The 113,643-nt window shown below is 64.8% G+C and carries 99 protein-coding genes, 1 tRNA gene, 3 pseudogenes and 1 riboswitch (1 of these 104 only partly in view); of the genes and pseudogenes, 54 read left to right on the plus strand and 49 right to left on the minus strand.

Going from position 1 to position 113,643, the window contains the following annotated elements; translation table 11 throughout:
- The 4 genes from ACW7G2_RS06040 to xerD all read right to left on the minus strand — a co-directional run.
- Positions 1-978 (minus strand): ESPR-type extended signal peptide-containing protein (locus ACW7G2_RS06040; RefSeq protein ID WP_456973764.1); only part of this gene is annotated, 978 nt, incomplete at its 3' end.
- A 531-nt stretch (positions 979-1,509) separates the two neighbouring features.
- A complete protein-coding gene (gene purL / locus ACW7G2_RS06045) occupies positions 1,510-5,424 on the minus strand; it encodes a phosphoribosylformylglycinamidine synthase (protein ID WP_456973766.1) in 3,915 nt (1,304 codons plus the stop codon).
- Positions 5,425-5,716: 292 nt separating this feature from the next.
- On the minus strand, positions 5,717-6,520 hold the full coding sequence (locus ACW7G2_RS06050; protein ID WP_456973768.1) for a thioredoxin fold domain-containing protein: 804 nt from the start codon (positions 6,518-6,520) through the stop codon (positions 5,717-5,719).
- An 83-nt stretch (positions 6,521-6,603) separates the two neighbouring features.
- A complete protein-coding gene (gene xerD / locus ACW7G2_RS06055; protein WP_456973770.1) occupies positions 6,604-7,575 on the minus strand; it encodes a site-specific tyrosine recombinase XerD in 972 nt (323 codons plus the stop codon).
- Between the two features lie 71 nt (positions 7,576-7,646).
- Between xerD and ACW7G2_RS06060 the strand changes: the two are divergent.
- The 4 genes and pseudogenes from ACW7G2_RS06060 to ACW7G2_RS06075 form a co-directional block, all read left to right on the plus strand.
- A pseudogene (locus tag ACW7G2_RS06060) lies at positions 7,647-7,753 on the plus strand (RDD family protein); the annotation flags it as partial.
- A gap of 89 nt (positions 7,754-7,842) precedes the next feature.
- A complete protein-coding gene (locus ACW7G2_RS06065; protein ID WP_456973772.1) occupies positions 7,843-8,154 on the plus strand; it encodes a type II toxin-antitoxin system RelE/ParE family toxin in 312 nt (103 codons plus the stop codon).
- 2 nt (positions 8,155-8,156) lie between these two features.
- Positions 8,157-8,444 carry a NadS family protein gene (gene nadS, locus ACW7G2_RS06070; RefSeq protein WP_456973774.1) on the plus strand — a complete coding sequence of 96 codons (288 nt, stop codon included), beginning with the start codon at positions 8,157-8,159 and terminating at the stop codon, positions 8,442-8,444.
- A gap of 70 nt (positions 8,445-8,514) precedes the next feature.
- Positions 8,515-8,985: an RDD family protein gene (locus ACW7G2_RS06075; protein WP_456973776.1), complete on the plus strand. Its 471-nt coding sequence runs from the start codon at positions 8,515-8,517 to the stop codon at positions 8,983-8,985.
- A 69-nt stretch (positions 8,986-9,054) separates the two neighbouring features.
- Here ACW7G2_RS06075 and ACW7G2_RS06080 read toward each other — a convergent pair whose 3' ends face one another.
- Entirely contained in the window at positions 9,055-10,077 is a 1,023-nt protein-coding gene (locus ACW7G2_RS06080) for an Rpn family recombination-promoting nuclease/putative transposase (RefSeq protein WP_456973778.1), read from the minus strand.
- 355 nt (positions 10,078-10,432) lie between these two features.
- Positions 10,433-10,747 carry a helix-turn-helix domain-containing protein gene (locus ACW7G2_RS06085; RefSeq protein ID WP_456974135.1) on the minus strand — a complete coding sequence of 105 codons (315 nt, stop codon included), beginning with the start codon at positions 10,745-10,747 and terminating at the stop codon, positions 10,433-10,435.
- A gap of 68 nt (positions 10,748-10,815) precedes the next feature.
- Here ACW7G2_RS06085 and ACW7G2_RS06090 point away from each other — a divergent pair.
- The 4 genes and pseudogenes from ACW7G2_RS06090 to ACW7G2_RS06105 form a co-directional block, all read left to right on the plus strand.
- Positions 10,816-10,984, plus strand: a pseudogene (locus ACW7G2_RS06090) (RDD family protein); the annotation flags it as partial.
- Between the two features lie 319 nt (positions 10,985-11,303).
- Entirely contained in the window at positions 11,304-11,765 is a 462-nt protein-coding gene (locus tag ACW7G2_RS06095) for a pilin (RefSeq protein WP_456973780.1), read from the plus strand.
- A 222-nt stretch (positions 11,766-11,987) separates the two neighbouring features.
- Entirely contained in the window at positions 11,988-13,709 is a 1,722-nt protein-coding gene (gene pilB / locus ACW7G2_RS06100) for a type IV-A pilus assembly ATPase PilB (protein ID WP_456973782.1), read from the plus strand.
- Between the two features lie 163 nt (positions 13,710-13,872).
- Positions 13,873-15,141 carry a type II secretion system F family protein gene (locus tag ACW7G2_RS06105; protein WP_456973784.1) on the plus strand — a complete coding sequence of 423 codons (1,269 nt, stop codon included), beginning with the start codon at positions 13,873-13,875 and terminating at the stop codon, positions 15,139-15,141.
- A 242-nt stretch (positions 15,142-15,383) separates the two neighbouring features.
- On the opposite strand, the gene ACW7G2_RS06110 is transcribed toward ACW7G2_RS06105, so the two are convergent.
- Positions 15,384-16,646 carry a type II toxin-antitoxin system HipA family toxin gene (locus ACW7G2_RS06110; RefSeq protein ID WP_456973786.1) on the minus strand — a complete coding sequence of 421 codons (1,263 nt, stop codon included), beginning with the start codon at positions 16,644-16,646 and terminating at the stop codon, positions 15,384-15,386.
- A 4-nt stretch (positions 16,647-16,650) separates the two neighbouring features.
- Positions 16,651-16,932, minus strand: coding sequence for a helix-turn-helix domain-containing protein (locus tag ACW7G2_RS06115; protein WP_456973788.1), 282 nt, complete (start codon positions 16,930-16,932; stop codon positions 16,651-16,653).
- A 164-nt stretch (positions 16,933-17,096) separates the two neighbouring features.
- Between ACW7G2_RS06115 and ACW7G2_RS06120 the strand changes: the two genes are divergently transcribed.
- From ACW7G2_RS06120 to ACW7G2_RS06140, 5 genes are all read left to right on the plus strand, one after another.
- Positions 17,097-18,269, plus strand: a complete 1,173-nt coding sequence (locus ACW7G2_RS06120; protein WP_456973790.1) for an ATP-binding protein — start codon at positions 17,097-17,099, stop codon at positions 18,267-18,269.
- A 136-nt stretch (positions 18,270-18,405) separates the two neighbouring features.
- Positions 18,406-19,269 carry a prepilin peptidase gene (locus ACW7G2_RS06125; protein WP_456973792.1) on the plus strand — a complete coding sequence of 288 codons (864 nt, stop codon included), beginning with the start codon at positions 18,406-18,408 and terminating at the stop codon, positions 19,267-19,269.
- Between the two features lie 40 nt (positions 19,270-19,309).
- On the plus strand, positions 19,310-19,918 hold the full coding sequence (gene coaE / locus ACW7G2_RS06130) for a dephospho-CoA kinase (protein ID WP_456973794.1): 609 nt from the start codon (positions 19,310-19,312) through the stop codon (positions 19,916-19,918).
- 190 nt (positions 19,919-20,108) lie between these two features.
- On the plus strand, positions 20,109-20,387 hold the full coding sequence (locus ACW7G2_RS06135; protein WP_456973796.1) for a type II toxin-antitoxin system RelE/ParE family toxin: 279 nt from the start codon (positions 20,109-20,111) through the stop codon (positions 20,385-20,387).
- A 12-nt stretch (positions 20,388-20,399) separates the two neighbouring features.
- Positions 20,400-20,699: a HigA family addiction module antitoxin gene (locus ACW7G2_RS06140; protein ID WP_456973798.1), complete on the plus strand. Its 300-nt coding sequence runs from the start codon at positions 20,400-20,402 to the stop codon at positions 20,697-20,699.
- Positions 20,700-20,934: 235 nt separating this feature from the next.
- On the opposite strand, the gene mutT is transcribed toward ACW7G2_RS06140, so the two are convergent.
- The 3 genes from mutT to ACW7G2_RS06155 all read right to left on the minus strand — a co-directional run bounded on the left by mutT (position 20,935) and on the right by ACW7G2_RS06155 (position 26,053).
- Positions 20,935-21,972: an 8-oxo-dGTP diphosphatase MutT gene (mutT, locus tag ACW7G2_RS06145; protein ID WP_456973800.1), complete on the minus strand. Its 1,038-nt coding sequence runs from the start codon at positions 21,970-21,972 to the stop codon at positions 20,935-20,937.
- A gap of 238 nt (positions 21,973-22,210) precedes the next feature.
- Positions 22,211-24,952 carry a preprotein translocase subunit SecA gene (gene secA / locus ACW7G2_RS06150; protein ID WP_456973802.1) on the minus strand — a complete coding sequence of 914 codons (2,742 nt, stop codon included), beginning with the start codon at positions 24,950-24,952 and terminating at the stop codon, positions 22,211-22,213.
- A 180-nt stretch (positions 24,953-25,132) separates the two neighbouring features.
- The gene (locus ACW7G2_RS06155) at positions 25,133-26,053 is read right to left on the minus strand and encodes a peptidoglycan DD-metalloendopeptidase family protein (RefSeq protein ID WP_456973804.1); all 921 of its coding nucleotides are present in this window, start codon (positions 26,051-26,053) and stop codon (positions 25,133-25,135) included.
- Between the two features lie 110 nt (positions 26,054-26,163).
- Between ACW7G2_RS06155 and ACW7G2_RS06160 the strand changes: the two genes are divergently transcribed.
- Complete coding sequence (locus tag ACW7G2_RS06160) at positions 26,164-26,502, plus strand: DciA family protein (protein ID WP_456974137.1); 339 nt, start codon at positions 26,164-26,166, stop codon at positions 26,500-26,502.
- Positions 26,503-27,147: 645 nt separating this feature from the next.
- Here ACW7G2_RS06160 and ACW7G2_RS06165 read toward each other — a convergent pair.
- The gene (locus ACW7G2_RS06165; RefSeq protein ID WP_456973806.1) at positions 27,148-29,649 is read right to left on the minus strand and encodes a S9 family peptidase; all 2,502 of its coding nucleotides are present in this window, start codon (positions 29,647-29,649) and stop codon (positions 27,148-27,150) included.
- Between the two features lie 447 nt (positions 29,650-30,096).
- A riboswitch (S-adenosyl-L-homocysteine riboswitch) is annotated at positions 30,097-30,175 on the plus strand.
- A gap of 44 nt (positions 30,176-30,219) precedes the next feature.
- Here ACW7G2_RS06165 and ahcY point away from each other — a divergent pair.
- Complete coding sequence (gene ahcY / locus ACW7G2_RS06170) at positions 30,220-31,683, plus strand: adenosylhomocysteinase (protein ID WP_456973808.1); 1,464 nt, start codon at positions 30,220-30,222, stop codon at positions 31,681-31,683.
- A 149-nt stretch (positions 31,684-31,832) separates the two neighbouring features.
- The gene (locus ACW7G2_RS06175) at positions 31,833-32,795 is read left to right on the plus strand and encodes a siderophore ABC transporter substrate-binding protein (RefSeq protein ID WP_456973810.1); all 963 of its coding nucleotides are present in this window, start codon (positions 31,833-31,835) and stop codon (positions 32,793-32,795) included.
- Positions 32,796-32,901: 106 nt separating this feature from the next.
- Here the strand turns inward: ACW7G2_RS06175 and ACW7G2_RS06180 are convergent, their stop codons facing one another.
- Entirely contained in the window at positions 32,902-33,834 is a 933-nt protein-coding gene (locus ACW7G2_RS06180; RefSeq protein WP_456973812.1) for a M14 family metallopeptidase, read from the minus strand.
- A gap of 71 nt (positions 33,835-33,905) precedes the next feature.
- Positions 33,906-34,463, minus strand: coding sequence for a DUF3228 family protein (locus ACW7G2_RS06185; protein WP_456973814.1), 558 nt, complete (start codon positions 34,461-34,463; stop codon positions 33,906-33,908).
- 233 nt (positions 34,464-34,696) lie between these two features.
- Between ACW7G2_RS06185 and metF the strand changes: the two genes are divergently transcribed.
- From metF to ACW7G2_RS06245, 12 genes are all read left to right on the plus strand, one after another.
- Positions 34,697-35,527 carry a methylenetetrahydrofolate reductase [NAD(P)H] gene (metF, locus tag ACW7G2_RS06190; protein WP_456973816.1) on the plus strand — a complete coding sequence of 277 codons (831 nt, stop codon included), beginning with the start codon at positions 34,697-34,699 and terminating at the stop codon, positions 35,525-35,527.
- Between the two features lie 219 nt (positions 35,528-35,746).
- Positions 35,747-36,340, plus strand: a complete 594-nt coding sequence (locus ACW7G2_RS06195) for a hypothetical protein (RefSeq protein ID WP_456973818.1) — start codon at positions 35,747-35,749, stop codon at positions 36,338-36,340.
- Between the two features lie 180 nt (positions 36,341-36,520).
- On the plus strand, positions 36,521-37,438 hold the full coding sequence (locus ACW7G2_RS06200) for a branched-chain amino acid transaminase (RefSeq protein WP_456973820.1): 918 nt from the start codon (positions 36,521-36,523) through the stop codon (positions 37,436-37,438).
- Between the two features lie 245 nt (positions 37,439-37,683).
- Entirely contained in the window at positions 37,684-39,318 is a 1,635-nt protein-coding gene (locus ACW7G2_RS06205) for a 4Fe-4S dicluster domain-containing protein (RefSeq protein WP_456973822.1), read from the plus strand.
- A gap of 38 nt (positions 39,319-39,356) precedes the next feature.
- Positions 39,357-40,418 (plus strand): dTDP-glucose 4,6-dehydratase, encoded by a 1,062-nt coding sequence (rfbB, locus tag ACW7G2_RS06210; RefSeq protein WP_456973824.1) that lies wholly within the window; start codon positions 39,357-39,359, stop codon positions 40,416-40,418.
- Between the two features lie 2 nt (positions 40,419-40,420).
- Positions 40,421-41,305 carry a glucose-1-phosphate thymidylyltransferase RfbA gene (gene rfbA, locus ACW7G2_RS06215; RefSeq protein ID WP_456973826.1) on the plus strand — a complete coding sequence of 295 codons (885 nt, stop codon included), beginning with the start codon at positions 40,421-40,423 and terminating at the stop codon, positions 41,303-41,305.
- Positions 41,302-41,868 (plus strand): dTDP-4-dehydrorhamnose 3,5-epimerase, encoded by a 567-nt coding sequence (rfbC, locus tag ACW7G2_RS06220; protein WP_456973828.1) that lies wholly within the window; start codon positions 41,302-41,304, stop codon positions 41,866-41,868. Before rfbA ends, rfbC begins: the two co-directional genes overlap by 4 nt.
- A complete protein-coding gene (rfbD, locus tag ACW7G2_RS06225) occupies positions 41,868-42,818 on the plus strand; it encodes a dTDP-4-dehydrorhamnose reductase (protein WP_456973830.1) in 951 nt (316 codons plus the stop codon). Before rfbC ends, rfbD begins: the two co-directional genes overlap by 1 nt.
- Before the next feature lie 280 nt (positions 42,819-43,098).
- Positions 43,099-43,662, plus strand: coding sequence for an RNA polymerase sigma factor (locus tag ACW7G2_RS06230; RefSeq protein ID WP_456973832.1), 564 nt, complete (start codon positions 43,099-43,101; stop codon positions 43,660-43,662).
- Between the two features lie 50 nt (positions 43,663-43,712).
- Positions 43,713-44,690 (plus strand): FecR family protein, encoded by a 978-nt coding sequence (locus ACW7G2_RS06235; RefSeq protein ID WP_456973834.1) that lies wholly within the window; start codon positions 43,713-43,715, stop codon positions 44,688-44,690.
- 93 nt (positions 44,691-44,783) lie between these two features.
- Complete coding sequence (locus ACW7G2_RS06240; protein WP_456973836.1) at positions 44,784-47,870, plus strand: TonB-dependent receptor; 3,087 nt, start codon at positions 44,784-44,786, stop codon at positions 47,868-47,870.
- A gap of 50 nt (positions 47,871-47,920) precedes the next feature.
- Positions 47,921-49,867 (plus strand): calcineurin-like phosphoesterase C-terminal domain-containing protein, encoded by a 1,947-nt coding sequence (locus ACW7G2_RS06245; RefSeq protein ID WP_456973838.1) that lies wholly within the window; start codon positions 47,921-47,923, stop codon positions 49,865-49,867.
- A 60-nt stretch (positions 49,868-49,927) separates the two neighbouring features.
- On the opposite strand, the gene ACW7G2_RS06250 is transcribed toward ACW7G2_RS06245, so the two are convergent.
- The 5 genes from ACW7G2_RS06250 to ACW7G2_RS06270 form a co-directional block, all read right to left on the minus strand.
- A complete protein-coding gene (locus ACW7G2_RS06250) occupies positions 49,928-50,101 on the minus strand; it encodes a toxin-antitoxin system HicB family antitoxin (RefSeq protein ID WP_456973840.1) in 174 nt (57 codons plus the stop codon).
- Positions 50,102-50,353: 252 nt separating this feature from the next.
- Entirely contained in the window at positions 50,354-51,691 is a 1,338-nt protein-coding gene (locus tag ACW7G2_RS06255) for a UDP-glucose dehydrogenase family protein (protein WP_456973842.1), read from the minus strand.
- A 223-nt stretch (positions 51,692-51,914) separates the two neighbouring features.
- On the minus strand, positions 51,915-52,547 hold the full coding sequence (locus tag ACW7G2_RS06260; RefSeq protein WP_456973844.1) for a CoA transferase subunit B: 633 nt from the start codon (positions 52,545-52,547) through the stop codon (positions 51,915-51,917).
- A gap of 10 nt (positions 52,548-52,557) precedes the next feature.
- Positions 52,558-53,310: a CoA transferase subunit A gene (locus tag ACW7G2_RS06265; protein ID WP_456973846.1), complete on the minus strand. Its 753-nt coding sequence runs from the start codon at positions 53,308-53,310 to the stop codon at positions 52,558-52,560.
- A 202-nt stretch (positions 53,311-53,512) separates the two neighbouring features.
- On the minus strand, positions 53,513-54,898 hold the full coding sequence (locus ACW7G2_RS06270; RefSeq protein WP_456973848.1) for a glycosyltransferase: 1,386 nt from the start codon (positions 54,896-54,898) through the stop codon (positions 53,513-53,515).
- Between the two features lie 195 nt (positions 54,899-55,093).
- On the opposite strand from ACW7G2_RS06270, the gene ACW7G2_RS06275 reads away from it, so the two are divergent.
- The 11 genes from ACW7G2_RS06275 (at position 55,094) to ACW7G2_RS06325 (ending at position 66,872) form a co-directional block, all read left to right on the plus strand.
- On the plus strand, positions 55,094-56,104 hold the full coding sequence (locus ACW7G2_RS06275) for an SIS domain-containing protein (protein ID WP_456974139.1): 1,011 nt from the start codon (positions 55,094-55,096) through the stop codon (positions 56,102-56,104).
- A 138-nt stretch (positions 56,105-56,242) separates the two neighbouring features.
- Complete coding sequence (locus ACW7G2_RS06280; RefSeq protein ID WP_456973850.1) at positions 56,243-56,989, plus strand: electron transfer flavoprotein subunit beta/FixA family protein; 747 nt, start codon at positions 56,243-56,245, stop codon at positions 56,987-56,989.
- Entirely contained in the window at positions 56,989-57,927 is a 939-nt protein-coding gene (locus tag ACW7G2_RS06285; RefSeq protein ID WP_456973852.1) for an electron transfer flavoprotein subunit alpha/FixB family protein, read from the plus strand. Before ACW7G2_RS06280 ends, ACW7G2_RS06285 begins: the two co-directional genes overlap by 1 nt.
- 28 nt (positions 57,928-57,955) lie before the next feature.
- On the plus strand, positions 57,956-58,990 hold the full coding sequence (locus ACW7G2_RS06290) for a glycosyltransferase family 2 protein (RefSeq protein ID WP_456973854.1): 1,035 nt from the start codon (positions 57,956-57,958) through the stop codon (positions 58,988-58,990).
- Complete coding sequence (locus ACW7G2_RS06295; protein ID WP_456973856.1) at positions 58,987-59,760, plus strand: GNAT family N-acetyltransferase; 774 nt, start codon at positions 58,987-58,989, stop codon at positions 59,758-59,760. Before ACW7G2_RS06290 ends, ACW7G2_RS06295 begins: the two co-directional genes overlap by 4 nt.
- Positions 59,757-60,131 (plus strand): EamA family transporter, encoded by a 375-nt coding sequence (locus tag ACW7G2_RS06300; RefSeq protein WP_456973858.1) that lies wholly within the window; start codon positions 59,757-59,759, stop codon positions 60,129-60,131. The genes ACW7G2_RS06295 and ACW7G2_RS06300 overlap by 4 nt, the downstream gene beginning before the upstream one ends.
- A gap of 37 nt (positions 60,132-60,168) precedes the next feature.
- Positions 60,169-61,326 (plus strand): non-hydrolyzing UDP-N-acetylglucosamine 2-epimerase, encoded by a 1,158-nt coding sequence (wecB, locus tag ACW7G2_RS06305; protein WP_456973860.1) that lies wholly within the window; start codon positions 60,169-60,171, stop codon positions 61,324-61,326.
- Positions 61,327-61,375: 49 nt separating this feature from the next.
- Positions 61,376-62,524, plus strand: a complete 1,149-nt coding sequence (gene rffA, locus ACW7G2_RS06310) for a dTDP-4-amino-4,6-dideoxygalactose transaminase (protein ID WP_456973862.1) — start codon at positions 61,376-61,378, stop codon at positions 62,522-62,524.
- A gap of 83 nt (positions 62,525-62,607) precedes the next feature.
- The gene (gene wecB / locus ACW7G2_RS06315) at positions 62,608-63,744 is read left to right on the plus strand and encodes a non-hydrolyzing UDP-N-acetylglucosamine 2-epimerase (protein ID WP_456973864.1); all 1,137 of its coding nucleotides are present in this window, start codon (positions 62,608-62,610) and stop codon (positions 63,742-63,744) included.
- Between the two features lie 5 nt (positions 63,745-63,749).
- Complete coding sequence (locus ACW7G2_RS06320) at positions 63,750-64,661, plus strand: glycosyltransferase family 2 protein (RefSeq protein WP_456973866.1); 912 nt, start codon at positions 63,750-63,752, stop codon at positions 64,659-64,661.
- A 3-nt stretch (positions 64,662-64,664) separates the two neighbouring features.
- Complete coding sequence (locus ACW7G2_RS06325) at positions 64,665-66,872, plus strand: hypothetical protein (RefSeq protein ID WP_456973868.1); 2,208 nt, start codon at positions 64,665-64,667, stop codon at positions 66,870-66,872.
- 44 nt (positions 66,873-66,916) lie between these two features.
- Here ACW7G2_RS06325 and ACW7G2_RS06330 read toward each other — a convergent pair whose 3' ends face one another.
- The 15 genes from ACW7G2_RS06330 to ACW7G2_RS06400 all read right to left on the minus strand — a co-directional run bounded on the left by ACW7G2_RS06330 (position 66,917) and on the right by ACW7G2_RS06400 (position 86,425).
- Positions 66,917-67,945, minus strand: a complete 1,029-nt coding sequence (locus ACW7G2_RS06330; protein WP_456973870.1) for a DUF6395 domain-containing protein — start codon at positions 67,943-67,945, stop codon at positions 66,917-66,919.
- Between the two features lie 31 nt (positions 67,946-67,976).
- On the minus strand, positions 67,977-70,007 hold the full coding sequence (locus ACW7G2_RS06335) for an acyltransferase family protein (protein ID WP_456973872.1): 2,031 nt from the start codon (positions 70,005-70,007) through the stop codon (positions 67,977-67,979).
- 66 nt (positions 70,008-70,073) lie between these two features.
- Entirely contained in the window at positions 70,074-70,559 is a 486-nt protein-coding gene (locus ACW7G2_RS06340) for a hypothetical protein (protein ID WP_456973874.1), read from the minus strand.
- Between the two features lie 101 nt (positions 70,560-70,660).
- A complete protein-coding gene (locus ACW7G2_RS06345) occupies positions 70,661-71,926 on the minus strand; it encodes a nucleotide sugar dehydrogenase (RefSeq protein WP_456974141.1) in 1,266 nt (421 codons plus the stop codon).
- 70 nt (positions 71,927-71,996) lie between these two features.
- Complete coding sequence (locus tag ACW7G2_RS06350; RefSeq protein WP_456973876.1) at positions 71,997-74,825, minus strand: glycosyltransferase; 2,829 nt, start codon at positions 74,823-74,825, stop codon at positions 71,997-71,999.
- Positions 74,826-74,915: 90 nt separating this feature from the next.
- Positions 74,916-76,454: a class I SAM-dependent methyltransferase gene (locus tag ACW7G2_RS06355; RefSeq protein ID WP_456973879.1), complete on the minus strand. Its 1,539-nt coding sequence runs from the start codon at positions 76,452-76,454 to the stop codon at positions 74,916-74,918.
- A gap of 62 nt (positions 76,455-76,516) precedes the next feature.
- Positions 76,517-80,101, minus strand: coding sequence for a glycosyltransferase family protein (locus ACW7G2_RS06360; protein WP_456973881.1), 3,585 nt, complete (start codon positions 80,099-80,101; stop codon positions 76,517-76,519).
- 48 nt (positions 80,102-80,149) lie between these two features.
- Positions 80,150-80,917, minus strand: a complete 768-nt coding sequence (locus tag ACW7G2_RS06365) for an ABC transporter ATP-binding protein (RefSeq protein ID WP_456973883.1) — start codon at positions 80,915-80,917, stop codon at positions 80,150-80,152.
- Between the two features lies 1 nt (position 80,918).
- Positions 80,919-81,710, minus strand: a complete 792-nt coding sequence (locus ACW7G2_RS06370; RefSeq protein ID WP_456973885.1) for an ABC transporter permease — start codon at positions 81,708-81,710, stop codon at positions 80,919-80,921.
- Positions 81,707-82,885: a cystathionine gamma-synthase gene (locus tag ACW7G2_RS06375; protein WP_456973887.1), complete on the minus strand. Its 1,179-nt coding sequence runs from the start codon at positions 82,883-82,885 to the stop codon at positions 81,707-81,709. The genes ACW7G2_RS06370 and ACW7G2_RS06375 overlap by 4 nt, the downstream gene beginning before the upstream one ends.
- Positions 82,886-83,118: 233 nt before the next feature.
- Positions 83,119-84,504: a pyridoxal-phosphate dependent enzyme gene (locus ACW7G2_RS06380; protein ID WP_456973889.1), complete on the minus strand. Its 1,386-nt coding sequence runs from the start codon at positions 84,502-84,504 to the stop codon at positions 83,119-83,121.
- Between the two features lie 157 nt (positions 84,505-84,661).
- Positions 84,662-84,874, minus strand: a complete 213-nt coding sequence (locus tag ACW7G2_RS06385) for a YdcH family protein (protein WP_456973891.1) — start codon at positions 84,872-84,874, stop codon at positions 84,662-84,664.
- Positions 84,875-85,148: 274 nt separating this feature from the next.
- On the minus strand, positions 85,149-85,397 hold the full coding sequence (locus ACW7G2_RS06390; protein WP_456973893.1) for a hypothetical protein: 249 nt from the start codon (positions 85,395-85,397) through the stop codon (positions 85,149-85,151).
- A 54-nt stretch (positions 85,398-85,451) separates the two neighbouring features.
- Positions 85,452-86,048 carry a hypothetical protein gene (locus tag ACW7G2_RS06395; protein WP_456973895.1) on the minus strand — a complete coding sequence of 199 codons (597 nt, stop codon included), beginning with the start codon at positions 86,046-86,048 and terminating at the stop codon, positions 85,452-85,454.
- Positions 86,045-86,425 (minus strand): DUF4398 domain-containing protein, encoded by a 381-nt coding sequence (locus ACW7G2_RS06400; RefSeq protein ID WP_456973897.1) that lies wholly within the window; start codon positions 86,423-86,425, stop codon positions 86,045-86,047. The genes ACW7G2_RS06395 and ACW7G2_RS06400 overlap by 4 nt, the downstream gene beginning before the upstream one ends.
- Positions 86,426-86,517: 92 nt before the next feature.
- Here ACW7G2_RS06400 and ACW7G2_RS06405 point away from each other — a divergent pair, with 92 nt between their 5' ends.
- The gene (locus tag ACW7G2_RS06405) at positions 86,518-87,639 is read left to right on the plus strand and encodes a PilT/PilU family type 4a pilus ATPase (protein WP_456973899.1); all 1,122 of its coding nucleotides are present in this window, start codon (positions 86,518-86,520) and stop codon (positions 87,637-87,639) included.
- Between the two features lie 137 nt (positions 87,640-87,776).
- Here ACW7G2_RS06405 and maiA read toward each other — a convergent pair whose 3' ends face one another.
- From maiA to rplM, 6 genes are all read right to left on the minus strand, one after another.
- Entirely contained in the window at positions 87,777-88,433 is a 657-nt protein-coding gene (gene maiA, locus ACW7G2_RS06410) for a maleylacetoacetate isomerase (protein ID WP_456973901.1), read from the minus strand.
- Between the two features lie 99 nt (positions 88,434-88,532).
- Positions 88,533-89,525: a fumarylacetoacetate hydrolase family protein gene (locus ACW7G2_RS06415; protein WP_456973902.1), complete on the minus strand. Its 993-nt coding sequence runs from the start codon at positions 89,523-89,525 to the stop codon at positions 88,533-88,535.
- Between the two features lie 88 nt (positions 89,526-89,613).
- The gene (locus ACW7G2_RS06420) at positions 89,614-90,354 is read right to left on the minus strand and encodes a 2OG-Fe dioxygenase family protein (protein WP_456973904.1); all 741 of its coding nucleotides are present in this window, start codon (positions 90,352-90,354) and stop codon (positions 89,614-89,616) included.
- A gap of 60 nt (positions 90,355-90,414) precedes the next feature.
- A tRNA-Gln gene (locus ACW7G2_RS06425) sits at positions 90,415-90,489 on the minus strand.
- Between the two features lie 69 nt (positions 90,490-90,558).
- Positions 90,559-90,951, minus strand: coding sequence for a 30S ribosomal protein S9 (gene rpsI / locus ACW7G2_RS06430; protein WP_456973906.1), 393 nt, complete (start codon positions 90,949-90,951; stop codon positions 90,559-90,561).
- Positions 90,952-90,953: 2 nt separating this feature from the next.
- Positions 90,954-91,382, minus strand: a complete 429-nt coding sequence (rplM, locus tag ACW7G2_RS06435) for a 50S ribosomal protein L13 (RefSeq protein WP_456973908.1) — start codon at positions 91,380-91,382, stop codon at positions 90,954-90,956.
- Between the two features lie 206 nt (positions 91,383-91,588).
- Between rplM and coq7 the strand changes: the two genes are divergently transcribed.
- Positions 91,589-92,233, plus strand: coding sequence for a 2-polyprenyl-3-methyl-6-methoxy-1,4-benzoquinone monooxygenase (gene coq7, locus ACW7G2_RS06440; RefSeq protein ID WP_456973910.1), 645 nt, complete (start codon positions 91,589-91,591; stop codon positions 92,231-92,233).
- Between the two features lie 377 nt (positions 92,234-92,610).
- Here coq7 and speD read toward each other — a convergent pair whose 3' ends face one another.
- The gene (gene speD, locus ACW7G2_RS06445) at positions 92,611-93,402 is read right to left on the minus strand and encodes an adenosylmethionine decarboxylase (RefSeq protein ID WP_456973912.1); all 792 of its coding nucleotides are present in this window, start codon (positions 93,400-93,402) and stop codon (positions 92,611-92,613) included.
- A gap of 195 nt (positions 93,403-93,597) precedes the next feature.
- Here speD and crp point away from each other — a divergent pair, with 195 nt between their 5' ends.
- Together crp and ACW7G2_RS06455 are read left to right on the plus strand one after the other, a co-directional pair.
- A complete protein-coding gene (crp, locus tag ACW7G2_RS06450) occupies positions 93,598-94,230 on the plus strand; it encodes a cAMP-activated global transcriptional regulator CRP (protein ID WP_456973914.1) in 633 nt (210 codons plus the stop codon).
- Positions 94,231-94,400: 170 nt separating this feature from the next.
- Positions 94,401-95,159, plus strand: coding sequence for a sulfite exporter TauE/SafE family protein (locus ACW7G2_RS06455; RefSeq protein WP_456973916.1), 759 nt, complete (start codon positions 94,401-94,403; stop codon positions 95,157-95,159).
- Positions 95,160-95,162: 3 nt separating this feature from the next.
- Here ACW7G2_RS06455 and ACW7G2_RS06460 read toward each other — a convergent pair whose 3' ends face one another.
- From ACW7G2_RS06460 to ACW7G2_RS06475, 4 genes and pseudogenes are all read right to left on the minus strand, one after another.
- On the minus strand, positions 95,163-95,843 hold the full coding sequence (locus tag ACW7G2_RS06460) for a haloacid dehalogenase-like hydrolase (RefSeq protein WP_456974143.1): 681 nt from the start codon (positions 95,841-95,843) through the stop codon (positions 95,163-95,165).
- A gap of 153 nt (positions 95,844-95,996) precedes the next feature.
- Positions 95,997-96,782: pseudogene (gene trpC / locus ACW7G2_RS06465) on the minus strand (indole-3-glycerol phosphate synthase TrpC); the annotation flags it as partial.
- Positions 96,783-96,919: 137 nt separating this feature from the next.
- Positions 96,920-97,960, minus strand: coding sequence for an anthranilate phosphoribosyltransferase (gene trpD / locus ACW7G2_RS06470; RefSeq protein ID WP_456973918.1), 1,041 nt, complete (start codon positions 97,958-97,960; stop codon positions 96,920-96,922).
- Positions 97,961-98,244: 284 nt separating this feature from the next.
- A complete protein-coding gene (locus ACW7G2_RS06475) occupies positions 98,245-98,823 on the minus strand; it encodes an anthranilate synthase component II (protein WP_456973920.1) in 579 nt (192 codons plus the stop codon).
- A gap of 236 nt (positions 98,824-99,059) precedes the next feature.
- On the opposite strand from ACW7G2_RS06475, the gene ACW7G2_RS06480 reads away from it, so the two are divergent.
- Both ACW7G2_RS06480 and ACW7G2_RS06485 read left to right on the plus strand, forming a co-directional pair.
- Positions 99,060-100,403 carry an NTP/NDP exchange transporter gene (locus ACW7G2_RS06480; RefSeq protein WP_456973922.1) on the plus strand — a complete coding sequence of 448 codons (1,344 nt, stop codon included), beginning with the start codon at positions 99,060-99,062 and terminating at the stop codon, positions 100,401-100,403.
- A gap of 79 nt (positions 100,404-100,482) precedes the next feature.
- A complete protein-coding gene (locus tag ACW7G2_RS06485; protein ID WP_456973924.1) occupies positions 100,483-101,088 on the plus strand; it encodes a hypothetical protein in 606 nt (201 codons plus the stop codon).
- Between the two features lie 169 nt (positions 101,089-101,257).
- Here the strand turns inward: ACW7G2_RS06485 and trpE are convergent, their stop codons facing one another.
- The 3 genes from trpE to ACW7G2_RS06500 all read right to left on the minus strand — a co-directional run bounded on the left by trpE (position 101,258) and on the right by ACW7G2_RS06500 (position 104,306).
- Complete coding sequence (gene trpE / locus ACW7G2_RS06490; RefSeq protein ID WP_456974145.1) at positions 101,258-102,733, minus strand: anthranilate synthase component I; 1,476 nt, start codon at positions 102,731-102,733, stop codon at positions 101,258-101,260.
- Between the two features lie 513 nt (positions 102,734-103,246).
- Complete coding sequence (rpe, locus tag ACW7G2_RS06495) at positions 103,247-103,930, minus strand: ribulose-phosphate 3-epimerase (RefSeq protein ID WP_456973926.1); 684 nt, start codon at positions 103,928-103,930, stop codon at positions 103,247-103,249.
- Positions 103,931-103,976: 46 nt separating this feature from the next.
- Positions 103,977-104,306, minus strand: a complete 330-nt coding sequence (locus ACW7G2_RS06500; RefSeq protein WP_456973928.1) for a J domain-containing protein — start codon at positions 104,304-104,306, stop codon at positions 103,977-103,979.
- Positions 104,307-104,407: 101 nt separating this feature from the next.
- On the opposite strand from ACW7G2_RS06500, the gene ACW7G2_RS06505 reads away from it, so the two are divergent.
- From ACW7G2_RS06505 to ACW7G2_RS06515, 3 genes are read left to right on the plus strand one after another with little or no spacing between them, the layout of a single operon-like run.
- Entirely contained in the window at positions 104,408-105,340 is a 933-nt protein-coding gene (locus ACW7G2_RS06505) for a phosphoribosylaminoimidazolesuccinocarboxamide synthase (protein ID WP_456973930.1), read from the plus strand.
- Positions 105,337-105,831, plus strand: coding sequence for an Mpo1 family 2-hydroxy fatty acid dioxygenase (locus ACW7G2_RS06510; protein WP_456973932.1), 495 nt, complete (start codon positions 105,337-105,339; stop codon positions 105,829-105,831). The genes ACW7G2_RS06505 and ACW7G2_RS06510 overlap by 4 nt, the downstream gene beginning before the upstream one ends.
- 7 nt (positions 105,832-105,838) lie before the next feature.
- A complete protein-coding gene (locus tag ACW7G2_RS06515; RefSeq protein ID WP_456973934.1) occupies positions 105,839-106,792 on the plus strand; it encodes a DMT family transporter in 954 nt (317 codons plus the stop codon).
- Between the two features lie 253 nt (positions 106,793-107,045).
- Here the strand turns inward: ACW7G2_RS06515 and ACW7G2_RS06520 are convergent, their stop codons facing one another.
- Positions 107,046-107,924 (minus strand): SDR family oxidoreductase, encoded by an 879-nt coding sequence (locus ACW7G2_RS06520; protein WP_456973936.1) that lies wholly within the window; start codon positions 107,922-107,924, stop codon positions 107,046-107,048.
- Positions 107,925-108,133: 209 nt separating this feature from the next.
- Here ACW7G2_RS06520 and ACW7G2_RS06525 point away from each other — a divergent pair, with 209 nt between their 5' ends.
- The 6 genes in view from ACW7G2_RS06525 to mnhG are tightly spaced (at most 11 nt apart) and all read left to right on the plus strand, a layout consistent with a single transcriptional unit that may run on beyond the window.
- On the plus strand, positions 108,134-110,914 hold the full coding sequence (locus ACW7G2_RS06525; protein WP_456973938.1) for a monovalent cation/H+ antiporter subunit A: 2,781 nt from the start codon (positions 108,134-108,136) through the stop codon (positions 110,912-110,914).
- Positions 110,914-111,267 carry a Na+/H+ antiporter subunit C gene (locus tag ACW7G2_RS06530; RefSeq protein WP_456973940.1) on the plus strand — a complete coding sequence of 118 codons (354 nt, stop codon included), beginning with the start codon at positions 110,914-110,916 and terminating at the stop codon, positions 111,265-111,267. Before ACW7G2_RS06525 ends, ACW7G2_RS06530 begins: the two co-directional genes overlap by 1 nt.
- Positions 111,267-112,793 (plus strand): monovalent cation/H+ antiporter subunit D, encoded by a 1,527-nt coding sequence (locus tag ACW7G2_RS06535; protein ID WP_456974147.1) that lies wholly within the window; start codon positions 111,267-111,269, stop codon positions 112,791-112,793. The genes ACW7G2_RS06530 and ACW7G2_RS06535 overlap by 1 nt, the downstream gene beginning before the upstream one ends.
- An 11-nt stretch (positions 112,794-112,804) precedes the next feature.
- Positions 112,805-113,311: a Na+/H+ antiporter subunit E gene (locus tag ACW7G2_RS06540; RefSeq protein WP_456974149.1), complete on the plus strand. Its 507-nt coding sequence runs from the start codon at positions 112,805-112,807 to the stop codon at positions 113,309-113,311.
- Entirely contained in the window at positions 113,308-113,577 is a 270-nt protein-coding gene (locus ACW7G2_RS06545) for a K+/H+ antiporter subunit F (protein ID WP_456973942.1), read from the plus strand. The genes ACW7G2_RS06540 and ACW7G2_RS06545 overlap by 4 nt, the downstream gene beginning before the upstream one ends.
- Positions 113,574-113,643: the 5' end (the start) of a monovalent cation/H(+) antiporter subunit G gene (gene mnhG, locus ACW7G2_RS06550; RefSeq protein WP_456973944.1), read on the plus strand. The gene runs 299 nt beyond the window's last position; 70 of the gene's 369 nt are visible here — the first part of the coding sequence; the start codon lies at positions 113,574-113,576; its stop codon lies beyond the right edge, outside the window. Before ACW7G2_RS06545 ends, mnhG begins: the two co-directional genes overlap by 4 nt.

Consider the following 113,643-nt stretch of genomic DNA (forward strand, 5'->3'; position numbering starts at 1 on the left):
GCCTTGTTCGAACGCGCTCGCTCCGGAGCCCATGGCCGTGGCGTAGTCGCCATCCGCCATGGCATCCGAACCAGCCGCGGTTGCATCTTCGCCTTGGGCAAAGGCTTCGCCGTCACCGGTCGCGCGGAAGTACTGGTTGTAGGCGGTCGCATCTTCCAGCTGGTCCAGGTTCACCGCATCGGTCGCCTCGGTGCCCGCTGCCACGTTGGTGATCTGCCGCTCGGATCCGGCGCTGCCTACCGAGACGCTGTTGGCCCTGTCTGCAAACGACTCCATGCCCAGCGCAACGCTGCCGTCGGCGGCCGCATAGGCGTTGTAACCGAGCGCGGTGGAAGCCACCCCGTCGGCCCAGGACAGTGCACCTGCCGCCGTTGCCAGGTCATTGGTAGCACCGGAACCGGCCCCCAGTGCGGTCGCGGCCAGACCGGTTGCCTCAGCCGGTAAATTGTTATGCATCCCGCCAAGCGCGGTACTGCCGTATCCGGTCGCCTCGCTCTCCACGCCCACCGCGGTGCTGTTGTCCCCGCTCGCGAAGCTGTCGGAACCCAGCGCCACACTGTCGATGCCAAAGGCCGTGCTGTAGTTGCCCAGCGCCGTGCTGTTGTACCCGGACGCATACGCGTCGCCACCCACCGCCGTTGCGAAGTCCCCCCTGGCGTCTGCATTCGCGCCAATGGCCACCGCGTCGATTCCGGTGGCGCTGGCCGTTCCGGCCACGGCGCACTGGGCCGCGATCTCAGCGCTCGGGGTTTCGATGGTGCAATCCACGTTGCCACCCACTTCCACCGACTGCGCGAGCGCAAGCGGTGCGGACATGCCGAACAACAGGGCGCTCACCGCCACGGCGAGCCACCTGGGCTGCAGGGCGGCGCTACCGCCTTCCCCGCGGACGCCGGGGCTGTCGCCCGTGGCCAGCTCGGAAGCGACAACCAGTTGACCCAGCGACTTGTTCCAGACCTTGCGGTAGATGCGATTCATGAACTGCGACCCCTTGCGTTCTGATGCCGATTGAAAAGAAAAGCGGGCCATCGCACCGCCCCTTGAGACGGTGCTGACCCGATGTAATGTCTTTCTAGGGAACGGACGGCATGTGCACCATCACCCCAAGGCTGCGCGCGCAATGCACTGCGCCTGCCACATTCGTCGGTCCCAAGTGAAGCCCCTCGATGAACACTCCCTGACCGATTTCTTACGGCACCCTGTCGGAGGACGTCAAGTTTTGCCGCAGTGCGACATAAATCCTCCGCGACTGTTTCACAGCGTGACGGAGGACACGGTCCTGGTCCGACGCGGCGAGTCAACGGATTGATCAGTCAACGGGTGCCCCAAGGCACCCTTCTTCACAAAGAATTAACGAAATGTTCCACGGAGGCCGGCGAGGTTTTCCCGCAAATTCCCGCCGGCCCGGCAAACATCGTGCACGGAAAATCACCCCTGCCGGACGAGCGGCAAGGGTGATATGCGTGTCAGGGGAACGTCAGACGCCGGGGCCTCGGCCCCGGTCGGGGATCAGCCCACCCAGCGGCGGGCGTTGTGGAAGATCCGCATCCAGGGCGACTGGCCGGGCCAGTCGGTAGGGTGCCAGCTGAAGTTGGCGCTACGCAGGGTGCGCTCGGGGTGCGGCATCATGATCGTGGCGCGGCCGTCTTCACTGCACAGGCCGGCCACCGCATCGGTGGATCCGTTGGGGTCAGCTGGATACGAAACCGCCGGAGCACCGTCGCCTTCCACGTAGCGCAGGCCCACCCGGGCCGCCGCACGGTCCGCCTCGGACAGGTATTCCGCCCGGCCCTCACCGTGTGACACCACCACCGGGATCCGCGATCCGGCCATGCCGGACAGCAGCACCGAGGGCGATTCCAGCAGTTCCACCATCGCCAGGCGCGCTTCGAACTGCTCGCTGCGGTTGCGCTGGAACATGGGCCAGTTGCCGGCACCGGGGATGATGTCGCGCAGTTGCGACATCATCTGGCAGCCGTTGCACACGCCCAGCGAGAACGTATCCGGGCGGGTGAAGTAGGCTTCAAACGCCTCGCGCACCGCCGGGTTTTCCAGGATCGAGGTAGCCCAGCCACGGCCCGCGCCCAGCACGTCGCCGTAGCTGAAGCCGCCGCAGGCCACCAGGCCCTTGAAGTCGTCCAGCGCAACCCGCCCTTCCAGCAGGTCGCTCATGTGTACGTCCACCGCGGCAAAACCGGCGCGGTCAAAGCCAGCGGCCATTTCGACCTGGCCGTTCACTCCCTGCTCGCGCAGGATCGCCACCTTCGGCCTGGCCACGCCGGTCACCGCCGGCGCCTGGCCCTCGGCAGGATCAAACGTCAGCACCGGCTGCAGGCCCGGCGCATCAAAATCGCGCCGCCCCGCGCGCTCGGCATCGGCGGATTCGGGGTTGTCGCGCAGCCGCTGCAGCGCATGGCTTACCGACCACCACGCGTCGAACAGCTCCTGCCAGCTCCATTCCACCATCACCTGGTCGTCGCCAAGCACGCGGACCGAAGCGGCGGAAGTGGGCCGGGCGATGCGCTGCGCGCATTCCACCAGGCCGTGGCGAGCCACCAGGTCGGCAAATTCGGCGCGGTGCTCGGTAGCGATCTGCACCACCGCGCCCAGCTCCTCGTTGAACAGCGTGCGGAACACATCCTCGCTGCGATCGTCGCCCCAGTCGTCCAGGTCGATATCCAGGCCGCGACGCGAGGCAAACGCCATCTCGCACAGCGTGGCGAATGCGCCGCCGTCGGAGCGGTCGTGGTAGGCCAGCAGCAGGCCCGCTTCGCGCGCATCGCGCACCAGCTCAAACAGCGCGCGCAGGCGCCCGGGGTTGTCCAGGTCCGGGCAGGCGCCGCCGAACGCGCCATGGCACTGCGACAGCACCGATCCGCCCAGCCGCTGCCGCCCACCACCCAGGCCCAGCAGCCACAGCTCGGTATCCATGCGCGGCGACAGCAGCGGAGTCAGCTGCGCCGATACATCGCGCACCGGCGCAAACGCGGTCACCACCAGCGATACCGGCGAGACCGAGGAATGATCCTCGCCCTCGTGCTGCCAGCCCGCCTGCATCGACAGTGAGTCCTTGCCCACCGGGATGCTCAGGTCCAGCGTCGGGCACAGCTCCATGCCCACCGCCTTGACCGCATCAAACAGGCGCGGGCCCTCGCCCTCGTGGCCGGCGGCCGCCATCCAGTTGGCCGAGAGCTTGATCCGCTCCAGGCTCTCCAGCGGCGCCGCGCACAGGTTGGTGATCGCCTCGCCCACGGCCATGCGCGCCGCGGCCTCGGGATCGATCAGCGCCAGCGGCGTGCGTTCGCCCAGGGCCATCGCTTCGCCGGCATTGCCCTCGTAATCGGACAGGGTGATCGCGCAGTCCGCCACCGGCAGCTGCCACGGCCCCACCATCTGGTCGCGCGCGGTCAGCCCGCCTACGGTGCGATCGCCAATGGTGATCAGGAAACTCTTGGAAGCCACGGTCGGGTGCGCCAGCACGCGCAGCCCGGCCTCGTGCAGATCAATGACCTTGGTGTTGAGCGCCGGGAAGCGCGAAGGCGCCGGGCGCGACTCGTCGCGGTGCACCTTGGGCGCCTTGCCGAACAGCACGTCCATCGGCAGGTCGATCGGGTGCGGACGGCCTGCCTGCGCAGCATCGGCGCGCGGGCCATCCGAGCCCCCATCGCCATTCGCCGTGACCCCGTAACCGACCAACAGGTGCTCCTCGGCCGTGGCCGTACCGACCACCGCGAACGGGCAGCGCTCGCGCTCGCACAGCGCGGTGAATTCCTCCAGCCGCGCCGGCGCGATCCCGATCACGTAGCGCTCCTGGGATTCGTTGCACCACAGCTGCATCGGCGACAGCGACGGATCATCGCTGGGCACCTTGCCCAGGTCGATCACCCCACCCACGTCCGAGTCGTGCAGCAGCTCGGGGATCGCGTTGGAGAGCCCCCCCGCGCCCACGTCGTGGATCGTGAGGATGGGGCTGTCCTCGCCCAGCGCCACGCAGCGGTCGATCACTTCCTGGCAGCGGCGCTCCATTTCCGGGTTGTCGCGCTGCACGCTGGCGAAATCGACCGACTCGTCGCTGGTGCCGCCGGCCACCGAGCTGGCAGCGCCGCCGCCCAGGCCAATCAGCATCGCCGGCCCGCCCAGCACGATCACCAGATCGCCCGGCGACAGGCGCTTCTTCTCCACCTGGATCCGGTCCACCGCGCCCAGCCCACCAGCCAGCATGATCGGCTTGTCGTAAGCCCAGGCGAACTGCGCATCCACCGGCAGCTCGAAGCTGCGGAAATAGCCCACCAGGTTCGGGCGGCCGAACTCGTTGCCGAACGCCGCCGCGCCCAGCGGCCCGTCCAGCATGATTTCAAGCGCCGGCGCCATGCGCGGGTTCAGCGCGCGCGGCTGCTCCCACGGCTGCGGCAGGGTCGGAATGCGCAGGTGCGAGACCGAATACCCCGCCAGCCCCGCCTTGGGCCGCCCGCCGCGCCCGGTGGCGCCTTCGTCGCGGATCTCCCCGCCCACGCCGGTCGCCGCGCCCGCATAGGGCGAGATGGCGGTGGGATGGTTGTGGGTTTCCACCTTGATGCAGAACGCGCTGTCGGTGAGCGGCTCGGCACGGTATTCGGCGCTGACCGGATCCGGGCGGAACCGGCGCGCCTCAAAGCCCTCCACCACCGCCGCGTTGTCGCTGTAGGCGGTCAGGGTGTGCTCGGGCGTGACCGCGTGGGTGTTGCGGATCATGCGGAACAGCGAATGCGACTGGTCCTCGCCGTCCAGCGTCCAGCTGGCGTTGAAGATCTTGTGCCGGCAGTGCTCGGAGTTCGCCTGGGCGAACATCATCAGCTCAATGTCGGACGGATCCCGGCCCAGCGCGCCGAAGCGGTCGCGCAGGTATTCAATCTCGTCTTCCGCCAGGGCCAGGCCCAGGCGGGCGTTGGCCTCTTCCAGGTCCGCCAGCGCAATGCGCTCCAGCTCGCCGCGGCCCGGCGTGCGGAACAGCGCATCGGCCTCGTCGTGGGCTTCCAACAGCGACTGGGTCATCGGATCGTGCAGCAGCCGCTCCAGCGCGGCGGCCTCGGCCGCATTCGCGGGCCAGCCGGCGATATCCAGGCGCGTGCCGCGCTCCACCCGCTTCACCTCAACCCCGGCGTGAGCCAACAGCTCACTGGTCTTGCTGGCCCACGGCGAGATGGTGCCCAGCCGCGGCGCGACGAAGCGCGATACCGCGCCCCCGGCCAGCGGCTCGGCCCCGGTGCCAGCCTGCAGGATCCGCGCCAGGGCGCCCACATCGGGCTCGGCGCCGACTTGCGGCTGGATCCAGTACACGTGCCAGGCCCCCACCACGCGGGGAGCCGAAGGGAACAGTTTCAGACGCGCCTGCAGGCGCTCAAGCCGGAACGGCGACAGGGCGGGAAGGCCCTCGAGGACGATCATGTCCAACACACGGAAAAGGCGGCCCGCCATTGTACCGGACACCTACCCGCCAAACGACGCCCCCGCCCGACACTACTCGCGCCGCCGAGACCTGTAGGAGCGCGTCATACGCGCGAAGCCGCGTGAATTCTGGCCCTGCGGCGGGGCTTCGGTAACGGCGAAGGGTCCGGCGCCGCGCTCCGCCACCCTGATTCACGCGGCTTCGCGCGTATGACGCGCTCCTACAAAAAAGGCGTCACCCCATTAAGGCGCCCCCCAAAGGCGTCACCCCCAAAAAGGTGCCGCCCCGGAATCAGGGATTACCTGCCGCCATCTGATCCAACGCATCACGCAGCGCGGCTGGCGGCATGTACCCCGGCATCTGCATGCCGTCTTCGGTCACGATCAGCGGCGTGCCCTGCAGGCCCACGCGCTGGCCCAGCTCCCACTGCTCGGCCACCGGGTTGTCGCAGCTGGCCGAGGCCACGCGCTTGCCGTTCTTGGCATCGGTCATGGCCTGCTTCGGGTCATCCGCGCACCACACCGACACCATTTTCCCGTAGTCCTCGCTTTCCAGCCCCATGCGCGGGAAGGCCAGGTACTGCACCTCGATCCCGAGCCGGTTGTACTCCTCGATCTCCTGGTGCAGGCGGCGGCAGTAGCCGCACTCCACGTCGGTGAACACCGCCACCGTGTAGCGCGGGTTCTCCGGCGCAAACACGATCCGCTCTTCCACCGGCGACAGCTTCATCAGCTCCTTTCGCACCTTGGCCAGGCCGTCCTGGCTGAGGTCGCGACGCGCCTCAACGTCATACAGGCTGCCCTGGATCAGGTAGCGCCCGTCGTTGCTCACGTACACCACCTGGCCGCCGACCACTACTTCCTGGTAGCCCTCGATCGGGGCCGGTTCCACGCTGTCCACCTGTATCTGCGGGTTGACCTGGGCGATCGCCTCCAGCGCGCGCGCCTTGGGCGTGCCCGGCTCGGCCTCCACCCGGGGCGGGTCCAGTGCGGGCGTTACAGGAATCGCATCCGCGCCATCCGCCTCCGGATCCGGCGCCTGCGCACAGGCTGACAGGCTGAACGCGCAGAGCAGGACAAACAGATAAGGCTTCATACAGGCGGGAACCTCGGAGCGGACGGAAGCGACATTATTCCACGCCGACCCCCACCCGCGGCTGAGCGTGGCGCAGGGCCGACCTACGCGCGTGGGTGGTGGTGGGCGTGCAGCTGCTTCAGCTTTTCCCGCGCCACCAGGGTGTAGATCTGCGTGGTGGAGAGCGAGCTGTGGCCCAGCAGCATCTGCAGCGCGCGCAGGTCCGCGCCATGGTTGAGCAGGTGGGTGGCGAAACTGTGGCGCAGCCCGTGCGGGCTCACCCCCTGCGGATCAATACCGGCCAGCGCCGCATACTTCTTCACCGCCAGCCAGAACGCCTGCCGGCTCAGCGGCCCCCGCCGCGGCCCGAGGAACAGCGGCGTCCCGGCGCCCGCTCCGGCCGGCACCCGCCCGCCAGCCAGCAGCGGGCGTGCCTCTTCCAGGTAACGCTCCAGCCAGTGCTGCGCCTCCTCGCCCAGCGGCACCAGCCGCTCCTTGCCGCCCTTGCCCGCTACCCGCAGCACGCCCTGGCGCAGGTTCACCCCGTTGGCCGGCAGGCCCACCAGTTCGCTCACCCGCAGCCCGCAGGCGTACATCAGCTCCAGCATGGCCTTGTCGCGCAGCCCGGCCGGCGCATCCACATCCGGCGCCGCCAGCAGTGCATCCACCTGGCTTTCGGTCAGCGCCCTGGGCAGCAGCCGGCCCAGCTTCGGCGCCTCGATCAAAGCGGTGGGGTCATCACCGCGCGCCCCGCGCTGCAGCAGATGGCCGTAGAACGCCCGCAGCACCGACAGCAAGCGCGCATTGCTGCGCGCCGAATAGCCTTCCCGCGTGCGCCAGGCCAGGTAACCGTGCAGCACCTCCCGGTCCGCCCCGACCAGCCCCCCACCGCGCCCGTCATTCCAGCGCGCCAGCATGGCCAGATCACGGCGGTAGCTGTCCAGCGTCTGCTTCGCCAGCCCGCGCTCGGCCCAGATGGCATCAAGAAACGTATCGATCGCGCGCGCGTCCCCGTCCGCGAGGGGCGGCAATTGCATCGCCTTCTGGCGGCGGTCGGCGGGGCTACGACTGGTCATGCGAAAACGATACCCCACCCGCAGAAGGTCTTTCGGGCAGCTCGCCCTGTTCTACGATCCTGCGCCCGATGCTGGCGCTGTGGCTCCTCACCACCTTCTGGGCCTGGTTCGATCGGACCGACTGACCTGGCATGACCGGGCCAGCGGCACCCGGCTGATCCGCAAAGCCAAACGCTGATCGGCCGGGCATACGTACGCAGTGTTCCACCAGACAATCATCCACATACGCCATTGACGCACCTACGCCAATGGCGTACTTTTGCCTTTATGATCTTCATCGAGACCTCCGTATTTACACGGCAAGTCGAAGCGCTGCTCAATGAAGATGAATACCTGCAGTTCCAGCAGCATCTGGCCGCGCATCCGAACGCGGGTGATGTCATTCCGGACACGGGCGGGCTGCGCAAGCTGCGGATTGCAGCCAAGGGCAAAGGAAAGCGTGGCGGCGCAAGGGTGATCTATTTCCACGTTGCCGCGGCACACCAGATCCGCTTGCTGTTGATCTATCCGAAGAACGTCAAGGACGACCTGAGCGAAGACGAAAAGCGCGTACTGCGCGTCCTTAACGAAAGGTGGTAGCCATGGACAAAAAGCTGTTTTCCGAGTTGGTCGAAAGCATGACCGAGATGGACGAAATCGTCCGCGGCGAGCGTGCGCCCAGCCGTGAATTCCACGTTGATGCAACCGACGTAAAACGCATCCGCGCCGCAACCAATCTCTCCCAGGTCAAGTTCGCACGCCTGATCGCGGTTGAGGTGGGCACCCTTCGGAACTGGGAGCAAGGCCGACGCGAACCAACCGGCCCCGCCAAAGCGCTTTTGCGGGTCATCGAGAAAGAACCCGAAGCCGCCATTCGCGCCCTGCGCTGATACGCCGACCAAACGGCAAGGACATCAGCCTTGGTGTCTTGCCAACCAGCACCACTTGTATCCTTGTCCGATGGAAGAGACACCACCCGCAGAGCCCTCCCCGCCACGCGCCCACATTCCCTGGCGCCTGCTCGCCCTGTTCTACGACCTGTGGCCGGCGCTGGCGCTGTGGTTCCTCACTGCCGTGCCGTTCATGCTGGTGGATGCCGCCATCCACGGCGACGTGCGCCACAACATCGAGCCCTTCAGCCTCACCCAGTGGCTGCTGTGGATCACCTGCTGGGCAGTGGCCGGCATCTACGCCACCTGGAGCTGGCGCCGCGGCGGCCAGACCCTGGGCATGCGTCCGTGGCGGATCCGGCTGGTAGCCGCGGATGGTGCCACGCCCAGCTGGGGGGCTTTGTGGCGGCGCTATCTGGTGGGCACTGCATCGCTACTGCTAGCCGGCGCCGGCTTTTTCTGGGCATGGTTTGATCGTGATCGGCTGACTTGGCACGACCGCGCCAGCGGCACCCGGCTGATCCGCGAAGCCAAGCGCTGATCCGGCGGGACACACGGGGCCGTGGCCGCCAGGCGTGCCATCTCCGCCGACCGCCTCCTTGGCCCGCGCTCACCGAACCGCCTGAAACACCTCTTCCAGGCTCGGCGCATCCAGCAGCCGCTCGGCCCATAGGCCCAGGGTCTCGGCGTCCGCGGCCGCCAGGCGCGCCAGCGCGGCCTCCGGAAGCGGCCCGAAGCGTCGCGTCAGCAAGCGCTGTACGGTTGCCCGCTCGCCTTCCAGGCGACCTTGCTCCCGCCCCTGCTTCCGGCCCTGCTCCAAGCCCTGCTCCAAGCCCTGCTCCAACCCCTCCCGCTTCCACTCCCGGGTCCACTCGGTCACGCGTTCTGCAAGCATGGTTTCGGTCTCCTCAAGGGTCTCGGTGCGGGGGACTTCCTGTCCGGGAATCATACGCCGCAGGGCCACCCGGTGAATCCACACCGTGAACGCACGCCGGAGGCTGTCGTGTTCAGGCGTTGCCAGCTGCAGCCGCAGCCGCGCGATTTCGTACTGCAGCGTTTCCAGATCCCGACTGGCCTCCAGCGCCAGCAGGCGGCTGACCGCGTTGTCCGCCCGCTCGGCCTGCTCCGGCGCCACCTGACCCTCATCGAACAGAAAGTAGCGGAACCGCGGCTGGTAACGGGACAGTGTGCCGCCGGCCGGCGCCGCCAACAGTGGCTGCAGCAGCTTCGGCGCATTCCAGCGCGGCCGGCCGTTATAGATCACCAGCGGAAACACCGGCGGCAGCCGCTTGTCTGCGGTCAACTGCTTCGAACGCACCAGGTCCTGCCACAGCAAACCGACATAATTCATCAGCCGCAGGGCCATCCAGCGATCACTGCGACTCTGGAATTCAAACAGCAGGTAGAGGTAGAGCCACCCGCCATCATCGGCCATGCGCACCCGCCACACGACATCATCACTGCGCTGCTGGAGGCGATCGGCGACGTAATGGCCGTTGACCCGCTCAAGGGTGGCGAAATCAAGCCGCCGCACCCAGTCTTCCTGGACGAATCCTTCCAGCAGTTCCCGCACCATCAGCGGATGCGAGAACAGCAGCTTGTAGGCACCGTCGTGCGCTTCCCGGGCTGGCATTGGACCTCCTTGTCCAATGGGCGAGGTAGCCAGAATCGCAGAACGCTGCCGCAGCGTCTGTCGGAAAACTCCCCTCCCCATCGTGGGAAAAGCTGATGCCGCGCCATCGAAGATCGCCTGTCCCAGCACCGGCAGGGTAGACCTGGCCAGGTCAGCTGGCTCTCTTCCGGCAGGTGATAGCAAAGCTCATCCTGATGGTTCGACTCATGCGCGGTCATCGCTGTCTCGTCCTTCCATGGGATAGCCGCCCTCCCGACGAATGCAAGTGGGGGCGACATCGGACCCCTCCCGCTCCTGCGGGAGCGGGCCATGCCACCGGCCCCCATCGACCGCGCGCCTGCTCTCCACCCGATGATCAGGTCAGCGCCGCCAGGTGCTCCACCGTTTCCGGGTACTTCTGCACCAGCCGAATCAGCGTCGTGGCCTGCGCATTCGGCTTCGCCCGACCCTGCTCCCAGTTCTCGAGGGTGCGGGGATTGGTACGCAGGTACATCGCGAACACCGGACGCGACATCTTCAACTGCTCGCGAATCCGGATCAGCTCGTCCGCAGTCACTTCCCGAAGTTCTTCCAGCTGCACCTTGTGGGAGCGCAGCGTGATCTTGCCCTCGCGTTCCGCTGCAAGGGCATCGAAACCTTCAATCAATTCGGAAAACACATCACGCTTCATCACGTCCTCGCATCCATCTCGGCTTTCAACAACTGTCTCAGTACCTTTTTCTGCGCTTCACCCAGATCATCTACGCCACCTGGAGCTGGCGCCGCGGCGGGCAGACCCTGGGCATGCGTCCGTGGCGGATCCGGCTGGTGACCGTAGGCATGGTTCGATCGTGATCGGCTGACCTGGCATGACCGGGCCAGTGGCACCAGATTGGAGCGAATGACCAAACGCCCACGCAAATCCTGAGGAAGGCCCACGCAAAGGGCGAGACTTGCGACCAACGCGTGACATCCGTCACAATTATCCGGTCATAGGGTTTACCCCAGATCCAAGAATTGTCACTTCGCGTCAGAAGATGACGCTAAAGGCCGGCCTCGCTGAATCAACCAGCGCCACAACTGTGACAGGCCCCGCCCAAGCCACTTGACGTCCCCCACAAAGTCCACCTTGGCACGCATCATGCGTACTCTTCATTGCACGTGCGGTATCGCACGGCTGCCCAACGGACCCGGCGTCAGCCGACCATGCGGCACGTGACTTTCAATAACTCCTAGGGGATACACAAATGAAAAAGTCGATACAGAAGGGTTTTACCCTGATCGAACTGATGATCGTTGTGGCGATCATTGCCATCCTGGCGGCGATTGCGCTGCCGGCTTATCAGAACTACGTGGCGCGTTCGCAGGTCACTGCCGGTTTGGCCGACATCCGTGCTGGCGTGACGGCCTATGAAGAGGGCATTCAGGCTGGCAATCGCATCGACGACCCCACTGATGTAACGAATTTGGGCTTGGCAGCTACCACCCCGCGTTGCGCGATCACGGCAACTGGCGCGTGGAATGCCCCTTCTGGCCAAACCATCGTTTGCACGCTGAACGGCAACCCCAACGTGGACGACAAGACCGTTACCTTGACTCGTGACACCAATGGGCAGTGGCCTTGCACCGTGGCAAGCGACCTGGATCCCAAGCATGTACCAGCCGGTTGCACCATTGGCGCCGCCACACCCACACCTCCGAATCCGTAATCACTACGGCGACAGCTGAGACATGGAGCCCCGCTACGGCGGGGCTCCTTTCTTTTAGCGAGTGCGACAATTCACCATATGTACCTAGAAACACGCCGTTCGCTCCAGCCTAGAGCTCAAGCTCCCAGCGGACGATGAGGAATATCGGAGAAAAGTGCCCGTCCGTGAGTTTCGCAACTATTTCGATATAGTTAGCAATAGCGCGATAAGAAGAACAGACCTATGACCGCGACCCTCGCAGCGAATCTAGTCGGCATCACCGGCATCGCCCGCCGCCTAGTCCTGGACGGCGCTCTTGATGAAAGCAGCGCCCGCGAAGCATTAGACAAGGCAACCATCGAACGTAAGCCCGTAGCCCTGTGGCTACGCGAGAAGAAGGCGGTGACCGCTGCCCAACTAGCTGCGGCCAACTGCATCGAGTTTGGGATGCCTCTCTTTGACCCGTCGGTCATGGACGTTGGCCAAGGCGCAATCAAACTCGTTAGTGAAGAGTTGCTGCGTAAGCACAACGTGCTGCCGCTGTTCAAGCGGGGCGGCAAGCTGTTCGTCGGCACCAGCGATCCAACCAACAGTCCAGCATTGGACGAGATCAAGTTCAATGCCAACCTGGTGGTGGAGCCGATCCTGGTCGATGAAGACGCCCTGCGACGGACGCTGGAATTATGGCTGGAAGCCACCGACAGCTTCGGCGACGCGCTAGAGGATGCGGAAGGGCTGGAGAACCTGGATGTCGGCGGCGATGAAGCGGGAAGTGACAGTGGCAGTGACGTCAAAGGTGACGACACCCCAGTCGTCAAGTTCGTCAACAAGGTGCTGGTGGATGCGATCAAGAAGGGCGCATCCGACATCCACTTTGAGCCCTACGAGACCGACTACCGGGTGCGCCTACGTATCGATGGCATCCTGAAGCAGGCTGCCAAGATGCCGGTGAAGTTGAACCAGCGCATCACCGCCCGGTTGAAGGTTATGGCCCAGCTGGATATTGCCGAGAAGCGGGTCCCTCAGGACGGCCGCATCAAGCTCAATCTCAGCAAGACCAAACAGATCGACTTCCGGGTCAGTACCCTGCCCACCCTGTTCGGCGAGAAAGTGGTGCTGCGCATCCTGGATGGCAGCGCGGCCAAGCTTGGAATCGACAAGCTGGGCTACGAGGAAGACCAGAAAAATCTGTTTATGGAGGCGATCCAGAAGCCCTACGGCATGGTGCTGGCAACCGGCCCTACCGGCTCGGGTAAAACGGTGAGCCTGTACACCGCGCTGAACATCCTCAACAACGATGAGCGCAACATCTCCACGGTGGAAGATCCGGTGGAAATCCGGGTATCGGGGATCAACCAGGTACAGATGAACGTGAAGCGCGGCATGACCTTTGCCGCCGCGTTGCGCAGCTTCCTGCGCCAGGACCCTGATGTGATCATGGTGGGTGAGATCCGTGACTTGGAAACTGCGGAGATCGCCATCAAGGCCGCGCAGACCGGCCACATGGTTCTCAGCACCCTGCATACCAACGACGCCCCCCAGACCATTGCCCGCATGATGAACATGGGGGTGGCGCCGTACAACATCACCAGTTCCGTGACGTTGGTGATTGCCCAGCGCCTGGCCCGGCGACTGTGCAACCGATGCAAAAAGCCGCTGGAATTGCCCGAAGCGGCGCTGCTTGCCGAAGGCTTTACCAGCGATGAAATCCACGAAGGCCTGAAGATCTACGATGCGGTGGGCTGTGACGAGTGCACCAGCGGCTACAAGGGCCGCTCCGGCATCTACCAGGTGATGCCGATGAGCGAGGAGATCCAGGAGATTGTGCTGCAGGGGGGCAATGCGTTGCAGATTGCCGAGGCGGCACAGAAGGCTGGGGTGCGAGACCTGCGCCAGTCCGGATTGATGAAGGTGAAGCAAGGAGTCACCAGCTTGGCGGAAATCGACCGGGTGACGACCGACTAGTTCGACCGTTGCGGTGCCCACTGGATGATGCAGGTGGCGTTCTGGGACGGAGGGCGGGCCAAACCCGGCTCGGCGTCACACTGCCGAATTACACAAGTGCCCGCGACCCGCTACCATGCTGGAATCGACCGGCTGGGGAGGCCGGGCCAGGGGAGTCACAACAATGTCCATGAGCCGTACCGCCGCCAGGAAGTCCGCACGATCCGCCGGGACAGCGCGCCAAGGCGTGACCCTGGACACCTTTGTCTGGCAAGGCACCGACAAGCGCGGCCAGAAGATGAAGGGCGAGCAGCAGGCCAAGAACGCCAACCTGCTGCGCGCCGAGCTCCGCCGCCAGGGCATCATGCCTACGGTGGTCAAGGCCAAGCCCAAGCCGCTGTTCGGCAGCACCGGCAAGACCATCACCCCCAAGGAAATCGCCGTATTCATGCGGCAGATTGCCACCATGATCAAGTCCGGCGTGCCCATCGTGCAGTCGTTGGAGATCATCGGCAACGGGCACAAGAACCCGAAGATGATGGAGATGGTGAACGCCATCCGCCTCGATATCGAGGGCGGCAGTCCATTCAACGAGGCGCTGGGCAAGTACCCGGTACAGTTCGATGAGCTCACCCGCAATCTGGTGAAGGTAGGCGAGGCCGCAGGCGTGCTGGAAACGGTGCTGGACAGCGTCGCCTCCTATAAGGAAAACATTGAAACGCTAAAGGGCAAGATCAAGAAGGCCCTGTTCTATCCAATCACGGTGGTCGCGGTAGCGATTATTGTCAGTGCGATCCTGCTGATTTTCGTGGTGCCGCAGTTCGAAGCCGTATTCCAGGGATTCGGAGCAGACTTGCCCGCCTTCACCCAGATGATCGTAGCGGCCAGCAAGTTCATGGTCAGCTACTGGTGGATGATTCTGGGCATCGTAGTGATAGCCGTATTCGGCTTCATATTTGCTTACAAGCGTTCACCCGCCCTGCAGCACTCAATGGACCGGCTGATGCTGAAAATTCCGATCATCGGTCAGGTGCTGCACAACGCAGCCATTGCCCGCTTCGCTCGCACTCTGGCCACGACCTTCCAGGCCGGCGTGCCGCTGGTGGAGGCGCTGGAATCGGTTGCCGGCGCCACCGGCAACCGCGTGTATGAGCAAGCCACCCACCGCATCCGCGAAGATGTGGCCGTGGGCTACCAGATGAACATGGCCATGAAGCAGGTGAACCTGTTTCCGCACATGGTGGTGCAGATGACCGCCATCGGCGAAGAGGCCGGTGCGCTGGACACCATGCTGTACAAGGTGGCGGACTTCTACGAGGAAGAGGTGAACAACGCGGTGGACGCGCTGAGCAGCCTGATTGAGCCGCTGATCATGATTTTCATCGGCATTGTGGTGGGCGGCATGGTGATCGGCATGTACCTGCCGATCTTCAAGCTGGCCTCTGTGGTCTAGGCAAACCGCAGCCGCGCGCACCACACGGAATGCCCCGGACCTCCGGGGCATTTTTCTTTATGGCCCCGCGGCGGCCTCCCGGCGCGGTGGAGCGGCCCCCGCTGTTGTAGGAGCGCGTCTTACGCGCGAAGCCGCGTGAATCGCGGCGGTGGGTCGGGGCATCGGGTGCAGCGCGGTCCCCGAAGCCGCGCCGCGCGGCCACATGTCACGCGGCTTCGCGCGTAAGACGCGCTCCTACCAGGTCAGGATGAACCGGATCCCCGCTGTCGGGACGACGCGGCGAACACCATCCCCGCTTCCCACACCGGTCGCAGGCGTTCGACCAGGTCGTGCGGAATGCGTTCGTCGGCCTGGGCCGATGCCAGGGTGGCATGCAGGCTGTCGGCGATGCGCTGGAACACGTGGGCGGGCTTGCCCACGCCGCATACGTCGCGGCCGAAGCGGGCCAGATCTTCCTGCAACGGGTAGCTTTTTGACCGCTGTTTCGTCCCCGCCCACAGGCGCAGGGCCAGGGTGTTGTCTTCCAGCTCGGGGCCGCCGGGCGAACGCTGGTAGCGGTAGATGCGGGTGCTGACCACGTCGAACATCGGCGCCAGCCGGATGTCGTCCGCGCGCCCCTGGTAGAGCACACCGAAGTTCTTCAAATGTGCATCGCCATTGCCGACCATGACGGAAAACGCCAACTGCTCGAAGAAGCGACGCAGCTCGGCTTTCCCCCTGGTGATCATGGCCAGCAGGCCGGCCACGCTTTCATAGCTGCCGTGGTATTTGCGCTCGGACAAGGTGTCGCGCACACGCAGGCCCATGAGCGAGGCGACGTCCTCAAAACCCAGGCGCGTGCCGTCCTCGGCAATGTCGAAGCGGTCCACGATCAGCATCCGGCCGTCGTGGCTCAGGTCCACGCGGGCGGTCTGGATGCCGGCGCGGGCGGCGGCGGTCATGCACAGGTACTCGTTGGCGGCCAGGCCCGGATAGCTGTCGCTTGCGGTCTTCACGATCAGGGTGGGAATGGGGATGCTCGCCCGGTCCGGCACCATGATCTTGGGCTGCATGCCGGCTATGCCGATTCCGGTGGACAGGTAGGCAGCCACGAGTTCGTCGAAGATGGCTGCGCTGTAACGCAGGCCGAGCAATTCTTCGCGGGCCAGGACGCGTGGCGGCGCGGGCACGGTGTGGCCGGGTAGGCGGTAGCCCAGGCGGCCGATTCCGTTGTGGCCAATCATGGCCAGCAGGCGCATGGCGGTCATGGCCTGCTTGGGAAACTGCTGCCGCAGGCGGTTGAACAGGTCGCCTTCGGGCAGATTCTGGTCCATCACCGGAAACAGGTCGCCATCGCGCCAGGTGAGCCGGGTGGGCGGCATCAGCAAGCCGACGGAGGGCTGGTCTTCAACGGGGTTCAGGTAGCGGTATTCATAGCCTGATTGCCGCAACAGCTGGCCGGACAGCTCGCCGGCAACATCGAGCTCCAGCAGGCGGATCTGTTCGGGAATGGAATCGGCGGCCATGGGATCAGTCCTGTGGCTCGCCGCCATCGCCGAAGCGCTGGCGCATTTCGTCCATTGTGGGCAGGCCGGCCTTTTCGATGCGCAGCACGCAGCCCATGGCCTGAAGGATGTCCAGCAGCGCGCTGGCAGTGATATCGCCGCCGGACTCCAGGCGATGCAACAGATCGCGGCTACGGCCGGATTGCCGCGCCACCCACACCGCCCGCTGTCCTTCGCGCTGGCGCAGGTGACGAACCGTCTGACCTAGGTCATGCAGGGAACGGATGGGGAGCAGCGGGCTCGACATGTCGCGAACTTAGGACATTATGGACAGATAATCAACTGGTGTCTTTTATTCAGTACATCAGTCGGTTCACATGGAGGGCACCTTCGCGCGTCCAAGAAGGCAGTCGGCCGGTGGAGCTCTCATACATATAGACTTTGTAGTTTCCAATATGTATAGATAGCGCCATGTTCCTTCCACGCGCTCTGACTCCTACCCTGCTGCGCTTGGCGCAGGGCTTTCCCGTGGTCGCCGTGACCGGGCCTCGCCAGTCCGGCAAGACCACGCTGTCGCGCGAGCTGTTCCCCGACAAGGCTTACGTCAGCCTGGAAGATCCGCAGGAGCGTGCCTTTGCCCACGAGGACCCGCGCGGATTCCTGGCCAGGTTCGAGCAGGGCGCCATCTTCGACGAGGCGCAGCGCTGGCCGGACCTGTTCTCATACCTGCAGGGCATGGTGGATGCGGACCGGACGCCAGGGCGCTTCGTGCTGACGGGTTCGCAACAGTTCGGCCTGCTGTCCGGCGTCACCCAGTCGCTCGCCGGACGGGTGGGTATGACCCGCCTGCTCCCGCTGTCGCTGCAGGAGCTGCCCGCGGCGCGGGACGACGCCCTGGGCCTGGATGGGCTGTTGCTGCAGGGCATGTACCCCGCCCTGCATACACAGCCGCTGCTGCCTGCCGACTGGTTTGCCTCCTACGTGGCCACCTATGTCGAGCGCGATGTGCGGCAGGTGCTGAACGTGCAGGACCTTTCCACCTTCCAGCGCTTCCTGCGCCTGTGTGCCGCGCGCACCGGACAGCTACTCAACGTCAGCGCGCTCGCAGGCGAGACGGGCATCTCCAACCACACCGCGCGCGCCTGGCTGTCGGTGCTGGAGGCGAGCGACCTGGTCTTCCTGCTGCCGCCCTACCATCGCAACTTCGGCAAGCGCCTGGTCAAGTCGCCCAAGCTGTATTTCGTCGATACCGGCCTGGCCTGCTGGCTGCTGGGGATCCGCGATGCCGAGACGCTGGCCCTGCATCCGCTGCGTGGGGCCGTGTTCGAGACCCTGGTGGTGGGCGAGTTCGTGAAATCCCGCCTCAATGCCGGGCTGCCGCCGGACCTGTATTTCTGGCGGGACAACAATGGCGTGGAGGCCGACCTGGTCTTCGAGGTGGATGGGCGGCTGCAGCCGGTGGAGATCAAGTCCGGCGCCACGGTCACGTCCGACTATATCCGTGCAGGCCAGAAGGCCGGGCGCTTCGCGGGCGAAGAGGCTCTGATGCCGTGGCTGATCCACGGTGGGAATGATGCGTACGCGCGTAGCGGCGTGCGCGTGATGGGCTGGCGCAGCCTGGGTGACAAGCCGCGTGACGAGTGACGCGGCGGGGATCCGCGTCGATTTGAGGTTGCACATGTGTCACCATCCTGAAGGCTGGCCGGCGTGCATCGGGGAACGTCCTGGACGTGATGCGCTTCCGGCCCGGCTGATCCCTTTCACCTGATACCGGATACCCATGGCGTACCTCGACACAAACCCCGCGCTCGGCTACCCGCTGGCGGCCGGGCTGGGACTGCTGGTGGGCAGCTTCCTCAACGTGGTGATCCTGCGCCTGCCCAGGCGCATGGAGTGGGAGTGGAAGCGCGAGGCGCGCGAGGTGCTGGAGCAGCCGGAGATGTACGATCCGCCGCCTCCGGGGATCGTGGTGGAGCGCTCGCACTGCCCCAGCTGCGGGCACCAGCTGTCTTGGTACGAGAACATTCCGGTGCTGAGCTGGCTGGCGCTGCGTGGCAAGTGTCGCAGTTGCCGCACGCCGATCTCGGTGCAGTACCCGCTGGTGGAGCTGATTACCTCGCTGCTGTTCGTGGCGTGCGTGTGGAACTTCGGGTTCGGCTGGCAGGGCTTCGGGGCGATCGTGTTCACCTCGTTCCTGGTGGCGCTGTCGGGGATTGATCTGCGCACCCAGCTGCTGCCCGATCAGCTCACCCTGCCCTTGATGTGGCTGGGGCTGATTGCAGCCGCCGACAATCTGTATATGCCGGCCAAGCCTGCGCTGCTGGGGGCGATCGTGGGCTATGTGAGCCTGTGGTCGGTGTGGTGGCTGTTCAAGCAGATCACCGGCAAGGAAGGCATGGGCCACGGGGACTTCAAGCTGCTGGCGGCACTGGGGGCGTGGTGCGGGCTGACGGGGATTTTGCCGATCGTGCTGCTTTCGGCGCTGTCGGGGGCGATCATTGGCTCGGTGTGGCTGGCGGCGAAGGGGCGGGATCGGGCTACGCCCATTCCGTTCGGGCCTTATCTGGCCATTGCGGGGTGGATCGTGTTCATGTGGGGCGATCAGCTGATTGGCGCCTATATGCGGTATGCGGGATTGGGGTAGCCGGCTTCCACTGGCGATCCATGGCAGGTACAAAGCCCGCATGAGTGATTACATCATTGGCCTGACCGGCGGGGTGGCGTCCGGCAAGAGTGCGGTGGCGCTGCGGTTCGAGGCGCTGGGCATCACGGTGGCGGATGCCGACGTGGCCGCACGCGCGGCGGTGGCGGTGGGCAGCGAGGGGCTGGCCGCGGTGGTGGATGCGTTCGGCGCCGAGGTACTGGCGCCCGACGGCGCGCTGGACCGGATGGCCATGCGGCGGCGGGTGTTCAACGATGATGCCCAGCGGCTGAGGCTGGAGGCCATCGTGCATCCGCTGGTGCGCCAGCTGGTGCGCCAGGAATGCGAGGCGGCTCAGGGGCCCTATGCGATCGCGGCGATCCCGCTGCTGGCCGAGGCGGGCCGCGATGCGTATCCGTGGCTGCAGCGGATCCTGGTGGTGGACGTTCCCCGCCAGGTACAGCTGGAGCGGCTGCTGGCCCGCGACGGCATCGACCGGGCGCTGGCCGACCGGATGATCGAAGTGCAGGCAACACGGGCCGAGCGGCTGGCGATCGCCGACGACATCATCATCAACGATGGCCCGCTGGAAGCGCTGGAGCAGCACGTGGCTGCGCTGGACAACCGCTACCGCACCCTGGCCCTTCTGTAGGAGCGCGCCATGCGCGCGAAGCCGCGTGAATCCTGGCGCTGGCCCAGGGCTTCGTCCACCGCGTTGGGAACCGACGCCCCGGCGCGACGATCAATGTCACGCGGCTTCGCGCGCATGGCGCGCTCCTACGCCCCAAAGCCACCAGCTTGTACGTTTGACGTAATACGACTCACGTAATACCCTCATCTCCGTGATCCAGTCATTCCGCTGCCGCCATAGCAGGGCGCTGTTCGAAGGCGGAAATCCTCGTCCGTTCCGGGCCATTCGGGCAGCAGCAGAACGCAAGCTGCAACTACTGGACTCCGCGCAGACGCTCGACTTCCTGCGTAGCCCGCCCGGCAACCGGCTGGAAGCCCTGCGGGGAGACCGGTCCGGTCAGCACAGCATCCGCATCAATGACCAGTGGCGGGTGTGTTTCGTCTGGACTGACGGCGGTCCTGCTGAGGTCGAGATCGTCGACTATCACTGAATGAGGTTCATCATGTCCCGTCCCACCAATGCCATGCGTCCAATCCATCCCGGCGAAATCCTGCGCGAGGATTTCATGCAGCCGTTGAGCCTGAGCGCCAATGCGTTATCGATCTCGCTTGGCGTACCGGCAACGCGTATCCACGAGATCGTGAACGGTCGCCGCGGAATCACAGCCGACACCGCTGCCCGCCTGGCGCGGCACTTCGGTGGCGACGCAGCATCCTGGCTGGCACTGCAGAATGCTTACGACCTGAAGACCCTGCCCAACCTGTCTGAAATCGAACGAACCGTGCGCCCGCGGGCGGCCTGAGACGCGCGCTTTCGGGCTGCTCCCGCATGCCCGCTGGAAGTGCTGGAGCAGCACGTGGCTGCGCTGGACCGCCGCTATCGCAGGCCAGCTCTTCTGTAGGAGCGCGCCACGCGCGCGAAGCCGCGTAAATCGTGGCGCTGGCCCGGGGCTTCGTCCACCGCGCTGGGAACCGACGCCCCGGCGCGACGACCTAATGTCACGCGGCTTCGCGCGCATGGCGCGCTCCTACCGGGAACTAATTTGCGGAGGGCCAGAGGGCGCGGATGGCGGCGATGCCCTGGGCGCCGTGCTGGCGGGCTTGGGGGATGTGGGCCGGTGTGAGGCCGCCAATGGCGTAGATGGGCAGGGAGACGGTTTCGCGCAGGGCGGCAAAGCGGGTCCAGCCGAGGCCGGGGGCGCCGGGATGGCTGGGGGTGGGCATGACCGGGCCGAGCAGGGCGAAGTCGCAGCCGAGCCGCTGGGCGTGCTGCAGTTCGGCTTCATCGTGGCAGGAAGCGGCGAGCGGGAGCGATGTGGGCAGCGGGCGCTGTTGGAGTTGGGCGAGCTGGCTGGAGCGCAGGTGCACGCCGGCACCGGTAGCGCGGGCAAGTTCGATATCGCCGCTGAGGAAGGCCTGAGCGCCGGCGGCGTGGGCCAGGGCAAGGGCTTGCCGAAGGAGGGATTCGCGTCGAACGGCGCAAAAGGCATGCGATGAGTGCCCTGCATCCGGCAGGCGAAGGTGCAGGCGGCGGATGCCGGAGGCCAGGGCGCGCTGGATGTCTTGCAGCCACTGCGCATCCTGCGCCGCGTCAGCGCCGGGCTGCGCTGCGGTGTCCGCCAGGCTGCCTTGCGGCCGGCCGTCGCTCTGGCCCGGGGCCGGGGTGACGAGGTAGCAGTCGGGCGCGGTGAGCGCGGCGACCACGGGGATGTCGGCGGGGGGCATGGCGTAGCTGGCCAGCTTGTGCAGCGGCACCCAAGCCAGGGCCTGGCCTTCCTGGCCGCGCGGCACGCCCTTCCAGGCGCTGACCAGGCGCACATCCAGGCGCAGGCGCTTGTTGGGGTAGGCCTGAGGGACGGTGATGAGGTGGGCGCCCGGCTGGACGTGGATGCCGAGCTCTTCCTGCAGCTCGCGCACCAGGGCCTGTTCGGGGGTTTCTCCAGGCTCGACCTTGCCTCCGGGGAATTCCCACAGGCCGGCCAGGTCGCGGCCGACGGTGCGGCGACTCAGGAGAACGCGGCCGCGCGGATCGGTGATGGCGGCGGCGACGACGTGGACGGGGGGCCGGTCAGCCATCGCTGTAGGAGCGCGCCATGCGCGCGAAGCCGCGGGTATCCGAGTGTGCGGCGGGGCGTCGGTAACGACGTCCCGCCCGAAGCCGCACCGCGTGGCCAATGGTCACGCGGCTTCGCGCGCATGGCGCGCTCCTACGGTCGGAACCATTTCGTGGGGCGACGCGGGTGGGGCCTGGAGTTTGGCGGGTACCGGGGTTCACGCGGTTTCGCGCGCATGGCGCGCTCCTACGGGGGTTCGATCAGGTGAGCTGGCCGTGGCAGTGTTTGTACTTCTTGCCACTGCCGCAGGGGCATGGGTCGTTGCGGCCGACCTTGTCGCCCTCGCGCACGATGGGCTGCTGCTGCAACTGCGGGCGCTCGCCACGCCCATCCACCTGCGCGGCCTCCTCGTCGGTGCCGTAGCCGCCGGAGTCGGCGTGCTGGAAGTCGGCCTGGCGCAGGCGCGCTTCGATCTGGCGGCGCTCCTCGGCTTCCATCGCGGCGATCTCCTCTTCGCTGCGGATGCGCACGCGCGCGAGCAGGGTCACCACTTCCAGCTTGACCTTGTCGAGCATGTCGGAGAACAGCTCGAAGGCTTCGCGCTTGTACTCCTGCTTGGGCTGCTTCTGGGCATAGCCGCGCAGATGGATGCCCTGGCGCAGGTAGTCCATGCGCGCCAGGTGTTCCTTCCAGTTCTGGTCGACCACGTTGAGCATGATGTGCTTTTCCAGCATGCGCATGGTCTCGGTGCCCACGGCGGCTTCCTTGTCGGCAAACAGCTTGTCCACCTGTTCGGAGACGTGGTCGGCAATGCCTTCGGCGTCCAGCTCCTGTTCGCTCTGCACCATGCCCTGCAGGTCCAGGGTGAGGCTGAACTCTTCGGCCAGCGCCGCTTCCAGGCCCGGCAGGTCCCACTGCTCGTCGATGGACTGCGGCGGCACGTGGCGGGTGACCAGGGCCATCACCGCGTCCTGGCGGATGGCCAGGATGTTGTCCTCCACGCTGTCGGCTTCAAGCAGCTCGTCGCGCTGGCCGTAGATGACCTTGCGCTGGTCGTTGTTGACGTCGTCGAAATCCAGCAGGTTCTTGCGGATGTCGAAGTTGTGGGCTTCCACTTTGCGCTGCGCGTTGGCGATCTGCTTGGTCACCAGCGGGCTTTCGATGATGTCGTCTTCCTTCAGGCCCATGCGTTCCATCACCTTCTGCACCCAGTCGGCGGCGAAGATGCGCATCAGGCTGTCTTCCAGCGACAGGTAGAAGCGGCTTGAACCCGGGTCACCCTGGCGGCCGGAGCGGCCGCGCAGCTGGTTGTCGATGCGGCGCGACTCATGGCGCTCGGTACCGATGATGTGCAGGCCACCGGCCTCCTTGACCTGCTGGTGGCGCTGCTCCCAGTCGGCGCGCAGCTGGGCCTTCTGCTCTTCGGTGGCTTCTTCACCGAGCTCGGCCAGCTCCACTTCCAGCGAGCCACCGAGCACGATGTCGGTACCGCGACCGGCCATGTTGGTGGCGATGGTGACCGCGCCGGGCTGGCCGGCGTTGGCCACGATCTGGGCTTCGCGCTCATGCTGCTTGGCGTTGAGCACCTCGTGGGTGATTCCGGCCTTCTTCAGCTCCTCGGACAGCAGTTCGCTGACCTCGATGGAGGTGGTGCCCACCAGCACGGGCTGGTTGCGGGCGTTGCACTCCTGGATATCACGGGCCACGGCGCGGAACTTGCCGGCGCGGTTGAGGAACACGGCGTCGGGATTATCGATGCGGACCATCGGCCGGTTGGTGGGGATGACCACCACTTCCAGCCCGTAGATGCTCTGGAACTCGGACGCCTCGGTATCGGCGGTGCCGGTCATGCCCGAGAGCTTGTTGTACATGCGGAACAGGTTCTGGAAGGTGACGCTGGCCAGGGTCTGGTTGTCGCGCTGGACCGGCACGCCCTCCTTCGCTTCCACCGCCTGGTGCAGGCCGTCCGACCAGCGCCGGCCCTTGAGGGTGCGTCCGGTGAACTCGTCGACGATGATCACTTCGCCGTCGCGGACGATGTAGTCCACGTCGCGCTGGTAGATGGCATGCGCGCGCACGGCGGCGTTGAGATGGTGGACGATGTGGATGTTCTGCGAGTCGTACAGACCCTCGTCTTCGTCGAGGATGGCGGCTTCGCGCAGCAAGCGCTCGGCGTTTTCCTGGCCGGCCTCGGACAGATGGATCTGCTTCTGCTTCTCGTCGACGTAGTAATCGCCCTCGCCGTCTTCCTCTTCCTGGGGCACCAGGGAGGGGATGATGCGGTTGACCTTGATGTACAGCTCCGGCGATTCCTCGGCCGGACCGGAGATGATCAGCGGGGTGCGGGCCTCGTCGATGAGGATGGAGTCGACCTCGTCGATGATGGCGTAGTTCAGGCCGCGCTGGTGGCGGTCGGCCTTGGACAGCGCCATGTTGTCGCGCAGGTAGTCGAAGCCGAACTCGTTGTTGGTGCCGTAGGTGATATCGGCCTTGTAGGCGTCAGCCTTGGTGGCGTGGTCCATGCCCGGATACACCACGCCCACGCTCAGACCGAGCCAGCTGTAGAGACGCCCCATCCAGCCGGCGTCGCGGCGGGCCAGGTAGTCGTTGACCGTGATCACGTGCACGCCCTTGCCTTCCAGGGCGTTGAGGTACGTGGGCAAAGTGCCGACCAGGGTCTTGCCCTCACCGGTGCGCATCTCGGCGATCCGGCCCATGTGCAGCACCATGCCGCCGATCAGCTGCACGTCGTAGTGGCGCATGCCCAGCACGCGCACGCTGGCTTCGCGACACACGGCAAAGGCTTCAGGCAGGACCTGGTCGAGCGTTTCGCCGTTGGCGATGCGCTGCTGGAACTCAGGGGTCTTGGCCTGCAGCTCGGCGTCTGGGAGCGCCTTCATCTGCTCTTCAAGGGCGTTGATCTTGTCGACAAGCTTCTGAAGCTGTTTGAGCTGGCGTTCGTTGCGGCTGCCGAAGACGCTGGTGAGCAGGCGATTGAGCATGTGTGGTTGGAATCCGTTTGCAGGGGCTCCGGACCGCAGCCCGGGCGCTGGAAATGAAAAAGGGCGCGAGGCGCCCTTTTCACGGCAACTTCGGATTGTACCGTGGGGATGGCCCGGGCGCGTTTCAAGTTTTCGCGGGGCGTCGGGGCGGGGCGTCGGGGACGTGGCCCCGACCTGCGGTCAGCCCCGGCTGGCGGCCTCGGCCAGGAACTCGCGCGGATTGAGCACGCGGCCGTCTTCCCACACTTCAAAGTGCACGTGGGTGCCGGTGGAGCGGCCGGTGGAGCCGGCCTTGGCCACTTCCTCGCCCGAGCGCACCAGATCGCCGACGCGCACGCTGTTGCTGGTGTTGTGGGCGTAGCGGGTGACGTAGCCGTTGCCGTGGTCCACTTCCACCACGTTGCCGTAGCCGCTGCGCCAGCCGGCGTAGCTGATCACGCCATCGGCCACGGCCATGACCGGGTCGCCATGGCGGGCGCGGAAATCAATGCCGCGATGGAAGGCGCGACCACCGCTGAAGGGGTCGGCGCGACGGCCGTAGCCGGAGGTGACATAGCTGCTGACCACCGGGGAGCGCGAGGGGATGGCCGAGCGCTCAAGCTGGCGATCGAACAGCAGCGCCTCCAGCACGGAGAGCTGCGAGCCCGAGGCGCGGAGCTGGTCTTCCACGTGGGTCAGCTCCTCGATCAGGCCGCTGACCGGCATGTCTTCTACCGGACCGACGCCGCCCAGGGCGACCGGCTCATTGAAATCGAATTCGCCGTCGACCAGCTTGCCGGCCCGGGCCAGGCGCTCGCCCAGGGCGTTGAGGCGGTTGGCCTGGGCTTGGAGTTCTGCCACCCGCGCGGCCATGGCGTTGACTTCGCGCTGGGCCTTGCGGCGGGTGTCTTCGACAGATTTTTCCTGCTGCTGCAGTTGGGCCTGGAGACGCGAGGTCTCGGCGCTGCTGATGCCGGCGCCGCAGACGATGCCTACCGCCACCACCAGACTGGCCGCCGCTCCGGGCCGGCGCAGGGCCATCACGCGAAGTCGTCGTGAGCCGTGCAACAGTCCGTTTTTGATGCGCTGGCGCGCCTGGCTGCAAATGCTGTGTAAAGTCATGCTTTCAAATGTCTCGTTTCCGATCCCATCCCAGACGCCCCAGCCGCCCTGCCAAAGCTGCGCTTGATGCGCTGCTGGCCGACGGTGCCGGCGATCCGGTCCGCCGGGCCATGTGGCTCGAAACAATGGACCGCAGATTGCATTCCCTTCTGCCCCCAACGCTGGCCGCGCGTGCGCGGCTGGGCAACGTGGATGGCAAGAGGCTCGTTTATCTCGTCGAATCGCCCATCTGGCATGCCAGGCTGCGCCTGGCCGGCCCGGAGATCCTTGCGGCGGCCCGATCCATCGGGCTGGATGTCACGGAGTTCGTGGTCAAGACCACGCGGCCGGTTCCCCGGGCTCCCCGGCCCCGGGCTGCCATGCGTTCGCTTTCACCTCTCGCCGAGCAGGCTCTGCGTGAGGCCGTGGCAACGCTTTCCGATGACGCCACCGGTAAGGACACTTCCTGAAACGGGCGCCGCCCGGACCTTGCAGGGAACGGACGACGACGAGGCATCCTAACGGGCGGGCGGGACCGGCAAGTTAACGTGCCGCTAACAGAGCAGGAAATTTCCGTTAATTTTTCGTTGGTAATTCACGGGATGCTCACTTTTGTGAGCCTGGTTACGGATCGGGACAAGTGCCTGTCTTCGACTTTTCCCGGATTCGACGTTTGTCGGGGAAAGCGGTTCTTGGTGTCGCTGTGACCTGAGGGGCCCCGCCGTGGCCGGGAGGCCTTCGCTGCTCATGTCCCCCGGCCTCCGCCTGCGGCGGATGCCTCCTCCTTTACTTCGCTGCGAAGGCCTCCCGGCCACGGCGGGGCTCGGCTTGCGGTGGGGCCTTGCGGTGGGGCTGGTGCGGGCTGCGCGGGGGGCGGTGGCTCATCAGCTGTCGAGGCGCCTCCACTGTAGGAGCGCGCCGCGCGCGCGAAGCCGCGTGACGCCTGGCGTCGGGGCGTGGCTCCGGAACTCGTGTTGGTACCGAAACCCTGCGGCGGAACACGGTTCACGCGGCTTCGCGCGCGTGGCGCGCTCCTACAACGTGGTGCCCTCTTGCAAGGTGTGGCGCTCCCGCCAGCGCGGTTCGGACCGGCCGGCGGGACTCATCTGCCGTGCTCAGAAGGCGGTGGCAGGCGCCTGCTTCACGTGCTCTTCCAGCCACGCGTCGGTTTCGTAGAGCATGTGCAGGATCGATTCGCGGGCGCGGTAGCCGTGCGATTCGTTGGGCAGCATCACCAGCCTGGACTGCCCGCCCATGCCTTTGATCGCGGCAAACATGCGCTCGCTCTGCATGGGGAAAGTGCCGGAGTTGTTGTCGTCCTCGCCGTGGATGATCAGCATCGGCTCGTTGATCAGGTCGGCGTGGTGGAACGGCGACATGGTCAGGTAGGTGTCCTTGGCGTCCCAGTAGTTGCGCTCTTCGGCCTGGAAGCCAAACGGCGTGAGGGTGCGGTTGTAGGCGCCGCTGCGGGCGATGCCGGCGCGGAACAGGTCGCTGTGAGCCAGCAGGTTGGCGGTCATGAAGGCGCCGTAGGAATGGCCGCCAATGGCGATGCGGTCGGGGTCGGCTACGCCGCGGCGGACCACTTCATCCACCGCTGCCTGGGCACTGGCCACCAGCTGCTTCAGGTAGGTGTCATTGGGCTCGGTGTCGCCCTCGCCCACGATCGGCATGGCCGGCCCGTCGAGCACGGCGTAGCCGCGGGCCAGGAAGCCCAGCGGGCCCCAGTAGCTGATGCGGTTGAAGGCGTGCGGGGAGCCGATCACCTGGCTGGCGGCGTCGGCGGAGCGGAACTCGCGCGGGTAGGCCCACATCAGGGTCGGCAGGGGGCCGTCGCGCTGCGTGTCGTAGCCGGCGGGCAGGTACAGGGTGGCGGTGAGCTCGACGCCGTCGGCGCGGGTGTAGCGGATCTGTTCCTTGCTGACGTCGCGCAGCTGCGGGGTCGGGTGCGGGAAGTCGGTCAGGGCCACGGGCTCGGCCGCGTCGGCGGACAGATCCAGCACGTAGATGTTGGTGGGCTCGACCGGGGATTCCCGGGTCAGCAGCAGGCGGGTGCCGGAGTCATCGAGCAGGGTCGCGGGGCGCTCCAGGTACGGGGCCTGCGAGTGGAACAGGCGGGTGGTGTCCTTCGTGGCCAGGTCGAAACGGTCCACGAATGGGCGGTCGCCTTCGGGCGAGGCGCCGTTGCCGATCAGGAACAGGCTATTGCCGTCCGAGCCGGTGAGCAGGCGACCGTTGCCGGCTTCGTCGGAGACCAGCACCGGGCTGCCGGGATCGCCGTAGCGGTCTTCGGAGGAGCGGTCGAACAGCAGCTCTGGCGCGCGGTCCGGGTGATCGGGGGCAATGCGCCACTGGCGGGTCTGGCGGTCGCGCCACCAGAATTCGTCGATCAGGGCCAGGTCACCGTTGCCCCAGGTGGCGCCGCGATAGCGATAGCCGAGGTCGGCGAGCTTCGCCGGAGCGCCGGCAAACGGGGCAGCGTGGGCGAAGACGCTGTCGCGCACCTCGGCATCCACCGCGGGATCGCCGCCGTCCTGGGCTTCGGCCCAGACCAGGGTGGCGGGCGCGTCGGCGCGCCACTCGATCCGGCGCACGCCTTGGGCCACCGCGTCGCGGCCCGAGGGCAGGCCTTCGATCAGCGGCAGGGCGGCGACTTCATGCACCACGGCGCCGGTGGCGGCATCGCGCACTTCGATCCGGCGCGGGAAGCTCCAGTACGGCACCTGGTAGGAGAACGGGCGCTCGATGCGCTGGCTGAGCAGGTACTGGCCGTCCGGTGAGGGGGCCAGGCCGGTGTAAAGATCCGGCGATCCCAGCGGGGTAACGCTTCCATCCAGCGCCACGATGGCGGGCTGGCTGCGCAGGTAGTGGGCGAAGACCCGGGCATCGTGCTCGTTGGCCAGCAGGTCCTGGTAGGTGCGCAGCTGGGTGATTTCGCCGCCCGGGCCGGTTTCCTGGATGTTCGGACCGGTCGGCACGCCGTCGGTTTCCGGCGCCTCGCCCTGCCCCTCGGGACGCAGCTGCACCAACAGGCGCTCGCCGCCCGGCATCCAGTCGTAACCGCGGCCGGAGACCGCGTTGAGCGGCTGGCTGACCAGGCGGCGGGCATTGAGGGCCTGCACATCCACCAGCCACAGCTCGACCGCACCGGCGCGGCTGTCCACGTGGGTGAATGCAATGTGGCGCTGGTCGGGCGACCAGGACAGCGATGCCAGGGCCAGCGGCTGGGGCAGCCCCTGCACCGGGCGCGCTTCGCCGCCGTCGACCGGCTGCAGCGACAGGTCGGTGCCGAAGGAGAAGCGGCTCTGCGAGTAGGTACGCGGATTGATCCGGGTGCCGGCCAGGCGCAGTTCCGGCTGGGCCACCACGTCGATCCCGGGCAGCGCGGGGGTTTCGACGAAGGCGATGAGGTCGCGGCGCGGCGAGAGCATCATCTGCGGCGCGGTCGGCGCGTCCACGATGGCCTGCAACTCCGGCGGCGGCAGCAGGTAGCCGCTCTGGGAGGCGTTTGCGGCTGCGGGCGTGGTGCCCGCTTGCGCCAGCAGGATCGGCGGCGCAAGCAGCAGGCTGGCGGCTACGAGCGGTGCAGCAAGATACCGGAGGGCGGGCTTGGCCATCGGCTCAATCATCCTGGATAAGGTCAAACCCCGAGCCTAGCCGTTGCAGGACCGGCGTGCCCCGTGGCTTCGGTCATGCCCCGCGACGGGACACCGTTGTAGGAGCGCGCCATGCGCGCGAAGCCGCGTGAATCCGTGTGCAGACCGAATCGCCGCCAACCTGAGGGTCTGACGCTCCCCGATCCCATGGCGGGACTGGCCGCGCCATGGACGGCGCGGACAAGCCCCCATGGATGGGTTTACGGCGTGTCCCGCCATGGGATCGGGGAGCGTCGGGCCGCCCGCGGAACCGCTCGTACCAGTTGTCACGCGGCTTCGCGCGCATGGCGCGCTCCTACACATTGGATCGGCACCCGATATGGGGCGGCACCGCACCGAGGGTTCTTACGCTGGCGCGGTCAGGGGACGTGCGGTTTCAGTCCTGTCGGTCACATATAATGGCCGGTCTCCGTCGAGGGGCGCTGCGACCGTGGAAACAGCACGGCCAGGCTCGGCGGGATCTGAACGTGAACGGCGCCCGGTTGCCTTTACCCTCCCCCGCTGCGGCGGCGGGATTGAACCGGAGCAGACATGAACGCACAGGTGAAGACCAGCTCGGAACGAGTATTTTCCCAGGACGGCGACTACAAGGTTGCCGATATTTCGCTGGCCGACTGGGGCCGCAAGGAAATCGACATTGCCGAGCACGAGATGCCGGGCCTGATGTCGATCCGCCGCAAGCACGCGCCCGATGCCCCGCTCAAGGGCGTGCGCGTGACCGGCTCGCTGCACATGACCATCCAGACCGCGGTGCTGATCGAGACCCTGAACGACATCGGCGCCGACGTGCGCTGGGCATCGTGCAACATCTTCAGCACCCAGGACCACGCCGCCGCCGCGATCGCCGCCGGTGGCACCCCGGTGTTCGCCTGGAAGGGCGAGACGCTGGAGGAATACTGGGACTGCACCCTGGATGCGCTGAGCTTCCCGGACGGCAAGGGCGGCTTTCTCGGCCCCGAGATGGTGGTGGACGACGGCGGCGACGTGACGCTGCTGATCCACAAGGGCTATGAGCTGGAACAGGGCGACGAAAGCTTCGTCAACAGCCCCGCCGCCAGCCACGAGGAGCAGGTGATCAAGAACCTGCTCAAGCGTGTGGCGGCCGAACGCCCGGGCTTCTGGACCACCGTGGTCCGCGACTGGAAGGGCGTGTCGGAAGAGACCACCACCGGCGTCAACCGCCTCTACCAGCTGGCCCAGCAGGGCAAGCTGCTGGTGCCGGCAATCAACGTCAACGATTCGGTCACCAAATCGAAGTTCGACAACCTCTACGGCTGCCGCGAGTCGCTGGCCGACGGCCTGAAACGCGCGCTGGACGTGATGCTGGCCGGCAAGGTCGCCGTGGTCTGCGGCTATGGCGACGTCGGCAAGGGCTGCGCGGCCTCGCTGCGCGCCTACGGCTCCCGCGTCATCGTCACCGAGATCGATCCGATCTGCGCGCTGCAGGCGGCGATGGAGGGCTTTGAAGTCACCACGATCGAGGACACCCTGGGCCGGGCCGACATCTATGTCACCACCACCGGCAACAAGGACATCATCACCGTAGAGCACATGAAGGCGATGAAGGACCAGGCGATCGTGTGCAACATCGGCCACTTCGACAACGAGATCCAGGTCGAAAAGCTGCAGGCGATGCAGGGCCTGACGCACGTCAACATCAAGCCGCAGGTGGACAAGTACACCTTCGCCGGCGGCAACAGCATCTTCCTGCTGGCCGAGGGCCGGCTGGTGAACCTGGGCTGCGCGACCGGCCATCCGAGCTTCGTGATGTCGAACTCATTCGCCAACCAGACGCTCGCCCAGATCGAGCTGTGGGCGAACCGCGACAGCTACGAGAACAAGGTCTACATCCTGCCCAAGCACCTGGACGAGGAAGTCGCGCGCCTGCACCTGGAGAAGATCGGCGTGAAGCTGACCACGCTCAGCAAGGACCAGGCTGATTACATCGGCGTGCCGGTGGAAGGGCCGTTCAAGGCCGAGCACTACCGCTACTGATTGAAGATATCCGCGCCCTGCCGGGCGGATACTGCGGAAATGGACGGGCGCCCCAGGGCGCCCGTTTCCATTTCCGGCCGCCCATTGCAGATGCGAACGTTTCTCAATAACATTCGCCAGCCACTATCGGCGACGCCTTCGGAGCTTTCATGCGATCCATCCCCCTCGTTCTTGCCGCCCTGCTGGCCGTGGCCGCTCCACTGCACGCCGAATCGATTGCCATCAGGCACGCCCAGGGCGTGACCACGGTGGCGGAGGCTCCGGCGCGCACGGTGGTGTTCGACCTGGCGGCGCTGGACAACCTGCATGCGCTGGGGGTGGAGGTGACGGCGGTTCCCGATGCCAACTTCGCCGGACACCTGGCGCAGTACGCAGACGAACGCTACGCCAAGGTGGGCACGCTGTTTGAACCCGACCTGGAGGCGGTGCGAGCCCTGTCGCCGGACCTGATCATCGTCGGCGACCGTTCGGCGCCTTCGTACGATGCGCTGGCGGAGATCGCACCGACCCTGGACCTCACGCCATCCACCGACAATTTCTTCGCTGATGTACTGGACGGGATCGAATCGATGGGCCGGCTGTACAACCGCGAGGCGCAGGCAGCCACGCTGGCCGCCGAGCTGCGCGAACTGCGGGATCAGGTGTCAGCGCGGGCGGAAGGCCAACACGCGGTGATGCTGTTCGCGTTGAACGGCAACGCATCGCCGCACGCGCCGGGCGCCCGCTTCGGCACGCCGCTGGACGTGCTGGGGCTGGCCTCCACCCTGCCCGCGCTGGACACCCCCTGGGTGCGCACGGCAGACACCCGCAGCGCGCGACCCAAGCCCGGAAGCCCGGAGGCGGAAGTCGCGCGCGCCGTCCAGACGCAGGCACTGACCGAAGCGATGCAGGCCGACCCCGACTGGCTGATCGTGCTGGATCGTGGCCCGGCCACCGGCGGCGGTGAAGCCACCGACCTGTCACAGATCGAGGCCGTGACCGCGAGCTCCGCCTGGCAGGCCGGCCGGGTGTTCCGGCTGGATCCGGCCGGCTGGTACCTGTCCGCGGGCAGTCATACGGTGCTGCGCGAGACGCTGGAACAGTTCCTGCAGGAGCTTGAGCACGCCCGCTGAGCTGAAAGCGGAATTCCCCAGCCCGCGTAAATCCTGTCTCACGGCAACGGCCCCCTGATGGGGGCCGTCTGCTTCTGCGGGGATGGGACTGAGATCCCGGTGGATTTCAGCCCTGCAGCGGATGCGCGAGCGCGTAGTCAATGGCCGCCCGCACTGCGGCGATCTGGGCGGCATTGCACTCTTGCGCAGTGGCAGAAGCACTGTCGGGATAGACCTCGGTGGTGGTGACGTAGCCGGCGTCGCTCACGCTGGCGCACAGGCCCAAGGCCTTGACCGCGTAGTTGATGACCCCGGGCGCCATCATGGGAGAGCCGATGATGGTTCCGTCCGGATCCGCCGGGGCGATGTGGGTGACCTGCTCCACCGCCGCAATCACCGCCCGCTGGAAGTCCGGCTGCGGATTTGCGCTGTCATCCACCAGATAGAAGCCATCGGGAATAGTGCCGGGTTCGAATGGGTTGCCATCGCGCGCGGCCAGGGCCGGACGGAACTCCGACTCGTCGGTATCGGTGGTTTCGTGCAGGTCGATATGCATCACCACCTTGCCCGGAAGCGACGCCACCAGGCGCTGCAGCGCGGCTGATTCGGGAGCCGGGCTGTCGGGGAAGAAGGAGCGGTTGGGGTCGACCGCGGCCGGGTTCCAACGCTGGAAGTGTTCGTAGCCCCACGGACTCACACAGGGCACCACCACCAGATTGGCCCGACCGGCGTAGTCCTGGCCGTGATCGGCCGCAAACTGCAGCGCACCGTGCACGCCGCTGGTCTCGTAGCCGTGCACGCCTCCGGTGACCAGCATCACCGGCAGCGCGTCATCCCAGTCGCAGCTTTTGAGTGCCAGCAGCGGGTAGCGACGACCGTCGTATTCCAGAACGCCGTACTCCTCCACGTTCCAGGCTCCGGCCAGCTTTTCAACCGCCAAAACCACATCGTCGTGGTGGCTGCGCTGGCGCTGCTGGCGCGATTTCCACAGCGTGCGCTCGGTATCGCCCCAAGGCTGGCCGGGGGTGCCAATGGGATAGAAGGGTGCGGTGTTGGACATCATCAATCCTGCAAGTGCGAAGAACCCCTGCGACTGTAACAGCGCCCTCCTACCGGGTCAGGGCTGAGGAGTCAGGGACGCCAGTTGGCGTTGTTGTTCCAGAAGTCGACGGCCCGGCGGTAAGCGCCCCGGTCCATCGGCACGCCGGAGCCACCCTCTTCCACGCCCAGCGCATTGCGCATCATGGTGATCGGGGCCATCGGAATCTCTTCCGGATCGGCGGTGTAGAGGCAGCCCACCACGCCCCATTCGCCGTCGATCGGCACGCCTTCTTTGGCCAGCTGCTCCGCGCTGTAGAGGATCACCACGAAGTAACCGGCCACCGGCGGCTCCACGCCTTCGAACCAGCGCACCAGCACCGGCAGCTCGGCCTTCGAGCGTGCCTCGTAGGCCGAGCGCAGCAGGTGCCGGTTGTCATCGGTAATGGGCACGGTCAGGCAGCGGGTGGATGTCCAGTTGCGATGCACGTGCAGTTTGCAGAACGGCGCATAGCCGTCGAGCACCTTCAGCGGCGGCTGCATGTTGAGGTGCTGCTGGAACTCCTGCGGGGTGCAGTCCTGGATGGTGTTTCCACGGCCCTGGTCGGGAAACAGGCGGGCGCGGGCGAAGGGAGTCAGGATGATCGTCATTCCCCCAGTCTAGCGACCCCCCAATGTTGTAGGAGCGCGCCATGCGCGCGAAGCCGCGTGAATTGCGGCTCGCGGGTGAGCTTCGGTCGGAGCGACACATCCGGCGCCCCACCGCGGGGATCAACGTCACGCGGCTTCGCGCGCATGGCGCGCTCCTACCGGGGCACCCAAAAGCATTCACATCCATCGCGATAAAGAGATATGATTTTGCGTCACCCGAGCGACTGCAAGCAATGACCCCGATCAGCTTCGAGTTCTATCCGCCAAAGAACGAAGACCAGCAGGCCCAGCTTGGCCGTACCGTGCGCAGGCTGACAACGCACAGCCCCGAGTACGTGTCCTGCACCTTCGGCGCCGGCGGCTCCACCCTGCGCTACACGCCGGAGACCGTGCGCCACCTGCACCAGGAGTACGGCATGGACGCGGCGCCGCACCTGTCGTGCGTGGGCGGTACCCGCGAGGAAATCCGCGACCTGCTGCGCCTGTACCGGGCCATCGGCTGCCGCCGGCTGGTGGCCCTGCGCGGCGACCTGCCCTCCGGCATGGGCCGCATCGGCGACATGCGCTACGCCGCCGAGCTGGTGGAGTTCATCCGCGAGACCGCGGGCGATCACTTCCGTATTGAAGTGGGGTGCTATCCGGAAACCCACCCGGAGGCGGAAGACGCCTTGGCTGACCTGCACTACTTCAAGGCCAAGGTGGATGCGGGGGCGGATGCGGCCATCACCCAGTATTTCTACAACGCCGATGCCTATTTCCACTTCGTGGATGCAGCGCGCGATGCCGGGGTCGAGGTGCCGATCATCCCCGGGATCATGCCGATTTCGAACTTCTCCCAGCTGCGGCGGTTTTCGCAGTCCTGCGGCGCCGAGATCCCGCGCTGGATCACGCGGAAGATGCTCGCCTACGCCGATGATGCCGCTTCGATCCGCGATTTCGGCGCTGACGTAGTGGCGGCCCTGTGCCAGCGCTTGATCGACGGCGGCGCTCCCGGCCTGCATTTCTACACGCTCAACCTGGCCAGGCCGACGCAGACCGTGCTGCAGCGGGTCGGGATCGCCTGACACCTGTCGACAACTGTAGGAGCGCGCCACGCGCGCGAAGCCGCGTGACATCTGGCCCCGCCGCGCAGCCCCGGATACGACGAACCGGCCGACGCCGTGCCGCGAAACATGATTCACGCGGTTTCGCGCGCATGGCGCGCTCCTACAGGCGGTATCTTCTGATCGCTGGCCCGGGCGCCCTGGCTTCCCGGCGCAGGACGCCCGCGGTAGTCTGGCCGGATGATCCGGGCCTGCCTCCCAACGCTGCTCCTGCTCGCGGTTGCCACGCTGGCATTGCCGCGACCGGCCCAGGCGCAGATCAACCGCTGCACCGCACCCGATGGCACCTCCATCTATACCGATCGCGACTGCAACCAGCTGGGCGCCGTGGAACGCCTGCCACGCGATCGCAGCGCCGCCGCCAGCCAGAACCGCTACCGCGGCTGCGCGCGCAGCATCCACCAGCTGATCCGTGAGATGACCGCGGCCATCGACGCCGGCGATGTGAACCGCCTGGCCGGCGTGTACCACTGGCCGGGCACCTCAACCCGCGGCGGCCACGGGCTCATGGACCAGCTGGACCGGATTGTCCGCAACCCGGTGGTGGATATCGTCGCCATACGCGCCGCCAGACCGGTGGTGGCCGCCCAGCAGCCCGGCATCAGTGCCACCTTCGCCAGCACCCTGCAGGTACGTAATGCCGCGCCCGCCCCGGCCGTACGTGCGCCGCCCGTGGCGCTGCGCGTGCACCAGCTGGCCGGCGACAGCTCCGTCCCGCTGCGAACCACCTTCACCCTGCGCCAGCACCTCGACTGCTGGTGGGTCTCACTGTAGGAGCGCGCCATGCGCGCGAAACCGCGTGAATCGTGTTTCGCGGGAAAGCTTCGGATGGGTCGTCGTAACCGGTGCCTCACGGCTTCGCCAGGTGTCACGCGGCTTCGCGCGCATGGCGCGCTCCTACAGGGGGTGGGGGTGGGTTCTGGCAAACTGCGGGCCTTCCCTTTGACGACGGAATTGCCCATGCAATACCCCGAATGGATCTGGCACAACGGCAGCATCAAGCGCTGGGCCGAAGCGACCACCCACGTGATGGCCCACGCGCTGCATTACGGCTCGTCCGTGTTTGAAGGCATCCGCAGCTACAACACGCCGAACGGGCCGGCGATCTTCCGCCTGACCGACCACAACCGGCGGCTGTTCCAGTCGGCGAAGATCCACGAAATCGATATCCCGTACACAGTGGAGGAGTTCAATGCCGCCTGTCGCGAGGTGATCACCCGCAACGGCTTCACCTCGGCCTATCTGCGTCCAGTGGCGTGGCGCGGCCTGGGCGGGTTCGGGCTGTCCGCGGACACGCCGGTTGAAGCTGCGGTTGCCACGTGGCAGATGGGCGCCTACCTCGGTGAAGACGTGCTGGAGGCCGGCATCGACGCCTGCGTCTCCAGCTGGCAGCGCTTCGCGCCGAACACGATTCCCGCGGGCGCCAAGGCGGGCGGCAACTATCTTTCCGGCCAGCTGGTGGCCCGCGAAGCTCGGCGGCTGGGCTTTGGCGAAGGCATTGCCCTGGCCTCGACCGGGCTGCTGAGCGAGGGCGCGGGTGAGAACCTGTTCCTGGTGTTCGACGGTGCGCTGCACACCACTCCGGTCAGCGCGGCCCTGCTCAACGGCCTGACCCGGCACTCGCTGATCACCCTGGCCCGGGCCAACGGCATCGAAGTCGTGGAGCGCGACCTGCCGCGCGAGTACCTGTACCTGTGCGATGAGCTGTTCATGTGCGGCACCGCCGCCGAGATCACCCCGATCCGCTCGGTGGATGGGCGCCAGGTGGGCGCCGGCAAGCCCGGCCCGGTCACGCGCCGCCTGCAGGAACTTTTCTTCGGCCTGTTCAACGGCACCACCCCCGACAAGCACGGCTGGCTGGAGATGGTTTGATCCATTCCTGCGGGAACGGCCCGGCCCCCCGTAGGAGCGTGCCACGCGCGCGAAGCCGCGTGAATTCAATCTGTGCCGGGGGGCTTCGGCCGCGACACACCCACGGACGCCATCGCCAATCGTCACGCGGCTTCGCGCGCATGGCGCGCTCCTACAATGGAACGATCGGCATCGCGTGACACGAGGATTTGCCGGGGCTGCGCCAAACCCGCGACAATCAGGCGGATGAATTCCGGGAAGAGAACATGAACCAGCCTGCAGAAGCCGCCGAACGCGACGTGATGGAATATGACGTAGTCACCGTGGGCGCCGGGCCCGCGGGGCTGGCGTTCGCGATCCGGCTCAAGCAGCTGGATCCGGAGATCAACGTCTGCGTGATCGAGAAATCCAGCACCATCGGCGCGCATATCCTGTCCGGCGCGGTGATCGAACCCGAGCCGCTGGACGCCCTGCTGCCCGGCTGGCGCGACAACCCGCCGCCGGTCTGCGTGCCGGCGAAGGAAGACGAGTTCTGGCTGCTGTCGAAGGAAGGCGGCCGCAAGGCGCCCTTCATCCCGCCGGGCATGAACAACCACGGCAACTTCATCGTCTCGCTCGGCGCCATGTGCGCGTGGCTGGCGCCGCAGGCGGAGGCGCTGGGCGTGGACGTGTTCCCCGGCTTCGCCGCCGCCGAAACCCTGCACGATGCCGACGGCAAGGTGCTGGGCGTGCGCATCGGTGACATGGGCATCGCCAAGGACGGATCGCACAAGCCCGGCTACACCCAGGGCATCGATATCCACGCCAAGGTGACCGTGCTGGCCGAGGGCGCGCGCGGACACCTGACCAAGCGGCTGGTGCAGCAGTTCAAGCTGGACGAAGGCCACGACCCGCAGGCCTACTCGATCGGCCTCAAGGAACTGTGGCAGCTGCCGGAGGGCCGCACCACCCCGGGGAAGATCGTGCATACCCTCGGCTGGCCGGCCGACAGCCACACCTACGGCGGCAGCTTCATCTACCACCTGGAAAACAACCAGGTAGCGATCGGCTATGTCACCGGGCTGGACTACAAGGATCCGAACTACAAGCCATGGGAGGCGTTCCAGCAGTTCAAGCACCACCCGATGGTCAAGCCGCTGCTGGAAGGCGGCAGCATTCTTTCCGCCGGCGCGCGCGCTATCGCCACGGGCGGCTGGCAGTCGGTGCCCACGGTGGACATGCCCGGCGCGTTGTTGATCGGCGACACCGCCGGCCTGCTCAACGTGCCCAAGATCAAGGGCACCCACCAGGCGATTCGCAGCGGCATGCTGGCCGCCGAACATCTGGTCGGCAATGCGCTGGCGCCTGAAGGCTTCGACGCCAAACTGCGCGACTCGGCGGCAATGAAGGAGCTGCGCAAGGTCCGCAACGTCAAGCCCGGCTTCAAGAAGGGCATGTGGCTGGGCCTGGCCAACGCCGCCTGGGAAACCGCGACCGGCGGACTTTCACCGTGGACGATGAAGGTGACGCCGGACTGGTCGTCTCTGGAGAAAGTCGCCGAGTACGAGGCGCCAGACCGCCACTGGCTGGTGCAGCGCGAGCTCGCCCCGCGCGACCGCCTGGCCGGCGTGTACTTCGCCGCCACCGACCACGACGAAGATCAGCCCGTGCACCTGATCGTGCACGACCCGGAAATCTGCGTTACCCGCTGCGCGACCGAGTACAACAACCCCTGCACCCGCTTCTGCCCCGCCAGCGTCTACGAGATCGTCGAGGACGCCGAGGCAAAGCACGGCAAGCGCCTGCAGATCAACGCCGCCAACTGCGTGCACTGCAAGACCTGCGACATCAAGGATCCCTACGAGATCATCACCTGGGTCACGCCGGAAGGCGGCGCGGGGCCCAACTACCAGAACCTGTAGGAGCGCGTCGTACGCGCTTACAAGAGGCACAGGACCAAATGAACAGAAAAACCTGGCTGGTGACCGGCGGCGCCGGCTTCATCGGCGCAAACTTCGTATTGGACGCGGTGGCTGCAGGTGTGCGAGTGGTGAACCTGGACCTGCTGACTTATGCGGGCAATTTGGACACGCTGCAGCCGCTGGAAGGTAACCCAGACCACGTCTTTGTCCAGGGGGACATCGGGGACCGAAAGCTGGTGTCCAGCCTGCTCGCCGAGCACCGGCCCGATGCCCTTATCAACTTCGCCGCAGAAAGCCATGTCGATCGTTCGATCGATGGTCCCGCTGAGTTCATCCAGACCAACGTGGTTGGCACGCTGGCCCTGTTGGAATGTGCACGCGACTATTGGCGCGACCTTCCAAAAAACTCAAAAAGCACATTCCGCTTCCTGCATGTTTCCACCGATGAGGTCTACGGCTCGTTGGGCGAAACCGGCCTGTTCACTGAGACCACGCCTTACCAGCCGAACTCGCCGTACTCTGCATCGAAGGCCGCATCCGACCATCTGGTCCGCGCCTTCCACCACACGTATGGACTACCGGTACTGACCACCAACTGCTCCAACAACTATGGGCCTTACCAGTTCCCGGAGAAGCTCATCCCGCTGGTGATCGCCAAGGCCGTCGCCGGCGAGCCGCTGCCGATCTATGGGGACGGGAAGAACGTACGCGACTGGCTGTTCGTGAAGGACCACTGCAGTGCCATTGCCCGCGTGCTTGAAGCTGGCCGGGTCGGTGAGGTTTATAACGTCGGCGGCAACGCCGAACGCCAGAACATCGAGGTAGTTGAAACGATCTGCCGGCTGCTGGACGAGCGCCGCCCGCGCGACGACGGCAAGCCGCGTGCCAGCCAGATCACATTTGTCCGCGATCGGCCCGGGCATGACCGGCGATACGCGATCGACGCCAGCAAGATCCGCGATGAACTGGGCTGGACCCCTGCGATGGGCTTCGAAGACGGCATCGCCACGACCGTCGACTGGTACCTTGCCAGCGGAGGATGGACGCAGCGCATCCTCGACGGCGCCTACCGCCTCGAGCGACTCGGACAGGAGGCCTGACCATGGCACGCAAGGGAATCATCCTGGCCGGCGGCTCCGGCACCCGGCTGTATCCGATCACCCGGGCTATCAGCAAGCAGCTGCTGCCGGTGTACGACAAGCCGATGATCTACTACCCGCTGGGCGTGCTGATGCTGGCGGGCATCCGGGAAATCCTGATCATCAACACTCCGCATGAGCAGACGCTGTTCCAGCAGCTGCTGGGCGATGGGTCGCAGTGGGGCCTGGATATCCAGTACGCGGCACAGCCCAGCCCAGACGGGCTGGCACAGGCCTTCACCATCGGTCGTGATTTCATCAATGGTCAGCCGAGTTGTCTGGTGCTGGGCGACAACATTTTCTATGGACACGGATTGACTGAGACTCTTCGTCATGCTGACGCGCGTACCGAGGGTGCAACCGTGTTCGGCTATTACGTCAGTGACCCCGAGCGCTATGGCGTAGCGGAACTGGATTCCGCCGGAAACGTCGTCGACATCGAGGAGAAACCTGCGAACCCACGTTCGAATTACGCAGTGACGGGTCTGTACTTCTATGACGGAACAGTAAGTGACCGCGCAGCTTCATTGAAGCCTTCGGCACGCGGTGAGCTCGAGATCACCGACCTCAATCGCCTTTATCTCGCGGATAGCGCGCTGCACCTGCAAACCCTGAGCCGCGGCTCAGCCTGGCTGGATACCGGCACTCATGAATCCCTGCTGCAAGCCGCATCATTCATTGAGACCATCCAGACCCGGCAAGGGCTGCAGGTTTGTTGTCCTGAGGAAATCGCGTGGCTTAGCGGCTGGATCGACGACGACCAGCTCCTCCGCCTTGCCCAGCCTCTTGGCAAGAACGGATACGGACATTACCTTGAGTCGCTACTCCGCCGGGGACGACGCGGATGAGGGTCACCAGGACCGGCCTGCCGGACTGCCTGATCCTCGAGCCAAGACAGTTTGGTGATGAGCGCGGCTGGTTCATGGAGTCTTGGCACCGCGAGCGCTACTCCGAACTCGGGGTCGGCCCGGACTTCGTGCAGGCGAATCTCTCGCATTCCAAAACAAACGTACTTCGCGGCCTGCATTACCAGTGGCCGAACCCGCAAGGCAAATTGGTCAGTGTGCTGGAAGGTGAGGTGTACGACGTGGCAGTCGATATCCGCCGCGGATCGCCGCATTTTGGACATTGGACGGCGGCCGTACTTTCGGCCGACAACCGCCGCCAGATTTGGGTTCCGCCCGGCTTCGCGCACGGGTTCGTTGTCCTTAGTGGACCGTCCGTAGTGTCCTACCTTTGCACAGCAGCCTACGACGCCAAAGCTGACGCTGCCCTTGCATGGAACGACTCGGAACTGGCCATCGACTGGCCGGTGGCGAATCCACATTTGTCTGCCAAGGACGCCGCCGCGCCTCGGTTGGCTGAGCTCGCGCCGGAACGTCTTCCATTGTTCGGGGACAGCCACGATTGATGCGGATCCTGCTGCTAGGGACGAATGGTCAGCTGGGGCATGCCCTGCACAGTCCATTGCAGGATGCTGGCGAACTGGTCTGTGCCACGCGCGATGGACGGCTGGCGGACGGTAGTGCTTGTGAGATCGCGGACCTTAGCCGCCCGGACGGGCTGGCCGCGCTGATCGAGCGAACGGCTCCCGACGTGGTGATCAACGCTGCCGCCTACACCGCGGTGGACCGGGCCGAGACCGAGCACGACGCGGCCTTCCTCATCAACGCCGAAGCCGTTGGCGCGCTTGCCAGGGCCTGCGCGGAACGGGGCACGCAGCTGGTCCACTATTCCACCGACTACGTGTTCCCGGGTGACACCCCGCGCCCGCAGCGCGAAGACGAACCTACCGGCCCGCTCAATGTCTACGGCGCCAGCAAGCTCGCCGGCGAACAGGCCATCCGCGCCAGTGGATGCCAACACCTGATCTTTCGCATTTCCTGGGTGTACGCCGCACACGGACAAAACTTCCTCCGCACCATGCTGCGGCTGGCAGGCGAGCGCGATGAACTGCGGGTGGTAGACGACCAAGTGGGCGCCCCTACCCCGGCGCACTGGATTGCGGATGCAACTGCGGAGAGCATTGCCGTGGTGAGCAAAATGAGCGGAACAGACAGAAGCCACACGCAAGCCCAGGCCCCCTCGGGCGGTGGTACCTGGCATGTGGCCGCCGGCGGTGAAACCTCCTGGCATGGATTTGCAGAAGCGATATTTGCCGAGGCGCAGCGGGCAGGACTGATCGAAAGCGCCCCCCGCCTGGTACCCGTCCCAACCTCTGCCTACCCTTCTCCCGCCCGTCGCCCGGCCAGCTCGCGCCTGGACACCAGCAGGTTCGCCCGTGATTTCGGCATCACCCTGCCGGACTGGCGCCAGGGCCTCGCCGAAATCATCACGGACCTGCAGAGATCCCATTTGTAGGAGCGCGTCTTACGCGCGAAGCCGCGTGAATCATGGTTCCCGGAGTGGCTTCGGCCACCGTCAACGGGAGACATCGACGAGCTGGATTAGGCGATTCCGATCAGGCTTTCGCGCGAGCGGCGGCGGCCAACAAGCGCGACACCAGGGCATCCAACTCGAAACGGCGCGCCTTGAAAAGGCAGAGCGCGGCTACGCCGACCCCGAATGCGGAGCCGCGCGGTCACGGAGGTGAAATACGCCGCCGGCAAACTGAGCGTGGTAGTTCTACGTAGGGGGTGTGGTGACTCTTGGGCCGGATCGGAAGGGCGCGGCGCGTTCGCCCCTGTCAGACCGCTCGCGCGCCGCGTGGTTTGCGGAGCAGATCCTGCCGCATGAGCCAGGCCTGCGTCGGTGGCTTTGGCGCCGATGCACATCCGTGGGCCTGGAGGTTGATGACATCTTGCAAGAGAGCTATGCCCTGTTGGCCGCACGGCAGCAGGTCAATGACATCATCAATCCGCGTGCCTATCTCTACCAGACCGCTCATTCGCTGATCCTGCGGGACATCCGTCGTGCGCGGATCGTGCCGATCCTGGCGATTGAGAGTCTCGGGCCGATCGAGTTCGCCGACGACCTTCCCACGCCGGAGGAGACAGCCGAGCAACGCGACTTGCTCAGCGCCGTGGACCAGGTAATCGAATCCATGCCGAACCGGACCCGTGAGGCATACTCCCTGCGACGTGTCCACGACGTGCCACAGCGCGAGATCGCAAGACGCATGGGGATCACGGAAAAGGCGGTCGAAAAGCTCATTGCCCGCGGGATCCGCTGGATGAGTGAATGGCTGGCGAGGGAAGGGGGGTAATCGCCCCGCTCGCGGCTCTATCCAATCGTAGAGGGACGACAAGCATCGGGATGGACATCCGCGAGACCGCGACGAGCATTGACCAATCTGCTGCCGCGTGGGCGGCGCGGCTGGACCGTGCTCCGCTGGACGCCGAAGAAGAAATGGAGCTGTGCAGCTGGCTGGAGGCCGACATCCGCCGCCAGGGCGCGCTGGTGCGAGCGCAGGCCCTGATGGTGCAATGCCGCCAGGTGGAGCCGGAGTTGGAGGCTCCGGCGTGCCTGCAACTGCTGCCCGCCCCATCGCGCCATCCTCTCCGCCGCCGATCGGGCTGGATGCGGCTGGTTCCGGCTGTAGCGGCCAGCGTGCTTGTGGCTGCGTTCGTCGTGTTTCTGGTCGATGTGCCGCAGGCCTATGCGACGGTAAAAGGTGAAACCCGAACGCTGCCGTTTGCCGACGGCTCCACCGTGACGCTCGATACCGACACCCGCATCAAGGTCTACGACGACGGCGCACGGATCAGGTTGCTGCAAGGAAACATCTTCATCCAGACGCTACCCAACGGCACTGACCCGGTGATCATTGAAGTATCTGGAAAGCGCCTGCAGGCAACCCAGGCGGGCTTCAGCGTCAGCAAGCTCGACGGCCTGCCGGAACAGGTCACAGTCAAGACCGGAGAGGTGGAGTTCCTGGGAGCGACGGATGTCCCCCGGGCACTCGTCTCGTCCAGCCAGCGCCTCGTGCTCCCCGCTCCCGGGCGTGAGGCGCTGCAGTCGTCGCAGCTGTCGTCGGACGAGATAGAGCGACAACTCGCGTGGCGAGGCGGCCACGTCGCCTTCCACGGCGAAACCCTCGCCGACGCCGTCAAGGTGTTCGCCCGCTACAGCGACACCCAGGTGCTCATACCGGACCCGTCTCTGGCCAATCGGCAGGTGATCGGGTGGTACGCGGCGAACAACCCGAAGGGCTTTGCGCGCGCCACCGCAACGCTGCTCGACGCGCGGGTGGAGCACTCGGAAGACCGCGTCGTGATCCGCCCCAAAGATTAAATTTTTTTGACAGAGGGGGGCGGGGGCGGCCCCGGGCATCCATATATATCGATGCCGCGCCGAACGCGCGGGAAACTCGAGGCTTGAACCCCAATGATCCGGAAAAAACTGCTGTCGGCCGCCGTTGTGGCCGTGCTGACTTTGAGCACGCCCGCCTTCGCGCAATCGCGCACGTTCGAGGTGCCGGCGCAAGCCGCCACGACCGCAATCCCCGAGCTTGCCAAGCAGGCCGGCGTACAGATCATCGCTGTTGGCGACGACCTGAGCGGCATCCGGACGTCCGCGGTAAGCGGAGAGATGAGCGTGCAGCTGGCGCTGCAGGAGTTGCTCCAGGACACGGACATCGAAGTGTCGATCGATGAGACCGGTGCCTACCTGCTGCGTCGGCGTGACAGTGCGTCCGAGCCACAGGGCGCAGCGGAACTGGACACGGTCGTCGTGACCGGTTCGCGCATCGCTCGCCCCGAGCTGGTCAACCCGATGCCGGTCAGTGTGACCACGATGGACACTGCCCTGGAACATGGCCGGACGAGTGTCTACGACGCGCTCTCGCGCGATCCGGCGCTGGGCGTGGGCCAGAACCTGAGCAGCAGCACGACGGGCTGGGATGCAGGCATCGCGGCGGTCAACCTCCGCAACCTCGGCACCAATCGCAGCTTGACGCTGATCGACGGGCGGCGCCGCGTCTCGGGCTCGGCGCGCTCTTCCGCCGTCGACCTGGGCATGATCCCGATCGGAATGGTTGACCGCATCGAAGTGGTGACGGGCGGAGCGGCGGCGATCTACGGCGCCGATGCAGTGACAGGCGCGGTGAACGTCATCACCAAGCGCGAGTTCGACGGCGTGCAGCTGTCCGCGACTACCGGCGTTTCCGAGGAGGGCGATGCAAGCGAGCACCTGGCGTCGGTGACGACGGGTGGCCGCTTCGCTGGCGATCGCGGCCGCTTTGTCATCGGTGGCAGCTGGTCGAAGAGCGATCCGCTCGTCTACGCGGACCGCTTCGGCCTGGACAACTACCTGACCTACCGTGCCAACCTGGAAAACACCGGCATCAACGACGGCATCCCGGATCGCATCATCAACCCGCAGACGCGGCAGATGTACTACGACTACACGCCGACCTTCTGGCACAACGACACGCGCTGGTACATCGAGGACGCGGGTCTGCGCGAAGGCAGGTGCGGCGTCATGACCGATCTGGGCCAGTACTCGGTCTGCAACGGTGGCGACGGTCGCCACCTTGAAGACACCAGGCAGTTCCGCGCATCGAACCAGGCGCTATCACTGATGGGGCGGGCCGAGTTCGACATCAGCGAGGACACGACGGTCAGCGGCTATTTTTCATACGCCGACCAGCGCTACAGGGGTGCGAACAACTACTGGCGCGACGACAGCCGCACGACGTACTTTTCCGGCAACGGCACCAGCCCGCGCGGCTCGTCGGCCTATCTGGACAATCCCTATCTGCCCGAATCCGTGCGCCAGTACATGGAGGGCAATGGCCTGGACCAGCTCCACATCGACCGGACCTTCGGCAACTTCCCCCTCCGGGAAGAGGATCACCACCGCAAGACCTTCACCGTGGGTGCCGAGGTTGAGGGACAGGTCACCGACTACATCGGCTGGTCCGCCTTCGCCCAGGTCGGCGGGATGACCGACGATTACACGGGCCGCAACCTCCCCTGGAAGTCCCACTGGATCGCCGCGCGCGACGCCATCACCGATCCGGTGACCGGCCAGACCGTGTGCCGCGACCCGGCCGCGCGCGTGGACGGCTGCGTTCCGTTCAACATCTTCAGCATGGACGCCCCGGGCAGGGAGGTGATGGACTACGTGCTGGCCGATCGCAACGAGGAGCGTCGTACCGGCCAGCAGATTTTCGGCGCCGAGATCAATGGCCCGCTCATGGCGCTGCCGGCGGGCGATATCAACTTCGCCGTGGGCGTGGAGCATCGACGGGAAACCCTGGAGACCCGGGACGACCCGCTCGCGCTTGCGGGGGAGCTCGTCTACGGCGGCGGCGCGGCGTCTCATCCCGAGCTGGACGTCGACTTCGACGTGTCGGAGATTTACGCCGAGGTCCTGGTGCCGGTGTTCGCAGACCGGTCGTTCGCCAAGCGCCTGGATCTCGAGGCGGCATACCGCTACTCCGATTACAGCACCGTCGGCGGCACCGATGCCTGGAAGATCGGCTTGATCTGGGAGCCGGTTGAAGGCCTCGCTTTCCGCGGAGTGAGTTCGCGCAGCGTACGCACGCCCAACTTCGGCGAACTCTACGAACCGCGTGTCGACTCCTTGACCGGCTCAATCGACGACCCCTGCGAAGTGGCGTCGTACTTCGCCACCGAGCAGCGTGCTGCCAACTGCCTGGCGCTGGGCATCACCCAGCCGCTGGTCGATTACAAGATCGGACCCGCGGTCACCACCGGTGGCAACCCGGACCTGGAGCCGGAAACCTCGGACAGCCTCACTTTCGGCATGGTGTGGCAACCGCGGTTCCTGCCTGGTTTCGACCTGACAGTGGACTATTGGGACATCGACATCGGCAACGTCATCACCCAGTTCGGCTACGCAACGCTGATGAGGCTCTGCGTGGACGCGCCGACCATCGACAACCCCTATTGCGCCCGGATCGATCGCGACCCGGTCACCCACGAAGCCACCGCAGTGCGCTCCAACCAGCTCAACGCCGCGCGCATGTACGCCAAGGGCGTTGACCTCGGTGTCAACTATGTCCACACGACGAAGCATGGCCAGTTCGGGGCGGCGCTCAAGGCCACGCGCCTGCTGGACATGGTGACTGAAACCACGCCCGGCATTTCGTCGGGAGACGTCGAGTACGCAGGCGGCTGGCAGAACCCGGACTACCGCGCCACGCTGACGCTGAACTATCAGGTCGACGCGTTCAACGTCTCGCTGGACACGCGCTACCACGGCAGCGCGGCGTTCGACCTGAACACCGATTCGGACGAAGCGTATCCCGACGGCAACCGCGTCGGTTCGACCACTTACCACGATCTTGCCGTCGGATACGACTTCTCGGAGCGGTACCGGATCGGTTTCGGCGTGCAGAACCTGTTTGACCGTCAAGCACCGTACAAACCAACCGTCTACCGCGACACCAGCATCTACGATCAGGTCGGTCGCTATTTCTATCTCACCGCAAAGGCGACCTTCTGATGGGCACGTTTCGAATCATGGACACACATCCATCGGGGGTTGTTCGATCAATGCGTAGCAAGCAATTCATGTTGGCTTTTGGGTTATTGGTCCTGGCTCCGGCCAGTTGGGCGGAGAGCTGGAACGCCGGACCGGAAGTAGTACGCGGCGTTGACGGGCCGACCATCGGTGGCGTGGTGTTCGAGGACATCAATGGCGATGGCAAGCGCCAGCCGGAAGAGGCGGGTGTTGCCGGGGTTCTGGTCTCCAATGGGCTGGACGTAGTCCGCACGGATTCAAAGGGTGAATATGCAGTGGCGGTACGGCCGGATATGGATGTGTTCGTCATCCAGCCCTCAGGCTGGAAGGTGCCGGTGGACACACGCAACGTTCCGCAGTTTTCCTATACGCACAAGCCCGGCGGGAGTACCGGAAATCAACGTTATGGAGGTCTGCCGGACACCGGACCAGCGCCCGAAGCGGTCAATTTCCCCTTGCGTCGCGCCCCTCGTGATGACCAGGCCTTTACATGCGCCATCATTGGTGACAGCCAAGCCTATAACAACGTCGAGGCGGGCCAGTTCCGCGACAGCGCCATTGCCGATCTTCTGGCCGCAGGCCTGGAGGACAGGGATTGCATGCTCTACCTGGGCGACGTGGTTGGCGACGACCTTGGCATGCTGGAGCGGGTATTCGAGCTTGGTTCGACAGTCGGGGTGCCGCAGTGGGCGGTTGCCGGCAACCATGACGTTGACTTCGACGTGGAGAGCGATGCCGACTCGCTGGATACCTGGAGGCGAGTGTGGGGGCCGGCCTACTACGCCTTTGAGCAGGGAGATGTGCTGTTTGTGGGGCTGGACAATATCTTTACCAAGCCCTGTGGCAAACATGGGCAGGAGGTTGCGCGACCGTCAGTGCTGGAGCGGTGCGAGCAGCACTTCGAATACACCCACTACATCACCCAGATCCAGTTGACCTGGCTGGAGAACCTGTTGAAGCAGGTGCCGGAAGACAGGCTTGTTGTCCTGGCGATGCATGCGCCCTTGCTCAACTTCCATGCAACCAGTGAATTGCAACACACACTCAATGCTGCTGCCTTGCACAAACTGGTTGAGGGGCGCCCGGCGTTGGCACTGGGAGGGCATACACACACGCTGGAGAACTTCGATCCCGGCGAACATTACGAGAGCTTCGGGCTGGTTGGAGTCGGGCCACTGCCGTTTCGCCACATCGTTGCCGGTGCTGCTTCAGGCCGCTGGTGGGGCGGTGACTTCAATGTTGACGGCGATCCGCAGTCCCTGACCATCTCGGGGGAACCGAAGGGCCTGCTGATGATCGAGTTCGATGGATCCGGCTACCGCGAGAGGTTTTTTGGCACCCGTCTGGGCGATCGTGGGCAATGGGTGGATTTCAACACGCCGACCTTCCGTGATTGGCACGAGGCCCTGAATGCCTGGCTGCAGCAGCCGGCAGCGGATCGTGATCCGACACCACCGGTAACGACCAACGATCTGGCGGACACGCACGTATTCACTCCGCAGGATCTGAAGGAGGGCGTCTATGTCACGGTCAATTTCTGGCAAGGCTCAGCCAGCTCGCGCGTCGAGGCGGCTATCAATAGTGGCTCGAAGTTTTTACTCGAACGCACACAGCAGGGTGCAGGAGAGGCACTCAATACCGGGATCGAATACGTTGATCCGTTTGCTGCCCAGCGCCATGCCACGGTCGGCCGTTGGGCCTACGAGAGTCGCTCAGGCGAGAATCTCACGCAGGGCCATGTGCGAGGAAAAGGCAACGTTACAGGCCGTGTGACGTCGCCACAGCCGTATGGCGAGCGATTGCCCGATCGGAATCATCACTTGTGGCGCACCCGTCTGATGGACGATCTGGCCGAAGGCGTGCATGTGCTGACCGTGACTTCCACCGATCGCAATGGACAGGTCTGGACGGACAGCGTGGTCTTCGAAGTTCGTGCGGAGCGGCTATCACCGCACTTTCCGCGCGAACTATGGGATTAGTCCAAAAATTGACCCGTGGTGCAGGAGAAGACTCGAGCCTCCACGGGTTGCCATTGGATGCTAACCGCTGGCCGCCTCCCGCTTGATCGCCTCAGCCACGAACTGGTTCAGGCTCTTGCCTCTGGCTGCCGCAGCCGTCACGGCCTCGGCGTGCAGGCTTTCATCGAGCCTGACCTGGAACTTGCCGGAGAACTTGCGGATCGGGTCAATGCCGCGCTCCCTGCAAACCTCCATGAACGTATCCAGGGAGGCCTGAGGGATTGCAGCCACTTCTTGACACTCGCAACGGCTCCCTTGTCCGTCTCCGGACGCGGATGGGGCCGGTGGAACACCTGCACTTCGTTCTGCCAGACGATGGCAACGCGGGATCCTGCCCGTTCTTCCACGTCAGCCCCGAGTGCATTGACCCGTGGGATTAGGCGATTCCGATCAGGCTTTCGGCGGGAATGCCGAGGTTCTTGTGGAGATTGCGGATCATCTGGATCGTCAGCGGCGGACGGAGCGCCCGCGGCCGATGCCGTAGTAGCGGATACCGGCCGCTTCCACGTCTTCGGGGGGGTAGATGTTGCGGCCGTCAAAGATCACCGCGTCGCGCAGCGAGCTGCGCAAAGCGGCGAAATCCGGGCTGCGGAACTCGCGCCATTCGGTCATCACCGCCAGCGCATCGGCGCCCTCGACCGCGTCATCGGCCGACTCGCACAGCACCAGGTCATCGCGCTCGCCGTACACCCGGCGCATCTGCTCCCGCGCCTGCGGGTCATACGCGCGCACGGTTACCCCAGCCTCCCACAGTGCCTCAATCAGGCTGCGGCTGGATGCAGCGCGGACGTCATCGGTGTTGGCCTTGAAGGCCAAGCCCCAGACCGCAATCGTCCGCCCGGCAAGCCGCTCGCCATAGAACTCGCGGATGTGGGCAAACAACCGCCCCTTCTGGCGCTCGTTCACCGCCTCCACCGCATTGAGCAGCGCCGGCTCATATCCGTGTTGGGCCGCGGTGCGCGCCAGCGCCTGTACATCCTTGGGAAAGCACGAGCCGCCATAGCCGGCCCCCGGATAGATGAAGTGCCAGCCGATGCGCGGGTCCGATCCGATCCCCTGCCGTACCGCCTCCACATCCGCGCCCACCCGCTCGGCCACGTTGGCGATCTCATTCATGAAACTGATCCTGGTGGCCAGCATGGCATTGGCCGCGTACTTGGTCAGCTCGGCCGAGGCCACGTCCATCACCACGAAGCGCTCGTGGTTGCGCACGAACGGGCCATAGAGCCTGCGCAGGGTTTCCACGGAATCGGGGTTTTCCGAACCGATCACGATCCGGTCCGGGTGCATGCAATCCGCGATGGCCGCACCCTCCTTGAGGAACTCGGGGTTGGAGACGACATCGAACTCCACATCGACGCCGCGCTGCTCCAACTCCTGTGCAATCGCATCGCGCACAAGGCGCGCGGTGCCGACCGGTACGGTGGACTTGTTGACCACGATGGCGCTGCCCTGCAGGCCGCGACCGATGGCGCGGGCAGCTTCCATCACGTGCTTCAGGTCGGCGCTGCCGTCCTCATCCGGCGGCGTGCCCACCGCGATGAAGATGATCTCTTTCGAGGCCACGGCGCTGGCCGCGTCCGTGGTGAACTGCAACCTGCCGGCGGCATGGTTGCTCTCGACCATTGGCGCCAGGCCGGGTTCGTAAATGGGGATGATCCCGCGGCGAAGGCCGTCGATCTTGTCCGCATCCACGTCCACGCAGGTCACTTCATGGCCGATCTCGGCCAGGCAGGTTCCTGTCACCAAGCCGACGTAGCCGGTGCCGAATACCGCCACCCTCATAAATCACCATTCCCGGATCGTCCGGCCGGAATCCTAACGCAAGCACCGAGTCAGCAGTATTACGGCGCCCACTGTAGGAGCGCGCCATGCGCGCGAAGCCGCGTGAATCGTGTCGCTGGAGAGGAGTATCGGTGAAATCGTCGTTACCGAAGCTACACCGCACTGCCAGGTGTCACGCGGTTTCGCGCGCATGGCGCGCTCCTACAAAACAATGTGCTTTGGATCAGGCTTCGGCGAAGGGCACGCCGGTTTTTTCGCGCAGCTCGTCTTCGGTGACGCCGGGGGCGAGCTCGACCAGTTTCAGGCCGTCTTCGGTCACGTCCAGCACGCCCAGGTCGGTGATGATGCGGCTCACCACGCCCACGCCGGTCAGCGGCAAGGTGCATTGCGGCAGGATCTTGTGACTGCCATCCTTTGCCACGTGCTCCATCAGCACGACGACGCGCTTGACTCCGGCCACCAGGTCCATGGCGCCGCCCATGCCCTTGACCATCTTGCCGGGCACCATCCAGTTGGCCAGGTCGCCCTTGTCGGTCACCTGCATCGCGCCCAGGATCGCCAGGTCGATGTGGCCGCCGCGGATCATGCCGAACGAATCGTGGCTGCCGAAGTAGCTGGCACCCTGACGTGCGGTGACGGTCTGCTTGCCGGCGTTGATCAGGTCGGCGTCGACCTCGTCCTCGGTCGGGAACGGGCCGATGCCGAGCAGGCCGTTTTCCGACTGCAGCCACACGTCGACCCCTTCGGGGATGTGGTTGGCCACCATGGTGGGCAGGCCGATGCCGAGGTTCACGTAGGCACCGTCGGTGAGTTCCTGTGCGGCGCGCTGCGCCATCTGGTCACGGGTCCAGGCCATGTCGTTCTCCTCAGTCGGCGCGCACGGTGCGCTGCTCGATCCGCTTTTCGGGGGTGGGGTTGTGGACGATGCGGTCCACGAAGATGCCGGGCAGGTGCACGTGATCCGGGTCGAGCTCTCCGGTCTCCACGATCTCTTCCACCTCGACCACGCAGACCTTGCCAGCCATCGCACAGGCCGGATTGAAGTTGCGTGCGGTCTTGCGGAACACCAGGTTGCCGGAGCGGTCGGCCTTCCACGCCTTGACCAGCGCGATATCGGCGGTAAGTGCGGTTTCCAGCACGTAGTGCTGGCCGTCGAACTCGCGGGTTTCCTTGCCCTCGGCCACCACGGTGCCGTAGCCGGTGGCGGTAAAGAAGGCCGGGATGCCCGCGCCGCCGGCGCGCAGGCGCTCGGCCAGGGTGCCCTGCGGGTTGAACTCAAGCTCGAGCTCACCGCCCAGGAACTGGCGCTCGAACTCCTTGTTCTCGCCCACGTAGGACGAGATCATCTTTTTGATCTGCCGCGTTTCCAGCAGCTGGCCGAGGCCGAAGCCGTCCACGCCGGCGTTGTTGGAAATTGCGGTCAGGTCCTTCACACCCGAATCACGCAACGCGGCGATCAGCGCCTCGGGAATGCCGCAGAGCCCGAATCCGCCGACCGCCAGCGTCTGCCCATCGGCTACCACGTCGGCCAACGCCGTCTTTGCGTCCGGGAACACCTTGTCCCTGGGGTTGCCCTTCGCGGCGGCGGTGTCACCGGCCACGGCTGTCGCCTCAACCATCGTGCAGTCCTCGGAGAATTGCCTGCCCACAAGTGTAGCGCGGGCGCCGATGTCGGCTATCGGACAAAGGGACAGTAGGAGCGCGCCATGCGCGCGAAGCCGCGTGAATCGTGTTTCGCGGAATGGCTTCGGTCACCGCAGTCGTATCCGAAGCATCACCGCGATGACAAGCGTCACGCGGCTTCGCGCGCGTGGCGCGCTCCTACGCTTGGGCGACAACCTGCTGGAGGATAGCGTGCAGTCGGTGCCCAATGGACTGCCACTGGTATTGCTCAACGCCGGACTGGTCCAGGTTGAAATGCGTGGTCCATTCGCCCGACCGCTTGATTTCCACCAGCCGCGTCAGGGCTTCCGAAATCGCCCCGGCACCGTTGCCGCTCACCAGCCCGCGACGATGACCCCGCACCAGGCGCGCGGCCACGTCTTCCTCGTTGTCGCCCAGATGCAGGATCGGCCGGCCGGCGCCCAGATACTCGTACACCTTGCCGGGCACATGCACCGGGTCGTCGTTGGCAATATTCACGAGCACGTCCGCGGAGCGCTGCAGGGTCACCGCCTGCGCATGCGGGACAAAACCCAGTAGACGAAGTTGCTCCGGGTGGGAGTCCAGCAGCGGCAGCAGCCACTCCGGGGCCCGGCTGGTCGCGATGTTCAATCGGGCCCCGGGGCTGGCAAGCACAGCATCCACCAGCGAGCGTGGTTCGCGGAACTGGTAGAAACTGCCGGTGTACAACAGTTCCAGACGGTCGGGCTCGAATTCGAACGCGGCCGACTCGGGCACTTGCGCACCATCGTATCCCTGGGTCAGCACTTCGAACCGGGATTCCGGCACCCCGTGACGATCGGCCAGCAGGGCCCTCGCGGCCTCCGTGGTGACCGTGACACGGTCAGCATGGGCGCAGGTCCAACTCTCTACATCAAAGGAGTCCTTCCGCCAACGCTCCGGCGTGTAGAAGGAGAGCACCGGATCGCCAAGGTCCACCACCCACGGAAAGCCCCGCTCCTTCGCCACCCGGCCCAACCGGAGCGACGTGGCCGGTTCGTGCGAGCTGATCACCACATCGGGCTGCAGGCTGTCCAACAGCTTTTCCAGCTCCCGACGTGCGAATGGCTCCCAGCGGCCCCGCTCGTCCGGAAAGGTGAAACGCCGGATCAGCTTATTGAACCGATCCACGGCACGCCCTTTCCAGTTCAGCGTAGCTCCCGGTGCAACGGAGCCGGGAACAACTCTCGCGGGCCTAGTGGGGCCGCCCGCTTCGCGCGGCTTGGCGTCTGTGGCGTCGGTAGCTGCGGCCTCGCTTTCCGATCTTCCGCTCAGCCGCCGCCAACGCCTGGACAAAGCAATAATCCCGGCCACACCCCCGGGCCATGCTCGGTGCACGATGGCACCGGGGGGCGGCTGTGTCGAAGTCGGTGGCCACCAGTTCTCGGCCGTCAATACATGGACTTCCGCGCCCAGCTCAAGCAATTCGCGCACCAGGTGCGCCCAGCGCAGCGACTGGGGCGATGGGCTGGGAGGGAATTCATAGGCGATCAACAACACACGCAAAGCACTATCCGAAGTCCTGGACCGCGCCGATGATGGCATGGCGATCGCTCCCCGACATCTTCAAGTCACCCTGCTCTCCGTCACACTCTGTAAAATCCCCGGCCTTCCCTTTGCCCGCCCATCCCGCCTCACACGCCCGGGGCTGAACTTATGGACAAGTCGTTGGACACCAATCTCACCGCTTCGCTATCGCCGCCGCCGCCGCCGCCGCCCGAGGGTGCCGAAAAATCGCTGATGTACGCGGAAGCAGCTGCAGCTCCAAGAGTGATTGCAGAGCAATTGGAGAGAAACGCGTCCAACTTGCAGTCGCTGGCGGCCGATCTACGGAAAGCTCCGCCCCGCTACGTGCTTACCTGTGGCCGCGGCAGCTCTTCCAATGCGGCCACCTACGCAAGGTACCTGTTGGGAGGCGAACTGGGCCTGGTAGCCGCGCCAGTTCCTCCTGCCATCGCGTCGGTGTACCAGAGCCGTCGCAATATGGAAGGTGCGTTGTTCATAGCCATTTCGCAGTCGGGGCAGAGCCCGGACATTCTGGAAAACGCCCGCTCTGCGAAAGAAGGCGGAGCACGCGTCCTGGCTCTGGTCAACCACGAGGACTCACCTCTGGCCGAGTTGGCCGACGCCGTGATCCCAATGCAGGCCGGAGTCGAAAAGAGCGTAGCGGCTACAAAAACATATCTGGCCTCACTTTCGGCTTTGCTGCAGCTCGCAGCCTACTGGAAGAACGACAGTTCAATGATCCAGGCGCTGGATAGACTGCCCGATGCGATGAGCGCAGCTTGGGACGCCGACTGGAGCGCACTGCGGCACGGACTTCTTGAAGAGCGAAGCCTGCTGGTGGTCGGCCGCGGCGTCGGTCTGGCCACTGCGCTTGAAGCGGCGTTGAAGCTGAAAGAAACCTGCGGCCTGCATGCCGAAGCCTTCAGCGCTGCGGAGATCAAGCACGGGCCAATGGCCCTGGCCGCCAACGCGATTCCACTTCTGCTGTTCTCCCAGCCCGACCAGACCGAGTTCGGGGCAGCTGCTCTTGCCGGAGAAATGAGGTCCAAGGGCCTCAAGATGTGGACGGCGGGCCTGGACTCCGAAAGCGGAGCCCTTCTCCTCCCTTCAGTACGCACCCACCCGCTGCTTGCTCCCTTCATACAGAACCTCAGTTTCTACAAGATGGTCAACGCCCTGTCTTTTGACCGGGGCTACCACCCGGACAATCCTCCGAACCTGAGCAAAGTCACCCGCACGTTGTAACTAATGCCGGACAGGCGCTGCGGGCTGTGGCGAAAGCCAATCATTCGCATACTGCGCCTGCCCCCGGTAAAATCGCGGGAATCTCCCCCTTCCGGCAGCCCACGGGCAGCCCGGCAACGTCTAAGGAACCCCCGATCGATGAAAATCCTCGTCGGCTACAAGCGCGTGGTGGACTTCAATGTCCGCATCCAGGTCAAACCGGATGGCTCCGGTGTCGTGACCGAAGGCGTGAAACTTTCGCCCAATCCGTTCGATGAAATCGCACTGGAAGAGGCCCTGCGCCTGCGCGACAGCGGCATCGCCACCGAAGTGGTCGTGGCCACCATTGCCCCGGCGAACGCCCAGCCGCACCTGCGCAATGGCCTGGCCATGGGCGCCAACCGCGCCATCCACGTGGTCGCCGACGAGGAGATCCAGCCGCTCACCGCTGCACGCACCTTCCTCAAGCTGATCGAGAAGGAACAGCCCGACCTGGTGATCCTGGGCAAGCAGGCCATCGACGACGACGCCAACCAGACCGGCCAGATGCTGGCCACCATCTGGGGCCGCCCGCAGGCCACCTTCGCCAGCAAGCTGGTGATCGCGGACGGCAAGGCCACCGTGACCCGTGAGGTCGACGCCGGCCTGGAGACCGTGGAAGTGGACCTGCCCGCCGTGGTCACCACCGACCTGCGCCTGAACGAGCCGCGCTTCATCAAGCTGCCGGACATCATGAAGGCCAAGAGCAAGCCGCTGGAGACCATCGCCTTCGCCGATCTGGGCGTGGAAGCCGCTCAGGGCTTGAAGACCACCGCTTACGCTGCGCCGCCGAAACGCAGCAAGGGCGTGATGGTCAAGGACGCCGCCGAACTGGTGGCCGCACTGAAAGAAAAGGGGTTGCTCTGATGTCCAACGTACTCATCATCGCTGAACACCACGAAGGCAAGCTCAACAGCGCCACCGCCAAGTGCGTGGCCGCCGCCCAGGCGCTCAACCCCGCGACCATCGATATCGTCGTACTGGCCGACGATCCTGCCGCAGTCGTCGCCGAAGCCGCAAAGATCGACGGCGTGCGCAAGGTACTGGCCGTGGCCAACCCGGCCAACGCCCACCCGATCGCCCAGGTGCTGGCACCTCAGGTGGTCAAGCTGGCCGAAGGCTACAGCCACGTATTCGGCCCCTCAACCACCTTCGGCAAGGACCTGATGCCGGTGGTTGCCGCCCTGCTCGGCACTGCCCAGGTTTCCGACGTGATGACGGTTGAGTCGAGCCACGTCTTCACCCGCCCGATCTACGCAGGCAACGCTGTGATCACCGTCGAGGCTCCGGCAGACCAGACCGTCGTCGCCACCGTGCGCACCGCCTCCTGGCGTGAAGCCGGCACCGGCGGCAGCGCCGAGGTTGAAGCGGTCACCGTGGACGCCGAACTGCCTACCCATACCCGTTTCGTCGACCTGGCAGCCGGTGCCACTGACCGTCCCGACCTGCAGAGCGCCAAGCGCGTGGTCTCCGGCGGTCGCGGGGTGGGCTCGGAGGAAAACTTCAAGATCATCTTCGACTTCGCCGACAAGCTCGGCGCCGCCGTAGGCGCCTCGCGCGCCGCGGTCGATGCCGGCTACGTGCCCAACGAAATGCAGGTGGGCCAGACCGGCAAGATCATCGCGCCCGAACTGTACATCGCTATCGGCATCTCCGGTGCCATCCAGCACCTGACTGGCATCAAGGATGCCGGCACGATCGTGGCGATCAACAAGGATCCGGATTCTGCGATCTTCGAGATCGCGGATATCGGCTTGGTGGGGGATCTGTTCAAAATATTGCCGGAGTTGGAAGTATGTCTGTAGGACTGGTCATCCAGGCGGAGAGTCACTCATGGATCCCGCAGTCATCACGACATATGCACTCCAAACACGCGGTACCAAGCTTGGTCATGGGCCGCCCGTGACGACTGAACAAGCGGCCTCAGGCTGTACCTACAAGCCTGTGCTCAGCGTCGTCTCACCCGTCTATGGGTGCCGCAGTTGTCTCGAAGAGTTAGTCGAGCGCGTCTCAGCCACCGTTGACCCCATCGTAGGGTCCTACGAGATCATTCTCGTGGACGATGCAAGTCCCGACGGAGCCTGGCAACGGATCACGGAGCTAGCTCACATCCGACCGTATCTCCGTGGCTTGCGCCTATCACGAAATTTCGGCCAGCACGCAGCTATCAGCGCGGGCCTGGTGCAGGCCGCTGGCGACGTCGTCATTGTCATGGATTGTGATTTGCAGGATGTTCCGGAAGAAATCCCGAACCTTCTAGCGGCGATGGGTCCCGATATGGGCGTCGTCCTTGGCAGCCGCACTGACCGGCAGGATTCCTTTCTTAAAAGGAACGGCTCAAGAGTCTTCTATCGTTTGCTCGGCTGGCTCACGGAGAGCGTCTATGATCCCACCACCGCGAACTTTGGAGCGTACTCCCGGAAAGTGATCGATACCATCAATTCGATGCCTGAAGGCGACAGATTTTTCCCCTTGCTAGTCCGGTGGACCGGATTCCGACCGACGCTCGTTCCGGTTTCCCATGGTCGCCGAATCGAAGGCCGCAGTAGCTACAGTTTTCGACAGCTGCTGCGCCTCGCAACCAATGTAGCGCTGTCATTCTCAGACAAGCCTTTGCGGCTTGTTGTCCACATGGGCTTGGCGTTCGCTCTGGCTTCGCTCTGCATCGTCGCGCTCAGCGTATACCGATATGCCATCGGCGACATCGCTGTTGCCGGGTTCACCAGCATCATCGCGTCAATCTGGCTCGTCGGAGGCGCGGTCGTATTCAGCGTAGGGATCGTGGGACTTTACGTCGGAAAGCTGCATGGCCAAGCTAAGCGACGTCCCAACTTCATCGTTGCCGAAAAAACCGGCATTGCGGAATGAGCTCTTTATCTTCGAATGTTCTTGCCGAATCACCGTTAGAGTCACGCCGCTTTGGCCTGCGGGTGGCCCGGGGCGTTCTATCGGGCAATGAAACTTCTGATGCGGTGCTGACTGACATCAACATACTGCGACCTGACTTGGCCATATTTCGCTGTGCAGCGGGCGACGGCGGGCAACTTGCCTCTTTGGCTGCCGCCGGCCTACCCCCCCTGCATGCCGACACTCTTGTTTATTATAGGGCTTCACTGGGCAGAATCCGCGAACTCAAAATTGAGTCGTCACATGAAGTCCGCGCTGCAGAGTCAGCGGATGGCCACACCCTTGCGACGATCATACGCCAGAGCTTCTCCGATTATCGTAACCATTACCATGCGAACCCTCGGCTATCTCGGGAAGCCATCCTTGAGGGATACGTCGAGTGGGCTCTTGGCCACGCGACGCATATGGCCGACGCCAAGCAGACGTGGGTTTACTGCGTGGAAGGCGAGCCGAGGAGTTTCGCAACATGCCGCACGATTAGGGGCGGTGAAATAGAGATCATCTTGAATTCGACTGCGCCCAAGTGGTCCGGTTACGGCCTCTATTCGCAACTGCTTAGTTTCCTGCTCAATCATTATGGTCAAGCCGGGTATTCGCGGCTGGTGATCTCCACGCAAATCTGGAACTACGGGGTCCAACGCATCTGGACTCGAGCGGGGATGGTGATAGATCGCGCGTACGACACTTTCCATGTAAACGTTCCGCACAGATTCTGGGATACCGCGCCATGACTGCGTTCTTTCCGTGGCTGATGGTGGGCGCTACGATCCTGCTCACAACGTTCGGCCAACTCGTCCTCAAGTGGCAGGTGTCGATACCTGCCACTCCGCCCTTCCGCTTCATGGAGGACTGGCCCACCACTCTTATCCTGCTGATGCGGCCTTGGGTGATAGCGGCACTCGCATCAGCATTCCTCGCGTCTCTTTGCTGGATGGCTGCGGTATCACGCCTCGAACTCAGCAAGGCCTACCCATTCATGGCCCTCAATTTTCTGCTGGTCGGAGCTTTGGCAATTCCACTGTTTGGTGAGTCACTGACTCGAGGGAAGCTCGTCGGGATCGCCCTTGTTATCGCAGGGTTGATCGCTCTCAGTCGTGGGTGATCAGTTCCCGGCATGCAACTCCCAGCATGGAGAATTCATGAAACGGTCGAAACTCATTGTGGTATTCGGCACCCGGCCTGAAGCCATCAAGATGGCGCCGGTGGTGTCGGCACTTCGCGAAGACCGCAGGCTGGAAACGATCGTCGCTGTAACCGCGCAGCATCGGCAGATGCTAGATCAGGTACTGGATCTGTTCCAGATCACTCCGGACGAAGATCTGGACGTAATGCAACCAGGGCAAACGCTGCCTGCCTTATTTTCACGCATCCTCACTGGAATGTCCGAGATCATCCAGAGGCATCGACCGGATTTGGTGCTGGTTCACGGGGATACGAGCACGACGCTTGCAGCGGCGCTCGCGGCATTTTATGCCAAGACTCCTGTCGCACATGTCGAAGCCGGTCTACGGACGGGGGACCTCCTCGCCCCATGGCCCGAAGAAGCCAACCGCCGGCTCGTAGCGCCACTCGCGCGCTTCCACTTTGCGCCCACCGAAACCGCCGCGCGCAATCTCCGTAAGGAAGGTACTGCCGGTGAGACCATCTACGTCACGGGAAACACGGTCATCGACGCACTGCTGGAGGTCATTGGCAGAATCGAGCGCGAGCCGGACTTGGCAAGGTCTCTGGCAGACACGCTTCCGCCGCTTGACCCCGAGAAGCGTCTCATCCTTGTAACAGGACACAGGCGAGAGAACTTTGGTCAGGGCTTCGAGCAGATCTGCCACTCCCTGGCTGATTTGGCCGACCGGGGGGACACCCAGATCATCTATCCCGTCCATCTGAACCCAAACGTGCAAGAACCGGTCACCCGGATTTTGGGAGGCTGCGACGGTATTTCCCTGATCAAGCCATTGGAGTACCTCCCCTTCGTTTATCTGATGTCCAAGGCCCACTTCATCCTCACCGATTCGGGCGGTATCCAGGAGGAGGCGCCGTCTCTTGGCAAGCCGGTGCTCGTGATGCGGGACACAACGGAACGCCCTGAAGCCGTGGCGGCCGGCGCCGTCGCTCTGGTTGGCACCGATCGGGTTCGCATTACGCAGGCGGCTTCCCGCCTCCTTGATGATGCTGCGGGCTACGAATCGATGTCCCGCGCACAAAATCCTTACGGAGACGGAAAGGCATCGCAGAGGATCGCTCGGATTATCGCCGATGCCTTGTCCCGACAACATTCCGACCCCTCGCTGTTCTGAACCTTTAGCTTTAACATCCTTGCACCTGAACTCTTCTACCACCGCCATCATGACCATCCCTTTCAACAGGCCATACGTTGGCGCGAGCGTTCTGGACCATATCCAGACCGCTCTCAAGAGCGGCCATCTTTCTGGGGACGGTAACTACACCAAGCGCTGTCACGCTTGGCTGGAGGAGGCGACGGGCACGAAGAAGGCTCTGCTTACCCACTCGTGTACAGCTGCGCTGGAGATGGCAGCCCTGCTTGCGGACCTGCAGCCGGGCGATGAAGTGATCATGCCGTCGTACACGTTTGTCTCCACGGCTAACGCGTTCGTGCTGCGGGGTGCCATCCCGGTTTTCGTCGATATCCGACGGGACACCCTGAATATCGACGAGCGCCTCCTAGAAGAGGCCATCACCCCACGTACTCGCGCCATCTGCGTCGTACACTATGCGGGCGTAGGTTGCGAGATGGACACCATCCTCGAGATCGCGGCGCAGTACGACCTGATGGTCATAGAGGATGCCGCTCAGGCGATCGGTGCAACCTACAAGGGGCGCACCTTGGGGACGTTCGGCGCGTTGGCCGCCCTCAGCTTCCACGAGACCAAAAACATCATCTCTGGGGAGGGCGGGGCGCTGCTTATCAACGACATTCGCTATGCAGAACGTGCCGAGGTCATTCGAGAGAAAGGGACGAACCGCAGCAAGTTCTTCAGGGGACAGGTTGACAAGTACACCTGGATCGACGTCGGCTCATCGTTTCTCCCTGGCGAACTGGTAGCCGCGCTTCTGTACAGCCAGCTCATGGAGGCGCCGATGATCCAGAAACGTCGGATGCAGATCTGGGAGAAGTACCACGAGTGGGCCGAGCCGCATGAGATCGCAGGGAAGCTTCGGCGGCCCATTATCCCGGAAAACTGCGTCCACAATGCCCACATGTACTATCTGCTTCTGCCCGACCTCAAGACCCGCAGCCGGTTCATCGACCTCATGAATGAGCAGGATATCGCGACTGTGTTCCATTACATTCCGCTGCACACCGCCCCTGCGGGCCGTCGCTTCGGTCGGGCGCATGGAGACATGCCCAATACAGACCGCGTGAGCGAGACATTGGTGCGATTGCCCCTGTGGTCGGGATTGGAAGAACAGGAAGTGGAGCACGTGATTGAATCCGCAGAGCGCGCGCTCGCACGGATTTCCACCGGGCAATGACTCTGGAATAGGACCCGCGCCATGGTCTGGCCCATGACAATCTGATCGGCCATCCAGCGTCATTGCGGAAGGTTCTATACGGAATGAAAAGAGAAACAGCAAAAGACGTCGCTTCCGCGCTGTGCCGCATCGCGCTCGTCGCCGGCACGCGTCCCAATCTCGTCAAGCTCGGCCCGCTTGCCGAGCTGCTGGGGAAACAGCCTTGGTGCGCGCCATCCGTTCTTTTTCTTGAGCAGCATACGGATGCTTCGCTCAGCGATGAGATCATGGAGGATGTGGGGCTGGATCAGTCCGGCATGCACCGCATCCAGCTTTCAAGCGATGACACCAGCTTGCGGATCGGGGAGATGATCAGCGCGTCTTCGACATGGCTCTCCGTCCATCAACCCGACCTGGTTGTGGTCTTTGGTGATGTGGACGCCACCATGGCGGTCTGTATCGCGGCCAAACGGCTGGGCTACCCCGTTGCCCATGTCGAAGCCGGGCTCCGGAGTTTTGACAGGCGGATGCCCGAGGAACTGAACCGCCTGGTCGTCGATGCGATAGCGGACATTTTCTTTACTACCTCTTTTGACGCATCCGAACAGCTGGTATCGGAGGGTCATTCCAAAGAGTGCATCCACTTTGTCGGCAACCTGATGATCGACTCGCTCGTGCGCAGCCTGGACCGGCAGGGAGGCCGCGACGTCCTGGCCGGACTTGGCCTGGACCCGGGGCTGTTCGGCGTTGCCACTTTCCATCGGCCGTCCAACGTTGACGACAGGGATTCACTGGAGGACATCATCCGTCTTTTGGCGCAGGCAGCCAGTAAAATACCCATGTTGCTGCCGCTTCACCCCAGGACTGCGGCGGCGCTGGACCGCCACGGCCTGCGCAGTACCATCGAAGGAATCGACGGACTCCGGCTCGTGCCGGCAATCCGCTACCAGCAGTTTGCGTCCGTTGTTTCGCTGGCGCGCTTCGTGTTGACTGACTCGGGTGGCATCCAGGAAGAAACCTCATTCCTCGGGATCCCGTGCATGACGTACCGCGAAAATACCGAGCGCCCTATTACCATCACCCACGGCACCAACCGCTTGGTCAAGAAGGAAGAGGTTCTTCCGGCCATCGAGGAACTTCTGAAAGCACCAGGCACGCCCGCAACAGGCCGCATCCCGTTGTGGGACGGACGGGCTGCGGAACGCATCGCCGCCCGGCTGCATGCATGGTGGACCGCATAGCACCCATGGCCGGCCTTCTCGCCCGGCTGAAAAGGTCTTTGCGCATAGCACTCCAGAAGCACTCCCTTACAACGGGAGAGCTTCTCTACAGTCGCCCTTCAGCCGCTCCGCTGGACGCCCCACGCACGGCTGTCCGCGACGACCCGCTGATCAGCGTCATCATGACGTGTCACAACACATCTGCATTTGTCGAACGCGCTGCGGATTCCATCCTTTCCCAAAGTTGGCAGCAACTGGAACTTGTGATCGTGGACGACGCAAGTACGGATGGCACGCGCGAGCTGATGGAATCTATCCAGCACCGCGACGCACGGGTCAAATGCATATTCCTCGACCTCAACAAAGGCACCTACGAGGCCAAGAACTTCGGAATCACGCAAGCGAGCGGCGACGTGATCACCTTCATGGACAGCGACGACTGGTGTGACGCCAGGCGGCTCGAGCTTCAGCTCGGCGCACTGCGTGGAAGCGGCGTTGTCTCGTCCTCCTGCAACTACATCCGTATCGACGGCGATGGAAATCCGCTGATGAACCGGGGTCTCCGGGAACGTCGCGCACTGATAAGCTTGATGGTGAAGCGGAAGGTCCTTGAGGAAATCGGCATGTTCGACTCGGTCAGGACCTCAGCCGATGACGAGCTTTTTGAACGGATTCGCTTGGTCTACGGGCGCGACGTTCATGTCGACGTTCCCCAGGCCCTGTATTTCGCGCTGGCCAGGCCCGGTTCGCTCAGCGCCAGCAGCAGTAATGCCGTTTTGCTGGAGGTCCAAGGGCATCAGAGTCCGCTTTCCGCTGCACGTCAGGCCTATGTCGAGGGCTACAGGCGCTGGCATCGGCGGTGCATGGGAGCTGACCGGATACCCTATGCCCCATTTCCTGCGCCAGAACACCGGCCGTTCCCGATCCGCACGGACTGAAAATTGACCAACACGACCTCCCCCGACCCGCGCACCTTGCCCGGTCGCCTTGCCCACCCGGCAGCGGTACTCGCGCGCGAACTTTCTGCCACGGCTACCTCATCGGCCTACCTGATCCTTGCCGCCGGCGCCCTTCTCGGGCTTCTGGGCAGTCTGCGGTACGCCTACAACGGCTTCGACATTCATATCTACGGAGCTCCCGGCTTGCTGCTGGCGCTTCTGGCATGCGCATTCACTGTTGTGGTCTTCGGGACCGCCTGGGGATTGTTGCGGCGAAGCCAGCCGCTCGCGCCCGCGGTCTTCATTTCCGTCCTCGTTGCGGCCAGCCTCTTCATCCGCTACCTCCTCCACCATTTCGTGCAGGCGCAGTGGGGAACCGACTACCTGCGCTATTGGCAATACGCTACCGATCTTGTTGAGACGGGACGCTTTGGCGGGTTCAATGCTCCTTACTACGCGAGGAGCCTTTTTTTCCCCTATCCGGTAATCCGGCTGTTCGGGCCCGAGGCCACGCATGTCCTGAAAGCCATCAATACGGTCCTGCTGTTGGCCATGCAACTCATGGCGTACGACGTGCTCCGGCGGGTACGCAGCCATCAGGCGGCACAGGCGGCAAGCGTCCTGCTCCTTGCCGCGCCAATCCCCGCGTACATGACGCTGATCCCCAGCCACGACCTGTGGGGGACCTTCTTCATCGCCCTTGCCGCTTGGCTGGTCATAATCGCCATGTCCGCTCACAGGCACGTTGCAATATCGATTGCCGCTGCCTTCGCAGCCGGCGTCACCGCGTACGCAGCCGAAGTCCAGCGCGGGCTTGGCATGGTTTTCTGCTTCGCCCTCCTGATCGCGGTGGTGCTTTTCGCATTCCGCAGCTACCGCGCCCAGCCGCATTCCGGGGCGCGGCAACACCCGGCAGCCAGGATCCTCGTTGCAATCGTGTGCCTCGGTGCATACTTGGGCTCGGCCGCCTTCGATTCGCGTCACCTTCACATGCAATCCGAAGGTCGCCCCATCTACGCCAACATGAAGTACGCGGCCAACGCCAGCGGTATGGGCAACGGGAAAAGTGACTGGTTCGCGCGATTCCGGGACCGGTTCGTTGAAAAGCAGAGCTCCGCTGAAGAAGCACGGGATTTTTCCCGCTCCGCCCTTCTCTCGGCCTGGAGCCTGCACCCCATCGACAACGTCGAACGCGTTGCAGCGCAGGGATCCCGCCTTTACACACTGACTTACCCGAGGGATTGGGACTGGCTTCTGCGCAACCCGAAAGACCTTGCTCCGGAAGTACGGTCGACCCTTATTTTCTATTCCGACCTCTTTGCCTTGGCATTCGGCGTCCTGCTCTTCTTTTCCTGCATCCGGATCGGGTTCCGTTTACACCCGCCACCGGTCCTGACGGCGCTGGGCATTCTTGTTATCGGCATCTCGGCGGTGATGCTTGTCATCTTCGAGAACAAACCGTTCAACATATTTCCGATCTGGATCGTAGGTGCCCTGCTTATCGGCTATGGGCTGCCGGCCAGCACACAGGCAGGGCGCAGTGTTGAGCCGCTGGCTGCAACGGTCTGGCACCCCGGCTTTTCCGGCCTGGTGGCCATGGTACTGCTTCCCGCGCTGGCGCTGGCAGGCGTCGCGCTCAGCTATTCAGAAGCAGCCGGGCGCTGGCTCTCGGGATGGACAGTGACCGTCTCCGGGAGTTCCCCCGCGAAGCAGGACTGGGCCCGGGAACTGATTGAAGCCAGGCCCGAGGCCTTCGATATCGAATCCTACGATCCGTCCACCCTGGGACAGAACTACATCGCCAACGCCGGAGGCGATGGCGACCGCATCTGGAAGCGGGCCGGCGACGCGGTCACCCGGATGCAGTTTCCCGCGCCCCTGCGGCAGGACAGCACGCTGACGTTGTCAAAGCCAATTTGCATTGGGGGATCGGGCCGTTCCCGGCTTGAGTTTTTTGTCTACTCACCCGAGTTCGAGCAAGGGCAGAAGCAATCCGGATCCTTCACGTTTGACGTGGAAGTCGATGGGCGTGCCTCAGAAGCAATCGAGATCCCTCTTGAGGGAAAGAAGTTCCAGCGCTTCATCGTGGACAACGCGTTCTCGGCAAACACATGCCACCAGCTTTCCTTCCGCCTGCACGCCCACGACCCCAGCGGAGAGACGGGCAACGGCCAAGCAGTCGAGATCTGGATGCCGCGGCTTGTCCACTAGGCCCGACACATCGGCAACGGAGGGCAATGCCCCCTGGCAAAGGGCTAGCGTAACGCCGCGCCCGCGCCCTGACGGTCGGACACCCAGGCCCTCAAAGCGGAATCGTCGCCCATCGGCTGGACACCGTACTCCTGAAGTTTTGCCATGAAGAACGGGCGCAGGTGCTCCGGGATGTACCTGATCGAATCTTCATACCACTTGTCCACCCATGAGATGTCCTTGTCGATCCGGTCAAGGACGGGATGGCTCAGCGTGCCCGCTTGCACCGACCACAGGAGCGACGGAAGCATGGGAATGAACTCCTGCGAAAGCTTGAATTCCGATTCCCGGCAAGGTGGGATCGAATGGCCCTGCAGGGCGTTCTTTCGGTAGCACTTCATGCAATTGTTGCAGGGCCTGCCATCGACGCCCCTCATGCAACCCATCGCATACCTGTTCTTTCCGGCAATCCTCGTCGTCAGGACCTCACTCATACCGGCGCACGGGGCGCAATAATGAAGTCCCGCCGCCTCGAATTTGCGCTGCAGCCTTGATAGGTCACGCACCTTGAACTTCGTGCCGTGGCCGCCTGCCCCGAACAGATACAGCGTTTCCAGCACGTTTCCATCGGCCACAGTGCCGAAATCGTAGTAGTCGGCGAACAAGATCGCCGTGACCATGAACGCGCCGGTACCGTAGAAGCCATGCCGCTTCCCGAATTCGCCGGCCAACTCGTCGCTGTTGGTCAGCACCGCCACACCGCCCACTTCCTGCAGCGCAAGCAGAGCATTGTCCAACCTATGCAGCCTGCTGGGGTTGGACACCTGGGTATAGAGGGGGACGGGGTCAGGCAGTAGATAGTAGGCGGCGGTCGAGTCACATCCTCCCGAATAGGCAAGGCCCACCTTGGTGCCGAATGGCCTGGTACCAGTGCCGGTATCGCCACGCGCTGCTTCCCCAAGCCCGGCCAACAACAGATGCTCCGCAAGGGCCAACAATGCAGGATGCGGCATTTCAAACTCGGTCGGGACCTGCCACCACACCGCCTTTCTGGGGTGTCGGAAGAAAAGTCTTCCGTCTTCAACGTGCCACATGGAAGCCTCTACAAACAATGGGACGCTCGCGCTAGCGTTCTGCCGCTTGCAGAATGCTATCGATCTTCTTTTCGAGCGGAGTGGCCAGCGTTTCCGCATAGCTGGCCGTGAGATGGTGAGTATCGCGCCACACGAAGACGTTGCCCACGACCGGTTCGCACAGTTCCGGCCCGCAGATATAGTCGGTCATGTCCACAAGCAGCGCACTATCATTACGCTCTGCAGCGATCACCAAGGGATCAACAGGAGGGATAGCAGCACTTCTCGGGTTGGCGCACTCCAAGGATGTCGCACCGGCCGCAGCCATGCATTCAGACGGCAGCTGTTTCATCCGCGGGGTATCGCGGATGGCGATGATGGAACTGCCGCCCTGCTGGAGCTCTTGCCACAGGGTTTCAATCCATTCCGCTACCTGCTGCGCACCCTCCGTGCGGGTGTCGCCGATCCCGGTCATCGAACCCCACGAATGGGCAAACACAACTACGTCCGGCTGGTAGGCGATGACCTGCTCGATCGCCGTCCGGTTCCAGTCAATGCAAGATTGCATCTGATCCGTCAGTCCGGCTTCCATCTCAATGCGGGCCATGGGACAGGCGGACTTGGTGATCACAGTCAGCTTCCAACCGCGGCGATGGGCGATCACATCAAGAGCGGGGATCCAATGGACGGCGTGGGAGTCACCGACGATCAGAATGTGGCGTTCCGCGACTTTGTTCCCGTACCGACATTCCCGCACTTCTGAATTCGTCAGACTGGCGATGCATCCGTCACGGTAGGCCAGCGCCTGGTCCTTGGCTGCTTGCAGCGGTTGGGGAGCAAACGGAACTGCGGGATCGAAAGGGACGCCAGCGAAGATCGCCATCGCGCCCGGATGCGTCGCCGCTTCTGCAACCGTGCTGGCATTCACCTGGGTGCGCAAGCGCACCTGATTGAGGACGAACAATGCGGAAACCAGGCTCCACCCAATGCATATCGCGGCAAGCGCGAAAGGCACCCAGCGTTTTGGACTCGGGAAGCCCGGCGCCCGAAACGGGTCCTCGACAAGATATTTGGACTGGTGCGCGAATGCCGTCGAAACAGCGGCGACGATGACGCCGTCGATCAACCCCAAGCTCCGCCCGGAAATCTGCTGGTAGAAGATGACTACCGGCCAGTGCCAGAGATACAGCGAATAGGAGATGTCGCCGAAGTACTGGAACGGCCGCGTTTTCAACACCGCATAGGGGGCCCAGCGGGAGTCGCTGGACACCAGCACCAGTGCAGTGCCCACGGTAGGCAGAAGCGCGTGGTAACCGGGAAATACCGTCGTGCTGTCATAGGTGAGGGCCGCCAGCGCGATGCCAGCCATCCCGAGATAGCCCGAGGCGATCTTCGCCGCTGCAGGCAGCTTTCTCCAGCCGGTAAAAACCGCTAGTCCCCCACCGATCGCCAGCTCCCACGCCCTTGTCGTGGTCGCGAAGTAACCGAAGCCTGGATTCTTCGCGGTGATGTGGATCGAATGCAGCAGTGACAGGATGCCGATGCCAACCACCAGCACCCCGAACACCGTCCGCGGCTGAGCACGCAGGCCCGGAATCCACCAGGCAAGCGCGAACAGCAGCGGCCAGACGATGTAGTACTGCTCCTCAATCGACAACGACCAGTAGTGCTGCAGGGGGCTCGGGGCGGACTCCAGCGCAAGGTAGTCGACCGAGTTTGCCGCCAACCACCAGTTCTCGACATACAGGGCACTGGCGATGATCTCCTTCGCCGTCTCTTCCCAGCGCACTACCGGGAGAATGGAGATGCAGATGGCTACTGCCACCAGAACCAGTGTGGCCGCCGGCATCAGGCGCCTGATGCGCTTGGCATAGAAACCAAGGATCGAGATCCTGCCGTCCCTTTCAGCCTCACGCAGCAACAGGCCCGTGATCAGGTAACCGGAGATGACGAAAAAGACATCGACGCCGACATAACCGCCCGGCAGCGCCCCGGGCCAGAGGTGGAACACCAGCACCACCAGCACCGCGATAGCGCGGAGCCCCTGGATCTCAGGTCTGAAGCCAATGCTGCGTGCAGTCATGCTTTTTTCCGGTTTCACATGGCAAAGAGGCAGCCCTCGGGCTGCCTCTTCACTTCATCAGGCACTTCAGTCGACGGACTGGCGGATATAGAACGAAGACGTGGCCGCCGGGTCGTTGAGCGGCGGGCCGCCCTCGGCGGACCTGATCAGGGCACTGATCGGCTCTACACCAGTCTTCCGGTACTGCACACGGATGCCGTTCTCGTCCATCAGGCCCGTGCGGACAGTGAAGCCGCCCTTCTCGAAGATCTGCGTGGCGCTGGAATGGGTATCCTCTGCGGTCGCCCCCAACATCTCGACGAAGACTTGGCGCTGCTTCGTTCCATCCTCGAGCGTGCGGATCCGGTCGTACCTGACGGTGGACGCAGCCATTTTCTGAAGATTCTCAAGACCCTGATCGACCGGATCACCGGCAATCGGCTTCTGCGCCGGCCGTGGGGTTGTGGACTCCAGGGTTGGCGTCCCACCCTGGCTTGCGGGAGCGGCCGGCTGGTCGGCGCCACACCCGGCAAGCAACAGGATCAGACCCGATAGAGTGATGAATCTGCGCATGATTGTGATTCCGTAATTATCTTTGGAAAGAGGATTGGCTGACTGCCCGCAGTTCGCCGCATTCGGCGAAGGACAGTTCGCCACAAAGTACGTGGGTTGACTTAGAGACGATAAATTCTATCGCCGCGGGGTAGCACTCCCTTCACATCAAAAACGATGCCGCCGGGCTTCAGGAGTTCCTCGACTTCGAGCGTACGTTTGTCCCCAACGTATTGTTCATGAGCAACCGCAACCACCACCGCGTCGTATGCGCCTGGCGCGGGCTTCTTGATCAGCTCAATCCCGTACTCGTGCCGGGCATACTCCGGGTTGACCCAAGGATCATGGACATCAATGGTCGCGTTGATCGTACTCAGCTCCGATACAACGTCCACCACCTTGGTGTTCCGGACGTCCGGGCAATTTTCCTTGAAGGCGAAACCCAGGATAAGGATGCGGGATCCAACCACGTTGATCTTGGCCTCGGCCATCAGACGAATGATGCGATCGGCTACGTGTGGCCCCATCTCGTCGTTGATCCGACGTGCCGCCAAGATCAACTCGGGGTTGTAACCGAGCATCGTGGCCTTGTGGGCCAGGTAATAGGGGTCAACACCGATGCAGTGACCGCCCACTAGACCTGGCGAGAAGGGCATGAAGTTCCATTTTGTCCTCGCGGCAGCGAGCACGTCGTGGGTATCAATCCCGATCCGGTGGAAGATTCGCGCCAGTTCGTTCATCAAGGCAATGTTCACGTCACGCTGCGTGTTTTCGATGACCTTCGCCGCCTCTGCGACCCGGATCGAGCTGGCCTTGTGTGTACCCGCCTCAATGATCGACGCATACAGATCGTCTACCCGATCCGCGATTTCTGGGGTCGAGCCGGATGTCACCTTCTTGATCTTGGTGACCGTGCGCTCCTTGTCGCCGGGATTGATGCGCTCCGGGCTGTAACCGCAATAGAAATCCTGATTGAAGCGAAGCCCCGAGGCCTTCTCCAACACCGGAACGCAGACCTCCTCCGTGACGCCCGGGTAGACCGTGGATTCATAGATCACCACATCGCCCTTCTTGAGCACCTTGCCGATCATCGCGCTGGACTTCAGCAGCGGATCGAAATCCGGCTGGCGCGCCGCATCGATCGGCGTGGGTACCGTGACGATGTAGACGTCGCAATCTCGCAGATCTTCCACCTTGTCGGTGTAGACCAGCTCGTGCACTGCAGCCAGTTCGTCCGCGGGGACCTCCAAGGTTCGGTCAAATCCTTGGCGGAGCTCACGTATCCGCTCCTCGTTGATGTCAAATCCAACCACGCGACGCTTCTTGCCAAACGCAACCGCAAGCGGTAAGCCGACGTAACCGAGGCCCACAACCGCAAGGGAAAGCATTGAGTTATCGTTCACTTGCGGGCATCCTTTCGCGCCGTCTAGCACGGTTCATTTCGAGCACGCCATTGTATCAGCCGGCACGTTGCACCAATGCCCAGATCCCGGCGAGTTGTGCAGGTCCGTATCTCTCGGTTGCCCACCCCACCGCGCGCCGCTGGAGCTCCGTATAGGCCGATGCATCCTCATAGGTGCGCTTGACCAATCCAGCCAGACCCTCCGGTTCGCAGTACAGCGCTGCATCGCCGAACATCGGCTTCCATTCCGGGGCGAGCACGGCGACGCAACCCGCCGCCATCGCCTCGACGATGTAGCGCGCCTGTGCGTCATCGGCAGTGCCCCCATGGTGATGGGTGTAGAAATCACACTGCGAATAGAACACGAACCGGGCGACTTCGGCGCCCGACAGCACGTCCCAGTTGCTGGCGGCCTCCTCCTCGAGGTAGCTGTCCAGTGCGCTCTTGGGGTCAACCAGAAAGCGCATCCGGATGTCGGCATCCGCAAGAAACGCGACGCGACGTCCCCGGCGACCGTTCGGCAACGAATCTTTCGGCCCATGCAGGACGCGCCCTACGACCGGCGCATCAGTGCCCCGTCGCCCGTAGGGCACTGTGGAAAGGTCTTCCACGATCGAATGCGGCCAGCGCACCGGCGACACTACGCGACTGGAAACAAATTTCCCAAGCCCCGAGGCGGCCTGGTCGCTCGTTGTAATCCAGACCGGTTCGACCCCAAACATGTGAAAACAGCTGGTCGCGCACTGTGCGGCATCGAATTGGACCAGTCCGTCCTCTCCGCGTCCAGCATGGCGGGCAACGATCATGGCGGACCCGACGCTCAGTGAGGATGCATGGGGAAGACGGAACTGGAGAATGGAGGGGTCACGCACAACCAGGGTTCCAACGGTTGTCTTGTCCGAATACAGGACCTCGTCGATTGCCTCCTTCTGCAGCAATTCCTCGATCTCGATATCGAACGGCTCGATCTCCCGCAGCGACAGATTGCGGTAGGACTCAAGGTGCAGGATTCCGACCCGCATCCCCGCCTTCACTGCAGCGACCGCCTCATGCCCCACATTGATCTCGGGACCCGCTGAAGCACGGAAGTCGGCAACGAAAACGATGTCGTAGCGGGAGCGCCGGGCAATTTCCTCGCCCGTCTGGTCGACGATGAATCGCTTGGGCAGGCGGAATGGCCGCTTTTTCTGGTTGATATCCATGAAACCGTCGCCACTGGTGAGCTTCACCTGCCGGTGCCAGGTCTCGTAGCTGCGGCGGTACAGCGCGCGTGACGGATGCCTCCACCCGGGTTTGAATTCCGCCCGCGACAGGCTTCCTGGGCGCAGCCGGATCATGGCCAAGGGCTGCGGCAGGACCCGGTGCGCCTCGTCCCCGAATGCCATCTTGATCCGCAGCGCGTACTCGGTGTCGGCTCCCTTCCGCGAAGCGTCGAAGTACCCGATCCGATCCCTTACCCGCTCGAGGTCGAACATGAGGGAAGAGGCGTTTTCGCGGTCCGGAAGCACGCCTGGCAGGTTCACGACCAAGTTGTCGTCACAGCGATAAGCCATGCTCGCCGTTGACACCAGACTGTCGTCCGACAGGAGCTGCTGGACCTGGAGTTCAATCCGCTGGGGGTGCGCCCAGTCATCGGAATCATGGACCGTGAAGTACTTGCCCTTGGCCTCGCTCAGCCCCCGATTCCGGACAACATACGTGCCACTGTTAGCCTCCTGCCTGATCAGCCGGATCCTCGAGTCCGAGGCGGCGACCTGTTGCAACAGGGGCAGGAACTGTTCAGGCGATGCGTCGTCGATGATCAGGATCTCGAGGTTTCCCCATGTCTGCTGCGTCACCGACCGGACCGCAGAAACCAGACCTTCATCAGGGCACCAGCTCGAAACGACGACAGTGACCAATGGGCCCTCATCCACCGACGCCAGCGGAACGGTGGCTAGACGATCGAATGGATGGCTCAGCGTCGCCGGCACCTCATCGTCAACCAGAATAGGCGCAACGCCCGCTCGGACGAATCCACGGTTCATGAGCTCCAGCCAGCGACCCATGTCGGCATGGGAAGAATCGATAAAGGGGTTGCACATATCGGCCTCTAGGAACTGCCGATCGATCTCTTTCAGGCGGAGACTGGCCATCGCCCGCTCCAGACAGCGCCAGTCGCGAAGATAAAACGCCAAATCCGCCATCAGCTTCCCGTGCTGCAGATCAAGGCTCTTCACCCCCTGCACATCCACCAGCGCCTTGTACAGCGTCAGGGCATTAATTCTGTCGTCCGGAAGCAGCGTCTGCAATGCGACCACCCTGGCCAGACGCCGCGCTAATTTTGGATCCAGCCGGGCAAACACGGGCCGGACCCGGGCAGTGCCACGACCACTCCTGTAGATGCCCAGGCAGATTCGGATCTGTTCCCAGGTCATGGTTCCCGAAGACGCCATGGCCGCGAGGATGTCGCGTCCGGCAATAGAGCCCGTGCGCAGGATCGTGCGGTCAATCTCCCTTAGGAACTGCCGCGACTCATACAGCCGCACATAATCACGGATAGTCTGCGGCAGGTGTCCACCTGTCGGAGGGCCAACAGTGCCCTCGGCCTTCGGCAAACGGCCTGGGACGTCATGCTGTGGAAGGGCGCGCACGACACGCTCCGTCGAGCGTCCAACCTCTTCGGCTATGCGGAAATGCAGGATCCGCGCCCTGCGTGCACCAATCGCGGCAATTGCCAAAATGGATATGCCGAGCCCGGCAAGCGATACGTGCGCCAGCCGGTCAAAGCCCAACAGCGACGCCACGACAGTTGCCATCGCGACAACGAGGCCGATAAACAGGACTCCAAGCTCGGACCACACCCAGGCCCGCTTGGCGGCAGACACATGCCTCAACAATGACATTTTTTTTTCCCTTTGGTCCGGTCTTTTCAAGCAGATACGTCATGCGTGCATTCCACGCCCCAGGCAACGCCTGACGCGAATTTTACGGCGTTACCAGCACTCTGGATCCTTGGTTCTCGCCGATACGTCAGGCAGGTAATCGAAAGCCATCGTCCGTCCGGAAATCATCCGCGGATTAACCAAGGCGCTGTTTTCCTGTTGCCACCGAGCGATGACCTTCTGCTCGTCTTCCCTCCCAACATCATCGACCAAGATGAGCGCGCCCGGCAGAAGCCTGCTTTGGAGCAGCGGCAACGCAGGATAACGTGCCAGCGGCCCTGTCGAGCTTGGAGGTCCATCCACAATCAGTATCGAAACATCGTGAACATCGTCGAGGGCGGCGGTATCGTACCAATCGAAGGATTCGCCCCCAACCTGACAGGCTCGAAGAGGTGCTTTCCGGATCTGCGCCACTTCGCCAAGGCCGTGCTCATGCAACGCCGTCTCGCCAAGCAACGTAAATTCTTCCAGATGTTCGAGCGATATCAGTGACCCGCCCCCGATTTTCTTGAGCGCATGGCCGATCCACACCGTTGAGGTGCCGCTCCCGCATTCCACGATCAGTCCTGGCTTGCGCGAGAGCACCTCCTTCACCACCGACAGCATGGTGACTGGCTCCATGGCCCAGCCCTTGGCGACACCACCGAGCAAGGGCATGGGCGCCTGCAGATCGAACAGGCCATAGAGCTGCATCAATGCCTCGGCCTCCTGCATTGTTTCGTACTGCATCTTGGCCAGGGCCCGATGGGCAAGTTCGCTCATCTTTTCGCCGTTCCGAGCAATTGCTTCAATCCCGGAGACGACCTCGGCAGGCACTTTCCCGATATCGCGAAGGATCTGCCGCATGAGCCTGTCATAGATCTCATTGCGCTCTACGGACTGTGCATGCACGGCTTCGGCAACCTTGGACGGGACGGCCCCGGCATCCCGAATCAGTTGTCGCATCAGCTTCTCGGACGTCTCGCTACGGGGAGCCAGCGTTGCGACCAGTCCTTCAACCACCTTGGGCTGCAATCCGTTTGTATCGCGGATCAGCTGCCGCATCAGCTTCTCGAATGCCTCGCTACGGGGAGCCAGCGCTGCGACCAGTCCTTCAACCACCTTGGGCTGCAATCCGTTTGTATCGCGGATCAGCTGACGTATCAGCCTCTCGGTTCGCTCTACATCGGGGAACAGCGAAGCATGCAGCATCTCCGTCACTCGCGACGGCACTGCCTCAAGTGTTTCAGCCGTGCGTGCGGATGCCTCGTCGACACCACGGGTCAGGGCATCCATGGTGTCCGTCATCGTCCCGGAGAGTAAAACGATTGCCTGTCGCGCTTCACGTGAGCCCGCCGCATGATCCCGGCTGGCCATCTCCATGTCGCGGAAGGCCCTCAGCACCAGCCCCGTGATTTCGTTTGAGTTCCGTTTGAAGTCGCCCAGTTGGGTAGTCAAGCGGTGATCCATCGTCGCCGACAACTGTCCGACCTGGGTCGAAAGGGTGGCCAGGCGATATCTCAGGCCCACGATCAGCCCGGCCGCGACTGCAACGAGTGCCGCTAGACCGAGCACCATGACGTCCAGTCTTGGCAAAGCGAGACCGGTCATCACTAAGGCAACTCCGGCCAGAACGGCCAAGCCACCGACCACTCTACGCATTCTCTGCATACTCAATTCGACGCTCCACCAATGACATCCAAACCACTCACCGGCATAGCGGGTGAGCCCATACACCACTCGATCTCCTTCGCGATGACATCGTCCATGTCGCTTTGCATCCTCACCCGTGCGGCGGCAGCGGCGGACATCTGCTGGAACCGGTCAGGGTTAGCGAGAAGGGAAAGGATACCTTCCGCCATCGCCTCGGCATCCTCTTCCGCCGCAAGGATCGCGCATTCATTGTCAACAAACTCCGCCACCGCCCCCACGCGGTTGGTCACAGCTACCAGGCCACAGGCCATCGCCTCGTCCCGCGTGACCCCTTGTGTGTCGGCTCGGGTGGGAACGAGGAAAATGCCATAGTCGCGGTACAGGCTGGCCAGTTCCTGCTGGGTCAGGAACGATCTCCTGAAATGCACATTTGGATACTGGAGTAGCTGCCCGAAATTTTCCTCGAACAGCGGGCCATCGCCGACCAACAGGAAGCTCATTTGCCTGAATTCGGGGCGGAGGGACAACAGGGAGATCACCTTGGCCGCCACGTCGTTGGCATAAACACGTGAATGATGCGGTCGAACTAGAAGGATCCTGAAACGCTGTTCAGGGGATTTTTTCCAATACTGGAATAGTCCAGTGTCTATGGGGTTGTGAATGACTGTCCAGCGATCATCAGGAAGCTGGACGCCAATATCTTCCCAGACTTGGCCAGCGAACATCCTCGACACGAACACGAAGCCCAGGCCGGCCGGAGGCGCTTCCATCAAACCCTTCCAGAACGCAGTCCTCGCTTCGCTCTCCCGGGCGGCCGTGGCTTGCTCCGACCCGGCCCTGAAGTTGAACTTCCGCCGGTGCCAGGACTGGATGTCCGAGCCATGCAACCATACGACCGTCCGGGTGGTCGCGGCCGCTTCTTCGAGCGCCGTCCACATGTCCCGGTCGAGAAAGTGCACCGCGATAGCTTCGTGCCCGGAGATCCGCAGCGTGGCGCGAAGCGAATCCGCATCACAGACCTGCACCTGGACCCCGTCAAACTCGTAGCTCGTTGGCGTGAGAGTGCGGGTAACCCACACCACGTCCACAGCGACCCCGAGGCGCTGGTAGGCTTTGACCCGCCGATGGACAAAAGCGTTCCTGTACAGCGACTCACGTGAAGGGTACTGGTTCACCACGACCACGAGGCGTCCCTGCCCGGGCATCACCACCGGAACCGGGTCGGCGTGTGAAAGAAGCAGGCTGTCCAGATAGGTAACCACGTTTCCACGTACGCGCAGCGAGAACCGATAGCCCGACGTTGACCCCGGCGCGTCGGCTTTGACATTCACGCTGGCAGGCAGCGGGACCTCAACGAGGACGGCTCCTGTCCGGTCCAGTGCCTGCAGGCGGAGTTCAAATGCGGGACTTGGGGTGGCCTCCAGGCAAGCCTCCAGCTTCCCATTGTTGTTTTCCATCGTCGTACGCGACATCGGCCGGCTGTGCAGCTCAATTTCTTGGCCTGCAGGAAGCCTGCTCACCAGTTCGAGCAGCCAGCCCTTCGCGGACACTGAGACCAGCGGGCTCTTGGCGGAGCCACCGAAGAGGGTGGCCAGTTGCGCTCCAGTCAGCAGCTTCCCGGTGGCATTCCGTGCGCCGGTGGAAGCAGGCATCTGCTCTGTGAAATGGCGGATGTGTGACATCGGCCACCCGTCATCGGCGGCCTCCCTAGACCACCGGCCGCCCGTCTGCAGGAGACGCCCCCCATTCTGGATGTAGGACAGGCCGTCCACCGACACGAGGTTGTCTCCGGTGATTTCAAGGTCGTCGAGCCGGTCGAGCAGTTCCCCAACCGTGCCGGCCCATGCGGATGCGGGCAATAGTGCCCGCCTCGCAGCGAGCCGACCTACCTTGCGGTTTTCCAGCTCCGGCGCCACATGAGTGACCAGTCCGCCTTCCGCGGTGCTGTATGACGCTTTGCCCACGATTTCACCCTGCCTGAATGAAAGTGAGAGCAGGAGGTCGAGAAGGTAGAACTCTCCGTAGAAATCATCCGCATGCCAAGGCGCAACCTTGCCCTTTCCGGCGAGGTCGACAAGGCTGATTCCGGGACCGTTTGAAGGCAGCCGCTGCAGCGCAGGTGGCAACTCAAGATCCCGGGGCGCATCTGCCCACGCGCGGACACTTACGCCCTTTTGCGAATCGAGCATGGCACTGAGCCGTCGCAGCCCTGCCTCATCCCGGACACGAGCCACCACCGTGACATCGCGCAGAATAGCGCTCCTCGGAGTTCCATAGGTGTGATGGAGGAGCATCCGGAGGCGTTCTTCCCAGCAGTGCTCCAGCAGCACCTTGCGCAGTGCCGCTTGGCGGCGCGCACGAAACTTCTCGTTTAGCGGATCCTTTATCTCAGCATAGGCCTCGCGGAGGATCCGGTCTCCATCATCGGTTGAGACAACGAGGTTTCCGAACATGCTGCTAAGAGCGCTGGAGTAGTTGCTGTAGACCGACGTGCCCGTGCCGATCAGCTCCAGCGCCCGCCTGGCGAACATTGTTGGCGACTGCTTGATGGTATTGAGAGTCAGGCCGATCCGGTAGCGCCTGTAGAGAGCCGGCGTGCTGGAATATTCGACGGCAGGCCGCAGGTTCCGCGCATAGCGATCGGGATACCTCTGGTCGGGTTCGATGGAGCCGGAATTCCTGTCGAAAATCTCGAAGGGCCCAACCAGCGACAGTGCGTCGGCCAGATTCATGAAGTCCCGGCAGCGGCTTGGGTGCCGCCCGTACCAGGCTCCAGCGAAAAAGCCGCCCTCCACTCGCTCGTCTTTCCGATTCTGGATGGGGTGGTGGAGCGCGGGCTGGAGCGCAAAAGGCAGCACGTAGACTCTTTCGTGCGCTAGTTCCCGCTTGTAACGGGGAATCATCGCGGCGTCTGTCGTGAACACTACATCGCACATCGCGGCCACAGGCAGGAACGCTTCGAAATGCAGCGGATCCTCCTTGTTCCAGAAAACACTTGGAATTCCGAGCTCGCGGCACTTCGCGACGATCTCCGCCACTGTGGACCCGCTGCCCTGCACCTTGCCGCGCCATTCACCCGACATGCCCTCCCACGCGGATTCCACGAACAGCAGGTGCGGCTTGCCCTCCCCGATCTGCGTGGACCAGGTGTCAGGGTGCAAACGGGTGAATTCGCATTCCGGAGCCAAGTTGTCGGCCGTGAAACGGTCGCATATTCCAGCGATCCGTAGATCCCGGCCGCAGTCTGGCAGGGCGACCATTGGAGGCGCCCAGGCCGCGGCCCCCGCGCCACCAAACTCGATCCGGCCAGCATCCTTGGCTGCCGGATCGCCGTGACCGGGAGTTGCCGCCCTCCGCCCGGCGCGCGCACGCCAGTATTCGATCAATAACCGGAACGCTCCGCCCGGCAAGGCCACAATCCCCCGTGGTGACCTGGCCGCATCCACAATCAACCGGCCCAGGCGATACGCCGTACTCCCGCGAAGCGCATCAACTTCTGCAGCGGCCAACGTCGCTTCGCCGGAAGCTGCCAACCCGTCGCGAAGCTCTTCCTCGGCACGCCGCAGGCGTCGGAGGATGGCCAATCGATCCATTTCGTCACTCATTCCGACCCGGCCTCGTTCCACGCCCCCAACCGCCAAACCTCCCCGCACTCAAGCTGTCGGGATGGAATCTTTTTCCCGCAGCATTTTTTGGTAAGCAGCCAGCACCTCTTCCACACCGCCGACTGCTACCAGACGGCCTTCATCCAAGAGCAGCGCCTTGTTGCAGACACTCTTCAGCAGCGAGGCATTGTGGCTGGCCAGGACAACGATCTTGGCATCGTCCACCCGGGCCCGGATCCGCTCCTTCGCTTTTTTGATGAACGAGGCGTCGCCGGCACCCAGCCATTCGTCCATGATCAGGATTTCGTGCTGCATCGCTGTGGCCAGCGCGAACCCGAGCCTGATCCGTTGACCCGAGGACAAGGTCCGCAGGCGATGCCCTGCTTTTTCTTCCAGCTCGGAGAACTCCAGCACATCCCCGGCGATGGATGCCGCCTGCGCGGGCTTCATGCCCATCGCAATCCCGCGAAGCATGATGTTCTCGACGAGGGTCGCTTCTGAACTGAAGCCCAGCGAGAGGTTCAGGAGTGCCTGCCGGCTACCCTCGACCTCGAGGGTTCCCCGGGACGGAGGATAGGCGCCTACCAAGATCTTCAGCAGCGTCGACTTCCCGGCGCCGTTTCGACCGACGAGGGCAACGCGCTCCCCCTCCTTGATGTCGAAACTGATGTCATCGAGTGTCGTCCTGAGAATCCTGCGCGGAGGCTGGAAGGCTGCCCTCAGGAAGAGGCTGGACGTGGCACGGATGCTTCGCTGCTCCTGCGTGTAGAGCGGCAGGTCGAGTCCGATGTTCCTCGCGCGAATGTAAGCTTTCATTTCACACCCAGATTGGAACGAAGCGCGCGAACTTCCGGTAGATCCCGATTGCCATTGCCCATCCGATGACAAGCATGGCTGCGAGGTAAAGGTAGGTAAGGGTCTCCACGGGCTTGCCGAGCAAAGGCGCACGTACAATCTCGACTAGATGGAATAGGGGGTTGAGACGCGCGATGCTGCCTCTGAGAGTCCCCGTTGGGATCTGATCCGCTTGCCAGAGGAGGGGCGTGAACAGAAACGCAAACATCAGGATGCTCCCCACCAGTTGATTCACATCTGGCAGCCTCGCCCCCAATACCGCAATAATCGCCGACATCCAAGCGATGTTGCCCATCACCACTGCCATCGCAGGCAGCAGGGTCAAAAGGCCCAAAGGTTGAAAATCCGGACTGACCGCAAGAGCGACCCCGACGACCGGGATGGCCAATACGAAATAGAACAACGCTTTGGCCACGACCCTCAGTATGTAATCTGTCAAACGCACCCGCCCATCGAGAATGAAACTGGAATGACCAGCGCACACCGTGGTCGCATCACTTAATGACACTGTGACCAAACGAAACAATACGTAGCCCAGACCCAAGTGCGGGATGAATGTAAAAACTTCATATCCTTGGAGCGTGGCGAAGAACCATCCCACCCCGAAGGTATAAAGCATCGGGGGAAGAAAAGCCCAGAACAGCCCAAGCCGGGATCGCCGGTACTTCGTGACTAACTCCAGCCACGTTGCGTAGATCCAGAATTCGGGAGAGCGGAGGCTGCCCCAGTAGTCTCGGATAAGAGACCGGTTCATTCCATGGCCTGTTTCAGGTCCGTCAGCAGGTCCTCGGCATCCTCGACCCCCACGGACAGACGCACAAGGTTTTCGGAAATCCCTAAGGCCTTGCGCCGCTCTTCCGGAACCGAAGCATGCGTCATCACCGCCGGATGATTCACCAAGCTCTCTACCCCACCCAGCGATTCGGCCAGTGTGAACAACTCCGTGCGCTCGCAGAAGCGCTTTGCGGCTTCATAGCCACCCTTCAGGCGAACGGACACGATGCCGCCGAAACCATCCATCTGCCGCTTCGCCAGCTCATGCTGCGGATGGGAGGCCAGGCCCGGATAGATCACCTCCTGGACCGCATCGTGACCCTGCAGGAACTCGGCAATCGCCTGCGCGTTCTCGCAGTGCGCCTTCATCCGCAGATGCAGAGTTTTGAGTCCGCGCAATGCCAAGAAGCTGTCGAACGGCCCCTGCACCGCACCCACCGAGTTCTGCAGGAAGGCGACCTGTTCGGCCAGCTCTTCATTTTCCCCGACCACAACGATCCCCCCGACCATGTCGGAGTGTCCGTTGAGGTACTTGGTGGCTGAATGGACCACCATGTCGGCGCCCTGCTCCAGCGGGCGCTGCAGAATCGGAGAGCTGAACGTGTTGTCGACAACCACGATCAGTCCGCGCTTGCGGGCGATATCCGAGATCTTCTGGATATCGACCAGCTTGAGCAGCGGGTTGGTGGGGGTTTCAATCCACACCATGCGGGTGTTGGACTTGATGGCGGCTTCAAATGCGGCCGGGTCGGTCAGGTCAACCCAGCTGAAATCCAGGCCGGCGCTGCGACGGCGCACACGCTCGAACAGGCGATAGCTTCCGCCATAGACATCATCCATGGCGATCACGTGGCTGCCTGTGTCCAGCAGGTCAAGCAAGGTGGCCGAAGCCGCCAGGCCGGAAGCAAAGGCAAAGCCCCGGGTGCCTCGTTCCAGTGACGCCACGCCGCGCTCGTAGGCAAAACGGGTGGGGTTGTGGGTGCGCGAATACTCGAAACCCTGATGCTCTCCGGGGCTCGACTGGGCATAGGTGGACGTGGCGTAGATCGGTGTCATTACCGCGCCAGTGCTGGGGTCCAGCTGCTGCCCGCCGTGGATGGCCGTAGTCCCGAGCGCCCACTGCGCCGGACCGGCTTTGCTGCGCTCGTCGGTCATGAAAGAGCCTGCTTGAAAAGTGGACCGGGCATTCTAACACTGGGGTTTGCGGCACTTGCATGGATGCCGCGCCTGTCCATTCATGATGAGTGGCCCAGCCAAGTGTCACGCGGTTTCGCGCGCGTGGCGCGCTCCTACCAAAGGACGACGATTACGACCCAAGGCCGGCGATGAAGACCCGAAGGCCGACAATTACGGCCCAAAGGTCGGCACTACGGTCCAAAAGTCGGGGATTACGGGACGCGGCGGCGGAGGTAGTTGAGCAGGTCGATGCGGGTGATCAGGCCGAGAAACTTCTCGCCGGCGCCTTCGGTGACGATGGCGACCTGCCCGCGGTCAAACACCGGCAGCAGGGCCTCCACCGGCGACTTCACATCCAGCATGTCCAGCTTGCTGGTCATGGCGGTGGAGACCGGATCGTTGAAGCGCTGCTCTTCTCCGTACACGTGCAGCAGCACGTCGGATTCATCCAGGATGCCGACGATGCGGTCGCCTTCCATCACCGGCAGCTGGGAGATCTCGTACAGCTTCATGCGCTGGTAGGCCATGACCAGCTTGTCGGTGGGCGCCAGTACCACGGTGTCTTTCTGGCTGTAGGGGCGCAGGATCAGGTCGCGCAGGTCACCGTACTGTTCGCGCTCGAAAAAGCCGTTGTCGAGCATCCAGTAGTCGTTGTAGAGCTTGCTCAGGTATTTGTTGCCGGTATCGGGCACGAACACCAGGATCTTCTTCGGTTCCGTCTGCTCGCGGCACCAGCGCAGGGCGGCGGCCAGCAGGGTGCCGGTGGAGGAACCGCCGAGGATGCCCTCCTTCGCCAGCAGCTCGCGGGCGATGAGGAAGCTCTCGCGGTCGGGAATGGAATAGGCCTTGGCCACGCGCGAGAAGTCGGCGATCACCGGCGGGGCCGAGCTTTCACCGATGCCCTCCACCTGCCAGCCGCCGGCTGGTCCGTGGGTCGTGCCGTGCATGGCGAACTCGGCCAGGATCGAGCCTTCCGGATCGGCCAGGATCAGCTCCACCTCGGGCGCGTGTTCGGCGAAGCAACGCGACAGGCCGGTCACCGTGCCTGAACTGCCCGAACCGACCACCACGGCGTCCACGCCGCCCACTTCCGCCATCTGCCGCAGCAGCTCCGGCCCGGTGCCCTGCTCGTGGGCGTCGGGGTTGTCGCGATTGCCGAACTGGTTGACGAAGTAGCGGCCCGGCGTTTCCCGGGCGATGCGCGCGGCCATGTCCTGGTAGTGCTCGGGGTGGCCCTTGGGCACGTCGGAGCGGGTCAGCACGACTTCGGCGCCCATCGCCTTGAGGTTGAAGATCTTCTCCCGGCTCATCTTGTCCGGGATCACCAGCACCAGCTTGTAGCCTTTCTGCTGGGCCACCAGGGCCAGGCCGATGCCGGTGTTGCCGGCGGTGCCTTCCACCAGGGTCGCGCCGGGCGTGATGTCACCGCGCTGCTCGGCCGCCTCGATCATGTACAGGCCGATGCGGTCCTTGATGGACCCACCCGGGTTCTGGCTCTCCAGCTTGAGATAGAGATCGCACTGACCGGTGTCCAGGCGCTGGGCCTTGATGACCGGGGTGTTGGCAATGAGGGCGAGTACGGAATCGTGGATGGGCATGGGCGGCCTGGTGCGATGGCGTGGTGGAAGTAGCGCCGGATTATCGCACTGCTCGCGCGGCACCGTGGCCGCGTCAGCCTCCGCCCTGCGGACGGCGGCGACGACGAGGAGGCCGCCGCCGCCCGCAAAGACGCGCGTACGCGCGTTCGGGGTGGGCTTACAGGGTGTCGTACATGCGGGTCAGCCGATCCTTGGCTGCAAGCTTCTGGCGCTTCATCTGGGTCAGGGTGATGTCATCGATCGGCAGCACGCCCAACTCGGCGTCCATCACCTTCTTGTCCAGTTCCTTGTGGTGGTGATAGAGGCGGCGGAACTCGGGGTTGGCCTTGATGATTTCCTCAAACTGCAGCTCGGTATGCCCTTCGAACATGAAAGCCTCCTGTGGGTCCGGAAATGCAAAACGCCCCGGCCTGGGTAGGCACGGGGCGCTTGGGGGGAGTGGAGCAGTGAACAGGTTCAACGGTGGACAGGTTCAACGGTGGAACAGGGCCAACGATGAATTCGGTGTATTCCACCCCTGCCGGCGCACCCCACCGGAACCGTTTTCCGGGGACACGCTGGCTGGAACTGGATGTGGAAATCATCGTCATGGCCCTCTCGCAGCCGGCGCAACAATTCTGAAACCTGCCGGGTGCAGTTCGACCCTACTCCTCCCCGTCGGGGTCGGCAAGCGGGCCGGGGACAGGCGCATGACGGCGCGGTTGCGGCGAAAAGTGAATGGGGATTCGGGTCTGCCAGTGCGCGGAAGCGGCAATGGGCAGGCGCTTACGCGTCTCGCCAAGCCGTTGAAACAGAAGGATATTCAGCCTGTAGGAGCGCGCCATGCGCGCGAAGCCGCGTGACATCCAGCAGCGCGGCGAGGCTTCGGTGACGACGCGACGAACCGAAGCCATGGCCCAAGCCAGATGTCACGCGGCTTCGCGCGCGTGGCGCGCTCCTACATTGGCTCAGTCGTCTTCTTCGAGGCTGCGGATGAGCTCGGCTTCGCGGCGCTCGAGTTCGGCCTGGCGGGCACGGGCCGCACGCAGGCGGGCGGCCTGGTCGCTGGCCACTCCTTCCAGTACGTCCTCCACTTCCTGGCGGGCACCGTGCTCGGCTTCAGCGGTCAGACGCAGACGGTCGGCTTCTTCCGCCTGGATCTGGGCCTGCACGCGCAGGCGCTCGGCCTCGGCGCGGGCGCGCGCGGCTTCCTGGCGGCTCGCCTCCACCATCAGGTCGCCCCGCTGGCGATCGAGCTGGTCGATCTCACGCCGGATCAGCTCGGTACGGGCGGCAATCTCCGCCGTTTCCACCCGCCATTCGGCCACCCGCAGGGCGGCATCGCGCTGGTTGGCGCGGACAGTGCCCAGGGCCTCCAGCGCCTGGCGGGCCTGGAGGCGCTCGTAGTTGGCGAAGTTGCTGCGCTCGGGATCGGCTTCGATCGCGCGCATACGCTGGGACAGGCGGTCCAGGTCGGGATTGCCGCTGTCCTGGGCCACTGCGGAAACGCTGCCGGCGCCCAGGGCCATGCCCAGGACCAGCGCATGGATGATTGGCCTGCTCATTGGTCCACTCCCAGCTGCTCGCGCAGGCGCGAGATCTGCGCTCGCCGCTGTGCCAGTTCGGTGTTGGCCACGGCTTCGCGGCTGCGGGCGCGGGCCAGATCGGCGATGGCAGACGCGGCGACGGCAGCGGTACGCGCATCGCGCGAGTTCCCGGAGCTCATGGCCGACTGGGCCTGGGAAAGCAGTGCCTGCGCCTGCTCGAGATCGGCGCTGGCGTACTGGTCGGCATCGGCGTCCACGGCGCGGGCCACCGCCTGCTGGGCGGCGGACAGTTCCGCGGTAGGCGGAGGCGTGCTGGCGCAGGCCGTGAGCACCAGCACGAAACCCAACACCAGGGCCTGCAGGGGCGATCTGAAGTGTGCAATGCTAGCTGGCATTCGTGGTCACGCCATATGGGGAACAGGCGGCCATTGTCGGCAGCAGGGCTCTGGATCGCAACGACCGGGGGCCGTCACAAGGGGGTTCGTTCATGGACATCGGCTATTTCCTGAAGCTGATGACGGAAAAAAACGCGTCGGATATGTTCCTGACCACCGGCGCGCCCGTCCACATCAAGGTGGAGGGCAAGCTGTATCCGCTGGGCAGCACCGCGTTGCCGGCGGGCATGGTGAAGAAGATCGCGTACTCGCTGATGGACGAGGACCAGGTGCCGGAATTCGAGCAGAACCTGGAGCTCAACATGGCCTGGTCGCTGCAGGATGCCGGCCGCTTCCGCATCAACGTGTTCAAGCAACGCGGCGAGGTGGGCATGGTGATCCGCGCCATCCGCAGCACCATCCCCTCGATCGAGGAGCTGCAGCTGCCGCAGGTGCTGAAGGACATCATCATGGCCCCGCGCGGGCTGGTGCTGATCGTCGGCTCCACCGGGTCGGGCAAGTCGACCACGCTGGCGTCGATGATCGACCACCGCAACTCCACCACAACCGGCCACATCCTCACCGTCGAGGATCCGATCGAGTACCTGCACCGGCACAAGATGTCGATTGTGAACCAGCGCGAGGTCGGCCTGGACACGCACAGCTTCCACAACGCGCTCAAGAACGCGATGCGCGAGGCGCCCGACGTGATCCTGATCGGCGAGATCCTGGATTCCGAAACCATGGACGCGGCGATCGCCTTCGCCGAGACCGGCCATATCTGCCTGGCCACCCTGCACTCCAACAACGCCGACCAGACGATCGAGCGGATCCTCAACTTCTTCCCGGAAACCGCCCACAAAAACGTGCTGATGAACCTGGCGCTGAACCTCAAGGCGGTGATCAGCCAGCGCCTGGTGAAAGGCAAGGACGAGCGCCGGATGCCGGCCACCGAGGTGCTGATCAACACCCCGATGATCCGCGACCTGCTGCGCCGCGGGCATGTGCACGAGCTCAAGCAGGCGATGGAGGAGTCTCTGGAGGAAGGCATGGAAAGCTTCGACCAGTGCCTGTTCCGGCTGTACAAGGAAGGCAGGATCGAGCAGGAGGAGGCGCTGAAGGCGGCCGACTCGCGCGACGGGCTTGCACTCAAGTTCCGGCTGTCGGAAGGCGGCTCGGGCGAGCACGACCCCTACGCCGACGTCTTCGTCACCGGCGAGGAAAACAACAGCTGATCAGATCCATGTAGGAGCGCGCCATGCGCGCGAAGCCGCGTGAATCCCGGCCCGGGCCAAGGCTTCGGAACCGGCAATCGGACCGAAGCCACGCCGCGTGTCGATGCGTCACGCGGTTTCGCGCGCGTGGCGCGCTCCTACGGGGCGTCGGGCTGGTTCTCGGGGCGGGCGGCGTCGAAGGCGGGGAGCGCCAGGCAGGCGGCCTCGATCCGGCGGATGGTGGGATAAGGGGCCAGGTCCACGCCGAAGCGGCGGGCGTTGTACACCTGCGGCACCAGGCAGCAGTCGGCCAGGCCCGGGGTCGCTCCCTCACAGAACTCGCCGGTGCCGGGATGGTCCACCACCAGCGCCTCGAAGGCGCGGAAGCCTTCTTCCATCCAGTGCCGCATCCATGTGTCGCGCTCGGACTGCGGCACGTTCCACTCATGTTCGAAGAAACGCATCACCCGCAGGTTGTTGAGCGGATGGATATCGCTGGCCACGAGCTGCGCCAGGGCGCGCACCCGCTGGCGCTCGCGGGCATCGAGGGGCAGCAGCGCAGGCTCGGGCCAAAGCTCGTCCAGGTACTCCAGGATGGCCAATGACTGGCGGAGATGGCGCTCGCCATGCTTGAGCATGGGCACCAGCTTCTGCGGGTTGGCCGCGGCGTATTCGTCGCCGTGCTGCTCACCGCCGTTGCGCACCAGGTGCACCGGCACCGTGTCGTATTCCAGTCCCTTGAGACTGAGACCGATCCGCACCCGGTATGCAGCGCTTGAGCGCCAGTAGGAATAGAGCGTGAGCCGGTCCGACATGTCCCCTCCCAGTACCGCGCCTCGCGCGGAGCTTCCTGCATCTTGAATGGTGACGGGAAAGGGCCCGGCCTCCGGCCGTGCCCTGCCACGCGTGGTGGATCAGGCGCCGGGCGTGTACCGCTCGATGCGCTGCTCGATGGCGCCGAAGATCGACTTGCCCGCAGCATCCAGCATCTCGATCCGCACCGTGTCGCCGAACGACATGAACGGCGTTTGCGGCTTGCCGTGCTCCAGCGCCTCGACCGTGCGCTTTTCGGCAAAGCACGAGGCGCCCCTGCTGGTGTCTTCGTTGGCAATGGTGCCCGAGCCGACGATGGTGCCGGCCGACAGCGGACGGGTCCTGGCCGCGTGCGCCACCAGCTGGGAGAAATCGAACTGCATGTCGACGCCCGCCTCTGGCGCGCCGAACCATTCACCATTGACATGGGTGACCAGCGGCAGGTGCAGCTTGTTGCCCCGCCATGCATCGCCCAGCTCGTCCGGGGTGACAAACACCGGGCTGAGCGCCGAACGCGGCTTGGACTGCAGGAAGCCGAAGCCCTTGGCCAGCTCGCCCGGGATCAGGTTGCGCAGGCTGACGTCATTGACCAGGCCGATCAGCTGGATGTGTCCCGCTGTCTGTTCCGGCGTGGCGGCCATGGGCACATCATCTGTGATGACTACGATCTCGGCTTCCAGGTCGATGCCGAATTCCTCGCTGGGCACCGGCACCGGATCACGCGGACCCAGAAAGCCTGCACTGGTGGCCTGGTACATCAGCGGATCGGTGTAGAAGCTCTCCGGCACCTCGGCCCCGCGGGCGCGGCGCACGCGCGCCACGTGCGGCAGATAGGCGCTGCCATCGAGGAATTCGTAGGCGCGCGGCAGCGGCGATGCCAGCACCTGCATGTCCAGGTCGAATGCGCCCTCGGCGCTGTTCGCTTCCAGCGTCTGGAACAGGGCGTTGAGCCGCGGCGCAACGTTCGACCAGTCTTCCAGCGCCTGCTGCAGTGTGGAGGCAATGCCATCGGCGCGTACGCCGCGGGTGAGGTCACGCGAGACGACGATGAGGGTGCCGTCGCGGCCGCCTTCCTTCAGTGAACCGAGCTTCATCTGGACTCCATGGACAACGATGCAAACGCCCATTGTACGTAGGGCGCGCGTGTAGGAGCGCGCCATGCGCGCGAAGCCGCGTGACCCCTCAGTCGTCGCCGAGGAATGCGCCGGCGCGCCAGGTCAGCACCAGGGTGTCGCGATGGCCGTGGCCCGACAGCGGCTGGATCGGGGTGCTCTCGTGGATGACCCGCGCATCATCAAGCAGCAGCAGCGACCAGGGCTGGCACAAGGTGAACCGCTGCCCGGCCGGCCCATCGGCCTGGAACACCCGGGTCTCCCCGCCCTTGATGGCATCGCGCTCCACCATGATCACCGCCACGTAGTCCACGCCATCGCGGTGCGCGCCTTCCGGCGTCGGCCGGCCGATGCCGTCGGAGGTATCGATGCGGAACTGGTGCGCTTCCACGTACCAGGGCCGTGCAGGATGCAGGGCCGAGCACAGCCCGGTGATGCCCCGCAGCAGCCCGCCCCAGGCCGGCAGAGCCACGATCTCCGGCTCCACCGGCTCGAACCAGCGACGCATGCCTCCGTGCAGGGCGTTGTAATCACGCGGCTGCCAATGGGCGCGATGCGGAGCCTGCTCGATCCGGCCATCCTCGTGGATGACAAAACAGGAATGCCGGCGCCGGCGGTAGCGTCCGCCGTCGCGCAGGTAGGTATCGGGCGGCAGCCGGTCCCAGCTTTCGCCGAGCGCATCCAGCGCTTCAAGCGGACAATCCGCGAGCGTGGCCACGTCACCGGGCGCGAGTACCGCGAAGCCCTGTTCGCGCATGGCCGGCAGCAGGCCGGCAGGGGTAAGAACGGGCGCTTGGAAGATGGATGTCATCGATCAATATTTCCGGCACAAAAAAAAAGACCCGCCGCGAGGCAGGTCTTTTCGGTCAATTGGCAGCCCCGGATGGATTCGAACCACCGAATGTCTGAGTCAGAGTCAGATGCCTTACCACTTGGCTACGGGGCTATGTTCGAAATTGTAACCCGACCTGCGGCGGTTGCCCATACCGGGAACGAACCGCCGAGGTGGAAAAGCTTAGCGCTTGGAGAACTGCGTTGCGCGACGGGCGCCGTGCAGGCCGACCTTCTTGCGTTCCACTTCACGCGCGTCGCGGGTGATGAACCCGGCCTTGCGCAGGTCGGTTTTCAGCGACTCGTCGTAGTCCACCAGCGCGCGGGCGATGCCCAGGCGGATGGCGCCGGCCTGGCCGGTGGTGCCGCCGCCGACCGTGGTGACGGTGATGTCGAACTTGTCGGTGTTCTGGGTCAGTTCCAGCGGCTGGCGCACGATCATGCGCGCGGTTTCGCGGCCGAAGAACTCGTCCAGCGGACGACCGTTAACGTTGATGTTGCCGCTGCCCTTGCGCAGGAACACGCGGGCGACGGAGGATTTGCGACGGCCAGTGCCGTAATTCTGTTGGGTCGACATGGTCAGATATCCAGGACTTGCGGCTGCTGGGCGGCGTGCGGGTGTTCAGGGCCTGCGTAGACCTTGAGCTTGCGGTACATGGCACGTCCGAGCGGGTTGCGGGGCAGCATGCCCTTCACCGCGCGCTCGATCACGCGCTCCGGGTAACGCTCCATCGCCTGGCCGAGGGTCTCGGTCTTCAGGTTGCCGATGTAGCCCGTGAAGCGGTAGTACTTCTTACCCTCCAACTTGTTGCCGGTGACGGCCACCTTGTCGGCGTTGATCACGACGATGTAGTCGCCGGTATCCACGTGCGGGGTGTAGACGGGCTTGTGCTTGCCGCGCAGGCGGCGGGCGATCTCACTGCTGAGACGGCCGAGCGTCTTGCCTTCGGCATCTACCACGTACCAGTCGCGCTGGACGGTCTCTGCCTTGGCGTTGAAAGTTTTCATGAGGGCACTCGATTCGGTGGTGAATAGTCGGGCTGATTGCGCTGGCCGCGGCCGGCGGAACTTTGCCACGCGTTGTGAACATTGGATCTGGAACGGGAACACAAGAGGCGAAATGATACAGGGCGTGGCAAGCCACCGCAACATCCCGCCTTCACCCCCTGCCCCGGCATGCTGCCGTGCGGGCGGCGGCGGTTATGATCGCCGCCATGACCAGCTCCCGCCACCTCAATCCGCTTGACCAGCTCCTGTCCCGGACCCAGCACGCGCTTGAAACCGTGTTCGGCCGCCCCGCCGCCGAACGCCCCAATCCCGCCGGCGATGAACCGGATGTGGCGCTTGATCCTGCGGAACGGCGCCACGCTGCCGGCCTGATGCGCATCAACCACGTGGGCGAGATCTGCGCCCAGGCGCTGTACGTGGGCCAGGCCGCGGTGGCGCGGGATCCGGACACCCGCGCACACCTGCTGGAAGCGGCGCAGGAAGAGACCGATCACCTGGCCTGGTGCGCCGACCGGCTGGAAGAGCTGGACGACCGGCCCAGCCTGTTCAATCCGCTGTGGTACGCGGGCAGCTACGCGATTGGCGTGGCCGCCGGCCTGCGCGGCGATGGCTGGAACCTCGGCTTCGTGGTGGAGACCGAACGCCAGGTGGAAGCCCACCTGGAAGAACACCTGGACACCCTGCCCGCTGCGGATCAGCGCAGCCGGCGGATCCTGGAGCAGATGAAGATCGACGAGGCCCGTCATGCCGATGAAGCCGAAGCAGCTGGGGCGAGGATCCTTCCTCAGCCGATTCCGGCGGTCATGGCCCTGGCCTCCAAGGTTATGAAGACCGTCGCCTACCGCGTGTAGGTCGGCCTTACGCGACCAACGCGGGGGATGGCGGAATTTACGGCGATATCCCCAGCGTGCGGGGCGTCGGGGGCGCAGCCCCGACCTACGGACGGACGCCTCTGACCGGCCATCAATTCAGCAGGCGATTTGGCTGTAGGAGCGCGCCATGCGCGCGAAGCCGCGTGAATCCTGGCGTTGCATTGTTGCGTCGGCCACAGCGCGGTAACCGACGCCCTGCCGGGAGCCGCATGTCACGCGGCTTCGCGCGCATGGCGCGCTCCTACCGGGGCCGGGACCCGGAACCGAACCCGAACCGAACCCGACCCGGAACGGAGCCGAACGAGGGCCGGTCCGGAACGGGCGCAGGAGGACCGATGCGGCCGTGACTGATGCGGTCAGTCGACCAGGTTACGCCCGTGGTAGAGCTCTTCGATCTCGCGCTTCAGGCGCGTTTCGATCTTCATGCGCTCCTTGAAGCTGAAGTTGCGGGCCTTTTCTTCGAACAGGTACTGGTCAAGATCGAAGTCCTTCAGGTGCATCTTCGTGTGGAAGATGTTTTCCTGATAGACGTTCACGTCCAGCATTTCGTACCTGGCCTTGATGTTCTTGTGCAGGTAGTCCTGGATCGAGTTGATCTTGTGGTCGATGTAGTGCTTCTTGCCCTTGATGTCACGGGTGAAGCCGCGCACCCGGTAGTCCATCACCACGATGTCGGACTCAAGGCTTTCGATCAGATAGTTCAGCGCCTTCAGCGGTGAAATCACGCCGCAGGTGGCCACGTCGATATCGGCACGGAAGGTGGCGATGCCATTGTCCGGATGGGTCTCCGGATAGGTGTGCACGGTGATGTGCGACTTGTCCAGATGCGCGACCACCGCATCGGAGATCACGCCCTTGGCGTCGCTCTTGTTGATCACCGGCTCCTCGGAAATGAGGATCGTCACCGACGCGCCCTGGGGATCGTAGTCCTGGCGCGCGATGTTGAGGATGTTGGCGCCGATGATCTCGGCCACATCGGTCAGGATCTGGGTAAGCCGATCGGCGTTGTAGACCTCATCAATGTATTCGATGTAACGGCTGCGCTCGCCTTCGGACGCGGCAAAACAGACGTCATAAATGTTGAAGGACAGAGCTTTGGTGAGGTTGTTGAAGCCCTGCAGCTTCAGGCGAGGTAGAGGTTTGACCACGGCATGCGGCTCCCGCATCAGGCAGGCGAAAGCGGGAATTATGCGGCATTTGGTGTGGTCTGGGCGACAACAGTTTGCCCGTGACACTGCAAGCGCCTACTCTCCCATCTCCCCCGATCCTGTTCAGGCTCCAGACTTCAGAGGCTGCCAGTGCCCCTTACTCATCATCCGTACAAACATCCCAATCATCCCCTGATGCCTTCGCCGGCAACCATCGAACGATTCCTGGCGCACAGCCATCGTCGGCGCTACCCCCCACGCACCGATATTTTCCGGCCCGGCGACCCCGCCGGCACCATGTATTACGTGATCAACGGCTCGGTCAGCATCATTGCCGAGGAAGACGATGGTCGCGAGCTGGTCCTGGGCTACTTCGGCAACGGCGAGTTCGTTGGCGAGATGGGGCTGTTCATGCAGTCCGAAACCCGCGCCGTGATTCTGCGCTCGCGGACCCAGTGCGAGCTGGCCGAAATCAGCTACGAGCGCCTGCTCACGCTGTTCCAGGGCTCGCTGGCCAACGACTCCCCGCAGATCCTCTACGCGATCGGCGCGCAGCTGTCGCGCCGCCTGATCGACACCAGCCGCAAGGCCGGGCGTCTGGCGTTCCTGGACGTGACCGACCGCATCACCCGCACCCTGCACGACCTGTGCCGGGAACCGGAGGCCATGAGCCATCCGCAGGGCACCCAGCTCAGGATCTCGCGCCAGGAATTGTCGCGGATCGTCGGCTGCTCGCGGGAGATGGCCGGGCGCGTACTGAAGAAGCTTGAGGAAGACGGCAAGCTGCACGCCCGCGGCAAGACCATCGTGCTCTACGGCACACGCTGACTCCCGTAGGAGCGCGTCGTACGCGCGAAACCGCGTGACATCGGGCCGCGGGACGTGGCTCCGGACACCACTCCGGTTCCGGAGCCTCCCCGCAGATCATCGTCACGCGGCTTCGCGCGCATGGCGCGCTCCTACGCGTATTCTCCGCCCATCCTTCCCGGGTCGGCGCCATGGAACTGACCGAGGTCTTCTGGTGGCTGGTGCTGGTCGGGCTGTTGGCCCAGCTGGTCGACGGCGCGTTGGGCATGGCGTTCGGCCTGGTGGCCTCGTCAATCCTGCTCAGCATGGGTCTGCCGCCAGCCACGGTCAGTGCCAGCGTGCACACGGCGGAGATCTTCACCACCGGCGCGTCGGGCGCCTCCCACCTGGCCGCGGGCAACGTGGACCGCAAGCTGTTCCTGCGCCTGGCCGTGCCGGGCGCACTCGGTGGAATCCTGGGCGCAGTGGCGCTCACCCAGCTGCCGGCCGACATCGTGCGGCCGCTCGTCCATGTCTACCTGCTGGCCCTGGCGGTGGTGATCCTGCGCCGGGCCTGGAAGCATCGGGCCGCGCAGGCAGGTGAAGTGAAGCGGGTGCCGCTGTTGGGCTTTGTTTCCGGGCTGCTGGATGCCTCTGGCGGTGGCGGATGGGGGCCGATGGCCACCTCCACCCTGCTGGCCCGCGGCGGCAAGGCCAGGACCACGATCGGATCGGTGAATGCAGCCGAGTTCGTGGTCACCGTGGCGATCTCGGCTACATTCTTCCTGTCCATGGGCCTGCAGCACCTGGAGGTGGTGCTGGGCCTGCTGGTGGGCGGCATCGTCGCCGCGCCGCTGGCCGCCGTGCTGGTCAAGCGGGTGCGTGAGCGCTGGGTGTTGATTGGCGTAGGCGTGCTGGTGGGGGCGATCAGTCTGTGGCAGATCACCCGCGCCCTGGTGCAGCTTCTGTAAGAATTACTTCGCCAGGGGATCGCCGCCGCGGTCTTTGCAGCCCCAGTTGAGGATCGGGGTGTCGGCGCCGAGCACGCGGCGGAACATGGCCACACGCCCGGGCTTGGGGTTGACCACTACCGGGCGTTTGGCTGCACGCAACAGCGGCAGGTCGGCGCTGCTGTCGGAATAGGCCACGTCGATTTCTCCGTAGCCGGCCTCGCGCAGCATGCGCATCTTCTCTTCGTAGTGGCAGTGGCGGGTGGCCACCACCGCGCCAAGCCTGGGCCCGATGGCGGTGCCGATCACCGGCACCTTCTCATGCGCCACGAAGGCCAGGATCGCCCGGGCAAGCTCGGGCGGAGCGCCGGTGGCCACCACCACCCGGTCCCCGGCATCCAGGTGCTGCTGCAGCACGCCGAGCGCATGGGGCAGCAGCCGCGGCTGGATCCCGTCGCGATTGGCCAGCACGTACTGGTCGGTGAGCGCATCCACGGTGTCGCTGTGGTGCAGGCCCACGGTACCGATCCATACGAAGCCGGAAATGCCCCGCCGCCGGGTCGGCAGGAAGGCGACCATCGGCCCCAGCACCGGCGTGGCCAGCAGGGCCAACAGGCTGCGCCACCAGCTGCGACGGATCAGCCAGGCGAACAGGTGACTGCCGGAGTCGCCGTCGTACAGGGTGTGGTCGAAGTCGAACACCACGGTGCGGGGCTGATCCGCCTCCGCATCAACCGTGGGCTCGCGCAGCAGCCCGGCCACCGATTGCGGTTCCGATGCCGGATCCGCGACCGTTTGCCCCGCGGTGGCAGCGGCAGGCGCCGCCACCGCGTCGGCCACCGGCGCGGCCGGGGCCGGGAAAAACAGCGCTTTCAACGCCTCGCCCGGATCCGGCTGGCGCATGAAGGCTTCGCCTACCAGGAAGGCGTGCACGTCCGCGGCACGCATCCGCTCCACGTCGGCGCGGGTATGGATGCCGCTTTCGGTCACCAGCCTGCGATCGCCGGGCACCACGTCGCGCAGCGAGAGCGTGTTGTCCAGCGAGACCTCGAAACTGCGCAGGCTGCGGTTGTTGATGCCCAGCAGCGGCGCCGGCACCTGGATGGCGCGCTCCAGTTCTTCCCGGTCGTGCACCTCCAGCAGCACGTCCATGTCCAGGTCCATCGCCAGCCCGGCCAGCTCGGCCAGCGGCCCGTCTTCCAGCGCGGCCACGATCAGCAGCACGCAGTCGGCGCCCAGCACCCTGGCCTCGTAGACCTGGTAGGGGTCGATGATGAAATCCTTGCGCAGCACCGGCAGCGAACAGCTTGCCCGCGCAACCACCAGGTTTTCATCGGCGCCCTGGAAGAAATCACGGTCGGTCAGCACCGACAGGCAGGTCGCACCGCCACGCTCGTAGCTGCGGGCGATGTCGGCGGGCTGGAAGTCGGCACGGATTACGCCCTTGGAGGGGCTGGCCTTCTTGACCTCGGCAATCACCGCCGGGTCGCCGGCCTTGATCCTGCGCTCGATCGCAGCGGCAAAGCCGCGTGTGGGCGGCGCGGAGGCGGCATGTGCAGCCAGGTCGGCCAGGGTGCGCACGGCACGGCGCTCGGCAACTTCCTCGCGCTTGCGCGCCAGGATCTTTTCCAGAATGTCGGTCAACCTTGCCTCCGCGGCATATCCAGCTTCAATCCGTACGTTCCAATCCGGGCGCCTCAGCGGCGCCCGATCCCCGTTCGGGGGATGCCATCCTACCCGGCATCAACAGTCCGTCAGGGCGGCGATGCGGGGCGCACCACTCAGGCGCCCGCCTCCGCCAGACGGCGCGTGGTGGCCACGAAGGCCTCCAGCTTGGCCCGGGCGGCGCCGCTGGCCATGGCCGCGCGGGCCTTGGCGATGCCGTCGGCAATATCTTCAGCCACCCCGGCGACATACAGCGCCGCGCCGGCATTGAAGGCGACGATCTCGCGCGGCAAGCCCGGCTTGCCGTCGATTGCGTCCAGCACCATCACCCGGGACTCGGCCGGATCGGCTACCCGCAGGTTGCGGCTGGCGGCCATGGCGATGCCGAAATCTTCTGGATGCACGTCGTACTCGCGCACCTTTCCATCGCGCAGCTCACCGACCATGCTTCCGGCGCCGAGCGAGAGTTCATCCATGCCGTCGCGGCCCCAGATCACCAGCGCGCGCTCGGCGCCCATGCGCTGCAGCACGCGCACCTGGATGCCCACCAGATCGGGATGGAACACGCCCATCAGGATGTTCGGCGCGCCCGCGGGATTGGTCAGCGGCCCGAGGATGTTGAACAGCGTGCGCACGCCCATCTCCCCGCGCACCGGCGCCACCTGCTTCATCGCCGGATGGTAGATCGGGGCGTACATGAAGCCGATGCCGGTCTCGGCGATGCTCTGCGCTACGTGTTCCGGCTGCAGCTCGATCGCCGCGCCCAGCGCCTCGATCGCGTCGGCGCTGCCGGACTTGGACGACACGCTGCGGTTGCCGTGCTTGGCCACCCGGGCACCTGCAGCGGCGGCCACGAACATGCTGGCCGTGGAGATGTTGAACGTGTGCGCGCCATCGCCGCCGGTGCCGACGATGTCGACCAGGTGCGTGCGATCGGCCACCTCCACCTGGCGCGAAAACTCGCGCATGGCCACGGCTGCGCCGGCAATCTCCCCCACGGTTTCCTTCTTGACCCGCAGGCCCGAAAGGATCGCGGCGGTCATCACCGGCGACACCTCGCCGCCCATGATCTGGCGCATCAGATCCACCATTTCGTCGTGGAAGATTTCGCGGTGTTCAATCGTGCGCTGCAGCGCTTCCTGGGGGGAAATAGGCATGTGTTTCCGGGAAAATGGGCGACCGCCTAGGATACCCCGCGTCCCAACCGGCTTGCGTAGGAGCGCGCCACGCGCGCGAAACCGCGTGAATCCCACGCGGGCCGGCCGGCGGGGCACTCCCGGGCGGGACACGCACGTAAATACGTCCATGTAGGCTTATCGGCGCCGTCCATGGCGCCGATAGTCCCGCCCGGGAATGCCCCGCCGGCCCCCAGGATTGACCGCGATCTTCCGTTATCAGGTTCACGCGGTTTCGCGCGCGTGGCGCGCTCCTACAGAGGGGGTCAGCGCTGGAGGAAGTTCTGCAGCAGCGCGTGGCCGTGTTCGGTGAGGATTGATTCGGGGTGGAACTGCACGCCTTCCACCGGATGCTCGCGGTGACGCAGGCCCATGATCTCCTCGAAGCCGCCGCCCTCCAGCTCCGTCCATGCGGTGACCTCCAGACAGTCGGGCAGGCTCTCGCGCTCGACCACCAGCGAGTGGTAACGAGTGGCCACGTAACCGTCCGGCAAGCCCGCGAACACGCCCTGCCCCCGGTGGCGGATGGGCGAAGTCTTGCCATGCATGATCCGCTGCGCACGCACCACCTTGCCGCCGTAGGCCTGGCCAATCGCCTGGTGGCCCAGGCACACGCCCAGGATCGGGGTGCTCGGCCCAAGGCGCTCGATCACTTCCAGTGACACCCCGGCCTCGTTCGGCGTGCACGGCCCCGGCGAGATCACGATCCGCTCCGGCCGCAACCGCACGATCTCATCCACCGTCAGCGCATCGTTGCGCTCCACCCGCACCTCCGCCCCCAGCGTCTGCAGGTACTGCACGAGGTTGAAGGTGAAGCTGTCGTAGTTGTCGATCATCAGCAGCATGACGGCGGCATCGGGACGGGCAAAAAGGTGCGCCAGCTTAGCAGCGCCCCATCTGTAGGAGCGCGTCTTACGCGCGAAGCCGCGTGACGTCCGGCGACGCGGCGAGGCGCCGGTGACGACGTCTTGGCCGAAGCTCCGGCGCACGGACATGATTTACGCGGCTTCGCACGCATGGCGTGCTCCTACGGCGAGCGACGGCGGCATACTGGGCGCACTCGCTGCACAGGGTTTGCCGCATGCCCCAACCCGCCGATCGGGCGCCCCGCGACCGCTCCGCCACCCTGCAGGCGATGTTCAACCTGCGCCGCGGCGAGCTGGCACCGGTGCTGCTGGCGGGCCTGTTCTTCTTCTGCATCCTCACCGCGTTGATGCTGCTGCGACCGGCGCGCGATGCGCTGGGGATGGAGCGCGGGATCGACAGCGTGCGCTGGCTGTTCATCGGCACCGCGCTGGTGACGCTGGCGGTGAACCCGGTGTTCGGTTGGCTGGTGAGCCGGCTGCGGCGGCTGCAGGCAATCGGGGCGACGTACGGGTTCTTCGCGCTCAGCCTGGTCGGCTTCTGGGGGCTGCTGATGTTTGCGCCCGGCGCGGTGGGCGAGCGCAGCGGACAGGTGTTCTACGTGTGGTTCAGCGTGTTCAACCTGTTCGTGACCATGGTGTTCTGGGCGCTGATGGCAGACCGCTTCTCTCCCGACCAGGGCCGACGCTTCTTTGCCCTGATCTCGGTGGGCGGCACGGCGGGGGCGATCTTCGGGCCGTGGCTGGCCGGGCGCTTGGCCGAGCCGCTGGGCACGCCGGCGCTGCTGCTGGTGGCGGCGGGGTTCCTGCTGCTGGCGCTGGCGGTGGCCTGGTTGCTGGTGCGGATGGCGCCGGATCGGGACGGAGCGGCAGACACCGCGGCATCGGCGGTTGCGGCCGGTGCCGATCGCGAGCGTATCGGCGGCAGCGCATGGGCCGGGTTCAAGGCGGTGTTCCAGTCGCGCTACCTCAGCGCCATCGCCGGCTACATCCTGCTGATGACGGTAGTGGCGACCTTCATCTACTTCACCCGCCTGCAGATGGTGGCGGCGGTGACCGACGACCTGGATGCGCGCACGGCGATCTTCGGCAACATCGACATGTGGACCCAGATCGCGGTGCTGGTGCTGCAGCTGACCATGACCGGCAAGATCATCCAGCGCTTCGGGCTGGGGGTGGCGCTGGCGATCCTGCCGATAGCTACCGCGATCGGCTTCATCGGCCTGGCGATCTATGGCTCGTTCGTAGTGCTGGTGCTGCTTGAAGCAACCAATCGCGCGGTGCAGCGCGGCATCACCCGGCCGGCGCGCGAGGCGCTGTTCACCGTGGTCAGTCGCGAGGACAAGTACAAGGCCAAGGCCTTCATCGACACCTTCGTGTACCGGGCCGGCGACGTGGTCGGCGCGCAGACCGAAGGCGCGCTGGCGCGGCTGGGGATGGCTATGGGAGGGCTGGTGAGCGTGGTGGTGCCACTGGCGCTGGTGTGGGCCGCGCTGGCGCTGTGGCTGGGCCGGGCGCAGGAGCGCGTGGCGGAATCATCCGGGCCCGTGGACCGGTCATAGCCGGGGCACGAACCGCCCCGTGCAGGACGGCTTGATCCAGGTCAGCGCGGGAAAGGCGGGGCGGCGGCAGACTGGGGGCATGACATTTCCCGCATTTTTTGAAGACGCGCCGGTCATCCGCGTACGCGACGGCCTGGCGAAGCTGCTCGGCACCGCCACGGACGGATTGATCGAGTACCGCTACGCCGACGCCGTGCGCCTGGCCGGCCACTCCTGCCCCACCGTCGCCGGCGCCTGGCTTTCGGCCCGCGCCGGCCTGAGTGCGCTTTATGGTGACGACCTGCCCGAGCGTGGCGGCGTTACGGTCAGCATGCCGGAGGCGGAAGACGCCGGCGTTGCCGGGGTGATCGGCCAGGTCCTGACCCTGGTGACCGGCGCGGCCGGCACCGGCGGATTCAAGGGCCTGGGCGGGCTGCACGCCCGCAATGACCTTCTGCGCTACGGCGACGCCACGGCGGCGGCGCTGCGGATGAAGCGGCAGGATACCGGCGCGTCGGTCGAGGTCAGGTTCGATCCTTCGCCGGTCCCCGCCGACCCCGAAATGCGCTTGATGATCCCGCTCGCCCTGGCCGGCGGCTCGGAGGCGATCGCCCGCTTCGGCGCGGCGTGGCAGGACCGGGTGCGGCGGCTGCTGCTCGAACATGCCGATGACCCCGCGGTCATCACCGTGCGCACGCTCGCCTGATCAACCCACGCTTTGCTGATGCAGGAGCGCGCCATGCGCGCTCCGCCGCGTAAATTGCGGCGGAGCGTCGGGGCGCCGGCCGGGACGTCGTCACCGAAGTCACACAGCACCGACAGGGGTCACGCGGCTTCGCGCGTAAGACGCGCTCCTACAGTGCAAGGCGGCGCGGTTAGAGACCTTTGGCGGCCTGGGCCACGGCGCGGAACAGGGCGCGGCCTTTGCTCATGGTTTCGTCCCACTCCTTTGCCGGGTCCGAATCGTGGACGATGCCGGCGCCGGCCTGCACGTGCAGGCGGCCGTCCTGGATGACCGCGGTGCGGATGGCGATGGCCGTGTCGGCATCGCCGTGCCAGCCGATGTAACCGACCGCGCCGGAGTAGACGTTGCGCCGGATCGGTTCCAACTCACGCACGATCTCCAGCGCGCGCACCTTGGGCGCACCGCTGACGGTGCCTGCGGGAAATGTCGCCCGCAGCACGTCGGCATAGCTCAGGCCTTCCTTCAGCCGGCCGGTGACTTCGCTGACGATATGCATGACGTGGCTGTAGCGCTCGATGGCAAAGCTCTCGCCCAGCTCCACCATGCCCGGCTCGGACACCCTGCCGACATCGTTGCGGCCGAGATCAATCAGCATCAGGTGCTCGGCGCGCTCCTTCGGATCGGCCAGCAGCTCGGCTTCCAGCGCGGCGTCCTCCTCCGACGTGGCACCGCGCGGACGGGTACCGGCGATCGGCCGCACGGTCACCGTGCCGCCCTGCTGGCGCACCAGGATCTCCGGCGACGAGCCCACCACCTGGGTACCGCCGGTGTCGAGGAAATACATGTACGGCGACGGATTCAGCGCGCGCAGCGCCCGGTACACATCCACAGGCCGGGCGTTGAACGGGACCGACAGGCGCTGGCTCAGCACTACCTGGAAGATGTCGCCGGAGCGGATGTATTCCTGCGACTTCTCCACCGCCGCGATGAAACCCTCGCGGGTGAAGCCGGAAACGAAATCCTCCTCGTCCAGCGCCGCCGGCTGCAGCGTCTCCGGATAGCCGGCCCCTGCGTGGCGCAATCGATGCACCAGCGCATCCAGCCGCCGGTTGGCCCGCCCCCATGCCTGCGGCTGGCGCGGATCGGCATGCACGATCAGGTACAGCCGGCCCTTGAGGTTGTCGAATACCGCGACCTCCTCCGACTCCATCAGCAAGATGTCCGGCGTCCCCAGCTCATCGGGCAGATCCCCACGGGCCAGGCGCGGCTCGATGTAGTCGATGCACTCGAACCCAAACCACCCCACCAGTCCGCCCGAGAAACCGGGAAGGCCCTCCACTTCCGGCACCGAATGCCCAGTGCGCAGCCGCTCCACTTCAGCGAAGGGATCTTCCACGTGGCGCGTTTCCAGCACCTCGCCGTGCACGCTCACCGCCAGCTCATGCCCCCGGAACGTGTACACCCGCGCAGCGGGCAGGCCGATGATCGAATAGCGGCCAAAACGCTCCCCGCCCTCGACCGACTCGAACAGATAGGTATGCGGGCCGTCGGCCAGCTTCAGGTACACCGACAGCGGCGTGTCCAGATCGGACAGCACCTCGCGCACCACGGGAATACGGGTATGGCCCTCGGCGGCGAAGGCCTGGAACTGCTCACGGGTAATCATCAGCGCAATGTAGCGGCTGGGGCCCAAGTGCGCGAGCCAACCGGTGGCACAGGTGCCACCCGCCCGTCATCGACCTGTCATCAATGCCGCGGAACATGGGAGGCCATATCAGGGACGACGGGCGGAGGCAGGATCAGCCTCCAAATATTCAACGGGAAAGGCCGCGGCGGACGTCGCGGCCTTTTTTGTGGATTCCTTAATGTCGCTTCGCTGGTATTCACGCGGCTTCGCGCGCATGGCGCGCTCCTACAACGTAGGCGTCCATACATGCCCGGAATTCGGCCGGCGCTACCCCTGCACCCGCAAGCCGCGCCCCGTCGTGGCCGGGAGGCCTTTGCGCGTAAGTAAAGGAGGAGGCGGCCGCAGGCCGCCGGGGGACATGGAGCGCAAAGGCCTGCCGGCCACGGCGGGGCCCCTCAGGTCACGGCGAACTGAATCGAAGCGCGCAGGTTCCAGCCGAACCCAGGACCCGGCTCAGAAAAATCCCCGTCCCGACGCCCCGCTCCCACTCTCTCAGGCCCGCAAGCCAGCAGCGCCAGCAATGCCGGCGCGCATCTCATCAATCACCGCCCGGTAGTCCGGCTTGCCGAAAATGGCCGAGCCAGCCACAAACGTATCCGCACCCGCCGCAGCAATCTCACCGATGTTGTCCGGCTTCACCCCACCATCCACCTGCAGCCGGATGGCCCGCCCGCTGGCATCGATGCGCTCGCGCACCTGCCGCAGCTTGTGCAGCGTCGAAGGGATAAACGCCTGCCCCCCAAACCCCGGATTCACCGACATCAGCAGCACCAGATCCAGCTCCTCCAGCACGTAGTCCAGCACTTCCACCGGCGTCGCCGGGTTCAGCACCAGCCCCGCCTGGCAGCCTTCCGCCTTGATCAGCTGGATCGTCCGATGCACATGCCGGCTCGCCTCCGGGTGGAAGCTGATCAAACTCGCCCCCGCCTTCGCAAAATCCGGAACGATGCGATCGACCGGCTCCACCATCAGGTGCACATCGATCGGCGCCCTCACCCCGTGCTTGCGCAGGGCCTCGCACACCAGCGGACCGATGGTGAGATTGGGCACGTAGTGGTTGTCCATCACGTCGAAATGCACCCAGTCCGCACCGGCGGACAGGACGTTGTCGACTTCCTCGCCCAGGCGGGCGAAATCGGCGGACAGGATGGACGGGGCGATGACGGCAGGCTGCATGGCGACGGCTCGGCTGTGCGTGGAGGGGATGCTGGGAAGCGGCGGCTCAGCGCCGGCGGCGCATGGTCTTGATATGGTCGTAGGCGGCGTTGATTTCCCGCGCCCGCTTGCCGGCCTTGTCGCGCAGCTCGGGCGCGGCCCCGGACAGGCGGTCCGGGTGGTATTGGGACATCAGCCGCCGGTAGGCCTGGTCGATCTCGGCATCGGTGGCGTTCACGTCAACGCCAAGCACGCGATACGGGGCGCTTTTCTTCGGAATCAGCCAGTCCGCATCGAACGCATGGCCGATCAGCAGGCCGATCACCCCCCCAATGGGATGCCTGAGCAACAGCCAGCCGGCAATGAAGCCGAACAGTTTTCCGTACCAGCGTTTCATCGGGCCATTGTAGGTGCTTCGCGGCCGCGGCGACGTGCCCGCTGACTCCCGGGGTCGAATGGCACTACACTGCCCGGCCCTCACAGCCACCGGCTTACACCGTGTCGACGACGCTCATTTCCGCCGACCTGCCCGGTTTGACCCTGCACCACCGCGGCAAGGTGCGCGATGTATTCGACCTGGGCAGACTGCCAGGCGCCACCGGGGACGCCCCGGATCCGGGCGAAGGCCTGCTGATCGTGGCCACCGACCGCCTGTCGGCATTCGACGTGGTCCTGCCCGACCCGATCCCCGGCAAGGGCGAGATGCTCTGCCAGATCAGCAACTTCTGGTTCGACCGCACCGAGCACCTGATGCGCAACCACCTGACCGGGGTGGACGTGGCCTCGATGCTGCCCGATGGCGTGGACCCCGCGCCGTACGCGAAGCGCTCGGTGGTGGCGCGCAAGCTGCGCCCGCTGCCGGTGGAAGCGATCGCCCGCGGCTATCTGATCGGCAGCGGCTGGAAGGATTACCAGCGCACCGGCCATGTCAGCGGCATCCGTCTGCCCGACGGCCTGCGCCAGGCCGAGCAGCTGGCCGAGCCGGTGTTCACGCCTTCCAGCAAGGCCGCGCCGGGCGAGCACGACGAGAACATCGACTTCGACACCATGGTCCACCGGATCGGCGGCGAGCTGGCCGAACAGATCCGCGACGCAACCCTGCGCCTGTACCGCTTCGCCGCCGCCCACGCGGCCGAGCGCGGGATCCTGCTGGCCGACACCAAGTTCGAGTTCGGCACCGACGAGGACGGGCGGCTGTACGTGATGGACGAAATGCTGACCCCGGATTCGTCGCGCTACTGGCCCGCGGATGAATACCAGTTGGGCAGCAGCCCGCCCAGCTACGACAAGCAGATCGTGCGCGACTGGCTGGAGACGCAGGACTGGGACAAGACCGCCCCGGGCCCGCGCCTGCCTCCGCAGGTGATCGAACGCACCCGCGCCCGCTATGCGGAAGCGCTGCAGCGGCTGGCGGGTATCAGCATCCAATGAACGCCGGCGCCGAAGGAACAAGCACCCGACCGATTGACCGCTGGTTCGCCAATTATTCCGGCGACCATCGCAATCCGGTCAACCAGGCCATCCACGTGGTGGCGGTGCCTTTGATCCTGTGGAGCGTGATTGCGCTGCTGTGGTGCATCCCCTCCGGCGGGCTGTTCGAACAGGGCATCTGGGCTGTGATGGCGATGTTCGCGGCGTGGCTGTTCTATTACCGCGCTTCGCGCCGGATCGGGCTGGGCATGCTGCTGGTGTTCCTGGCCATGGCAACGTTGACCTGGTGGCTGCACGACAGGCTGGGCTCGCGCGGTCTGCTGGGGCTGGCCATTGGCGTGTTCACAGTGGCCTGGATCGCCCAGTTCGTCGGTCACAGCAAGCTGTACGAAGCCAAGAAGCCGAGCTTTTTCACCGACCTGCGCTACCTGCTGATCGGCCCGGCCTGGGTGTTGGCCAAACTCTATCGCCGCTTCGGTTGGCACTGGTAGCTACTGCATGAGCTCAAATTTGCGTGGACTGGGTGGACGCGACCTGGTCCTGGTCGGTCTGGTGTGCGTGTTCTGGGCGCTGAACTTCCTCGTCTCGGCGCATGCGCTGCGCGAGCTGCCGCCTTTCATGTTCACCGCGGTGCGGATGGTGATGCTGGGGGCGATGCTGGTGTGGTTCATCAAGGCGCCGCCGCGTGACCAGTGGGGCCGGCTGGCTGCAGTGGCGGTGCTCAACGGCACGCTGCACTTCGGCACCAGTTTCCTGTCGCTGCGCCTGGCCGACAACCTGTCCTCCCCGGCGATCGTGGCCCAGAGCTACGTGCCCATGGCGGTGCTGCTGGCCTGGTGGCTGCTGGGCGAGCGCTTCGCGTGGCGGACCACGCTGGCCATCGCGCTCAGTTTTGGCGGCGTGCTTGTGCTGGGGTTCGACCCGATGGTGCTGCAGAGCCCGGCCTCGCTGGTGGCGATGCTGGTGTCGTCGGCCTTCCTGGCGCTGGGCACGGTGCTGATGCGCGGGCTGCGCGGGGTGGACATGATCAGCCAGCAGGGCTGGACGGCGATCATTGCGCTGGGGCCGCTGCTGGTGATCAGCGCGGTGTTTGAGCCGGGCAGTTTCTCGGGGCTGCGCGAGGTGACATGGATCGGCTGGGGCGGGGCGCTGTATGCGGCGATTTTCGCGTCGCTGCTCGGGCACGGGCTGTTCTATCTGCTGGTACAGCGGCATCCGGTGGCGCAGGTGACGCCGTATCTGCTGATGACGCCGGTGTTTGCGGTGATCCTGGGCATTGTGTTCTGGGGTGACCGGCCGGGGCCGGCGATGTGGATTGGCGGGGCGATGGTGTTGAGCGGTGTGCTGGTGATCGCGCTGCGCACGCTGACGAAGGCGCGCACGCCTTTGAATGATGCTGCGCCGGGCAGCGTTGCTGCGGCGGCAGGGGACGAGGCGTCCCGCCTGCCGTAGGAGCGCGCCATGCGCGCGAAGCCGCGTGACTATTGGCCATGCGGGGGTAGCGTTGCATTCGATACATGACGCGGTGACCTGAGGGGCCCCGCCGCGGCCGGCAGGCCTTCGCTGCTCATGTCCCCCGGCCTCCGCCTGCGGCGGATGCCTCCTCCTTTACTTCGCTGCGAAGGCCTGCCGGCCACGACGGGGCTTGGCTTGCGGTGAATACCGGCGGGGCTTCGCTGGCTGCCGAGGCGGCGTTCCGACGCTCTCAACTGCCGGGTGGAATGAACATCTCGGCGGTCGGATGGAACGGGCGTGGCGCGTAGCCGAAATCACGCGCGGCGGGCACCGAGTCAAACACCAGGTCTTCGCGCATGCGCGCGATCGCGCCAGCGGGCATGCCCTGCAGATAGCCCGCTGCTCGGGCGGCCGTGTGGGCGAGACGAAACAGTGGACCGGGCAGCTCCACCAGGCGTGGGGCGGGTGACAGGGCGGCCAGGGTGCGGGCAACCATTTCACTGTACTGCAGGGTTTCTCCCCCTGGCAGGTCATAACCCTGACCGTGACTGGCCGCGGCCGTCGCGGCGGAGAAGGCCGCGGCGGCCAGGTCTTCAACGTGCACCGGTTGCCTCAGCCCGGTAGCGCCTCGCGGCAGCGGGAAGAAGCGGGTGCGCGATGCAAGGGCAGCGATGCGGGTGAGGTTGTGGTCACGCCCTGCTCCGTAGATCAGGGTCGGGCGCAGGACGGTGGCGGCGGCGGCCCGGTTGGCGGCGGTGTGGAACAGGCGTTGCTCGGCGCCCTGCAGGCGTGCGGCCAGATCGCGCTCGCCGGGGTCTTGGGCCGCGCGCTTGGCGTGCATGCTGGTGGAGCCGAACGCGACGATCCGCCGGCAGTCGATATCGCTGTCCGCGTACCACTGCGAAAACAGGTCCAGCGGGCCGCAGCTGAAGATCACTCCAAAGCTGCCCGGCAGTGCCGGCGGGTGCTCCAATCCGCCTTCGAACCAGCGCACCCGGCCGTCACCGGGTTGCGCCCGACGCGACACGGCCGACACGCTCCAGCCGACAGTAGCCAGGCGGGCGATGAGGGCCTGCCCCAGCTGTCCGCTGCCACCGAAAACCAGTCCGCTGCGCGTACCCACCGTCACCGGAATGTCCGCGGCGGGAGCAGGAAACTGGGGCGGCGTGCGGCGTTCTGCGACTGCATCGGGCAAGCATAGGCGATGGCGTCCGGGCGGGCATCGGGCGCAAGCGGTGCGCTAACCTGTCGGGTCCGGTCGCCGGGGCGGCCTGCTAGAATTCCATTCCGCCGCGCGCAGCTCCCCCGCTTCGCGGCCCCATTCAGATAAGGAGACTGATGCTAGAGGTCCTGTTGGCCCTGCCCTTCGTGCTGGCGCTTTCGGTGGCGGCGTTCCACGCCGTGCCCCGCTCTGCGATCGCATGGATGGCCGCCTCCGCTCCCCTGCTCGGTCTGGCGATCCTGGTCTGGCTCACCCCCGCGGTGATGTCAGGCGATGTGCCACGGGTCGTTTACGAATGGATCCCCCAGGTCGGACTGATGTTCGACCTGCGCCTGGACGGCCTGGCCTGGATGTTCGCCGGCATGGTGCTGGGCATCGGCGTGCTGATCGTGATGTATGCGCGCTACTACCTGAGCGAACAGGACTCGGCGCCGCGCTTCTTTGCCTACCTGCTGCTGTTCATGGGCTCCATGCTCGGCATGGTCATCGCCGGCAACCTGCTTCTGCTGGTGGTGTTCTGGGAGCTGACCTCGATCAGTTCGTTCCTGCTGATCGGCTTCTGGTCGCACCAGCAGGACGCGCGCCAGGGCGCACGCATGGCCCTGACCATCACCGCCATGGGCGGGCTGGCGCTGCTGGGCGGCGTGCTGCTGATCGGCCGGGTCACCGGCAGCTACGACCTGGACGTGGTGCTGGCCTCCGGCGACCTGATCCGCGCGAGCGGCCTGTACCCGGCCATCCTCGGCCTGGTGCTGCTGGGCATCTTCACCAAGAGCGCGCAGTTCCCGTTCCATTTCTGGCTGCCGCATGCAATGGCGGCGCCCACCCCGGTCTCGGCCTACCTGCACTCGGCAACGATGGTCAAGGCGGGCGTGTTCCTGCTGGCGCGCCTGCACCCCGCGCTGGCCGGTACCGACCTGTTCTTCTATACGGTCAGTTCGATCGGCGCGATCACCCTGTTGATGGGCGCGTGGTTCGCGATCTTCCAGCATGACCTGAAGGGCCTGCTGGCGTACTCCACCATCTCCCACCTGGGACTGATCACCCTGCTGTTCGGCCTGTCCACGCCGATGGCGGTGGTGGCGGCGCTGTTCCACATCCTCAACCACGCCACCTTCAAGGCGTCGCTGTTCATGGCCGCGGGCATCATCGACCATGAGACCGGCACCCGCGACATGCGCCGGCTCGGCAACCTGCGAAGATTCATGCCAATCACCAGCGCGCTGGCGATCATCGCCTCGCTGGCCATGGCCGGGATCCCGCTGCTCAACGGCTTCCTGTCCAAGGAAATGTTCTTCGCCGAGGCGCTGGACGTGCAGGGCCACGGCGCGCTGCAGCTGGTGATCACGATCGTGGCGGCACTGTACGGCGTGTTCGGCGTGGCCTACAGCCTGCGCTTCGTCCACGACACGTTCTTTGGCCAAGGTCCGCGCGACATCGACGTGGTGCCGCACGAGCCGCCGCGCTGGATGCGGATCCCGGTGGCCATCCTGGTCCTCGCCTGTCTGGCGGTGGGCATCCTGCCCGCAGTGGTGGTGGGGCCAACCCTGCAAACAGCGGTCGCCGGCACCCTGGGTTCTGCGGCGCCGGAATACACCTTGTCGCTGTGGCACGGCTTCAACCTGCCGCTGCTGATGAGCTTCCTGGGCGTGGTTGGCGGCGTGGTCCTGTATTTCAGCCTGCGCCGGCTGTTCGACATCCATGCGGCGATGCTGGGCGCGCGCGGCCGCCATCTGTTCCAGCTCAACGTTGAAGCCCTGTTCAACGGCGCCCGTGTTGCCAGCGAATGGATTGTCGCGGGCGGCCTGCGGCGCAGCCTGCTGTGGCTGCTGCTGGTGGCCATGGCCATCGGCGCGGTGCCGTTCCTGGCCAGCCTGCCCATGACCCTGCCGCAGGCGGGGCAATTGCAGCCGCTGCCGGTGATGGGCTGGGTGATCTGGGCGGTGCTGGTGGTCGCCACCCTGGCCACGGTCAGCATGCACAGCAAACGCCTGACCGCGCTGATCGTGATCGGCGCGGTGGGGCTGATGGTGAGCCTGATCTTCGTGTACCTGTCGGCACCGGACCTGGCCCTGACCCAGATCCTGGTGGAGATGGTCACCGTCGCCATGTTGATGATGGCGCTGAACTACCTGCCCAAGCAGTCGCCGCAGCAGCGCTCCATGGTGCGCCGCTGGCGCGACATCGGCATCTCGGTCGCTGCCGGTGGCGGCATCGCGGCGCTCGCGTACGCGATGATGGTGCGGCCCTCGCAGACCATCGCCGGCGAGCTGCTGGCCCGCTCGCTGCCCGAGGCCTATGGCAGCAACGTGGTCAACGTGATCCTGGTGGACTTCCGAGGTCTGGATACCTTTGGCGAGATCACCGTGTTCGGCATGGCCGGCCTGGTGGTGCATGCGCTGCTGCGCTGGGCCCGCCTGCGCCCTGACGAGGTCATGCCGGGCCCGCCGGTGACCCTGCCGATCCCGGCCGACCTGACCCAGCTGATCTTCCCGCTGACCCTGACGGTATCGATCTATCTGTTCCTGCGCGGCCACAACGCGCCTGGCGGCGGCTTCATCGCCGGCTTGGCCATCGCGGTGCCGATACTGATCAAGTACGTGCTGCAGGGTGCGCGCACGGTGGAAGCCACGTTCGGCTTCGATTACGTACGCGGCATCGGGCTGGGCCTGCTGCTGGCCGCCGCCGGGGGCATGGGCTCGTTCTTCTTCGGCTATCCGTTCCTGACCAGCGGGCACATCGACCTGCAGCTGCCGCTGATCGGCTACCTGCCGCTCGCCAGCGCGCTGCTGTTCGACACTGGCGTGTACGTGACGGTGTTCGCCAGCGCCCTGCTGATGCTCTCGACCATGGGTACGGTCAAGCAGCGCCAGCGGGCCACAGAGGAGGCCTACTGATGGAGTTCGCGCTGGCTACCGCGATCGGGACGCTGACCGCCGGCGGCGTGTACCTGCTGCTGCGGGCGCGCACGTTCGACGTGATCCTGGGCCTGACCCTGCTCTCGTATGCGACTAACCTGCTGATCTTTTCCTCCGGCCGCCTGGTGGTAGGCAAGCCGGCGGTGCTGATGGACGGAGTGGAGGCAACGCTCGCCAACCATGCCGATCCGCTGCCGCAGGCGCTGGTGCTGACCGCGATCGTGATCGCGTTCGCGACCACGGCCATCACCGTGGTGGTGGCGATGCGCAACCACGCCGACCTGCGCAGTGACCACGTGGACGCCCAGGATCCGTCGGAAGAGCAGAAATGATGCAACACCTGGCCATTCTTCCGATCCTGGTTCCGCTTGTGGCAGGGGCCTGCCTGTTGCTGCTCGAGCGGCGCCAGAGCACCCGCACCCTGCGCACCGGCGCGTGGATCGCGATGACCGCGCTGCTGGCGGTTTCGGTGATGCTGGTGCAGGCGGCGGCCGGTGGCGAGATCACCGTGTACCTGGTGGGCGACTGGCCGGCGCGGCTGGGCATCACCCTGGTGGTGGACCGGCTGAGCGCGCTGATGGTGCTCACCACCACCCTGCTGGCGATCCCCTGCCTGCTGCACGCCACCGCCGGCTGGGACAAGCGTGCGCTGCACTTCCACGCCCTGTTCCAGCTGCAGCTGGCCGGCCTCAACGGATCGTTCCTGACCGGCGACCTGTTCAACCTGTTCGTGTTCTTCGAAGTGATGCTGGTGGCCTCGTTCGGGCTGCTGTTGAGCGGCGCGCTCGGCTCGCGCATCTCCGCGGGCATGCACTACGTGGTGTTCAACATCGCCGCCTCCACGCTGTTCCTGATTGCACTGGGCCTGCTGTACGGCATGCTCGGCACGCTCAACATGGCCGAGATGGCGATTCGCATTGCCGAAACGGCGCCCGAAGACGTGGCCATGGTGAAGGCCGCGGCCGGGCTGCTGCTGGTGGTGTTCTGCGGCAAGGCGGCGTTGATACCGCTCTATATCTGGCTGCCGGAAGCCTACTCGCGCGCGCCTGCGGCGGTGGCGGCGCTGTTCACCATCATGACCAAGGTGGGCCTGTACGCCGTGCTGCGGGTGTACACGCTGATGTTCGGCGCCGGGGCCGGGCCGTTGGCCGACTACGCTTGGGATGCCCTGCTGGTGGCGGGCGGCCTGACCGTGGTGCTGGCAGCAGTCGGCGTGGTTGGCGCCACCCGCATGCGGGTCGCCGTGGCCTACCTGGTGATGCTCTCGGCAGGCACCCTGTTCATCGCCTTCTCCGTGGCCAACCAGCAGGGAATCAGCGGTGGTCTGTACTACCTGTCGCACAGCGTGTTCGTGACTGCGGCGCTGTTCCTGATCGCCGACCTGGTGCAGCGCCAGCGCGGCAACCTCGGCGACCACGTGCTGCCGATCGCACCGCCCACCCGTTCGGGCTCGGCCATGGTGTACCTGATTGCCGCGGTATCGGTGGCCGGACTGCCGCCGCTGTCCGGGTTCATCGGCAAGTTCGTGGTGCTGGGCGCAGTGCCCTCTGCCAGCACCGGGTGGATCTGGGCCGCGGTACTGGGCGGGAGCCTGCTGACGATCATTGGCCTGACCCGCACCGGCACCCGTCTGTTCTGGCGCGTGGAGGCTCCCGGTGAGGGCAAGCCGCCGCCTTCGCCGCGACCGATCGAGGTCGGTGCCACCTTCCTGCTGCTGGCCTACGGCGTGGCGATGACCGTGGCCGCCGGGCCGATCCTGCGCTATACCGATGCCACGGCCGAGCAGCTGCTGACGCCGGGCAATTACATCCAGCAGGTCCGCTCCACCCAGCCGCAGCTGCGGGAGCCCTCACCATGAAACGACAGACCATGAGACGGCTGTTGACCCTGCGGCGCCGCGTGCTGCCCTCGCTGCCGCAGAGCTTCACGGTGTTCGCATTCTGGCTGCTGATGGCCGAAGAGCTGAGCTTCGCCCATATATTGATGGCGCTGGTGCTGGCGGTGGTGATGCCGCTGATTGCCACCCGCCTGGAGCGCGAGTTCGCGCGCATGGCCCGGCTGGACGTGCTGCTGCAGCTGGGTGCGGTGCTGATGTGGGACCTGCTGGTGGCCAATTTCACCGTCGCCCGCCAGGTACTCGGAAATGAGAAGAAGCTGACCCCGCACTTCATCTGGATCCCGCTGGAGCTGACCAACATCCACGGGATCTCGGCCCTGGCCAGCGTGATCACCCTGACACCCGGCACCGTGGCGGCGGCGCTGACCGAAGACCGCAAGTACATGCTGGTGCACGTGCTGAGCACGGACGACCCGCAGGGCATGATCGATGAAATCAAGCAGCGCTATGAAGTCCGGCTGCGGAAGGTGTTCCCATGATCCAGATCGCAATCGTCATCGCCCTGTCCGTGGTCGGGCTGGCCATGCTGATGTCGCTGTGGCGACTGCTGCGCGGCCCCACCGCCCCCGACCGGATCCTGGCCCTGGACACGCTGTATGTAAACGGCGTGGCGCAGCTGATCCTGTTCGGGATGTACCTGGATACCGAGCTCTATTTTGAAGTCGCGCTGATCATCGCCATGCTCGGGTTCTTCAGTACCGTGGTGCTGAGCAAGTACGTGATCCGAAGGGATATCGTGGAATGATCCAGATCCTCGACATCGTCCTGATCCTGCTGCTGGCTACCGGCAGCTTCTTCGCCTTCCTCGGCG

The sequence above is a fragment of the Luteimonas sp. A277 genome (assembly GCF_054052045.1).

Excerpts from the sequence above, each read along its gene's own strand:
- purL (WP_456973766.1), bottom strand. The coding sequence starts at position 5,424 with ATGATCGTCCTCGAGGGCCTTCCCGCCCTGTCGCCGTTCCGGCTTGAG.
- ACW7G2_RS06050 (WP_456973768.1), bottom strand. The coding sequence starts at position 6,520 with ATGAAGCCTTATCTGTTTGTCCTGCTCTGCGCGTTCAGCCTGTCAGCC.
- xerD (WP_456973770.1), bottom strand. The coding sequence starts at position 7,575 with ATGACCAGTCGTAGCCCCGCCGACCGCCGCCAGAAGGCGATGCAATTG.
- ACW7G2_RS06065 (WP_456973772.1), top strand. The coding sequence starts at position 7,843 with ATGATCTTCATCGAGACCTCCGTATTTACACGGCAAGTCGAAGCGCTG.
- nadS (WP_456973774.1), top strand. The coding sequence starts at position 8,157 with ATGGACAAAAAGCTGTTTTCCGAGTTGGTCGAAAGCATGACCGAGATG.
- ACW7G2_RS06075 (WP_456973776.1), top strand. The coding sequence starts at position 8,515 with ATGGAAGAGACACCACCCGCAGAGCCCTCCCCGCCACGCGCCCACATT.
- ACW7G2_RS06080 (WP_456973778.1), bottom strand. The coding sequence starts at position 10,077 with ATGCCAGCCCGGGAAGCGCACGACGGTGCCTACAAGCTGCTGTTCTCG.
- ACW7G2_RS06085 (WP_456974135.1), bottom strand. The coding sequence starts at position 10,747 with ATGAAGCGTGATGTGTTTTCCGAATTGATTGAAGGTTTCGATGCCCTT.
- ACW7G2_RS06095 (WP_456973780.1), top strand. The coding sequence starts at position 11,304 with ATGAAAAAGTCGATACAGAAGGGTTTTACCCTGATCGAACTGATGATC.
- pilB (WP_456973782.1), top strand. The coding sequence starts at position 11,988 with ATGACCGCGACCCTCGCAGCGAATCTAGTCGGCATCACCGGCATCGCC.
- ACW7G2_RS06105 (WP_456973784.1), top strand. The coding sequence starts at position 13,873 with ATGTCCATGAGCCGTACCGCCGCCAGGAAGTCCGCACGATCCGCCGGG.
- ACW7G2_RS06110 (WP_456973786.1), bottom strand. The coding sequence starts at position 16,646 with ATGGCCGCCGATTCCATTCCCGAACAGATCCGCCTGCTGGAGCTCGAT.
- ACW7G2_RS06115 (WP_456973788.1), bottom strand. The coding sequence starts at position 16,932 with ATGTCGAGCCCGCTGCTCCCCATCCGTTCCCTGCATGACCTAGGTCAG.
- ACW7G2_RS06120 (WP_456973790.1), top strand. The coding sequence starts at position 17,097 with ATGTTCCTTCCACGCGCTCTGACTCCTACCCTGCTGCGCTTGGCGCAG.
- ACW7G2_RS06125 (WP_456973792.1), top strand. The coding sequence starts at position 18,406 with ATGGCGTACCTCGACACAAACCCCGCGCTCGGCTACCCGCTGGCGGCC.
- coaE (WP_456973794.1), top strand. The coding sequence starts at position 19,310 with ATGAGTGATTACATCATTGGCCTGACCGGCGGGGTGGCGTCCGGCAAG.
- ACW7G2_RS06140 (WP_456973798.1), top strand. The coding sequence starts at position 20,400 with ATGTCCCGTCCCACCAATGCCATGCGTCCAATCCATCCCGGCGAAATC.
- mutT (WP_456973800.1), bottom strand. The coding sequence starts at position 21,972 with ATGGCTGACCGGCCCCCCGTCCACGTCGTCGCCGCCGCCATCACCGAT.
- secA (WP_456973802.1), bottom strand. The coding sequence starts at position 24,952 with ATGCTCAATCGCCTGCTCACCAGCGTCTTCGGCAGCCGCAACGAACGC.
- ACW7G2_RS06155 (WP_456973804.1), bottom strand. The coding sequence starts at position 26,053 with ATGACTTTACACAGCATTTGCAGCCAGGCGCGCCAGCGCATCAAAAAC.
- ACW7G2_RS06160 (WP_456974137.1), top strand. The coding sequence starts at position 26,164 with ATGTGGCTCGAAACAATGGACCGCAGATTGCATTCCCTTCTGCCCCCA.
- ACW7G2_RS06165 (WP_456973806.1), bottom strand. The coding sequence starts at position 29,649 with ATGGCCAAGCCCGCCCTCCGGTATCTTGCTGCACCGCTCGTAGCCGCC.
- ahcY (WP_456973808.1), top strand. The coding sequence starts at position 30,220 with ATGAACGCACAGGTGAAGACCAGCTCGGAACGAGTATTTTCCCAGGAC.
- ACW7G2_RS06175 (WP_456973810.1), top strand. The coding sequence starts at position 31,833 with ATGCGATCCATCCCCCTCGTTCTTGCCGCCCTGCTGGCCGTGGCCGCT.
- ACW7G2_RS06180 (WP_456973812.1), bottom strand. The coding sequence starts at position 33,834 with ATGTCCAACACCGCACCCTTCTATCCCATTGGCACCCCCGGCCAGCCT.
- ACW7G2_RS06185 (WP_456973814.1), bottom strand. The coding sequence starts at position 34,463 with ATGACGATCATCCTGACTCCCTTCGCCCGCGCCCGCCTGTTTCCCGAC.
- metF (WP_456973816.1), top strand. The coding sequence starts at position 34,697 with ATGACCCCGATCAGCTTCGAGTTCTATCCGCCAAAGAACGAAGACCAG.
- ACW7G2_RS06195 (WP_456973818.1), top strand. The coding sequence starts at position 35,747 with ATGATCCGGGCCTGCCTCCCAACGCTGCTCCTGCTCGCGGTTGCCACG.
- ACW7G2_RS06205 (WP_456973822.1), top strand. The coding sequence starts at position 37,684 with ATGAACCAGCCTGCAGAAGCCGCCGAACGCGACGTGATGGAATATGAC.
- rfbB (WP_456973824.1), top strand. The coding sequence starts at position 39,357 with ATGAACAGAAAAACCTGGCTGGTGACCGGCGGCGCCGGCTTCATCGGC.
- rfbA (WP_456973826.1), top strand. The coding sequence starts at position 40,421 with ATGGCACGCAAGGGAATCATCCTGGCCGGCGGCTCCGGCACCCGGCTG.
- rfbC (WP_456973828.1), top strand. The coding sequence starts at position 41,302 with ATGAGGGTCACCAGGACCGGCCTGCCGGACTGCCTGATCCTCGAGCCA.
- rfbD (WP_456973830.1), top strand. The coding sequence starts at position 41,868 with ATGCGGATCCTGCTGCTAGGGACGAATGGTCAGCTGGGGCATGCCCTG.
- ACW7G2_RS06235 (WP_456973834.1), top strand. The coding sequence starts at position 43,713 with ATGGACATCCGCGAGACCGCGACGAGCATTGACCAATCTGCTGCCGCG.
- ACW7G2_RS06240 (WP_456973836.1), top strand. The coding sequence starts at position 44,784 with ATGATCCGGAAAAAACTGCTGTCGGCCGCCGTTGTGGCCGTGCTGACT.
- ACW7G2_RS06245 (WP_456973838.1), top strand. The coding sequence starts at position 47,921 with ATGCGTAGCAAGCAATTCATGTTGGCTTTTGGGTTATTGGTCCTGGCT.
- ACW7G2_RS06250 (WP_456973840.1), bottom strand. The coding sequence starts at position 50,101 with ATGGAGGTTTGCAGGGAGCGCGGCATTGACCCGATCCGCAAGTTCTCC.
- ACW7G2_RS06255 (WP_456973842.1), bottom strand. The coding sequence starts at position 51,691 with ATGAGGGTGGCGGTATTCGGCACCGGCTACGTCGGCTTGGTGACAGGA.
- ACW7G2_RS06260 (WP_456973844.1), bottom strand. The coding sequence starts at position 52,547 with ATGGCCTGGACCCGTGACCAGATGGCGCAGCGCGCCGCACAGGAACTC.
- ACW7G2_RS06265 (WP_456973846.1), bottom strand. The coding sequence starts at position 53,310 with ATGGTTGAGGCGACAGCCGTGGCCGGTGACACCGCCGCCGCGAAGGGC.
- ACW7G2_RS06270 (WP_456973848.1), bottom strand. The coding sequence starts at position 54,898 with ATGCCATCATCGGCGCGGTCCAGGACTTCGGATAGTGCTTTGCGTGTG.
- ACW7G2_RS06275 (WP_456974139.1), top strand. The coding sequence starts at position 55,094 with ATGTACGCGGAAGCAGCTGCAGCTCCAAGAGTGATTGCAGAGCAATTG.
- ACW7G2_RS06280 (WP_456973850.1), top strand. The coding sequence starts at position 56,243 with ATGAAAATCCTCGTCGGCTACAAGCGCGTGGTGGACTTCAATGTCCGC.
- ACW7G2_RS06285 (WP_456973852.1), top strand. The coding sequence starts at position 56,989 with ATGTCCAACGTACTCATCATCGCTGAACACCACGAAGGCAAGCTCAAC.
- ACW7G2_RS06290 (WP_456973854.1), top strand. The coding sequence starts at position 57,956 with ATGGATCCCGCAGTCATCACGACATATGCACTCCAAACACGCGGTACC.
- ACW7G2_RS06295 (WP_456973856.1), top strand. The coding sequence starts at position 58,987 with ATGAGCTCTTTATCTTCGAATGTTCTTGCCGAATCACCGTTAGAGTCA.
- ACW7G2_RS06300 (WP_456973858.1), top strand. The coding sequence starts at position 59,757 with ATGACTGCGTTCTTTCCGTGGCTGATGGTGGGCGCTACGATCCTGCTC.
- wecB (WP_456973860.1), top strand. The coding sequence starts at position 60,169 with ATGAAACGGTCGAAACTCATTGTGGTATTCGGCACCCGGCCTGAAGCC.
- rffA (WP_456973862.1), top strand. The coding sequence starts at position 61,376 with ATGACCATCCCTTTCAACAGGCCATACGTTGGCGCGAGCGTTCTGGAC.
- wecB (WP_456973864.1), top strand. The coding sequence starts at position 62,608 with ATGAAAAGAGAAACAGCAAAAGACGTCGCTTCCGCGCTGTGCCGCATC.
- ACW7G2_RS06320 (WP_456973866.1), top strand. The coding sequence starts at position 63,750 with ATGGCCGGCCTTCTCGCCCGGCTGAAAAGGTCTTTGCGCATAGCACTC.
- ACW7G2_RS06330 (WP_456973870.1), bottom strand. The coding sequence starts at position 67,945 with ATGTGGCACGTTGAAGACGGAAGACTTTTCTTCCGACACCCCAGAAAG.
- ACW7G2_RS06335 (WP_456973872.1), bottom strand. The coding sequence starts at position 70,007 with ATGACTGCACGCAGCATTGGCTTCAGACCTGAGATCCAGGGGCTCCGC.
- ACW7G2_RS06340 (WP_456973874.1), bottom strand. The coding sequence starts at position 70,559 with ATGCGCAGATTCATCACTCTATCGGGTCTGATCCTGTTGCTTGCCGGG.
- ACW7G2_RS06345 (WP_456974141.1), bottom strand. The coding sequence starts at position 71,926 with ATGCTTTCCCTTGCGGTTGTGGGCCTCGGTTACGTCGGCTTACCGCTT.
- ACW7G2_RS06350 (WP_456973876.1), bottom strand. The coding sequence starts at position 74,825 with ATGTCATTGTTGAGGCATGTGTCTGCCGCCAAGCGGGCCTGGGTGTGG.
- ACW7G2_RS06355 (WP_456973879.1), bottom strand. The coding sequence starts at position 76,454 with ATGACCGGTCTCGCTTTGCCAAGACTGGACGTCATGGTGCTCGGTCTA.
- ACW7G2_RS06360 (WP_456973881.1), bottom strand. The coding sequence starts at position 80,101 with ATGAGTGACGAAATGGATCGATTGGCCATCCTCCGACGCCTGCGGCGT.
- ACW7G2_RS06365 (WP_456973883.1), bottom strand. The coding sequence starts at position 80,917 with ATGAAAGCTTACATTCGCGCGAGGAACATCGGACTCGACCTGCCGCTC.
- ACW7G2_RS06370 (WP_456973885.1), bottom strand. The coding sequence starts at position 81,710 with ATGAACCGGTCTCTTATCCGAGACTACTGGGGCAGCCTCCGCTCTCCC.
- ACW7G2_RS06375 (WP_456973887.1), bottom strand. The coding sequence starts at position 82,885 with ATGACCGACGAGCGCAGCAAAGCCGGTCCGGCGCAGTGGGCGCTCGGG.
- ACW7G2_RS06380 (WP_456973889.1), bottom strand. The coding sequence starts at position 84,504 with ATGCCCATCCACGATTCCGTACTCGCCCTCATTGCCAACACCCCGGTC.
- ACW7G2_RS06385 (WP_456973891.1), bottom strand. The coding sequence starts at position 84,874 with ATGTTCGAAGGGCATACCGAGCTGCAGTTTGAGGAAATCATCAAGGCC.
- ACW7G2_RS06390 (WP_456973893.1), bottom strand. The coding sequence starts at position 85,397 with ATGGCTTCGGTTCGTCGCGTCGTCACCGAAGCCTCGCCGCGCTGCTGG.
- ACW7G2_RS06395 (WP_456973895.1), bottom strand. The coding sequence starts at position 86,048 with ATGAGCAGGCCAATCATCCATGCGCTGGTCCTGGGCATGGCCCTGGGC.
- ACW7G2_RS06400 (WP_456973897.1), bottom strand. The coding sequence starts at position 86,425 with ATGCCAGCTAGCATTGCACACTTCAGATCGCCCCTGCAGGCCCTGGTG.
- ACW7G2_RS06405 (WP_456973899.1), top strand. The coding sequence starts at position 86,518 with ATGGACATCGGCTATTTCCTGAAGCTGATGACGGAAAAAAACGCGTCG.
- maiA (WP_456973901.1), bottom strand. The coding sequence starts at position 88,433 with ATGTCGGACCGGCTCACGCTCTATTCCTACTGGCGCTCAAGCGCTGCA.
- ACW7G2_RS06415 (WP_456973902.1), bottom strand. The coding sequence starts at position 89,525 with ATGAAGCTCGGTTCACTGAAGGAAGGCGGCCGCGACGGCACCCTCATC.
- ACW7G2_RS06420 (WP_456973904.1), bottom strand. The coding sequence starts at position 90,354 with ATGACATCCATCTTCCAAGCGCCCGTTCTTACCCCTGCCGGCCTGCTG.
- rpsI (WP_456973906.1), bottom strand. The coding sequence starts at position 90,951 with ATGTCGACCCAACAGAATTACGGCACTGGCCGTCGCAAATCCTCCGTC.
- rplM (WP_456973908.1), bottom strand. The coding sequence starts at position 91,382 with ATGAAAACTTTCAACGCCAAGGCAGAGACCGTCCAGCGCGACTGGTAC.
- coq7 (WP_456973910.1), top strand. The coding sequence starts at position 91,589 with ATGACCAGCTCCCGCCACCTCAATCCGCTTGACCAGCTCCTGTCCCGG.
- crp (WP_456973914.1), top strand. The coding sequence starts at position 93,598 with ATGCCTTCGCCGGCAACCATCGAACGATTCCTGGCGCACAGCCATCGT.
- ACW7G2_RS06455 (WP_456973916.1), top strand. The coding sequence starts at position 94,401 with ATGGAACTGACCGAGGTCTTCTGGTGGCTGGTGCTGGTCGGGCTGTTG.
- trpD (WP_456973918.1), bottom strand. The coding sequence starts at position 97,960 with ATGCCTATTTCCCCCCAGGAAGCGCTGCAGCGCACGATTGAACACCGC.
- ACW7G2_RS06475 (WP_456973920.1), bottom strand. The coding sequence starts at position 98,823 with ATGCTGCTGATGATCGACAACTACGACAGCTTCACCTTCAACCTCGTG.
- ACW7G2_RS06480 (WP_456973922.1), top strand. The coding sequence starts at position 99,060 with ATGCCCCAACCCGCCGATCGGGCGCCCCGCGACCGCTCCGCCACCCTG.
- ACW7G2_RS06485 (WP_456973924.1), top strand. The coding sequence starts at position 100,483 with ATGACATTTCCCGCATTTTTTGAAGACGCGCCGGTCATCCGCGTACGC.
- trpE (WP_456974145.1), bottom strand. The coding sequence starts at position 102,733 with ATGATTACCCGTGAGCAGTTCCAGGCCTTCGCCGCCGAGGGCCATACC.
- rpe (WP_456973926.1), bottom strand. The coding sequence starts at position 103,930 with ATGCAGCCTGCCGTCATCGCCCCGTCCATCCTGTCCGCCGATTTCGCC.
- ACW7G2_RS06500 (WP_456973928.1), bottom strand. The coding sequence starts at position 104,306 with ATGAAACGCTGGTACGGAAAACTGTTCGGCTTCATTGCCGGCTGGCTG.
- ACW7G2_RS06510 (WP_456973932.1), top strand. The coding sequence starts at position 105,337 with ATGAACGCCGGCGCCGAAGGAACAAGCACCCGACCGATTGACCGCTGG.
- ACW7G2_RS06515 (WP_456973934.1), top strand. The coding sequence starts at position 105,839 with ATGAGCTCAAATTTGCGTGGACTGGGTGGACGCGACCTGGTCCTGGTC.
- ACW7G2_RS06525 (WP_456973938.1), top strand. The coding sequence starts at position 108,134 with ATGCTAGAGGTCCTGTTGGCCCTGCCCTTCGTGCTGGCGCTTTCGGTG.
- ACW7G2_RS06530 (WP_456973940.1), top strand. The coding sequence starts at position 110,914 with ATGGAGTTCGCGCTGGCTACCGCGATCGGGACGCTGACCGCCGGCGGC.
- ACW7G2_RS06535 (WP_456974147.1), top strand. The coding sequence starts at position 111,267 with ATGCAACACCTGGCCATTCTTCCGATCCTGGTTCCGCTTGTGGCAGGG.
- ACW7G2_RS06540 (WP_456974149.1), top strand. The coding sequence starts at position 112,805 with ATGAGACGGCTGTTGACCCTGCGGCGCCGCGTGCTGCCCTCGCTGCCG.
- ACW7G2_RS06545 (WP_456973942.1), top strand. The coding sequence starts at position 113,308 with ATGATCCAGATCGCAATCGTCATCGCCCTGTCCGTGGTCGGGCTGGCC.